At 36.5% G+C, this 113,070-nt stretch carries 98 protein-coding genes and 1 riboswitch (1 of these 99 only partly in view); of the genes, 39 read left to right on the top strand and 59 right to left on the bottom strand.

The features are described 5' to 3' along the window. Positions 1-489 precede the first annotated feature (489 nt). From MP477_RS07035 to MP477_RS06955, 17 genes are all read right to left on the bottom strand, one after another. On the bottom strand, positions 490-1,176 hold the full coding sequence (locus MP477_RS07035; protein ID WP_230032374.1) for a hypothetical protein: 687 nt from the start codon (positions 1,174-1,176) through the stop codon (positions 490-492). An 11-nt stretch (positions 1,177-1,187) separates the two neighbouring features. Then, complete coding sequence (rfbD, locus tag MP477_RS07030) at positions 1,188-2,051, bottom strand: dTDP-4-dehydrorhamnose reductase (protein WP_257189751.1); 864 nt, start codon at positions 2,049-2,051, stop codon at positions 1,188-1,190. A gap of 41 nt (positions 2,052-2,092) precedes the next feature. After that, the gene (locus tag MP477_RS07025) at positions 2,093-2,578 is read right to left on the bottom strand and encodes a thioesterase family protein (protein ID WP_084087138.1); all 486 of its coding nucleotides are present in this window, start codon (positions 2,576-2,578) and stop codon (positions 2,093-2,095) included. A 70-nt stretch (positions 2,579-2,648) separates the two neighbouring features. Continuing rightward, positions 2,649-3,152 (bottom strand): OmpH family outer membrane protein, encoded by a 504-nt coding sequence (locus MP477_RS07020; protein WP_230032378.1) that lies wholly within the window; start codon positions 3,150-3,152, stop codon positions 2,649-2,651. Between the two features lie 66 nt (positions 3,153-3,218). Further along, positions 3,219-3,773 (bottom strand): OmpH family outer membrane protein, encoded by a 555-nt coding sequence (locus MP477_RS07015; protein ID WP_230032380.1) that lies wholly within the window; start codon positions 3,771-3,773, stop codon positions 3,219-3,221. A gap of 8 nt (positions 3,774-3,781) precedes the next feature. Continuing rightward, entirely contained in the window at positions 3,782-6,325 is a 2,544-nt protein-coding gene (locus MP477_RS07010) for an outer membrane protein assembly factor (RefSeq protein ID WP_257189750.1), read from the bottom strand. A 28-nt stretch (positions 6,326-6,353) separates the two neighbouring features. Next, positions 6,354-7,103 carry an isoprenyl transferase gene (locus MP477_RS07005; RefSeq protein ID WP_230032382.1) on the bottom strand — a complete coding sequence of 250 codons (750 nt, stop codon included), beginning with the start codon at positions 7,101-7,103 and terminating at the stop codon, positions 6,354-6,356. Positions 7,104-7,108: 5 nt separating this feature from the next. Beyond that, positions 7,109-7,999, bottom strand: coding sequence for a porin family protein (locus MP477_RS07000; protein WP_257189749.1), 891 nt, complete (start codon positions 7,997-7,999; stop codon positions 7,109-7,111). 213 nt (positions 8,000-8,212) lie between these two features. Beyond that, positions 8,213-10,720 (bottom strand): exopolysaccharide transport family protein, encoded by a 2,508-nt coding sequence (locus MP477_RS06995; protein WP_257189748.1) that lies wholly within the window; start codon positions 10,718-10,720, stop codon positions 8,213-8,215. 4 nt (positions 10,721-10,724) lie between these two features. Beyond that, the gene (locus MP477_RS06990) at positions 10,725-11,597 is read right to left on the bottom strand and encodes a polysaccharide biosynthesis/export family protein (protein ID WP_373567409.1); all 873 of its coding nucleotides are present in this window, start codon (positions 11,595-11,597) and stop codon (positions 10,725-10,727) included. Positions 11,598-11,635: 38 nt separating this feature from the next. Next, positions 11,636-12,754, bottom strand: coding sequence for a glycosyltransferase family 4 protein (locus MP477_RS06985; RefSeq protein WP_257189746.1), 1,119 nt, complete (start codon positions 12,752-12,754; stop codon positions 11,636-11,638). 111 nt (positions 12,755-12,865) lie between these two features. After that, the gene (locus MP477_RS06980) at positions 12,866-13,867 is read right to left on the bottom strand and encodes a glycosyltransferase family 2 protein (protein WP_257189745.1); all 1,002 of its coding nucleotides are present in this window, start codon (positions 13,865-13,867) and stop codon (positions 12,866-12,868) included. A 3-nt stretch (positions 13,868-13,870) separates the two neighbouring features. Continuing rightward, complete coding sequence (locus MP477_RS06975; protein WP_257189744.1) at positions 13,871-14,941, bottom strand: formimidoylglutamase; 1,071 nt, start codon at positions 14,939-14,941, stop codon at positions 13,871-13,873. Positions 14,942-15,099: 158 nt separating this feature from the next. Further along, positions 15,100-17,661 carry a type I DNA topoisomerase gene (gene topA, locus MP477_RS06970; RefSeq protein WP_257189743.1) on the bottom strand — a complete coding sequence of 854 codons (2,562 nt, stop codon included), beginning with the start codon at positions 17,659-17,661 and terminating at the stop codon, positions 15,100-15,102. A gap of 275 nt (positions 17,662-17,936) precedes the next feature. Continuing rightward, entirely contained in the window at positions 17,937-21,263 is a 3,327-nt protein-coding gene (locus MP477_RS06965; RefSeq protein WP_257189742.1) for a T9SS type A sorting domain-containing protein, read from the bottom strand. A 365-nt stretch (positions 21,264-21,628) separates the two neighbouring features. Continuing rightward, a complete protein-coding gene (locus MP477_RS06960) occupies positions 21,629-22,768 on the bottom strand; it encodes an EpsG family protein (protein WP_257189741.1) in 1,140 nt (379 codons plus the stop codon). Beyond that, a complete protein-coding gene (locus MP477_RS06955) occupies positions 22,765-23,775 on the bottom strand; it encodes a hypothetical protein (protein ID WP_257189740.1) in 1,011 nt (336 codons plus the stop codon). Before MP477_RS06955 ends, MP477_RS06960 begins: the two co-directional genes overlap by 4 nt. A gap of 194 nt (positions 23,776-23,969) precedes the next feature. Between MP477_RS06955 and MP477_RS06950 the strand changes: the two genes are divergently transcribed. Genes MP477_RS06950 through MP477_RS06930 form a run of 5 tightly spaced genes read left to right on the top strand, consistent with a single transcriptional unit; the run spans position 23,970 to position 30,601 of the window. Continuing rightward, a complete protein-coding gene (locus MP477_RS06950; protein ID WP_257189739.1) occupies positions 23,970-27,623 on the top strand; it encodes an MMPL family transporter in 3,654 nt (1,217 codons plus the stop codon). A gap of 42 nt (positions 27,624-27,665) precedes the next feature. Further along, the gene (locus MP477_RS06945; protein WP_230032412.1) at positions 27,666-28,580 is read left to right on the top strand and encodes a dialkylrecorsinol condensing enzyme DarA; all 915 of its coding nucleotides are present in this window, start codon (positions 27,666-27,668) and stop codon (positions 28,578-28,580) included. Between the two features lies 1 nt (position 28,581). After that, positions 28,582-29,721 carry a beta-ketoacyl-ACP synthase III gene (locus tag MP477_RS06940; protein WP_230032413.1) on the top strand — a complete coding sequence of 380 codons (1,140 nt, stop codon included), beginning with the start codon at positions 28,582-28,584 and terminating at the stop codon, positions 29,719-29,721. Beyond that, entirely contained in the window at positions 29,721-30,152 is a 432-nt protein-coding gene (locus tag MP477_RS06935; RefSeq protein ID WP_230032414.1) for a hypothetical protein, read from the top strand. The genes MP477_RS06940 and MP477_RS06935 overlap by 1 nt, the downstream gene beginning before the upstream one ends. Before the next feature lie 5 nt (positions 30,153-30,157). Then, positions 30,158-30,601 (top strand): ABC transporter permease, encoded by a 444-nt coding sequence (locus MP477_RS06930; RefSeq protein WP_257189738.1) that lies wholly within the window; start codon positions 30,158-30,160, stop codon positions 30,599-30,601. A gap of 396 nt (positions 30,602-30,997) precedes the next feature. Here MP477_RS06930 and MP477_RS06925 read toward each other — a convergent pair whose 3' ends face one another. After that, positions 30,998-33,910, bottom strand: a complete 2,913-nt coding sequence (locus MP477_RS06925; protein ID WP_257189737.1) for a pitrilysin family protein — start codon at positions 33,908-33,910, stop codon at positions 30,998-31,000. A 366-nt stretch (positions 33,911-34,276) separates the two neighbouring features. Here MP477_RS06925 and MP477_RS06920 point away from each other — a divergent pair, with 366 nt between their 5' ends. The 17 genes from MP477_RS06920 to MP477_RS06840 all read left to right on the top strand — a co-directional run bounded on the left by MP477_RS06920 (position 34,277) and on the right by MP477_RS06840 (position 47,310). Then, positions 34,277-34,681 (top strand): hypothetical protein, encoded by a 405-nt coding sequence (locus MP477_RS06920; protein WP_230032430.1) that lies wholly within the window; start codon positions 34,277-34,279, stop codon positions 34,679-34,681. A gap of 56 nt (positions 34,682-34,737) precedes the next feature. Next, positions 34,738-35,733 carry a BtrH N-terminal domain-containing protein gene (locus tag MP477_RS06915; protein ID WP_230032433.1) on the top strand — a complete coding sequence of 332 codons (996 nt, stop codon included), beginning with the start codon at positions 34,738-34,740 and terminating at the stop codon, positions 35,731-35,733. A 1-nt stretch (position 35,734) separates the two neighbouring features. After that, complete coding sequence (locus tag MP477_RS06910) at positions 35,735-36,493, top strand: ABC transporter ATP-binding protein (RefSeq protein ID WP_257189736.1); 759 nt, start codon at positions 35,735-35,737, stop codon at positions 36,491-36,493. Then, positions 36,480-37,748, top strand: coding sequence for an ABC transporter permease (locus MP477_RS06905; protein ID WP_257189735.1), 1,269 nt, complete (start codon positions 36,480-36,482; stop codon positions 37,746-37,748). The genes MP477_RS06910 and MP477_RS06905 overlap by 14 nt, the downstream gene beginning before the upstream one ends. A 55-nt stretch (positions 37,749-37,803) precedes the next feature. Continuing rightward, positions 37,804-38,232: a thioesterase family protein gene (locus MP477_RS06900; RefSeq protein WP_257189734.1), complete on the top strand. Its 429-nt coding sequence runs from the start codon at positions 37,804-37,806 to the stop codon at positions 38,230-38,232. Further along, on the top strand, positions 38,229-39,362 hold the full coding sequence (locus MP477_RS06895; RefSeq protein ID WP_257189733.1) for a beta-ketoacyl synthase N-terminal-like domain-containing protein: 1,134 nt from the start codon (positions 38,229-38,231) through the stop codon (positions 39,360-39,362). The genes MP477_RS06900 and MP477_RS06895 overlap by 4 nt, the downstream gene beginning before the upstream one ends. A 10-nt stretch (positions 39,363-39,372) precedes the next feature. Beyond that, positions 39,373-39,912, top strand: a complete 540-nt coding sequence (locus tag MP477_RS06890; RefSeq protein WP_257189732.1) for a 3-oxoacyl-ACP synthase — start codon at positions 39,373-39,375, stop codon at positions 39,910-39,912. Positions 39,913-40,010: 98 nt separating this feature from the next. Further along, complete coding sequence (locus MP477_RS06885) at positions 40,011-40,268, top strand: phosphopantetheine-binding protein (protein WP_230032446.1); 258 nt, start codon at positions 40,011-40,013, stop codon at positions 40,266-40,268. A gap of 84 nt (positions 40,269-40,352) precedes the next feature. Next, entirely contained in the window at positions 40,353-41,552 is a 1,200-nt protein-coding gene (locus MP477_RS06880; RefSeq protein ID WP_230032448.1) for a beta-ketoacyl synthase, read from the top strand. Then, positions 41,549-42,610, top strand: a complete 1,062-nt coding sequence (locus tag MP477_RS06875) for a beta-ketoacyl synthase N-terminal-like domain-containing protein (RefSeq protein WP_257189731.1) — start codon at positions 41,549-41,551, stop codon at positions 42,608-42,610. Before MP477_RS06880 ends, MP477_RS06875 begins: the two co-directional genes overlap by 4 nt. 71 nt (positions 42,611-42,681) lie before the next feature. Beyond that, on the top strand, positions 42,682-43,437 hold the full coding sequence (locus MP477_RS06870) for a polysaccharide deacetylase family protein (RefSeq protein ID WP_257189730.1): 756 nt from the start codon (positions 42,682-42,684) through the stop codon (positions 43,435-43,437). Then, positions 43,430-44,056: an outer membrane lipoprotein carrier protein LolA gene (locus MP477_RS06865; RefSeq protein ID WP_230032454.1), complete on the top strand. Its 627-nt coding sequence runs from the start codon at positions 43,430-43,432 to the stop codon at positions 44,054-44,056. Before MP477_RS06870 ends, MP477_RS06865 begins: the two co-directional genes overlap by 8 nt. Then, on the top strand, positions 44,022-44,663 hold the full coding sequence (locus tag MP477_RS06860; protein WP_257189729.1) for a hypothetical protein: 642 nt from the start codon (positions 44,022-44,024) through the stop codon (positions 44,661-44,663). Before MP477_RS06865 ends, MP477_RS06860 begins: the two co-directional genes overlap by 35 nt. A gap of 3 nt (positions 44,664-44,666) precedes the next feature. Next, a complete protein-coding gene (locus MP477_RS06855) occupies positions 44,667-45,278 on the top strand; it encodes a porin family protein (protein WP_257189728.1) in 612 nt (203 codons plus the stop codon). Between the two features lie 4 nt (positions 45,279-45,282). After that, the gene (locus tag MP477_RS06850; protein ID WP_257189727.1) at positions 45,283-45,663 is read left to right on the top strand and encodes a 3-hydroxyacyl-ACP dehydratase; all 381 of its coding nucleotides are present in this window, start codon (positions 45,283-45,285) and stop codon (positions 45,661-45,663) included. Next, positions 45,660-46,136: a hypothetical protein gene (locus tag MP477_RS06845; RefSeq protein ID WP_257189726.1), complete on the top strand. Its 477-nt coding sequence runs from the start codon at positions 45,660-45,662 to the stop codon at positions 46,134-46,136. The genes MP477_RS06850 and MP477_RS06845 overlap by 4 nt, the downstream gene beginning before the upstream one ends. A 4-nt stretch (positions 46,137-46,140) precedes the next feature. Beyond that, on the top strand, positions 46,141-47,310 hold the full coding sequence (locus tag MP477_RS06840; RefSeq protein WP_257189725.1) for a DUF2062 domain-containing protein: 1,170 nt from the start codon (positions 46,141-46,143) through the stop codon (positions 47,308-47,310). 57 nt (positions 47,311-47,367) lie between these two features. Here the strand turns inward: MP477_RS06840 and MP477_RS06835 are convergent, their stop codons facing one another. The 9 genes from MP477_RS06835 to hutH form a co-directional block, all read right to left on the bottom strand. Continuing rightward, a complete protein-coding gene (locus tag MP477_RS06835) occupies positions 47,368-50,010 on the bottom strand; it encodes a T9SS-dependent M36 family metallopeptidase (RefSeq protein WP_257189724.1) in 2,643 nt (880 codons plus the stop codon). Positions 50,011-50,170: 160 nt separating this feature from the next. Beyond that, a complete protein-coding gene (locus MP477_RS06830) occupies positions 50,171-50,536 on the bottom strand; it encodes a hypothetical protein (RefSeq protein ID WP_230032465.1) in 366 nt (121 codons plus the stop codon). Beyond that, positions 50,533-52,218 carry a C45 family autoproteolytic acyltransferase/hydolase gene (locus MP477_RS06825; RefSeq protein ID WP_257189723.1) on the bottom strand — a complete coding sequence of 562 codons (1,686 nt, stop codon included), beginning with the start codon at positions 52,216-52,218 and terminating at the stop codon, positions 50,533-50,535. The genes MP477_RS06830 and MP477_RS06825 overlap by 4 nt, the downstream gene beginning before the upstream one ends. A gap of 12 nt (positions 52,219-52,230) precedes the next feature. After that, positions 52,231-53,748 (bottom strand): NAD(P)/FAD-dependent oxidoreductase, encoded by a 1,518-nt coding sequence (locus tag MP477_RS06820; protein ID WP_257189722.1) that lies wholly within the window; start codon positions 53,746-53,748, stop codon positions 52,231-52,233. Positions 53,749-53,895: 147 nt separating this feature from the next. Further along, positions 53,896-54,780, bottom strand: coding sequence for a lipid A biosynthesis acyltransferase (locus MP477_RS06815; protein WP_257189721.1), 885 nt, complete (start codon positions 54,778-54,780; stop codon positions 53,896-53,898). Between the two features lie 110 nt (positions 54,781-54,890). Beyond that, positions 54,891-55,145 (bottom strand): acyl carrier protein, encoded by a 255-nt coding sequence (locus MP477_RS06810; RefSeq protein WP_257189720.1) that lies wholly within the window; start codon positions 55,143-55,145, stop codon positions 54,891-54,893. A gap of 4 nt (positions 55,146-55,149) precedes the next feature. Next, a complete protein-coding gene (locus MP477_RS06805; protein ID WP_257189719.1) occupies positions 55,150-56,370 on the bottom strand; it encodes a beta-ketoacyl synthase in 1,221 nt (406 codons plus the stop codon). Position 56,371: 1 nt separating this feature from the next. Continuing rightward, positions 56,372-57,103: a 3-oxoacyl-ACP reductase FabG gene (gene fabG / locus MP477_RS06800; protein ID WP_257189718.1), complete on the bottom strand. Its 732-nt coding sequence runs from the start codon at positions 57,101-57,103 to the stop codon at positions 56,372-56,374. A 79-nt stretch (positions 57,104-57,182) separates the two neighbouring features. Next, positions 57,183-58,703, bottom strand: a complete 1,521-nt coding sequence (hutH, locus tag MP477_RS06795) for a histidine ammonia-lyase (protein WP_257189717.1) — start codon at positions 58,701-58,703, stop codon at positions 57,183-57,185. A gap of 97 nt (positions 58,704-58,800) precedes the next feature. Between hutH and MP477_RS06790 the strand changes: the two genes are divergently transcribed. Next, positions 58,801-60,048: an NAD(P)/FAD-dependent oxidoreductase gene (locus MP477_RS06790; protein WP_257189716.1), complete on the top strand. Its 1,248-nt coding sequence runs from the start codon at positions 58,801-58,803 to the stop codon at positions 60,046-60,048. 32 nt (positions 60,049-60,080) lie between these two features. Here the strand turns inward: MP477_RS06790 and MP477_RS06785 are convergent, their stop codons facing one another. The 3 genes from MP477_RS06785 to MP477_RS06775 all read right to left on the bottom strand — a co-directional run bounded on the left by MP477_RS06785 (position 60,081) and on the right by MP477_RS06775 (position 63,828). Next, entirely contained in the window at positions 60,081-60,689 is a 609-nt protein-coding gene (locus MP477_RS06785; RefSeq protein ID WP_257189715.1) for a hypothetical protein, read from the bottom strand. 72 nt (positions 60,690-60,761) lie between these two features. After that, positions 60,762-62,054: a phenylacetate--CoA ligase family protein gene (locus tag MP477_RS06780; protein WP_257189714.1), complete on the bottom strand. Its 1,293-nt coding sequence runs from the start codon at positions 62,052-62,054 to the stop codon at positions 60,762-60,764. 85 nt (positions 62,055-62,139) lie between these two features. After that, positions 62,140-63,828: a M23 family metallopeptidase gene (locus MP477_RS06775; protein WP_257189713.1), complete on the bottom strand. Its 1,689-nt coding sequence runs from the start codon at positions 63,826-63,828 to the stop codon at positions 62,140-62,142. 425 nt (positions 63,829-64,253) lie between these two features. Here MP477_RS06775 and ileS point away from each other — a divergent pair, with 425 nt between their 5' ends. The 7 genes from ileS to trpS all read left to right on the top strand — a co-directional run bounded on the left by ileS (position 64,254) and on the right by trpS (position 71,147). Next, positions 64,254-67,649 carry an isoleucine--tRNA ligase gene (gene ileS, locus MP477_RS06770; protein WP_257189712.1) on the top strand — a complete coding sequence of 1,132 codons (3,396 nt, stop codon included), beginning with the start codon at positions 64,254-64,256 and terminating at the stop codon, positions 67,647-67,649. A 58-nt stretch (positions 67,650-67,707) separates the two neighbouring features. Next, positions 67,708-68,088 (top strand): TraR/DksA C4-type zinc finger protein, encoded by a 381-nt coding sequence (locus MP477_RS06765; RefSeq protein ID WP_002983772.1) that lies wholly within the window; start codon positions 67,708-67,710, stop codon positions 68,086-68,088. A 77-nt stretch (positions 68,089-68,165) separates the two neighbouring features. Then, positions 68,166-68,411 (top strand): DUF6576 domain-containing protein, encoded by a 246-nt coding sequence (locus tag MP477_RS06760; protein ID WP_257189711.1) that lies wholly within the window; start codon positions 68,166-68,168, stop codon positions 68,409-68,411. A 16-nt stretch (positions 68,412-68,427) separates the two neighbouring features. Then, the gene (locus MP477_RS06755; protein ID WP_047492401.1) at positions 68,428-68,622 is read left to right on the top strand and encodes a DUF2683 family protein; all 195 of its coding nucleotides are present in this window, start codon (positions 68,428-68,430) and stop codon (positions 68,620-68,622) included. Beyond that, positions 68,622-69,260 (top strand): lipoprotein signal peptidase, encoded by a 639-nt coding sequence (locus tag MP477_RS06750; protein ID WP_257189710.1) that lies wholly within the window; start codon positions 68,622-68,624, stop codon positions 69,258-69,260. Before MP477_RS06755 ends, MP477_RS06750 begins: the two co-directional genes overlap by 1 nt. A gap of 15 nt (positions 69,261-69,275) precedes the next feature. Next, positions 69,276-69,920 (top strand): vancomycin high temperature exclusion protein, encoded by a 645-nt coding sequence (locus tag MP477_RS06745; protein WP_257189709.1) that lies wholly within the window; start codon positions 69,276-69,278, stop codon positions 69,918-69,920. Between the two features lie 258 nt (positions 69,921-70,178). After that, entirely contained in the window at positions 70,179-71,147 is a 969-nt protein-coding gene (gene trpS / locus MP477_RS06740) for a tryptophan--tRNA ligase (protein WP_257189708.1), read from the top strand. A gap of 76 nt (positions 71,148-71,223) precedes the next feature. Here the strand turns inward: trpS and MP477_RS06735 are convergent, their stop codons facing one another. The 9 genes from MP477_RS06735 to MP477_RS06695 form a co-directional block, all read right to left on the bottom strand. Next, entirely contained in the window at positions 71,224-72,507 is a 1,284-nt protein-coding gene (locus MP477_RS06735; RefSeq protein ID WP_257189707.1) for a HAMP domain-containing sensor histidine kinase, read from the bottom strand. Then, positions 72,507-73,178 (bottom strand): response regulator transcription factor, encoded by a 672-nt coding sequence (locus tag MP477_RS06730; protein WP_230032519.1) that lies wholly within the window; start codon positions 73,176-73,178, stop codon positions 72,507-72,509. The genes MP477_RS06735 and MP477_RS06730 overlap by 1 nt, the downstream gene beginning before the upstream one ends. A 133-nt stretch (positions 73,179-73,311) precedes the next feature. After that, the gene (locus tag MP477_RS06725; protein ID WP_257189706.1) at positions 73,312-73,518 is read right to left on the bottom strand and encodes a hypothetical protein; all 207 of its coding nucleotides are present in this window, start codon (positions 73,516-73,518) and stop codon (positions 73,312-73,314) included. A 34-nt stretch (positions 73,519-73,552) separates the two neighbouring features. Further along, positions 73,553-74,002 (bottom strand): PepSY-like domain-containing protein, encoded by a 450-nt coding sequence (locus MP477_RS06720; protein ID WP_230032522.1) that lies wholly within the window; start codon positions 74,000-74,002, stop codon positions 73,553-73,555. A gap of 165 nt (positions 74,003-74,167) precedes the next feature. After that, positions 74,168-74,863 carry a YjjG family noncanonical pyrimidine nucleotidase gene (locus tag MP477_RS06715; protein WP_257189705.1) on the bottom strand — a complete coding sequence of 232 codons (696 nt, stop codon included), beginning with the start codon at positions 74,861-74,863 and terminating at the stop codon, positions 74,168-74,170. Positions 74,864-75,065: 202 nt separating this feature from the next. Further along, positions 75,066-75,656 carry an RNA polymerase sigma factor gene (locus tag MP477_RS06710; protein ID WP_230032524.1) on the bottom strand — a complete coding sequence of 197 codons (591 nt, stop codon included), beginning with the start codon at positions 75,654-75,656 and terminating at the stop codon, positions 75,066-75,068. Between the two features lie 196 nt (positions 75,657-75,852). Next, positions 75,853-76,344: a hypothetical protein gene (locus MP477_RS06705; protein WP_257189704.1), complete on the bottom strand. Its 492-nt coding sequence runs from the start codon at positions 76,342-76,344 to the stop codon at positions 75,853-75,855. 82 nt (positions 76,345-76,426) lie between these two features. Continuing rightward, positions 76,427-77,707, bottom strand: a complete 1,281-nt coding sequence (gene metK / locus MP477_RS06700; protein WP_230032527.1) for a methionine adenosyltransferase — start codon at positions 77,705-77,707, stop codon at positions 76,427-76,429. Between the two features lie 228 nt (positions 77,708-77,935). After that, positions 77,936-78,886 carry a LysR substrate-binding domain-containing protein gene (locus MP477_RS06695; protein WP_047428937.1) on the bottom strand — a complete coding sequence of 317 codons (951 nt, stop codon included), beginning with the start codon at positions 78,884-78,886 and terminating at the stop codon, positions 77,936-77,938. Between the two features lie 133 nt (positions 78,887-79,019). Between MP477_RS06695 and MP477_RS06690 the strand changes: the two genes are divergently transcribed. The 5 genes from MP477_RS06690 (at position 79,020) to MP477_RS06670 (ending at position 83,327) form a co-directional block, all read left to right on the top strand. Continuing rightward, complete coding sequence (locus MP477_RS06690; RefSeq protein ID WP_257189703.1) at positions 79,020-80,507, top strand: catalase; 1,488 nt, start codon at positions 79,020-79,022, stop codon at positions 80,505-80,507. Positions 80,508-80,612: 105 nt separating this feature from the next. Beyond that, positions 80,613-81,380: an enoyl-CoA hydratase/isomerase family protein gene (locus MP477_RS06685; RefSeq protein ID WP_230032530.1), complete on the top strand. Its 768-nt coding sequence runs from the start codon at positions 80,613-80,615 to the stop codon at positions 81,378-81,380. Positions 81,381-81,428: 48 nt separating this feature from the next. Beyond that, positions 81,429-81,851, top strand: a complete 423-nt coding sequence (locus tag MP477_RS06680) for a dCMP deaminase family protein (RefSeq protein ID WP_047492363.1) — start codon at positions 81,429-81,431, stop codon at positions 81,849-81,851. A gap of 6 nt (positions 81,852-81,857) precedes the next feature. Further along, complete coding sequence (gene xerD, locus MP477_RS06675; RefSeq protein WP_230032533.1) at positions 81,858-82,772, top strand: site-specific tyrosine recombinase XerD; 915 nt, start codon at positions 81,858-81,860, stop codon at positions 82,770-82,772. A gap of 42 nt (positions 82,773-82,814) precedes the next feature. Further along, positions 82,815-83,327 carry an NUDIX domain-containing protein gene (locus MP477_RS06670; RefSeq protein ID WP_257189702.1) on the top strand — a complete coding sequence of 171 codons (513 nt, stop codon included), beginning with the start codon at positions 82,815-82,817 and terminating at the stop codon, positions 83,325-83,327. A gap of 512 nt (positions 83,328-83,839) precedes the next feature. Here MP477_RS06670 and MP477_RS06665 read toward each other — a convergent pair. The 8 genes from MP477_RS06665 to MP477_RS06630 all read right to left on the bottom strand — a co-directional run bounded on the left by MP477_RS06665 (position 83,840) and on the right by MP477_RS06630 (position 93,246). Continuing rightward, a complete protein-coding gene (locus tag MP477_RS06665; protein WP_257189701.1) occupies positions 83,840-84,298 on the bottom strand; it encodes a heme-binding domain-containing protein in 459 nt (152 codons plus the stop codon). A 4-nt stretch (positions 84,299-84,302) separates the two neighbouring features. Then, positions 84,303-86,051, bottom strand: a complete 1,749-nt coding sequence (locus tag MP477_RS06660) for an Ig-like domain-containing protein (protein WP_257189700.1) — start codon at positions 86,049-86,051, stop codon at positions 84,303-84,305. A gap of 25 nt (positions 86,052-86,076) precedes the next feature. Beyond that, entirely contained in the window at positions 86,077-87,339 is a 1,263-nt protein-coding gene (locus MP477_RS06655; RefSeq protein WP_257189699.1) for a serine hydrolase, read from the bottom strand. Between the two features lie 127 nt (positions 87,340-87,466). Then, the gene (locus MP477_RS06650; RefSeq protein WP_257189698.1) at positions 87,467-88,396 is read right to left on the bottom strand and encodes a 2-hydroxyacid dehydrogenase; all 930 of its coding nucleotides are present in this window, start codon (positions 88,394-88,396) and stop codon (positions 87,467-87,469) included. Between the two features lie 174 nt (positions 88,397-88,570). Further along, on the bottom strand, positions 88,571-89,113 hold the full coding sequence (locus MP477_RS06645) for an acyl-CoA thioesterase (protein ID WP_047492349.1): 543 nt from the start codon (positions 89,111-89,113) through the stop codon (positions 88,571-88,573). Further along, positions 89,101-89,853 carry a hypothetical protein gene (locus MP477_RS06640; protein WP_257189697.1) on the bottom strand — a complete coding sequence of 251 codons (753 nt, stop codon included), beginning with the start codon at positions 89,851-89,853 and terminating at the stop codon, positions 89,101-89,103. The genes MP477_RS06645 and MP477_RS06640 overlap by 13 nt, the downstream gene beginning before the upstream one ends. Positions 89,854-90,078: 225 nt before the next feature. Beyond that, positions 90,079-92,196 (bottom strand): TonB-dependent receptor, encoded by a 2,118-nt coding sequence (locus tag MP477_RS06635; RefSeq protein WP_257189696.1) that lies wholly within the window; start codon positions 92,194-92,196, stop codon positions 90,079-90,081. 279 nt (positions 92,197-92,475) lie between these two features. After that, positions 92,476-93,246: a WG repeat-containing protein gene (locus MP477_RS06630; RefSeq protein WP_230032555.1), complete on the bottom strand. Its 771-nt coding sequence runs from the start codon at positions 93,244-93,246 to the stop codon at positions 92,476-92,478. 300 nt (positions 93,247-93,546) lie between these two features. Between MP477_RS06630 and MP477_RS06625 the strand changes: the two genes are divergently transcribed. Then, positions 93,547-96,327, top strand: a complete 2,781-nt coding sequence (locus MP477_RS06625) for a bifunctional aconitate hydratase 2/2-methylisocitrate dehydratase (protein WP_257189695.1) — start codon at positions 93,547-93,549, stop codon at positions 96,325-96,327. 303 nt (positions 96,328-96,630) lie between these two features. Continuing rightward, positions 96,631-98,898 carry an aconitate hydratase gene (locus MP477_RS06620; RefSeq protein ID WP_257189694.1) on the top strand — a complete coding sequence of 756 codons (2,268 nt, stop codon included), beginning with the start codon at positions 96,631-96,633 and terminating at the stop codon, positions 98,896-98,898. A 50-nt stretch (positions 98,899-98,948) separates the two neighbouring features. Here MP477_RS06620 and MP477_RS06615 read toward each other — a convergent pair whose 3' ends face one another. Then, the gene (locus tag MP477_RS06615; protein ID WP_257189693.1) at positions 98,949-99,626 is read right to left on the bottom strand and encodes a LytTR family DNA-binding domain-containing protein; all 678 of its coding nucleotides are present in this window, start codon (positions 99,624-99,626) and stop codon (positions 98,949-98,951) included. Then, positions 99,613-100,641 carry a sensor histidine kinase gene (locus tag MP477_RS06610; RefSeq protein WP_257189692.1) on the bottom strand — a complete coding sequence of 343 codons (1,029 nt, stop codon included), beginning with the start codon at positions 100,639-100,641 and terminating at the stop codon, positions 99,613-99,615. Before MP477_RS06610 ends, MP477_RS06615 begins: the two co-directional genes overlap by 14 nt. Positions 100,642-100,818: 177 nt before the next feature. On the opposite strand from MP477_RS06610, the gene MP477_RS06605 reads away from it, so the two are divergent. Both MP477_RS06605 and MP477_RS06600 read left to right on the top strand, forming a co-directional pair. After that, positions 100,819-102,942, top strand: coding sequence for an outer membrane beta-barrel family protein (locus tag MP477_RS06605; protein ID WP_257189691.1), 2,124 nt, complete (start codon positions 100,819-100,821; stop codon positions 102,940-102,942). Positions 102,943-103,076: 134 nt separating this feature from the next. Next, positions 103,077-105,293, top strand: a complete 2,217-nt coding sequence (locus tag MP477_RS06600; protein ID WP_257189690.1) for an outer membrane beta-barrel family protein — start codon at positions 103,077-103,079, stop codon at positions 105,291-105,293. 195 nt (positions 105,294-105,488) lie between these two features. On the opposite strand, the gene MP477_RS06595 is transcribed toward MP477_RS06600, so the two are convergent. From MP477_RS06595 to panB, 10 genes are all read right to left on the bottom strand, one after another. Beyond that, the gene (locus tag MP477_RS06595; protein ID WP_257189689.1) at positions 105,489-106,199 is read right to left on the bottom strand and encodes a HesA/MoeB/ThiF family protein; all 711 of its coding nucleotides are present in this window, start codon (positions 106,197-106,199) and stop codon (positions 105,489-105,491) included. Between the two features lie 25 nt (positions 106,200-106,224). Then, positions 106,225-107,343, bottom strand: a complete 1,119-nt coding sequence (gene thiH / locus MP477_RS06590; RefSeq protein WP_257189688.1) for a 2-iminoacetate synthase ThiH — start codon at positions 107,341-107,343, stop codon at positions 106,225-106,227. A gap of 9 nt (positions 107,344-107,352) precedes the next feature. Further along, entirely contained in the window at positions 107,353-108,129 is a 777-nt protein-coding gene (locus MP477_RS06585; protein WP_257189687.1) for a thiazole synthase, read from the bottom strand. Between the two features lie 71 nt (positions 108,130-108,200). Beyond that, positions 108,201-108,827 carry a thiamine phosphate synthase gene (locus tag MP477_RS06580; RefSeq protein ID WP_257189686.1) on the bottom strand — a complete coding sequence of 209 codons (627 nt, stop codon included), beginning with the start codon at positions 108,825-108,827 and terminating at the stop codon, positions 108,201-108,203. 45 nt (positions 108,828-108,872) lie between these two features. Further along, positions 108,873-109,460 carry a thiamine phosphate synthase gene (locus MP477_RS06575; protein ID WP_257189685.1) on the bottom strand — a complete coding sequence of 196 codons (588 nt, stop codon included), beginning with the start codon at positions 109,458-109,460 and terminating at the stop codon, positions 108,873-108,875. Further along, the gene (gene thiC / locus MP477_RS06570; protein ID WP_257189684.1) at positions 109,457-111,268 is read right to left on the bottom strand and encodes a phosphomethylpyrimidine synthase ThiC; all 1,812 of its coding nucleotides are present in this window, start codon (positions 111,266-111,268) and stop codon (positions 109,457-109,459) included. Before thiC ends, MP477_RS06575 begins: the two co-directional genes overlap by 4 nt. A gap of 24 nt (positions 111,269-111,292) precedes the next feature. After that, the gene (gene thiS / locus MP477_RS06565; protein ID WP_230032596.1) at positions 111,293-111,499 is read right to left on the bottom strand and encodes a sulfur carrier protein ThiS; all 207 of its coding nucleotides are present in this window, start codon (positions 111,497-111,499) and stop codon (positions 111,293-111,295) included. Positions 111,500-111,556: 57 nt separating this feature from the next. Further along, positions 111,557-111,654, bottom strand: a riboswitch (TPP riboswitch). Between the two features lie 114 nt (positions 111,655-111,768). Next, positions 111,769-112,446 carry an RluA family pseudouridine synthase gene (locus MP477_RS06560; RefSeq protein WP_306552717.1) on the bottom strand — a complete coding sequence of 226 codons (678 nt, stop codon included), beginning with the start codon at positions 112,444-112,446 and terminating at the stop codon, positions 111,769-111,771. Between the two features lie 11 nt (positions 112,447-112,457). Beyond that, complete coding sequence (locus MP477_RS06555; RefSeq protein WP_230032600.1) at positions 112,458-112,775, bottom strand: hypothetical protein; 318 nt, start codon at positions 112,773-112,775, stop codon at positions 112,458-112,460. A 3-nt stretch (positions 112,776-112,778) separates the two neighbouring features. Next, positions 112,779-113,070: the 3' portion of a 3-methyl-2-oxobutanoate hydroxymethyltransferase gene (gene panB / locus MP477_RS06550; protein WP_047491717.1), read on the bottom strand. The gene runs 524 nt beyond the window's last position; the window shows 292 of its 816 coding nt (coding positions 525-816); the start codon falls outside the window, past its right edge — the gene reads right to left on this strand; the stop codon is at positions 112,779-112,781.

Raw genomic sequence — 113,070 nt, 5'->3', positions numbered from 1 at the left:
TTTTTAATGAAGCACTCTCTCTGTCAGTGGCGCTCCATATTTGCGAGTGCAAAAGTAAAACTTTATTTCGTAATGACCAAATGTTTTCGAAAGAAAATTTAAAGTTTATTTGATAACCTTAACTCCTTCTATAACCCTTAATCTTCTATACTCCTGCGCTCCCGTATTGGGACTGCAAAGATACAAATCTTTTTTACTTCCGCAACTTTTATTTCTAAAAATTTTGAAGCCTTTTTTAGACTTATTTTCTTTTCGAGTATATCGTTTTATGCTTATCTAAAAGCCCTTCTGCGCTTACTGAGTCTCTTTCGTTTTTCAGTGCGGCAAAGGTAAGCCAACTTACCTATACCAAACAAGTTTATGTAACAATAAATTCATATTCCGTTCATTTTTTATCTTAACACGCTGGAAGGTAAGGGTAAAAAATTTTAAACAAAATATAAATTTTGGGCATCTGGTATTTAAAAACAGGAATAAAATAGGATATCCTTATTTTAATGGTGTATCATCTTTATAGATAAGGCTCAGAAACTCGGCATAGGATTTTTCCAAACCATGAACATCTCCGGATTTAAGATTCAAGCCACCATTTCCGGAAGTATCTGATTTAACTTTCAAAGATGAAATCTGAAAATACATATTATCCTTATTATCTTTTGGCTGAACTTTTATAGTAGAGCCTAAAAGTTTTTTTGTTGAAACAGTATAGATTTCTCCGGGAACAATTTTTACTTTTATAAATGTCCGGGGCTGTAAGGTATAGTCTTTCTGATTAACGCTTATTTTCTGTGCTTTTTCTGAAGAGGCAAATACATATACCATACCGTCCTTTCCTACTAATTTTTCTTTGGGTGTATAATAGAGTCCGATTTTATAGTTTGCTACATTAAAGGGTTGGGGAGTTCCATCGACATTTTCAAATGGTTTTAGTGCAAATGTATTGGCTCCGATTTCTTTTGCTTTTTTATATACTAATGAAAAAATTCCAGCGTCATCTTTTGAAAATCCCTGAACTTCTATTTCTCCCAGATAAATTGTTTCTGATATGGTATCATCTTTCCTGTATAGAAATTTATCCTGGTTATCATTTGTTTTTTCTACTTTAATCAGGTAAACATTTTGTGCATTCCAAAACTGGAAGCATAATACTGAAAAGACGATTGCTAAATTTTTCATATGCTGTATAATTATTGTTGTGAAAGTATGCTTACACATTCTTCCAGGCTATTTTCCCAATGTTTAGCTTCTATATTGTAGATCTCTTCTATTTTATCTAATGACATGGTACTTCTGACCGGTCGTTTTGCCGGGGTTGGATATTGCTCTGTTGTCAGAGGATTTAGTTTTACTGACGATTTTGAAAACTCAGCAATTTTTTTAGCAAATTCAAACCATGTTGTTTCCGGATAGTTTGAAAAGTGGAAAATACCAAACGTTTTTACCGGAGATTCAATAATGCTCATTATTGCTTCAGCAAGATCATTGGCATTGGTTGGCTGCCCGAACTGATCGGCAACTATTCCCAGTTCATCTTTTTGAGAGAATAGATTCAGCATAGTCTTAACAAAGTTTTTATTAAACTCCGAATACAACCATGACGTTCTTAAAATAATAGTTTGGGGATTAATTTCCAAAGCAAGCTCTTCTCCTTTTCTTTTTGATTGTCCATATACTCCTATAGGACTTGTAAAATCATCTTCTGAATAGGCAAGGTTTGTATCTCCATCAAAGACATAGTCTGTAGAGACATGAATTAGGATACTTTTATAGTCTGTACAAGCCTGAGCAAGATGGGCTACTCCTTCAGCATTTACGGCAAATGCTTTTTCTTTCTCTTTTTCTGCCAGGTCTACAGCTGTATAAGCTGAAGCGTTGATGCAATAATCTGGCTTGTTATCGTAAAAAAAGTCATTAACCTGCTCTTCGTTTGTAATATCTAAGGTTTTTGAATCTGTAAATAAGAATTCATATGTATTTTCAAAATCGGGAGCAATTTTTCTAATGCAGTTTCCTAACTGTCCATTGCTTCCTATTACTAGTATTTTCTTCATTTATATTATTATTTTAAATTGATAAAGATTGGCTTTCAACTTTAAGAGTTTCTTGCGTTTTGAGATCTCAGGAATTTAACTCTTGGCTGAAAGTCTTTCTGTTCTAAATCTACATAAAACTTATGGAATGTCTCTTTGATATCTTCAGGATGAATTTCCGACTTTCTGGTTTTAATATTGAAATAAATAACCGTTACCCAAAGCACTGCATGAACAGTCTTTTCGTCCAAGCTTTTCATCAGAATTTCTACCTTGGCTGTCCTATCCTGTATTTCTATTGTTTTACTGCTTATTACGACCTGGGTATTGTATCTTACTTCTTTTAAATAGGCAATTTCATTTTGAATTGCGATCCAAGTACAGCCAGTCTGTTTAGTATATTCCTCATAGGTAAATCCATAAAATGTTTCTACATGATCCTCTCTTGCATTGAACATATAGTCCAGATATTTTACATTATTCAAATGTCCGATCGGGTCACAATCACTAAATCTAACTTTAACCGTGGTTGATACTTCTTTTTCCATTCCGCAAAAATAAAAAAACCACCTCTAAAAGAGGCGGTTAGTTTTATAAATCTTTGTTAATTCGCAGAAATTATTGAATTCCCAATTCTTTCTTTACAGCTGCAGTAGCATCTGGTCCTGCTTTGTAAACAAATGCTGCCGAATTTGCATCCATGATATAATCATATCCACTAGCTTTAGCTACTTTTTCTACTGCATCGTTTAGTTTTTTCTCAATAGGTGCGAAAGCAACATCTTGTTTTGCCTGTAGATCTTTTTGAGCTTTGTCCTGCATTTGAGCTATTTCTTCCTGAATTTTTTGTAATTCACCTTCTCTAGCTTTGTTTTCTTCTGCAGTTTTCTTAGGCGCTTCTTCAGTATACTGCTTTAGTTTTACCTGTCCTGCATCAGCTTTTTTCTTAATCTCAGCTTGTTTAGTATCTAAGAATGTTTTGATATCAGCATCTGCTTTTTTCTTTTCAGGCATTGCATTAAGAACTCCCATCACATCTAAAGTAGCAATTTTTTGAGCTTTTGCCATACCTACCGATACAACCATCATTACTGCTGCAAATAATACACTTAATTTTTTCATAACTGGTATAATAAATAATTTAATTTGTTTTTAGACTTTAAATTTAAGCAAAAGTTAATTTGATAATTACTTTTTATTTTTGCTATTCGATTTTTCTTTCTTATCTGTACCTTTCAACAAAATGTCTAAGACCTTGTCTGTAAAATCATATTTTTTCTGGAGAAAAATAACACTAATGTTATTGCTTTTATCAAGAACTATGCCCAAACCATTTTTCTCAGACATTGTTTTAATGGCATTCCATATCTGATCCTGAAACGGTAAAACAAGATTTGTTCTCAGTTTTGTAATTTCACCATTGGCTCCAAAACGAAGACTGGTAGTTGTTTTAACATTCTTATCAAGATCTACTACTTCTTTTTCTCTTAGCTTTAACTGATCTCCTATCAATAATACTTTTTCACTTTCAAATGCAGATTTCTTTCTTTCATACTCTGATTGCAGATTCTGAAGTTCTGACTGCCAAGTATCGATCTGTGAGTTTAATCTTGCTTCGGCTTCTTTATACTGAGGTAATTTATTTAAAATATAATCAGTATCCACCACTCCTATTTTCTGGGCATTATTAAACCCGAACAATAAAAGCAATACGAATGTGAAAGTTACTTTAAAGTTTTTCATATCTATAATTATAATGATTGGTTCATCAAGAAGTGAGTCTTCCATCCTGATGGTTCTGTTCCGGAAATTGTCTTATCAAATCCATAAGCGAAGTCAAATCCAATTAATCCAAATGCTCCCATATAAACCCTTACCCCTATTCCTACTGATCTCTTCAGCTGGAAAGGGTTATAATTTCCCCAAGAATTCCAGACATTACCTCCTTCAGCAAACGTCAATGCGTAAATCTTAGCTGTCTGATTCATTGAAATCGGATATCTTAGCTCTAAGGTAAATCTGTTATAGATGGTTCCGCCTCCTTTTGGAGTAATATCTCCCTGAGAAGCATCTCCTCCATAGGTAGAGGCATTTTCATATCCTCTTAAAGGGATTAATTCTCTACCGTCATATCTACCTCCGAAAAGACCGGTTCCTCCCATATAAAATCTTTCAAATGGCGGAGCTCCTAAATTACTGTTGTAGCCATCCATGAAACCCATTTCAGCAGAAGACCTTAAAACCAACTTCCCGGCAATTTCATTATATACATCTGCCTTGAATTTAATTTTATAGAATTCCATCCACTTATATTTATCGATAGCAGCCATTGTAGAATAATCTTTATTACCAAACAATGAATATGGAGGGGTCAGTTTTGCAGAAAGCTCGATATTAGAACCCATTGTAGGGAAAATAGGGTCAATACCCGCTGAATTTCTGCTCAAACCTACATTGATACTAAAGTTATTAGCATCTCCATAATATTCTGTAGTATCTCCAAACTGGAAAGGATAATTACTGAAGTTATACTTTTGGAACTGAATACCTGTATACAATGAGAAGTAATCATCAGGCCAGTTCAAATATCTGTTTAATCCGACAGTTGCCGAGAAGATATTTAATTTCTGTGAACCTCCAACGGCATCACTATATTTTACTCTTGAGTTATTTAAACTTACAGAAAGTGCAGTTGGTCTTGTTCCGAATAACCATGGTTCAGTAAATGAAATACCATAGTTTTGGAAATACTGTCCTGCCTGCATTTGGATAGATAATGTCTGTCCGTCCCCCTGAGGTACTGGTTTAAAGTCTTTAAATTTAAGGAAGTTTTTTAGGGAGAAGTTATTAAACGTCAATCCTAAAGTACCGATAAAGCTGTTACCCCCATATCCGGCCTGCAGCTGAACTTGAGAAGATCCTTTTTCTACAAGCTTCCAGTTAACATCTACTGTATTATCTATCTGATTTGGCTGAATGTCCTGTCCGATCTGTTGTGGATCAAAGAAAGACATCCCGGCAAGATCAAAATAAGTTCTTTTAATTTCTGTCTTTTTGAAAAGATCTCCAGGTCTTGTTCTTAAAGCTCTTAGGATAACGTGGTCATGGGTTGTCGTATTTCCTTGCCATGTTACTTTATTCCAAGTCGCCTGTTCTCCTTCATTAATTCTTATTTCAAGATTAACGGCATTTCCTGTTACGGACTTTTCTATTGGTGTTACATTGGAAAAAAGGTACCCATTATTCATGTATACAGATTTAATATCTGAATCATCTTCTTTACCACCATCTTCTCCAACTTTTTTGTTGAATCCTACGGCATCGTAAATATCTCCCTTCTTATATCCTAATAATCTCTGTAAGTAATCTGTAGGGTATACGGTATTTCCGGTGAATGTAACATCCCCGATATAATACTTTTTACCTTCATTCAACTTTACATTGATTTCGTAATTATTTCTCTTATTTCTCCATACAGAATCTGAAACAATTTTCGCATCTCTGTATCCTAAGGAGTTATAATAATTGATCAGTCCACGTTTGTCTTCCTGGTATTTATCTTCGATGAATTTTGAAGATTTCAAAATTCCACCGATACCAAAACGTTTTTGTTTTGTTTCTTTGAAGGCTTTATTTCTAAGTTTACTGTCTGTAATACTTTCGTTGCCTTCAAATTCAATATGGTCAATTTTTATTCTCTTACCTTTATCCACATTGATCGTCCAGTCTACTAACGCAGGATCTCCTGCATTAACTTTATCTTCAATGTTGATTTTAGCATCAGCAAAACCTTTTTTAATGTAGTCTTTCGGAATGTTTGTCTTAAGGCTTGAGATTAAGTTCTGAGTAATCTTTGTTCCCGGCTTCAGATTGTTATCTTTAGCAAGTTTTTCACTTTTAGATTTACCTATTCCTTTCCCTTTGAATTTTACTTCTCCAAGTTCTTTAAGGTCTTCCAGATAGAATCTAAGAATTACAGTTTGCCCTTCAATACTTTGAACATAAACTTCCACTTCGGAAAAAGATTGTGTATCCCATAGCTTTTTAACAGCATTGCTGATTTTTTGTCCTGGAATGTCTACACTTTCTCCTTTGGATAATCCTGTAAATCGTAAGATTTGAGCTGGTGTATATTTTTTTACCCCATCTACAACAATGTCTTTAAGTGTATAAGTACCTACTTCACTTTCTGCATGCACAGCATTGTTTACTTTTGTGCTATCCTGTGGAGTTACTTGTCCATAAAAATGCGCAGAAGCAGCAAACATAATGATGGGTAATAGTCTAAACTTCATTTTATCGAGTCTTTCTTTTCTTAAAATTTTATTGGCCTGTTAGTTGCTCACCGGTTAATCCGTATCTTCTTTCTTTGTTTTGGTAATCTACAATACACTGAAAGAAGATATCTTTGGTAAAATCCGGCCATAGAACATTTAAAAATTGTAATTCTGCATAGGCAATCTGCCAAAGAAGAAAATTACTTATTCTTATTTCTCCACTGGTTCTTATCAGCAAATCTACAGGAGGAAAGTCTTTTGTATACAGATAGTTTTCGAATAAATTTTCATCAATATTCTCTACCTCTATTTTTCCTTCTTTTACATCAGAACTTATATTTTTTATGGCATTCAAAATTTCGTTTTGTGAGCCATAGCTTATAGCCAATACTAAGTTTCCTTTTGTGTTTTCTTTTGTAAGTTCTACCACACGCAGCAATTGTTCTCTTACTAATGGAGGCAGTTTCTCTATATTCCCTATAACATGCATCCTTAATCCTTTACTGAAGATCTCTTCTGCCTCAAGCAGTAGAGTCTCTACCAATAGATTCATAAGGCTATTTACTTCTTCAGTAGGACGGCTCCAGTTTTCTGAAGAGAACGTATAAAGAGTTAAATAGGGAATATTGATCTCATTACATGCATTAATGGCATTTCTTACAGCATTAATGGCATTTTTGTGGCCGAAAGTTCTTTCTTCACCACGAGATTTTGCCCATCTTCCATTGCCATCCATAATGATAGCCACGTGTTTCGGTAAATTCTCAGAATTTATTTTATCTTTAATCAACGACATATTAATTACTCACAATAACATGGAGGTCTTCCGAATGAAAACGTCAGTCCTAAACTGAAAGTATTCATCCAATCATTAGATTTATCATCTCCAATATTTCTTTTTTTAATAAACTCCTCTTCTCTTTCTTTAGCAACAGCATAATAGTTTCCTGACTGCAATAATGAACCTCCGGTGGTAGGGTCTAAAATATCTGCATTATAAGAAGCTTTGATATCTTTAGGCAGAACTTTGCTGTGATCCAGCTGGTCTGTCAATGTATATCTAAATGTTGCTTCTGCAAATATAGCCCATGAATGGTTAAATTTATATTTCAAACCAACACCAAAAGGAATATGCATTGTCACTTTTTTTCCTAATGAATACTCGGTGGAAGTTTTAAAGTCCAATTCATTGATAGGCGCTTGTGCTACCCCATCAGCATCTCTTCTGAAATCATTTATAAGAGTAGCCTTGGGAGCATCAAACATTAAAGCTCCGATACCTCCGAAAATATATGGACTTACCATGCTTATCTGCTCGTTATTTATTGGAAAAAAGTTGTATTCAAACATTAAGCTTGCTTCATACACATTATTCTTTCCAAATGAGTTTCTATTTTTTCTGTATTCTTCTTTCGCAACCTTGTCGCTAAACTGAATCTGGTTATACCCTAAATCCAATCTAACAGTCTGGTGCGGATTAAAATTAAATCTATATAATAATCCTCCATAAAATGGGAATCCCCAATCTGAAACTTTATTTAAATCCAACGGCTTTTGTAAAATATAATTCGTACTTCCTACATCTCCCACTAGGTTACTCATACCTAGACGAACTCCCAATTCGTTTCTTTGTGCCTTAACACTTACTACTCCAAGGAGAGCAAGGAAGCTAAACAATAATTTTTTATTCATAAAAGAATATGGATTTATGGTTATTTTAAAATTTAATTTTTGCAAATATAAAACATTTTTATATTAATGATAATCTTAATGTTTAGTTAAAAATAAACAAAAAAACATAATTTGTTATAAAGTAAACGATAAAGTGGCAAAAATATTCTTTTTTTCACAGATTGAAAATACATAATATATAGAAAAACCCCCATTATATGAGGGTTTAAAGCTCTATTTTTTATTAAACATTGTCTGTACTTTATTCCTTATCCTGATTAGTAATGGTTCTTTATAATTTTTATCTTCATCAAAATAACCGTAACCATAGCCATAACCGTAGCCATAGCCATAACCGTAACCTTGTTTTGTGTTATAATCATTATAAATAAGTCCTAAATGATTAATTTCATTATTATGGTACTTATCAGTAATCATTTTAAGCATATATTTCTCAGTATACTCATGACGAACGACATAGATATTGGCATCAGAGTATTTCATTAATTCATAAGAATCTGCTACCAGACCTACTGGCGGAGAATCTATAATAATGAAGTCATATTTTTCTTTGAGCTCTTCCAAAAACTTAATGTTTCTCTGGCTCATTAAAAGTTCAGAAGGATTTGGCGGGATAGGTCCAGAGGTTGCTACATCTAAATTCGGAATTCTGGTTTTATTAACAATCTGGTCTATTTCTACTTCTCCTGTCAGATAATTTGAAATACCATATTTATTATCAATTTTAAAATCTCCAAAGATCTTTGGTTTTCTAAGGTCCATCCCTAACAGAATTGCTTTCTTATCACTCAATCCAATCACAGAAGCTAAATTGATAGAAACGTAGGTTTTTCCTTCTCCACCAATGGAAGAAGTCACCAGTATTACTTTTCCTTTTTCTTCTTCATTATCGTTATTCATTAAGAATCTAATACTCGCTCTTATTCCTCTAAATGCCTCTGAAACAGATGACTTTGGCTGTTCCAAAACAGTAAGCATATTTTCGTTATTGTTGTTTCCTATAACACCCAGTAGCGGAATTTTTGTTGCACTTAATAGTTCTTTGATATTTCTAACTTTATTGTCAAGAAGTTCTCCGATTAAAATAAATAAGAAAGGAAGGAGTAACATTCCCAACATAATAATAATCTTGGCCAGCTTTATATTAGGTGCGATAGGGTTTTGCCCTAAATTTTTGGCAGGGTCAATAACCGTGATATCAGACTGATTGGTTGCCATTCTCATCTGGGTATCATTCTGCCTTCCTAAAAGACTGTTATATGTAGATTCTATCATATTATACCCTCGTTCTGCATCCAGATATTTTCTTTCTTTTTCAGGATATAAAGCAAGGTCTGAATTGGCGTCCGAGACTTCCCGATCAATTTTATTGATCTCATCATAATATTTAGTATAATAATTTCTCAGACTATTTGAAGCACCCATTCTTGACTCATTAATAAGCCTGTTAATTTCTTTCATGGGTTCAGAATTCGCTTTATAAATCAAAGCCATTTCTGATCTTTTGGCATACAAAGCCTTCAGTTCGGTAACCGATGCAGAGAACATACCATCTTCGAAGCCTGCAGCGTTCGTTCCGATCATTTTGTCGAAATCCTGAGACTGAAGGGTATTCTTAATCGTATTCAGTGAACTTATTTTACTTACCAGATCAGCCTTTCGTGCTTCAAGTTCTTTTATCTTATCCAGAGACTTCTCATCCCTGTCTTTAATATTATAAAGTTTCTCTGATGTTTTTAAATAATTCAGCACTGAAGCACTGGAATCTAACTTCTTTCTTATATTACTTAAATTTCCCTGCAGATAAATTTCCGTGTTTTTATTTACTATATTTTTATCAGCGAGTCTTTTCTTTTGAAGTTCAGCTACAGATTTATTAAGAAAGTTTACTGTACTGTTCAGGTTGTACCCTTTTTTTACAATAACCATTATCGTACTGATCTCCTTATCGAAATCTACAGAAATTGTAGAAACAATATCATTAACGCTTTCATTGACAGTATTCAGGTTAATAATAATATTCTCAAATTTGATTTTAGGGGTTACCGAGTTTTGAACCAGCTTAAATCTTAAGTTAGGAGAATTATACCATTCATTTATCCTAATAATCTTATTAGCAGGTCTGGTGTAAGGTCTAACTGCCTGAAAGTTTTCCGCTTCATAGCTGTATAAGTTCGTAGATTCTCCTTCTTCCGGAAGAACGACTTCATATGTTCCATTTCCTTTTGGGATTAGTGTAATTGGGTAATGGGTCTGCTGAAGATGTTTTTTATCAATCTCAAGAAATACAGGAGAATCATCCTTATCCAAATAGGTAGACTTTATAAGTCCTTTGGTAGAATAATTAACAAAAAGATCCAGTTCTTTTACCAGAAACTCGTTGTGAGATCTCGATAAAAGCATCTTCTTTAAAAATATTCCATCCTGATTGCCATTTTGTCCCCAGATAAAATTAATAGACTGACTTGCCTGAGTGGGCTGTAAAAAGCTGGCAGTATTGTTTGAGGTACTTAAAGAAATATCTGAGGCAAATATATTCTGTGCATAATATTTACTGTATACCCAAGAAACGGCATAACCAATAAACAGCATAAGCACAAACCAATACCAGTTTTTAAGTACTCTTCTTACAAAATGTTCAATATCAAATAATGCAAACACCCCATACTTTTCTTTTGAGGAGTCATTTTTCCCTACTGTATTGTCTTTTCCTGGAATCATAGGATTAAAGTTTTTGTAGGATTGTATATAAAGTAAGTGCCGTTGTAATTGCCGTCACACTGGTAAGTAAGGTCTGAATAGGATCTTTTCCAAATCCGTTCAGGCTTTTCTTTCTGGTGTTAAGATAAATTTCATCTCCGTTCTGCACATAATAAAAAGGGGAATTCATAAGATCTTCCCGGGTAAGGTCTATTTTAGCAATTTTAATTCCTTCCGGTAATTTTCTATGAATTACAACATTTTTCCGGTCAATTGTTCTGTTCAGTCCACCATTTATAGCTAAGGCTTCGGTAATGGTCATTGTATTTTTATGAGCCACTTTTTCCCCTGAAATACCGGTAGTTTCTACATCTCCAAGAATATAATAAGTAATTCCGTTCGTATTTAATCTTACTTCAGATTTACCATCCTGAAAGTTTTCATTTACTTTTCCTTGAATTTCTTTGCTTATATCATCCAACGTTCTTCCTTCAGCTTTCACATAGCCTACTCCAAAAACATTGATATCACCGTTAGAGTCTACTTTTAAACCATTAAAGTAAAAATTTGTATTTCCTGCAAAACTAGCACCTTCACCAATGGCTCCGGTAGCCCTTCCTGCTCCGGAAGCGGCATTATTCAAAACGGGAATACCTACTCCTCCGGATGCATTATAGGCAGAATAAAACTGGGCAGCATCTCCTTTAGGGGTGGTAACGATGTTTAAATTGAGGATATCATTTTTAGTAATCCTATAAACAGGGATATTGTAGGGAACAAGACCTTCTTCGTTTATGACAAGACTCTCACTTGGCTGTAAATACCTTACATCCTTTGTTGTGATGCAGGAAGTAATTAAAAAGGGTAATATTAAAAATAAATACTTAAAGTTCTTCATCATGTTAAAATATGTTTACAAAAGTAAAGATTAAATTGTTAATTTTTGTTATTTCTTAACCGATACAATAAATCCGGTAAATAAGCTCCCAAAAAGCCCAATGAAATAATAACCAATAGCAGTAGATTTACATTCATATGTCTTAAATAATAGGCAATTCCTACAATCATCAGATAGTAAAGAATGATATAGAAGGATGATCTCCTGTGGGTAAGGTCAAGTTTCAGCAGCTTATGGTGGATATGGTTTTTATCTGCATCAAAGGGTGACTTTTTATTGTAAAGCCTTATCATAATTACATTTAACGTATCTACAATAGGCAGGATCAAAATAGCAACAGCCACAACAGGTGCTGATTGTAAGTGGTATCTTGGTACATCTACCAGTTTTTTATCAATAAAAATATCAATAAAACAAATGGAAGTAAATGCCAGTAAAAAGCCCAGCAGCATGGAGCCTGTATCCCCCATAAATACTTTGTTGGTCCTATAGTTTGACAGATTATAATACAGAAATGCCAAAACAGTTCCTATAATGACAACAGATAAAATAACTAGTGGATAATTGTATTCCCCCAATCTGTAATAGCTTATTCCGAACAAGGCACTGCAAATCACGGAATATCCGCCCGCAAGCCCATCTATACCATCTATCAGATTAAAGGCATTGATAAGAATAATGAAAGTAATAATACTAAATACAACACTTATGAAGTAACTCAGTTCATATACTCCAAATATTCCAAACAGACTTCTGATTCTGATATCTGAGCCGATAACCACTAATGAAGATACTATGATCTGTGCTACAAGTTTTTTATACGCTCTCATTACCACAATATCATCCATTACTCCTACATATAGCAGGATAATTAATGATGCAAATAAGAACTTATAGAGATCAAACAGCTCGTAGGCAAAAATAGAAGCACAGATTCCTATGGAATAGAAGATAGCTATACCTCCAAGGTTGGGAATTTTTCTGAGGTGTGAGCTTCTTATTCCAGGCTCATCCATCAGATTCTTTCTTCTTGAAATCTTTACAATGGTAGGTATAGAAAAAAAAGTGATTAAAAAGGAAAATATAAAACCCAACCCTATCTTCACATAGAAAATAGGTATTCCCGATCCGCTTAAGAACAATTCAAAATTTTTCATTTTTTTTCTTATTCAGTTACACATGCCTCGTTTGAAAAATCATCACATAGATATAACGAATCATCTACATCATAATGCTATTATCCGAAACAATAGTACTTACACTTGTGTTTACATTAATTTTCTTATCAGTTTCTTCTGCCCTGCAAAAAATAACAGATAAAAAATCTTTTTTTTCACTGGCAAAGATAAAAGATAATTCTTACCAAAACGATTATAGTTCAATATATCTTGAATTTTTATCTGTCTTTCTTTTACAAAAAACCCCAGCTGTTCAGCCATTTCATAAAACACTTCATCTTTTTTAACGAATGCGAGATACGCCAGAAACGAATACACTCCTTCAAAAATCTGAAAATTTTTCAGTTCTTTTCTTTTATGGGTGTACTGGGATTCATTAAAAGTATTTTCAACATCTGCTACTGCTTTCAGCATATCAAGTCCTTTTTCAGTATGGGTCTTTGTAATGGAGTCCGTACGTTCAAGGTACTGATAATGGTAATTCTGAGTCTGAGCAATAGTACTGCATTCCAGCAGCAACTGTGGAATAAGCTGAATATCTTCAAAATGTATCCCTTTCTTAAATCTTTTCTGATGAAAGAGTTCTTTTTTAAACAATTTGTTACAGGCAAAATAGCTGATATCAGAAAAGACAGAGAAGTTTTTTTCAAGGTCTATTTTCTCAGGCATATTAGGCATTTGAGTAAGTTTCTGGGTAATTGCTCCATGTTGATCCACCTTTTGAATATTGCAGATCACCATTTGAGTCTGATGTTTTTCCGCCAGCAGAAGCATTTCTTCAAACATTTTTTCTGTAACATAATCATCACTGTCTACAAACCCGATATAATCACCCGTAGCTCTGTCAATTCCGAAGTTCCGGGCATCACTTAACCCACCATTTTCTTTGGTGAAAGCTTTAATTTTCTCGGGATATTTTTGAGAATATTCTTTAATGATATCTTCAGAACGGTCTGTACTACCATCATTCACAACAAGAATTTCAATATTTTGAAGAGTCTGATTAACCAAAGAGTCAAGACATTTTGCCAAATACTTTTCGACATTATATACAGGAACAATGATTGAAACTTTTGAAAGGCTATTTATCATACATTAAATTTTCGTCAGCCTTGCATTCAACCAGCCCTTTTTGGCATCATCAAAATCTTTTCGGGAGCACGGAATACAGTTTTCTATATCCTCATCTTCGCCAAAATACCACAGGTTACTGAAAGTATCCCGTTTGAAAGTGTACTGTCTGTCGTCAACCAAAACATAGAATATTTCGTAGTGTCTTTCTTTCGGATGAGACCTTTGAATATTAATACCTTCTGCGAGGTACCAGAGCATTTGAGCTAATAGCTGGTGATTCAGTTGATTTTCAGAATAGATATTATAATTAAAGATTCCTACAGATTTCAGATGTTCACTCAGTCCTATTTCTTTCATATAGGCACAAATCTCTCTTCTGTTCAACCCATTCACCTGAGGATTCATAGAAAAAGGCTCACTGAAACTTTCAATAGCATCGCAATTTACTGTTACAAGATCTGCTCTTCTGAAGAAAGGTTCTGTTTTCTCAGTAGAATTCATCATTTCAGCCAAACGGACAATATCAAACTCTACTTCCTTAATCAATCGGACAGAGTCTATTTCATTTAAATGTTTCTGGTATCCTAAATGGTGATAATTTTTAATAGAAAAATTCTTGGCTCCAAAAATTTTGCTTAAAAAAGTATGCTCATTAATTTCTTCTCCTTGCTTAAGAGAGATCATATTACTGATCTGAGTAAAATTGAGACTTTTCTGATGAAAATTTAATGCTGAAAATAAGGAATAGGCAAAGTCGTTGGAGCCACCAATAATTACCGGAACAGCTCTTTTATAATGGCAGGCCGACAAAACTTCCTGCAAAATATAATGGGTATCCTGAACAGATTTCCCTGAGACCAAATCTCCAAGATCTACAATAGGGATTTCAAAATCAAGCTGAGAAAGCTTATAGAATTCCTTTCTGACTGCTGTAAAGTCCTGTACTTCCGCTTCACCGCCTGCTCCTCTGTAATCCGATACAAATAAAAGTACAATACTGTCCTCTTTTATATCTTTTGTAATCCGACTTCCAATCTGCCAGGTTTCTGTTTTGAAATTTCTTGGTGAAATGATAAAGTCTCCAAAATCCATATTAATTAAAAAAATTTGATAAGGTGATAATTTACTAATTGCTTTATATAACAAACATACAAAAAAAACCACAGCAACTCCTTACCTCTACACTGCATTTATTAATAAAAAAAGCCGGTAACACTATTTGTTAACGGCTTTGTATTATTATTTTAATATTACTTTTTTTTGGCAGCTGGCTTTTTAGCTGTTGCCGTTTTCTTTACAGCAGCAGTTTTTTTGGCAGCAGGCTTTTTCTTTTCTGCAAAGGCATTTTTATCCTGATCGGTAATCCATTTTTTCACTTCATCCAAAGAAACATCCTTCAATTCTTCTGCATCATATTTTGTATCATCATTTTTCTTTGGAATTTTAAACATTGCTTTTCCAAATTTGATGAAAGGTCCCCATCTTCCGTTCTCAATAGAGATTTTTTCTTTTTCCCACTGCTGGATATAACGGTTTGCTTCTTTTTCCAACTTAGCATCAATCAGTTCATTGATATCACTTTGGGAAAGGTTGTCAAAATTATATTTCTTCGGAACATTGATGAAAATATCTTTGTATTTGATAAACGGACCGAATCTTCCTGCACCTTTGGTTACCGGTTCGCCTTTATAAGTGGCAATTGGCGCATCGGCTTTTTTCTTTTCATTGATAATTTCCTCTGCACGGCTCTGGCTCACAGATAAAGGATCTTCACCTTTAGGGATACTGATGAAAGTATCACCCCATTTTACATAAGGCCCAAATCTTCCTACTCCAACAGAAACGGCATGCCCTTCAAATTCATTTAAGTCAAAAGGTAATTTGAATAATTCTATAGCTTCTTCAAAAGTAATTGTAGCTATATTCTGCCCGGTCATTAATGAAGCAAAGATTGGTTTTTCTTCATCATCGGTTTCTCCAATCTGGATCATAGCCCCAAATCTTCCAATTCTGGCGTGAACATTTTTACCTGTTTTAGGATCTACCCCTAATAACCTGTCTCCCGTTGCACGGTCAGCATTTTCTTCTACATCTTCAATTCTTGGATGGAATTTTGAGTAGAAATTGGTCATCATTTCTTTCCACTTTTGGTCACCACTTGCAATTTCATCAAAACTCTCTTCTACTCTTGCTGTGAAACCATAGTCTAAGATTTCTTTAAAATTATCTGTTAGGAAATCATTCACAACTTCTCCTATATCTGTAGGAATGAATTTATTTTTATCTCCACCAAATTTCTCGTCAAGAACTACTTTTTTGATTTTATCTTTTACCAAAGACATCTTAATCACTTCACGGGTTTGCGGCTCAATCTCACGCTTGTCTACATATTCTCTATTTTGGATAGTCTGAATAGTAGGAGCGTATGTAGAAGGTCTTCCAATCCCTAATTCTTCAAGTTTTCTTACTAAACCGGCTTCAGTATATCTTGCACTTGGTCTTGTAAACTTTTCTGTAGCAGTAATGCTTTTATAGTTTAATATTTCACCAACTTTTACTTTTGGCAATAGCTTTTCGTTGCTCTCATCATCTTCATCTTCCGTCTTTACAATACCATAGGCTTTCAGGAAACCATCAAAAATAATAACTTCGCCCTGTGCTTCAAAATGGTGTGGCAAAGATGCATTCCCAATTTCAATAACAGTTTTTTCAATTTTAGCATTGGACATCTGAGAAGCCAATGTTCTTCTGTAAATCAACTGATATAGTTTACTCAACTGAGCATCTCCTATACTTTTCACTCCAAAATCTGTAGGACGGATCGCTTCGTGAGCTTCCTGTGCCGATGCCGACTTTGTAGTGTAATTTCTCGGAGAAGAATATTCTGTTCCGTATTCTGATATGATTTGCTTTTTGGCTCCTTCAATAGCTTCCTGGGAAAGATTTACCGAGTCGGTTCTCATATAGGTAATGTATCCTTCTTCGTATAATCTCTGTGCCAGACGCATGGTATTGGTCACATTATATCCCAATCGTGAAGAAGCTTCCTGTTGTAATGTAGAAGTGGTAAACGGAGCAGATGCAGAGCGTGTACCAGGTTTTGTTTCCACATTCAGTACTTTGAATTCTGTAGTTTTTGCCTGTTCAAGGAACTTTTCTGCATCCTGTTCTTTTTCAAAATCTTTTTTCAGCTTGGCAGCAATTTCCTGTTCTGCATTATTCAGGAAGATCCCATCCAGCTTAAAGCTTGCTTTTGGTACAAACTCACGGATTTCTTTTTCTCTTTCAACAATTAACCTTACCGCTACAGACTGAACTCTTCCTGCAGATAGCCCTGGTTTTACTTTCTTCCATAAAACGGGAGACATTTCAAAACCTACAATCCTATCCAATACTCTTCTTGCCTGCTGAGCATTGACCAGATTTTGGTCAATATCTCTTGGGTTTTCAATTGCTTTTAGAATGGCATTTTTAGTAATCTCATGGAAAACAATTCTTTTTCTGTTTTCAGGCTTCAGCTTCAACTCATCTGCTAAGTGCCAGGCAATAGCTTCCCCCTCACGGTCTTCATCGGAAGCCAGCCAAACCATTTCGGCCTTCTTTACTGCAGCTTTTAATTCTGTTACCAATTTCTTTTTGTCTGCAGAAACTTCGTAATCTGGACTGAATGTGGCAAGATCTATTCCCATCCCTTTTTTAGGCAAATCCCGGATATGACCGAAGCTGGATTTCACTTCAAAATCCTTTCCTAAATATTTCTGAATAGTTTTTGCTTTTGCCGGGGACTCGACGATTACTAAATTTTTCGACATTCTAAAAATTTTTTGCAAAAGTAAAGCTTTTTTATTATATACTTTTTGTTCTATTCGTTTAATTTGACAATTAGATTTCTTAAGAGCGTATTATGACAACCCTCTTCAGCCCAATCAAGTCCTTTATATTGTATGTTTTAGCATGTTAACCACTTATCAATCTTAAGGGATATAGAATTTTTCACCAACTGTAATAGACACAGAAAATATGTATTGTTCAAAAAAAGCAGAATAAACTCATGTATTCTGCCTTTTTAAGCATTATTCCAGCAGATTTATCTTTTTATAATTTTCACCACTGCTTCAGAATTATTTATTCTTATTAAATACCCTCCCGGAACTAAAGAAGAAAGATCCGTTTGTTTATTTTCAAATATTCCCGATTTCACAAGCCTTCCGGAAACATCATATACTTCATAGTTATATTCCTTATTTTCTGACTCCTTGAGATAAAGAGTATCTTTAAAAGGATTGGGAAATACTGAAATATGCTTGGTTTCTGTTTTAAGTTCTGTATTATTGAAAGCTACAGAGGTTATAATCCCATTTCGCAGTGCACTGATCACAAATTTTGAAGCGGGCCCTTCTTCTTTTCCAAAAGCATTATATTTAACTCTTACACAGCGGCAGCCCATTCCAAAATACGGATCATTATTATCATGAAAGACTATCAGGCGATTGGCTGTAGAAGCTGCATCAAACAATATATTAACGGCTCTTCCCAGATAATTCGAAGCCAGTGCATCGGTCCATATTCCCGGATATTGAAAATTCACTACATTAAAAGTTCCTTGTGGAGACTGGTTTCCTACAACATTTCTGAATGCACGGGAACCAGAATCGGGGTAATTTCCAATGGTATATGTCTTATCCGAAAACTGATACCCTATAGTATAAGCTGTAGACGGGTTTCTCACGCGAATCCCCTTATAATCAGCAGCAATACTATAAGAAGTGGCTATATTTTTATCTTTTTTATACCATGGGGTTTGCCCAAAATCCTGTCCGGAAACGAGTGCCACACTGGTAAGATCCGGAATTCTCCATCCGTCAGGGCAAGGATCGAAAGGGGACTTTCCTCCTCCTCTTCCCCATCTGTCCGGGGCAAGGTTTGGCTCATTAGCTATCCAGTCTGTTCCATTGGTATAATTGGGAGCCGAACTGTTAAATGGTGAAAAGGTACTTGGGACCATAAAAACCAAAGGATTCCGCACTGAGTAAGCCATTATTTTATTCACTTTATCAACCGGTTTATCTATTCCCTGAACACCCGAAGCAGAAGCATACGTATCATAAGGAACTATATATCCTGCCGAAAGGTTATTATAGGCTGCAGCTGAAAGCGTAGTATATGAAACGGTACCATTCTCCTGAACTTTCCCCAAAAACACATTGAAAGAAGCCCGGTTATCTGCATACTGAAAGGTAGGAATAGGATCTTTCCTTCCCCATTGATAATGCAATTCGGTAGAAGCTCTTATCTCTGCAAGCTCAGCAGCAGTAGGAGCTAATGGATTTCCAACATTTGGAAAAGCAGATAAGGCTCCTATATTTCTGTCCAGAAACTCGGTCATTAGTACGATGTCTGCTTTATTCACATAATTTACATAATTCACGGCTTCTTTTACCGGAAGTTCTGTTGTATAGGCATAGGAAACTACAGGAGTATCTGTAATCCAAATATGCCAGCTCCAGTATACAGGGTTTGTAATGCTTCCGTTATGTAGCGTAACAACGGCATTTCCGCTTTGGTTAGGCCGTATCTCTACAGATATCCGGGAATACCTGATATCCTGTAATGCAGATGGGGATGGATTCACCAGGGAAACTTTGTTTATGAGGTTGACATTGGTAGTCCACAGGACATTGGCTTTCAGATTATTGAAATTTGAGGGAATTAGTATATTTTGATTATTAAGCAACTGGCTTTGAACAGAAAATGCCTTACTGACAGGAATTTCCACAGTATAGGGCTGTGTGCTTTTAGTCGCCAGATAGGTATTGGGGTTGTTGATTCCTTCTTTATAATCTGTTACAGCAGCAGGTATATATTCCGTTGGGAAATCATAATCATTAACCTTATACAATGGGTCTTTTATGCATCTGCATCCGTTGGCATCTGAGGTATACATTCCGGACATTGGCATATAAAAATACCTACCATGGATATTGGGATAATTTGGATCCGGTATATCCGGCTGCCCTTTATCCGGAATCATAGTTAATCCCCTTACACCAACTGAGGGAGACGCATCAAAATGTCTCGTCATAGTAGCCGTCCATAACGCAGTATGATGCTGGTCACTATATTGCCCTAAATGAGCATTCCTGATAAGCTGTCCGGTCCCCGGAAATACTCCCATATCATAGCCGTTAACACTGGAGAGATCAAATCCCCAATTTGGGTAAATCTTAAAACCTGTCATGAACGCCGGAACACCTGCATCTGTTGGTTTTATAATATGGTATTTATTAGCTTCAAAAACATTTTTTCCCATACTGGTCTTAACCCCAAAAGGTGAAAAATCTATCCGGATATCATCTATATAAGATGAAGATCCAAGATTAGCTACAAGCATGGATGGAACACGCCAGCCATTGGGGCAGGGATCATATGCGGATTTATCTCTATATGGCTTTGCACTGCTGTCATTATTATATCCCGCAGCAATTTTTCCCTGCGAATTATCAGACCAAAGATTAAGCTCGGAGAGTCTGTTATCTGGTAAATCAGCAGTTCGTCCAAACCAGTTGACAGGAAGATTGACATTATTATTGTAATAGGCCTGCCCAGAGTTATCATTTTTATTAACATAAATCAGGCTCAAAGGATTTTTTACAGAAAGCCTTATATTATTGGTTATCTCTGCTGCAGAAAGCAACACTACCTTTGTAAGGTCATCAATACTTATCGCGTTGGTAAAGTTCTTTGCACCTCTGTGTCTTATCCTTCCTACAGATCCTGATGCTTCATAAAAATCGTTACCTCTTGTTACCAAAGGTGGAATAGGGTCTTTTCTTCCCCACTGATAAAGCAATCCGTTACTTCTATTCCAATCTGATGCCGTAATGGAACTGGTAAGAGCTCCCAGGTTTCTGTCCATCCATTTCCATTCGAAATCAGGAATAAGCTCAATAGTTCCGTCTGACCTTAGCCTTTTAACATTCTCAAAACTTTTATAGGATGAACCATTGGAAGGATCGTCGGTGACCCAGATATGCCAGCTCCAGTAGATTTCTCCATTCACTTTGAAAGCAATCACCGCATTTCCTTTTTTAGTCTTATTAACAGGAACTTTTATTTTTGCATCCTGCCCTGATCCCGAAATCTCTAAGGCATAGCCCGTTTCGGATTTAATTAAACCATGTACGTCTTCCCAAAGTACATCTGCCGTTACTGTTCCTGCAGGTATCCCATTGCCATTAATATAAGGATCTCCTTCCCACATAGCATAAGCCTTTCTTACCGGAACAAACAGGCCTTCGCTACTTTGGCCGGGATCAAAAAAATAACTGTTGGGCGCCTTTTTCCAGTCTGGAATGATAGTATAACGTAGATTATTTTGAGGTTTATTCAACGAATCCAACTCTTTTGCAGTCAAAACGTTTACTTTATAACCAACTGAGGAAAAACCCTCTATGGAAATTATGTTACCTTTAAAACAGAGACCAATCGACACTAAGCAAAAAATTGCTGCTAATTTTTTAACTAAACGTTTCATATTCTGGATTTGTGTGTATTATCAGAAATACAACTTTTAAGCCTATGTTCAAAAAAAACATATTTAATTTATAAATAAACATACCATATCTGAATTAAAATGTAAATAATTAAAAATAAATTCATTACCACTAAAAACTCATCATTCACGTAAAAACTGAAATATAACTGGCATCCATGTCATTGTATTGCAAAAAAGACAACTCACTAAGAGCTGTCTTTTGTTTTTTAATTTTGAAATATTTTCTAAGGAAGAATATGGTTTTTATATAAATCTATTGAGAACCTTCCTGCTTTTATATTATTAAAGGAAGCAAAAACGACAAAATTGAATACTACCAAAGTAATAATAAATGCATAGACCATATTTTTAACCCTGGCCGAGACCACATACATTGCATTAGGAATTATGATATATGAAAATCCGATAAATGCTCCTGCAAGACGGGATGAAAATATAGGATTATTCCTGAAAATAAAGTAGAAACATATTCCTACCACAGCATAATTCCGGTGGTATTCATAATAAGGATAGAGTTCCTTCATCTTGGTATCAAAAGCAAAAAGGAAAAAAGTCAGAATTACCATCATTGCCTCAGGGATCCCAAAGCCACCATTCAATCTCTGTGCAGTTTCTTCCACATACCCATTAAACCCTTCAACCAGTGTACTGTCTTCAGCCATACCACTTAAAAAGCTTCCAAAAACCTTATAGACTTCAAATGGCGACAGAAAGACAGAGCCTATAATCATAATCAGCATAACGGTCTTATTCAAAGGAATGCGGGCCAGCCAATACATGGGTAAAAACAGATAACATACACTGTGAATTCCTGATCCTAAGAATATAAAAAACAGATAATGCCACAGTTTTCTTTCTTTGATATAGCGTATAGCAAAATAAACAATAAAGGTACCCAGGTTTTGTCTTATCTGCCCACTTTCTCCGATGAAGAAGTTGGGAATAAACATGAAGAGGGTAAAGGTAAAAGGATAAAAAGTATTGTCTTCTGTATATTTTATCTTAAAGCTTATTGCAAAAATGGCTATAACAAGGGTAACAATATAAAAAGGGGCATTAAATACGTTAAGCAATATCTTATTAATCAAGGTATAGAGCCACTCTACGTCCAAGGTATCCGGCCCCGTCATATGGAGCATCTTCATAAAGATACTGTAATAACTTTTGGTATCGGAATAAATATAAATACCACGGTAACTACCATAATCCGGACCTACACTATCACGAAGCCCGGCAATGATAATCAGGTAGATACCCAGGAACCAAAACCATTTTTTATCTACTTTTTTACCATATACCTCCTGAACACTGAAGAACAGCATATATATAATTGCAATAATATAATATGGATGTAATAAACTCATACTAATTGAATCTCTGCTGTTTTTTTAAACTGGTGAAATACTATGATAATCCCTGTTAGAATTAAAGGAAGAAAGAGTCTCACTTCCCAAAACAATCCGACTAAGGTAATCATAATAAGATAAGGCAGTGAAAAGAAAAGATATTTGCCAAATACCAGCCTGTTTTCTTTATCAATACAAAGCTTATATATAAAATAAAGAACTACGACTGCAAAAATCAATCCCGCTAAATTAAACGGACTTGAAAAGTTTCTGTCTATATAAAAACCTTCCACAAAGGTTGTTTCTTCTGTTGTCATAAACTTTCTTAATCCAAGATATGGAATTAGAAAAGCAACAACCAAAGGAATTATTATCCATATAAACCGGTAATTTTTTTCCTGAATATTTTTCACATTAAAGAAAACCGCTGCAAAAAAAGCAATATTAAGACATGCTGTTTCCCTTACGAATGTAGAAATAATAATCAGGACAATTAAAATCCCATAATATACCTTTTGCTGGGTGTGCAGATATTTCAGCGTAAGAAAAACGCCTGATAAGTAGCAAAATAAAGCAATGGTATCACAATTTGTGGGAGCATACTGAGTGATAACGATAAAAAAAACTGAAAGTAAATGAATGACTCTCCTTACATTAACGTCAGAAAACAACGTTTTAAACTGAAGCATTTTATTAATAAGAACCGAACAGAGGATAAAGAAAAAACTGTTCATCAGAAAAAGACCATGATAAAATGGTGTCCCATTCTTAGACAGAAAATCCTTAAAGAACGAAAAAGGCCCATTGATCAGGTAATACACCATGTCTGTCATCTGCACACTGAGATAATTAGGAATCACCCTATACGCATATACAGAGGAGAATAAAAATTCCGGAGTTTTTTCTGATGTTTTCAACCTGGTGTAGGAAGATTCAAATCCATAATAGGACATGGCAAACAGCAGAAGCGGAAGTACTATCACAAATAGAAATCCGTTTATTTTTTCATCATTTTTTTCCAACATATCTAAAACAGATTCTTATTTTTTAATAATAATTGTGGTTTAAAATACATTTCATTAAAGGGGAACTTTTGCAAAAGTAGAATATTTTTTCATTCTGCCTAGAATATTTTATTGATTTTCAGACAAAACTTATCCCTCAATTATTTTGAACTAATACTTAAAAATTTAAATTTGCAGACTGACTTTTAAATATAATGCATCGTTTTTTCATATTTTTATATTATCTGATTTCTAAAAACAAAACTATTGCTGTATTGAGTGCATTAGGAATCGCGGCTTTGTGTATTCTTTTCGCTTCAAAAATTAACTTTGAAGAAGACATTAATCAGATTATCCCTAAAAATGAAAAATCTGACCTTACGGCCAAAGTTCTTAAACAACTTAACTTTTCAGATAAGATTATTGTTATTATAGAGAATAAATCCGGTGAAGACAGCTTTCAGCTTTCTGAAACGGCAGATATCTTTCTACAGAAAATTGAACCTTTACAAAAATACATTGGCTCGGTTCAGGGCAAAGTAAATGACAATGAAATTTCAGAAACATTTGATTTTGTCAATCAGAACCTTCCTCTGTTTCTGAATGAGAACGATTATAAAGAAATCGGACAGAAACTTCAGAAAGACAGTATTGCGAGGCAGGTGGAGGACAATTATATATCATTAGTTTCTCCTACAAGTCTTGTTACCAAAGAATTCATTAAAAAAGATCCTTTGGGACTTACTTTTTTGGGGATCAAAAAACTGAATGCTTTAAACATCAGTAAAGATTTCAAACTTGAAGACAGCTTTATCGTTACCAAAGATGGCAAGAACCTCTTATTATTTATTGATCCGAAAAACAAAAGCAATGACACCAAGGGCAATGAAGCTTTTGTGAACCAGCTTAATACGATAAGGGAAAATATTAACAAACAGTTCAAAGGCAAAACTGAAATCAGTTATTTCGGGTCACCGGTTATTGCTGTTGCCAATGCCCAGCAAATCAAAAAAGATATTCAGAATACGGTTATCATTTCAATGACGGTGCTGTTGGTCCTTTTGATCTATTATTTCAGAAATTTCTTCACCCCTGTTATTGTTTTTCTACCCACTGTATTTTCTGTGCTGCTCGCCCTATTGATACTGTATTTTATTAAGGATAAAATCTCAGCCATCTCATTAAGTGTAGGAGCTATTCTCATTGGAATCACCATAGATTATGCCTTGCATATCCTCACTCATTATAAGCACAACAATAATATTGAAGAGCTTTACAAGGATATTACACAGCCCATCATCCTTAGCAGCGCAACAACGGCTGTTTCTTTTTTATGTCTGGTTTTTGTACGCTCTGAAGCATTGAAGGACCTCGGTCTTTTTGCAGCTATCACTGTTATTCTATCGTCTATCAGTGCATTGATCATCGTACCTCAGCTTTATAAGCCTAAAAAAACATCGGAAAAGCACAATACAAATTTCATAGACCGGATTGGTTCATATCCTTATGAAAAAAACAAACCTCTACTTATTGGCTGTTCTTTAATTATTCTTGCCTGTTTATTTGGCTTCAGGCATGTAGGCTTCAATGAAGATATTGGTGATCTGAATTACATTCCCAAAGAGCTGAAAATAAGTGAGGCTAAACTCCAGAAGCTTTCAGACATCACTTCAAAGTCGATATACACCATCTCGTACGGAAATTCCGAAGAAGAAGCATTGGCCCGGAACTCAAAGTTGAGCCAATTTCTTGAAAAAGAGAAAAAAGATGGAAAAATTTTAAGCTACAATTCAATTGGTAACATTGTACTTTCCGAAAAACACCAACAAAAGAAATTGGCGGAATGGGAACGTTTCTGGGATGCCGACAAAAAGAATAACACCGTTGCAGATCTGATCAGCAACGGAAATAAATTTGGTTTCAACAGTTCGGCTTTTGATCATTTTAATGATGTTTTACATAAAAAATACGCAGTTTTAACATTGAAGGACTATGAAAGGGTAAAGGCATTACAGATTCCAGAATTCTTAAGCCACGAAAACGGTTTTTACACAGTTTCAAATATTGTAAAGGTTGACGAAAACAAAAGAGATGCTTTCATTAAAGATATTGAAAAGAAACATGATGCTCTCGCTATTGACCGCCAGCAAATGAATGAAAATTTCCTTGGTTTATTGAAAAGAGACTTCAGTACTTTAATCAACTATTCTCTTTTAGCCATCGTTTTAACCATTATTATTTTCTTCAGAAATTTTGAACTGACTATTCTTACCATGTTTCCGATTGTTTTAACCGGAGTCGTCACTGCAGGAATCCTTTATTTTCTAGGTCTGGAACTCAATATCTTCAGTACAGTAGTATGTACATTAGTCTTTGGAGTAGGTGATGATTTTAGTATTTTCCTTACACAGGCCATGCAAAAAGAGCATACTACAGGAAAAAACGAACTTCCAACCTACAGAACGTCCATTATCCTGGCAGTTTTCACTACGATACTTTCCATTGGATCCCTGATCTTTGCCAAGCATCCGGCGTTACATTCTTTAGCACTGGTTGCCTTAATCGGGATGTTCTCCGTGATTATCATTACCTCAACATTATATCCGTTCTGGTTTAGGTTCTTAATTACCAACAGAGCAAAAAAGGGGCTTTCTCCTATTACATTCAGGCTATTTCTTAATTCATTTTTATCATTTTTATATTATGGATTGGGAGGATTGCTATTTTCAGCCTTCGGAAGTTTTTTCGTTAAAAATGCTAAAGGAAAAACATTGGATATTATAAAACTGATCTTAGCCCGTTTTTTAACGTCGGTACTTTATTCAAATCCCTTTGTCAGGAAGAAAGTCATCAGAAATACTTCTGAGGATTTTAGCAAACCGGCAGTGATCATTGCCAATCATACTTCATTTTTAGACACTCTGGCTATTGCTATGGCTACCCACAAAATCATTTACCTGGTCAATGACTGGGTATATGAATCTCCTGTATTTGGAAAGCTGGTAAAAGCATTAGGTTTCTATCCCGTTTCACAGGGTATTGAAAATGGAATGGATAAACTGAAGGAAAAGGTTAACCAGGGATATTCCCTTGTTGTTTTTCCTGAAGCAGAACGCTCTTATACTCATGATGTCAAAAGGTTCCACAAAGGAGCATTCTATCTTGCTGAGCAGTTTGGCTTAGATATTCTGCCTCTTTATATTCATGGGAATTCTGAAGTATTGCCGAAAGGAGATTTTATTATTTATGACGGAAGTATTACTGTAAAAGTAGGAAACAGAATCAGCAAAGATGATACAAGCTTTGGGACTAACTATTCTGAAAGAACAAAAAAGATCAATGCCTATTTCAGGGATGAATTTGCCAGGCTGAGAGAAGAACTTGAGGATGAGAATTATTTTAAAAAGAAATTGTTCCTAAGCTACTTATATAAGAACACTGATGTGGTACAAGAAGTAAAAAAAGATTTCAACACCTATAAATCCGTCTATTTTGAACTCAATAAACACATTCCTAAAGACGCCAATATTCTGCATATAGCAGATGATTTCGGACAAAAAGATGCTTTACTGGTGCTTTATCAGGCAAGCAGAAAAATCTTTTCATTCATTAAAAACAGTGAAAAAAGAGAAGTTGCCTCCCAAACTTATCTGGTGAAAAACAGGAAGCTTCATTATATACAAGATCTTTCAGAAGTCAATAAAAAAATAGACATCCTTCTTGTTTCAGACGGCAGCTTTTTCGTGAACACCATTCAGGTTCTTCCGGAAATTATCATTTTTGTTAATGCAAATAATGCATCATTTAAAAATGAAAATTATACATTAAAATTCAGTTCTGACTCATTAAAAGTATTTAAGGCTGAATAATAAATATGAAAAACATATTTTTGTAACCGTTAAAAAATAGTAATGAAAAAAAACATACTTGTAATATATTATTCACAAACCGGCCAACTGGAAGATATTGTGAGAAATATTGCCAGACCTTTTGAAGCTCAGAAGGAAGAATATCATGTTACCTATTACAACATTCAGCTGAAGGAAGATTTTCCTTTTCCCTGGCCAGGTGATGTTTTTTTCAATACCTTCCCGGAGTCTTATCTTCAGATCCCTAAAGAAATACTCCCTCCATCGGAAGAGGTACTGAATACAAAGTATGACCTCATCCTGTTTGGTTATCAGGTATGGTATTTAACGCCATCTATTCCTATTATTTCATTCCTGAAAAGTGGGTATGCAGAGAAAATTCTTAAAGACACCCCTGTTGTTACCATTTCCGGGACAAGAAATATGTGGATGCTTTCTCAGGAGAAACTTAAGGTCTATTTAAAAGACTTAAAAGCCAACCTTGTTGGAAATATAGCCCTGGTAGACAGACATGACAATTATACCAGTGTACTGACGATCTTACGATGGCTGACCACAGGGCAGAAGGAAAAGTCGGGAATACTTCCTGCAGCCGGTATTTCTGATCAAGAGATTACAGGATCTGTGAAGTATGGAGAAATCATTAAAAAGCATTTTAAAGATAATGATCTGGAGAATTTACAGCCAGATCTGGTAAAAAACGGAGCCGTTGAGATCCGTCCGTTTCTGGTACGGGTAGAAAAGGTAGGAAATAAAATTTTCACCGTTTGGTCCAATCTGATTATAAAGAAAAAAGAGAAACGTCCATTGCTGATAAAATTCTTTAAGGTATATTTGATGGCAGCGATATGGATTATCTCACCAATCGTTTTGGTTTTACATCTGCTTACAACCCCTATATTTTGGTTTAAAAGACAAAAACAAAAAAGATATTTACAAGGAATTAATTTAAAATAGAATGTACGACGTATTTATAACAAAAGCATCAACATACTTACCCAATGAGCCGGTATCGAATGATGAAATGGAGACCTATCTTGGTCTGATCAATGATGCGCCTTCTAAAGCAAGAACACTTATTTTAAGAAATAATAAAATCACAACAAGATATTACGCTTTAGATAAAGAAGGGAATTCTACGCACACCAATGCGCAGATTACAGCAAAGGCAATCGAAGGTCTTTTTGATGAAAATTTCAAAAAGCAGGATATGAAATTATTATCTGTAGGAACAACTTCTCCGGACCAGATACAGCCTTCACATGCTTCTATGGTTCATGGGGAGCTGAATATCGGAAAATCTATCGAGATTAATACTGCTACAGGTCTTTGTAATTCCGGGATGAATGCCCTTAACTACGGATTCCTTGCTGTAAAAGCCGGTGTACACGAAAGCGCTGTATGTGCGGGTTCTGAGAGAATGTCTGCATGGATGACTGCTGATAAATTCAACCATGAAGCTGAGAATTTAAAATTACTGGAAGAAAGGCCTATTATTGCTTTCAAAAGGGAGTTCCTGAGATGGATGCTTTCTGATGGGGCAGGTTCTTTCCTGTTAGAAAATAAACCCCGGGAAAATCAGATTTCTTTAAAAATAGATTTCATTGACTTCTATTCCTACGCTCATGAAATTGAAGCATGTATGTATGCCGGATGTGAAAAGCAGGAAGACGGAAGTTTACAATCATGGGCAGACTATTCATCTGATGAATGGTTAAAGCAATCTATCTTCGCCTTAAAACAGGATACTAAAATCCTTGATAAATATATTCTGGTAAAAGGAGCAGAAAGTTTAAGATCATCTTTTGACAAACATAATTTGGATCCTGAAAAAATAGACCATGTTTTGGCTCATATTTCTTCAGGTTATTTTAAAGAGGGCTTAAAAGATGAGTTTGCTAAAAAAGGAATGGATTTCCCTTGGGAGAAATGGTTCTACAATCTTTCTGATGTCGGAAATATTGGTGCAGGTTCTATTTTTATTGCATTAGAAGAAATCATGAATTCCGGCAAACTGAAAAAAGGAGAGAAAGTACTTCTTTGTGTTCCTGAAAGTGGAAGATTTGCTTATTCTTGCGCCTTATTAACTGTTTGCTAATGGAGAACAGACTGCCAACATCCGATAAAGATTTTGTAGAAAGCCTTATTCCTCAAAGATTTCCTTTTGTAATGGTACATGAGCTTACAGAATACTCTGAAAAGCATCTGATTTCCGGATTTGAAATAAAAGAAGACAACCTCTTTGTTCAGAACGGAATTTTTCAGGCTTCAGGTATGATAGAACATCAGGCACAAAGTGTTGCATTACACACAGGTTATAAATATTTCCTGCTGGGGAAAGAAGCTCCTACAGGATATATTGGAGCTATAAAATCTTTTGAAGCGGAGGTACTTCCTAAAACCGGAGATCGTCTTATCTCAGAAGTTACCATTCTTAATGAAGTAATGGGAGTAACACTTGTAGATATCGTCACCAGATTAAATGGTGATGTGATTGCAAAATCTCAAATGAAAACTGCTGTAAAATAATTCTAATGGAAATCAGGGAAGACCAAATGATCAATATACACAACTTTCTGCCTCATCGTGAACCGATGTTGATGGCTGACCATATCTTGGAATTAACCAAAGAAAAAGTTGTGACTTCCTTTGAAATAAAAGAAGAGAATATCTTTGTTCATAACAATGAATTCGTTGAAGCCGGGCTGATTGAAAATCTGGCACAAACCTGTTCTTCCATTCTTGGACAGAGTTTTTTCGAAAATCCTGAAGCAGATACGAAAGTGATCGGTTTTATTACCAATATCAAAAAAATTGAGGTTTTTGCCCTTCCGAAAGTGGGAGATAAAATCATTTCAAAAGCTTCGCTTGTTTCCCAGTTTGAAAACATTTGCCACATCTTCTGCGAAACGTTCAATCATGATGAATTATTAATCAGAGCTGATATCAACCTTTTTATCCAGGAAGTAAAATCGTAATATTAATTCCAAATACAATAGGAAAAGCTGTACCTCAACGTTACAGCTTTTGTTTTTTATTAACAGCACAATGCTTAATCTCTTTCATAACAGTCAGACTTATAATTCAGCGGTAATATATTTTGTTACAATCTAATAAAATTGTCATTAAAATCTGAAAAATACGGAGTTATAAAGGCAACAGCCCTTCCTGAACAAAATCACAAAACACTACATTTCAAATAATTACATGATAAAAAAGTCACTCCAGGCTTTGATAAAAAAAATATCATACGGATGTATTTCACGTGAAACATTATACAAATCCGTGGAACATGCATCATCACAAACAAGCTCATATGAACAATAAAAAAGTGAGACATTCCTGCCTCACCTTTGACTATATGATCCAAAAGATTAATATCCGAAGATCTCTTCAAGAGACACTTCCTGGAATTCACCCATTTTGTTGATCGATTCCATATTCAGGTTTTCTTTCTTACCGATGATTGCCGTATTGTATTGTACAGGTTTCACTTCTGTATTGTAGAATCCTGTAAGCTGAGGCAATGTAAGCCCCTGGATTTCTGCATAAGTATCTTTTCTGATATCATAATCAATACCCAGTTTTTTCAGTGCAAGCTGGCTAAAGAAGATATTCGTTCTGTTTACTCTGTTGGAAGCAATCTGCTTCAGTGCGGAACCTCTTGCATTATCAAACTGTGTTGGGATTTGTGGTAATTCTACCATCAGATCGTTCATTGCACTTACCGCCAAAGGAAGCTTATTAGACTGTGTTCCTATATAATTGGTAACATAATTTGCATGTCCTTTTTCTGATGCATTACCATAAGAAACATAGGCTGAATAGGCTAAAGACTTACTTTCTCTGATCTCCTGGAAAACAATTGAGGAAAGGCCTCTTCCGAAGTATTCGTTGAAAACATTTGATTTTCCAAAATTGCTAAGGTTTACCGTACTTCCTTTTGCCACTTTCGCCATCTCCATCTGCACCATATCATAATTGGTAAAATACACCTTTCCCGTTGTGGCAGGTTCTGCATATTCTTTAGCTTTTGCAGGCTGAAGGCTTGCATTCACAACATAAGGCTTAACCGCTTTCTCCATCCCCGACTGATCCTGTCCGTAAAGGAATATCTGATAAGGATACTGGTTCAGTGTTTTAATCTTTTTGATAAGCTCCGTAACATCTATGCTCTCAAGACGCTCTTTAGACACAATATCCGTCATTCTTGAATCCTTACCATACTTGGCATAATTCGAAAGAGCAGCCATGATTCTCCCTTTATCTTTCTTCCCTGCAGCTCTGGCCTCCAGGATCGTTTTTACGGTTTGACTGTATATTGCTTTATCTGCTTTTACATTCGTCATCCAGTGATTCATCAGCTCTACCCCTTTCTTCATATTGCTCTCAAGACCGGTCAGGGTAACGATCATTTGATCGTTGGAAGTTCTGATGCTGTTGCTGATTCCCAATTTATAGAATTCTTCTTTTAACTGCTCGGGAGTATATTTGTCTGTACCCAGATATCCAAAAACAGATCCTGCAATAGAAAGTTCTTTATCATTATCCGTTCCGAAAGGAAAAACATAACTTACCTGGGCAATTTCATTATACTTATTTTTTACAAAACTTACCGTCTTATCTTTCACTTGTGAGTTTTGAATCGCTGTTTTATAATCAATAAACTCAGGCTTGATTTCAGCTACTTTTGTGCTTAAAATACCTTTAAGAAAAGGAGACTGAACGTCTCTGTTCAGTTTAATGGGAGTAATTCCCGGGTTTTCTACCCTTACAAGCTTATCATTGACTCCTTTTTCTTTATAAACGACTACGTAATTATCTTTAAAGAATTCATTGGCAAACTTTACCACATCAGCTTTTGTGATCTTCTCATACTGATTGATCTCATCAAGTTCCTGCTCCCATGTTCTTCCCTTAATGTAAGAATCGTAAAGTTCTGTAGCTAACCCGTCAGCCGTTTCCCAGCCTTTCATACGCTGAACTTTCTTATCATTTATAATAGCTTTGAATATCCAGTCCGGAAACTGTCCCTTTTTCACAAGATCCAGCTGATCAAGCAATAACTTTTTAGCTTCGTCAAAACTTTGCCCTTCTTTAGGAGTTACGGTCAACGCAAACAGACCATACATTTTGAACGGTGATTCGTAGGCACCTGCTCCAAGGGTCTTTTGCTTTTGATTAATATTAAGGTCAATTAATCCGGCATCACCATTATTACTTAAGATCTCTGCAACAACATCTGCCAATCTTGCTTCCTGGCTTCCATAAGAATCTGTTCTCCATGCCATGGTCATTCTTTGTGTAGACGGACTTTTTACAGTTCTGGAAACCACTTTTGTCATAGGCTCTTCTGTTACCATCTTTTTCATCGGAAGGTCTTTGTATTTGAAAGCACCAAAATATTGATCAACTAATTTTATAGTTTTGTCAAAGTCAATATCTCCCACCAATACGACAGCCATATTATTAGGAACATAATAGGTATCAAAATACTTATGAATTGCTACCATTGAAGGGCTCTTTAAGTGTTCTGAAGTTCCAATCGTTGTCTGCTGCCCGTTCGGGTGTTTAGGGAAAAGAGCTTCCATTAAAGCATAGTTTACAAGACGTCCGTCATTATCCTGAGCTCTGTTGTACTCTTCATACACCGCTTCAAGCTCTGTATGGAAAAGACGCAGTACCAATTCTGAAAAACGCTCTTTTTCTACTCTCAGCCATTTTTCAAGTTCGTTGGATGGGATATTGTTTTTATAAACCGTTTCATCCAGCCACGTATGGGCATTGGTTCCTGTTGCTCCCAGTGAAGAGATTGCCTTGTCATATTCATTGGCAATGGCATATTTTGAAGCCTCCTGAGATACCTCATCTATCTTTTTGTAAAGTTCTTTCTTCTTTGCAGGATCTTTTTCAGCTTTATGCTGCTCATAAAGATCGGAAATTTGCTGTAGCAAAGCCTTTTCCTTTGCCCAGTCCTGAGTTCCCAGATTGGATGTACCCTTGAAGACCATATGTTCAAGGTAGTGGGCTAATCCTGTATTATCACCTGGGTCATTATTAGATCCTGTTCTTACAGGAATATAGGTTTGAATTCTCGGAGCATCTTCATTTTTTGCAAGATAAACCTTCAGTCCGTTTTTCAAAGTATATACTCTTACACCGGCCTGATCATTCTTTACCGTTTCATAGGTATACCCTTGGGCATCCGTAAGTTTTTGTGTCTCGAATTTCTGTGCCATTGCACTTAACATGCAGAAAAGCGAAACAGAAATAAAAAATTTCTTCATAGTTGGTAGTTAACAATTAATTTTTATAATCAGATTTCTCAAAAACATTAGTCTCACAATACAATACACTTGTTACAGCAAATCCATTACAAGACAAATAATAAAAGCCTATTGAAGGTTAGGATGATATTCTTTCCGATGAGTTATGCTTAAATTAAAATAATAGTAAAAGCTAAAAACATATTCGATCAAACTTGATAAAAACTCAAAATTATCCTTCCATATAACTATACTCCACGACAATAACTCCTCAAAATTTAATATGATTTACATATAATGTATTTTCACTATTTTAGCCAACTGATTAAAAAAATCAAAACAGGTGAACTATTTTTCATCTGGAATCTAAAAAATAGTATTATTTAGATGAAAAAACAAGACCTACCTCAAGACGAAAGCAACCTGAAATCCGCCAACATGACAGAAGTACTGTATGTAACGGACGAAAATAACAACTATACTACAGCAAACAGCACAGGCTGGGATGCAAAGAAAGCTGCTTTGGATGAATCCATGGAGCTCATTTATGAAAGAATTGAGGAAGCCAAGCAAAACGTTGCCAATAAAACTGTAAGTCCTATCGTTTATTTTATGGAACTGAATAAAATGGATCTTGGAGTACTTGCCTCTTATGTAGGAATGTGGCAATGGAGGGTGAAAAGACATTTTAAGCCCAGAATATTTACAACACTAAGCGAAACTGCACTGAAAAAATATGCTGATGCATTTGGAATTTCAGTGGATGAATTAAAAAACTTCGATGGGAAATAAATGGAAGCATTCTATGCAAAATTCCATTGAACCAATGAAAAAGATAAAAGCTGCAAATGAAATTAAACTTTGAACACCATCAGACTGCGCATTGCGAAAACGGTGTTGCTTCTAATCTACTGCTTAATAAAGGACTGAAACTAAGTGAGCCTATGATCTTCGGAATAGGTTCCGGATTATTTTTCGTCTATCTTCCCTTTTTAAAGGTGAATTTTGCGCCTGGCTTCAGCTATCGTCCGATGCCCGGTGCTATTTTTAGCAAAGCAGCCAAAAGATTGGGAATTAAAATAAAGAGAGAGAAATTTTCCAATCCTCAGGACGCTCAAAAAGCACTGGAAAGAAATCTTGAGCAAAATATCCCTACAGGGCTACAGGTAGGAGTTTTCAACCTTACATATTTCCCTGAAGAATATAAATTTCACTTCAATGCCCACAACCTTGTGGTATATGGTAAAGAAGACGGAAAATTCCTGATCAGTGATCCTGTCATGGATTATGTCACCTCACTTTCGGAAGCCGAACTGGAAAAAGTAAGATATGCAAAGGGAGCCCTTCCCCCAAAAGGACATATGTATTATCCTGTCTATGTTCCTCAAAATATCAATCTTGAAGAAGCTATAAAGAAAGGAATCAAAGATACCTGTAAAAATATGCTGGCACCGGTACCGCTTATTGGTGTGAGAGCCATGAGATGGGTAGCCAAAAGCATCCCTAAATGGGCAGAAAAGAAAGGCACAAAGGTAACCAACCACTATCTGGGGCAGCTGATCAGAATGCAGGAAGAAATAGGGACCGGCGGAGGTGGCTTCAGATTTATTTACGGAGCCTTTCTTCAGGAAGCGGCAGTAATCCTCAAAAATGAACAGTTAAAAGAACTGTCACAGGAAATTACAGCTATTGGTGACCTTTGGAGAGATTTTGCTGTAGACATTGCCAGAGTGTATAAAAACAGAAATTCAAAAAGCAATATCTACAATGAACTTTCAAAAACAATGCTTCATATTGCAGATCTCGAAGAAGCTTTCTATAAAAAACTGAGAAAAGCAATCTGATATGGCAGAAAATATGATTGAGGTTAAAAATCTATATAAAAAATACAAAAATTCTGATGAATTTTCTGTCAATGATATCACGTTGAATATTGACAAAAATGAAATCTACGGAATTCTTGGACCTAACGGAGCCGGTAAAACCACCCTTATTTCCATGCTCTCTGGACTTATCAAGCCCACTTCCGGGAAATTCCTGATCAATGGGATGTCTCCCCAGAAGGATAATTTTAAAATCAGACAGATCATTGGTATTGTCCCTCAGGAATATGCACTTTATCCTACACTTACGGCAAGAGAAAATCTCATGTTTTTCGGAAGCCTGTATGGATTAAAACATAAACAGCTCCTCAAAACTATTGATGAATCCCTGGAAATGATGGGGCTTTCAAAGTTTGCCGATAAACAGGTGGGACAATTTTCCGGAGGAATGAAGCGCCGTTGTAACCTCATCGCAGGAACACTTCATAACCCGAAAGTTTTATTTTTGGATGAACCCACGGTAGGAGTTGATGTTCAATCCAAAAAAGTGATTATTGATTTTCTTCAGGAACTGAATAAAAACGGGACTTGTATCATTTATACTTCACATCACCTTTCCGAGGCCGAAGAATTCTGTACAAAAATTGCCATCATTGATAAAGGAAAGATTCATGCTGTAGGAACCCCTGAAGAGCTGGTTTCTCAGATTGCTCACGCCGAAAACCTGGAGGATGTTTTCATTTCATTAACCGGAAAAGAATTAAGAGATGTTGTTGTATAAACTGTGGAGAAGCTTTATTAAGGAAATTCTTCTCCTGAAAAGAGATATCGGAGGAATAGTCATCATTTTTGTGATGCCTTTGCTTTTAATTGTTACCATTACCCTGATTCAGGATTCCACCTTTAAAAATCTTGAAGGCTCAAAAATCCCTATTATTTTTATTGACAATGATCAGTCAGAGGTTTCCAAGAGTATAAAAGGTGAGCTGGAAAACAGCAAAACATTTCAGCTGCTGACCAATTTCAACGAAAAGTCTGCTCAGAAAGCAGTTTTCTCAGGAGATTATCAGATGGCCATTATCATTCCTGAAAATCTGACGAAAGATCTCAATTCCAATATTGATTCAAAAGTTCAGACGATAGTAAGTTCATTTGGATTGGAAACAGATTCTGCAGCAGTCAGAAAACCGGATTCAAAAACAAAAGAAATTCACTTATACTTTGATCCAGCTACCAATGCCGGGTTCAAAAATTCTGTCATGAATTCTGTCAATAAGATGGTTTTTGAAATCGAGAATAAAAAGATTTATAAAGCATTCCAGGAACAGCTGGGAACAACAGAGAACCTCAGCGAGAATAAAAATCTGATCAGCTTTAAAGAGATCACCCCTAAGAAAGGAAAAATGGATGTGATGCCGAATTCCGTTCAGCATAACGTTCCTGCATGGGCTCTTTTTGCTATCTTTTTCATCGTTGTTCCGCTATCTATCAATCTGGTAAAAGAAAAAAGTCAGGGAACCAATGTACGGGCAAGAATAAGTCCTACTCCTTATTTTGTTCATATTTTAGGAAAAACATTTACATACCTTATCATTTGTATCATTCAGTTTTTATTGATGGTAGCAGTAGGAATCTATCTTTTCCCTTATATGGATCTTCCGGCATTTGATGTTTCCGGAAAAATGTTTCAGCTTATTACAGTAACCTTGTTTTCGGGGCTTGCAGCCATTGGATTTGGTGTTTTGCTGGGTACTATAGCGGATACCCAGGAACAGTCGGCACCTTTTGGAGCCACTTCCGTTGTTGTGTTGGCCGCTATAGGAGGGATATGGGTTCCTGTATTTTTAATGCCTGAATTCATGCAGACTGTAGCCAAATTTTCTCCTATGAACTGGGGGCTGAATGCTTATTACGACATTATCTTAAGGAACAGCGGAATTGGTGGAATTGCTAAAGAATTAGTATTTTTATTTGTATTTTACCTTGCCACCATATCCATATCGATTTTTTACGAAAGAAAACTCCATAATGTTTAAATCAGGAGTTTCCTGAACCTCACAGAAAGAAAAAAATATAGGAAGAAAAGAAAAAATGCAGTCTAAAGAAAACATATTAACCTGTACCGAAGAAGTAAGGGTACGGTTCAATGAGACAGATCCGCTGGGAATTGTCTGGCATGGTCATTATATTGTTTATTTTGAAGATGGCAGAGAGGCCTTTGGCCGTCAGCATGGCCTTACATATCTTGATATTCAGAAGGCAGGATTTGTAACGCCTATTGTAAAAAGTACCTGTGAGCATTTTCTTCCTTTAAAATATGGTGAGACCTTCAGAATTGTCACTACATTTATTAATACAGTTTCAGCCAAGCTGATCTACAAATATGAGCTTTTCAACCAGGAGGACAAACTGGTTTGCAGTGGAGAAACCATCCAGGTATTCCTGGACAGCGAAGGAAATTTATGTCTTTACAATCCGGAGTTTTTTCAAAGCTGGAAAGATAAAATGGGATTATCATGATGAAGGAAATTTTTATTACAGATTACAATTGTGTTACTCCTCTTGGATTTAATGTAAATTCCAACTGGAGTTCACTGTTAGAAGGGAAATCAGGAGTAGCACTGCATAAAATTACAGAAAATCAGGAAGCTGTTTACGCCTCTATGATTGATTCTGAAAAGCTGAACGAAGAATTCAGTAAAAACTTTGAAAATCAAAGTTTCACAAGGCTGGAGAAGATGATCCTTCTAAGCCTGAAACCTTTGATAGAGAACCATCCTGTCACAGCAAACACGGCACTTATCCTTTCCACCACAAAAGGAAATGTGAGTTTATTAAAAAATCAGACTGTTTTACCCGAAGGTGCTTACCTTGCTGTGTTAGCACAGAAAATTGCAGATTTCTTTGGGTTTAAAACTAAACCCATTGTTGTTTCCAATGCCTGTGTTTCCGGAGTAATGGCTATTGCTGTTGCCAAAAATATGATTCAGGCAGGATACTATAAAGACGCTTTTGTGATCGCAGGAGATGAAATTACAGAATTTGTGATTTCGGGCTTTAATTCTTTCCAGGCCCTTGGTACAGAGCCCTGTAAGCCTTATGACAAAAACCGGAACGGAATAAATATCGGAGAAGCTGGGGCAGCGGTATATATCACCTTCTCTCCTTCTGAAAATGAGAAATTCAGATTTAAAGTTTTAGGTGACTCCGCGGTTAATGATGCCAATCATATTTCCGGACCTTCAAGAACCGGAGACGGCCTATATGCCAGCATCAGAAATGCCATGACAGAAGCAAAGGTTTCTTCAGAGCAAATTGATTTTATCTCGGCTCATGGAACGGCCACCCTGTACAATGATGAAATGGAAGCTATTGCATTCAACAGAATGGAACTTCAAAATGCTCCGTTAAACAGCATGAAAGGTTTTTACGGACATTGTCTTGGAGCTTCCGGATTGCTGGAAAGCATTATTTCAATGGAGAGTGCCCGCCACAATACATTGCTTCCGTCTAAGAATTTTGAAGAAATGGGCGTATCCCAACTCCTTAATATTATCAGAGAAAATAAGACTGCAACCATTCAATATATTTTGAAAACTGCTTCAGGATTTGGAGGATGTAATGCAGCAGTGGTATTGGAAAAATGTTAAAATGAATATGATGAAGAAAATAACCACCTGTACCCTGGAAAATTCAAAAATAGCCATTGATGGAAACGTTGTTTTTGAAAGTGAAACACATTCTTTTCCTGAATTTGCCAAAGAAGCTTATAAAAGTTTGGAGCTGAACTATCCCAAGTTCCACAAAATGGACAGTTTAAGCAAACTGGCCTTCCTTGCTGCTGAAATGATATTGCAAGACGGAGATCATAGCCGGACCGCTTTGGTTCTTGCCAACACATCATCCAGTCTTGATACTGATTTCAAATATCAGGAAAGCATTAATTCTCAGGAAAACTATTTTCCAAGTCCTGCTGTATTTGTTTACACCTTGCCCAATATTTGCGTAGGTGAAATCAGCATCAAACACAAAATGCAGACGGAGAATGCTTTTTTTGTTTTGGATGAATTTGATGAAAATTTTTTAAACAATTATTCGGAACAGATTCTCCGGTCCGGAAAAGCAAACAAAGTATTATGTGGCTGGGCGGAATTGTTTCAGGAAAATTATAAAGCTTTTGTATATTTGCTAACCTTATAAAAAATGTAACCATCTGGCAATCTGAAAATGTAGTAATGATAAGTCATTAATGCATTGGTAAACTGTTATATTGGTACATTGTTAAATTAAAACTTTTTATGGAAAACTTAAAAACCGAATTGAAGCACAAAATTATTGAAGTTCTTAACCTTGAAGATGTTTCTGTAGAGGAAATCAAAGATACAGATCCATTATTCGGAGGCGGGCTGGGACTTGATTCTATCGATGCTTTGGAACTCATCGTCCTTCTCGATAAAGATTACGGAATAAAATTAGCTGATCCTAAAAAAGGAAAGGAAATTTTCCAATCTATCGAAATCATGGCTCAATTCATCGAAAACAACAGAACAAAATAAATTAATATAACAATCTAATGGTGTAACAATGTACCAATAATTGGGAAACTCTTACATTGATACATTGTTACATTACCTAATAAAATGAGCCAAAAAATTGCCATAACAGGAATGGGCATCATTTCCTCTATTGGAAACAATGTGGAGGAAAATTTTATTTCACTACAATCCGGGAAACACGGAATTTCAGATATCCAGATGTTTGAAACCCGCCATGCCGGAGCCATTAAAACGGGTGAAGTAAAATTATCTAATGAAGAACTTATACAAAAGCTTCAGCTTGATGAAGACAATAATGTAACAAGAACTTCTTTATTAGGAATGGTTGCCGCAAAAGAAGCAGTAGAAAGTGCCGGAATTTCAGAGATCAACGGATACAGAACCGGATTGATTTCTTCTACCAGTGTAGGAGGGATGGATATCACTGAAAAGTATTTCTATTCTTATGAAAGCTTCCCTGAAAAGCAAAAATATATTGACGCTCATGATGCCGGAAATTCCTCATTGGCGATCGCGGGTTATCTGGGATTGAAAGGCATGGTTTCTACTATTAGTACCGCCTGTTCATCTGCAGCCAATGCCATTATGATGGGGGCAAAGCTGATTAAAAACGGAGTTTTAGACCGCGTTATTGTTGGAGGCACTGATTCTCTTTCAAAATTTACTTTGAATGGATTCAATACGCTGATGATTCTTACAGATTCTTATAATACTCCTTTTGACAATGATAGAAAAGGGTTAAACTTAGGAGAGGCAGCCGCTTTTTTGGTGCTTGAATCTGAGGAAATTGTAAAAAAAGAAAACAAGAAAGTTCTTGCTTACCTTTCCGGTTATGGAAATGCTAATGATGCCCATCATCAGACGGCTTCTTCAGAAAACGGACAGGGCGCATTTTTAGCCATGCAGCAGGCCCTTAAGGTTTCAGGATTAGCCAAAGAAGATATAAACTATATCAACGTTCATGGAACCGCCACTCCTAATAATGATTTATCGGAAGGAATTGCTATGATCAGAATCTTTGGCGAAAACAAGGTTCCTGAATTCAGTTCCACGAAAGCATTTACAGGACATACCCTGGCAGCAGCAGCCGGGATTGAAGCTGTTTTTTCAATCTTAGCCATGCAAAACAGTCTTATTTTTCCAAATCTGAACTTTACGACGAAAATGGCAGAATTTGATTTAACGCCTGTCACTGAACTTAAAAAGAAGGATATCAATCATGTGCTTTCCAATTCATTTGGATTTGGAGGAAACTGTTCCACTTTAATATTCTCAAAATCATGAGTTCCGTTTACATCAACAGTGCATCCTGCATATCTGTTCAGGACACTTTAAACGAAAATATCCTACAGAATCTTGCCCCGGAAAGTTCGGTACAAATGCTCAAAGCGATAGAACCTAATTACAAGGAATTCATTCCGCCTGCTATGATCAGGAGAATGTCTAAAACCGTAAAAATGAGTTCCGCAGCTTCACATTATGCTTTACAGGAGGCAGGAATTACGATGCCTGACGCCATTATTGTAGGAACCGGAATGGGATGCTCCCAGGATTCTGAAAAGTTTTTGAAAAATGTGATTGATAACCATGAGGAGTTTTTAACACCTACATTTTTTATCCAGTCTACTCACAATACCGTTTCAGGGCAAATTGCTCTGGCACTGCAGTGTCACGCTTATAATTTCACCTATGTAAATACCTCTTCATCACTGGAGTTTTCATTACTGGATGCTCAGCTTCAGATCAAAGATGGAGAAGCTGAAAATATCCTGGTGGGCTCTACCGATGAACAGACCGGCAGAACTATGGAACTCTACTGTCTGCACAATATCATTAAAAAAGAAAAAGACCTTCCTGCTGATTATTTACATTCTACAACGGATGGAGTGATCTGGGGCGAAGGAGCCAGTTTTTTTGTGGTAGGAAAAAATAAGACAGAGAGTTCTTATGCAAAGCTTACCGACATTCAGATCATCAATACATTAGAATTGAATGAGACTCAGGGTTTTATTCAGGATTTTTTAGCTAAAAACAATCTATCCGGTAATCATATTGATGTGGTCATTTTAGGCTTTAGTGGAGATGAAGCTTCAGATACTTATTATAAACAAGCAATGGATGTATTTCCGGATTCAGCTTTGCTATATTACAAACATCTGAGTGGAGAATTCAATACAGCCAGTGGTTTTTCAACTTTTCTGGCCTGTCATATTCTTAAAGAACAGCAGATTCCGGAGGTAATGATGATCAACGGAAATACAAAAAGTGAAGTAAAAAACATACTTTTATATAATCATCTGGCAGGTTCTGATCATAGTCTCGTATTACTGGAAAAAGCTTAACTGAAGTGAAAGCAAAAGGTTATTCGTAAATTTGCTTATCATACAACGAATAAACTATTAAACAACGAACGATGAAACACTATTTCTTCATTCTATTTTACCTTTTCTGTAACGTTTTTATTTATGCGTTTCATGGAGGCTTTTGGGTATATATAGCATGTTTTCTGGCTTTTTCTGCAGTAGTTGTTTGGGGTTCTTTCCATATTGAGCTGGGATATTTCGTCAACAGTATCACCCATAAGCGGACAAGAGCTCAGGAAGTGGCTTTAACTTTTGATGATGGGCCAACGGAATTTACACCCCAATTTTTAGATTTACTAAAGGAGCATCAGATAAAGGCTACTTTTTTCTGTATCGGAAAACAGATTGAAAAATACCCGGAAACTTTTCAGAGAATTATTGAAGAAGGCCATACCATTGGAAATCATACGCTGACTCACTCTAGCACAACAGGTTTTTTATCTGCCTCTAAAATGATTGAAGAGATTGAAAAATGTGATGAAGTGATATACAGAGTCGGGAATATAAAAACGCAGCTGTACAGACCACCGTTCGGGGTTACCAATCCAAATATTGCAAAAGCAATTAAAAGAACCCATAAAAAAAGTATAGGATGGAATGTCCGCTCTTTAGATACCGTTATTGATAATGAAAAGAAAATTTACAGAAGAATAACGAAAGGCTTAAAAAAAGGAAGTATCATCCTTCTCCATGATACATCGGAGAAGACTTACCGTGTACTGGTTAATTTATTAGTATTTTTGGAAGATAAAAAGTATGCTGCTTTTACCATTGATTCAATTACAAATTCAAAGAAAAATGATTAAAAACATTGCTTTCGGAGCATTTTTATTAATATCAGGTCTTTTCTCGGCTCAAAATACAGCAATGTCCGGAGCTGAAGCAAAAGCTTTTGTCTCTAAAGTTTCTTCTGAAACCAAAGAGATCAGAACGCTGCAAAGCGATTTTACCCAAACCAAAAAAATGGACTTTTTGGATAAGAACATCGTGACGAACGGAAAAATGTCATTACAGGCCCCGAATATGCTGAGCTGGAAATATACAAAACCTTATCAATACAGCATTGTTTTTAAAAATAATAAGATATTTATCAATGATCAGGGGAAAAAGTCTTCGGTAGATGCAAAGAGCAAAACGTTTGAAAAGATCAATAAACTTATTGTAGGAAGCTCTAATGGAACGATGTTCAGTGATCCTGAATTCACCGTAACTTATTTTAAGAGCGGAAACTACAATATGGCGAAATTCATTCCGAAAACATCCCAGCTTCTGAAGTATATCAAGCAGATTGAACTGTATTTCCCGAAGAACCAGTCAACAGTTTCACAAGTTAATATGACGGAAGCCTCAGGAGATACTACCCATATTGTTTTCAAAAATACCAAGATCAATGCTTCAATTCCTGCGTCTGAGTTTAGTTTATAGCCTGATGTCAATAGGGGTTATTTCCTGTAAGCCTTATCAGCTTACGGATGTAAAACCTGTTAGTGAATCAAAGAAAACGGTTGAAAATCTTTACTTTTCTTCTCCTCAAGATTATGTATACAAGTGTCAGATAGACATTTATAAGAATCATGTAAGTGGTATTCTGATCATCAAAAAAATCAATGAAACGACACACCGGGTCGCATTAACTTCAGATTTTGGAAATAAGCTTATTGATTTTGAGATTTCGCAACATGATTTTAAACTGAATTATGTTCTTCCTGATCTCGACAAAAAGATGGTCATCAATTTTCTTAAAAACGACTTTCGGGAACTTTTAAAAAAGCAATATCCTATCAGTGAAACTTTTGAGAATGAAAATGCCAAAATTTATCTATCAAAAACCGATCATAAAGGCTATTATTTATTTTTTAATAAAGAAAGCGGCTTACTGAAAAGAATCATTTATACCAGGAATAATAAGGAAAAAATCGATTTTACTTTTGAGGCAAAAAAGCATATCTTCGCGGACAGCTTAAATCTGCAGCACAAAGATTTTAAGATCAATATAAAACTGGTACAGATAACCGATACGGAAGCAAATTAAAACATGAAAAAACTATATTTCCTGGCTCTTATTTTTTGGGCTGCCTTTTCATCTGCACAGGTAACATTTAGCCTGGGAGTAAGAGGAGGTGCTAATTTTTCACATTTCACCAAGGGTAAGGGTGTTCAGGATTACCTGTATTATAATGAAGATACCCATTCTTATGAAGAAGTACAGGCTTCTTATCAATTCAGTAACCGCACCGATTTTTATATTGGATTCTTTGGAAACGTGAGATTAACAAAATTTTATGCTCTGCAGCCTGAATTTAATTATTCAAGACAGGGAGCAAAAGTGGAAAGTTCCGGTAGAAATGACAGAAGTGAATATAAAATTTCCTATTTTGGAACTCAGCTGATAAATAAATTTTATTTTAAAAACTTCAATATATTGGTTGGCCCTACAATTGATATTGCTGTAGAGAAAGATTTTGATGCTTCCTATGATTTCGACCTAGGGATTACAGCAGGAGCAGGCTATGATATCACCAAAAATTTCGGAGTGGAAGCCAGGGTAAAACACGGTTTTTTACACACAATCAACAACTACCAGGGTAAACACGCTAATGTTGTTTTCCAGGCTGGAGTTTGTTATACTTTTAATCTTAAAAAATAAGATCATGCAGAGCATTCTTACAGATTTTTATACATTAGAGTCATACGAAAAATCAGAAAACGGAAGTTTTATTGCTGATATCAGCTTAAACAAAGATCATGATATTTTCAAGGGGCATTTTCCGGGAAACCCGGTTACACCAGGAGTATGTATGATGCAGATTGTAAAAGAACTTACTGAAGAATTTGTGGGTTCAAAATTATTTTTAAAAACAGCATCCAACGTTAAATTCATGGCAATTATCAATCCTTTTGAGACGCCTGATCTGAAACTTCAGCTGGATATTGATGTAAACGGAGAAGATGTTAAAGTAAAAAACATCACTTCTTTTGGCGAGACTATTGCATTAAAAATGTCTGTAAGCTATAAAAAAATACCATCATGAAACTTATTTTATCTTTCTTAGCGGCATTTATTTTTTTCTTTCAGTCTGATTTGGAAACGGTGAGAAACAGCTATGCCAAAGCCAACGAATCTAATGCCAATACACAAATTTTTATTGATACTGCAGTAAAGCAATCCGGCTCTGATGCGGTAACTTTAGGATATAAAGCAGCAGCTAAGATCATGGAAGCCAAGGTGGCCAAAGGAAACAGAAAATCTATGGTAAAAACAGGCGCTACAAGTCTTGAAAGTATCATAAAAAGCAATCCTAATAATGCAGAACTGCGTCTGATCAGATTAAGCGTTCAGGAAAACATTCCAAAAATAGTAGGATACCGGGGAAGTCTTAAAGAAGATAAAACCTTCCTTCTGAATAATTACAGCAAACAGAATACAGCCCTGAAAAACTATATCAAAAGGTTTGCGATGCAGTCTAAAACCATTACCGGAGCCGAAAGAGCCACTTTAAAATAAAACCATGTCCGTTGCTGAAGTACAAAATGCAATTTCCGAAAAGAAGATCTGCATTTTAATACCCACCTACAATAATGAAAAAACCCTGAAAAGGGTAATTGACGGCGTTCTCAGCTACACCGGAAGTATCATTATTGTCAATGACGGCTCTACCGACTCTACGCCACTTATCCTTTCTCAATATCCTGAAATAACTGTGATTACCTTACCTGAGAACAAAGGAAAGGGAAACGCCCTAAAAACAGGCTTTAGAAATGCTAAGGAATCAGGCTATCATTATGCTATCACCATCGACTCGGATGGGCAGCACTATCCGGATGATATTCCGGTGTTTGTAGAAGCGCTTCTTCAGGAAAAGGAAGATGTCCTTCTTATTGGAAACCGAAATATGTCTCAGGACGGTATTCCGAAGAAAAGCAGTTTTGGAAACCGTTTTTCCAATTTTTGGTTTTGGTTTGAGACCGGAATTAAGCTGGAAGACACCCAATCCGGCTACAGGCTTTATCCTTTGCACAAAATTCCAAAGAAATATTTTACTCCTAAATTTGAATTTGAGATTGAGATCATTGTAAGAACCGCATGGAGACATATTCCGGTAAAGAATGTCCCTATAAAAGTTTTGTACGATCCTGCAGAGCGGGTTTCCCATTTCAGGCCTTTCAGGGATTTCACAAGAATCAGCATCCTGAATACAATTCTGGTAACGATTACTTTATTTTATATCATTCCGAGGAACTTCATCAATAATTTCAAAAAAAAAAGTTTTAAAAGGTTCATCCAGGAAGATGTCTTAGAAAGCGACGGAAGCAACCGTACCAAAGCTTTTTCCATTGCACTTGGGGTTTTTATAGGGCTTTCTCCTTTCTGGGGATTTCAGACTCTTCTTGTGATTAGTGTATCGGTTCTTTTCAAATTGAATAAGGTTCTTGCATTCATCGCTTCCAATGTAAGTCTTCCTCCCTTTATTCCTTTTATCATTGCTGCCTCTTTATTTCTGGGCGCTCCATTTGTGGAAGGTGACAGTAATATCCTGAGCCAGGACTTTAATTTTGAGCTGATCAGGAATAATCTCCTTCAGTATGTAATTGGGAGCCTTATCCTAAGCACCACCTTATCTGTAATTACAGGAATAACCACTTTTCTTTTTCTGAGCAAACTGAATCCCGAGCCTTAAAAAGAAATAACCCCGAAATAAAGTATTTCAGGGCTATTCATATAATATTTTAATGTTCTATTTTGAAACAATAATCTTTTGCGAGTAATCAATTGTGTTATTTTTGATTTTTACAATATATACTCCGTTGATCAACTTATCAGCACTAATTTTAGTCTGCTTATTAAGATTAATATTTTCCGTAGTCATCAATTTTCCTGTAAAATCATAAATAGACACTGTAGTGATTCCTGAGGCATTCATTCCGTCAGGTACCTGTATGGTAAATTCGCTTTTTACCGGGTTAGGATAAATAGAAATCCCCTTAGAAGCAGAAGCTTCTTTTACCGCAAGGTTGGCACATTCTGCAGGTACTGTAAAATCTTCTACCTGATCATTGATATCCGGTAAAGGCTGGTTGGCACCGATCACCAAGCCGTTAAGGTTGCCCGCCGATGCATTAACACCTAGTCCTCTTTTTGCAAACACACTCCAGATCATACATTTATTCTCCCCATTTGTTGTTGCCTGATCGGCTGCCAGAATAGCATCCCTTCCCTGTGCAAAGGTGGGATTACACTGCTGTAATTTAAGGGCATCCATTACCAGCTGAAGAACTTTTGCACTTCCACTGTTAGGATTCGCTAAAACATCACTGCTGTATCCATATTTCTCAACATATTTCCAGTTAAGATCCCATAGCATGGAAGCCCAGATAAATCCAATACTATGAACATCCGGTACGGTAACAGCAGTTCCATTGATACTACCATTAGTCTTCATCCCATTGGTACGCCCGTAGGTATAGTTATTAACTGCAAAATCCGGAGAATATTTGGCAGGTCTTATCCCCGCTCCGGTTGTTGTTTCTCCTGAAGAGAATGTTCCCACTCCTCTTGCTATAGAAGCATTATCCCCCGGCTTTGTAGTTAACATCAAGGCAAAGAAATCAGACCATCCCTCTCCCATTTGCTCATTGGAGGTGGGATAAGATAAACAAGAGCTTCCTGTTCCTGTAAGGCGGTTAGAAATTCCATGTCCATATTCATGACTGATAATACCATTATCTAAACTTGCATCTTTATAGACTGCCTCGGTCTTCAATGTAGCGTTACTTACAATGCCATTATTCAAATCATTGACTAAAAACTGTCCTTCTGATTTTCCAACCATAATGGTAGGAATTGTAATGGTACTATCATCACCTCCCAAACCTATTGGCTGGTCACTGCTTGGATGATACTGTATAACTCCTATTGCTCCCGCATCTTGAAGATTTTTTGTTTTATTGGAAAAATTACATCCTGCGGCACTTACTACAGCTATTTTGCCAGTAAGACTTCCTGGTGTTACAGCAGTACAGGCATCAGCCGGTACGGAAAGAGCTAAATCACCGGTTACCGGTGCTCCACCGATAAGCTGTGGACCGAAATTAGCTGTTCCAGCTGCCGGTGTTCTTGCTACATAATTTGTAGGGGCATTATAATAAAGATATCTTGCTCCATTGGGAACAAAAAGATACATCTGCATCCTTCCGCTGGTTCCGTCAACTCCCGGATTAAAGTTAGCATTATTCAGACCACTGCCATCTCTTGATTCAGCCAAGACAGGATCATTTCCGGCACCTCCTTTTCCAAAGTTATTTTTTTGATAGTTTCTTGCGGTTTCTGTAAATCCGAACTTATAAAATACATCATGCATTTTATTGTTAACGTAAAACAGGTTTGTAACCGCTGCAGAGGTATAATTTTGTTGCATTAACGTAACATCCACCGGGAAATCAAAAGCTCTTGCAGCTCCTCCGTCAGGTGAAAACTGTGGTGTATTGAGATGTAATTCATCAGTATAGGCAAAAGCATTATTACCTCTTGTAATGGTATAATGATTGGTTCCGTCAGAATGCCATCCTTCAGGGGATGCTGTCAGATCCCAAGGGTTGGTAAGCAGTGTTCTGCTTCCAAAAGTAGGCGCCTCAACAGGAAATGCAAATACGTTATAGGACGCATTATCAGGAGCCAGCACAAAATTGGTTTGTTGTTGCTGAACGACTGCATTATTAAATGAAACGCCTGCAGGCTGAGTAGCCCAATCTGTCTGAGACAAGCTTTGTGGAAGCTGTTCAAAAGCATCTGTATGGAAATCACAGGAAAGGGTTGTATTCTCCTGGTATAGAACAGAACCGTCTTCTGTGCTTACAACAACATTCCATACGTTGCTTGTCGCTTTTTCTTCAATATAAAACTGATACCCAAGTAATAAATCCCCTCCTTTTGCAAAATAAACCGCATTAGCCTTTATTGGCTCTTCTTTTCCTTCGCTATTTTTCACAGTAGCAAGTCCTTTAAACTTTTTAGCTGTTTCCGCAATAAAAGTATCTTTTTTAGAACTTTCACTTCCTCTGATCCCTGCAATTGTTTTAACAAAAGTATCTGCAAAGCTCAATACCTTTCCTTCTCTTACCAAAACGTTTGCCGAGCTTCCAAATACGGGAATCCCATTCACGGTCTGCTGTATTCCTACAACATCACCTTTCAAACTTGTAGAGGGATCTACATTGATGATCTTAAAAACTTTAAGTTTTTCATCAACTCTCTGGAAAGAGCCTTTTTCAGAATTAACATAATCTTTTATTACTTGTTCATACTTCTGAGCGGAAAGTGCTCCAAAGCCAAAAAAAGAACAAAGCAATAAAAACTTAACACTAAGTCGAATTTTTTTCATTGATTTTACTTTTAACTGGTATTATTATAATTATTTCACCAGTTAGTAGAGAAAACCATAAAAATGTTACATAGTTTTCAAAAGAATAGGTAAATAGCTTAATTAAAATGTATTTAAATCCTATTTTTTATAAAATAATAATGATTTAAGTCAAAATAAATTATTTATAAACAACATCGAAAAATGATAAAGGGCTCATCATGATTGTGACAAATATGGAAAGAATTACTAAAATCATCTGGATGGTATGATAGGTTTTTTCACGGTCATTTTCATTGATCTCAAAGGTAAATTTAATCTTATCCGGTCTTCTGATAATCAACCAGGTAAAGATAAGAATGATCAAATTTAATACTACCGGTAAAAACAGAAATACTTTGCTCCCGTACTCATCTTTTCTTCCTCCATAGCTGTGAATCGGTATAATTTCCGGAACTGAGCTATATACTGAGAGAAGATAAACAGAATAACACAGAATAATGACAATGGGAATGCAGAACAAGACTTTTATATATTTAGGGATCATTTCAGTTTCTTTAAAGTTTTTTTCAGAAATTTCTCAGTGTCCTTCCTATCAGGTACTGTTGTAATTTCTTTTGTCAGGGCTTTTTCAAATTCCGTCTTTGCTTTTGCATACTCTTTCCTGTAAAAATAATATTTTCCAGCCATATAATATACTTTCCAAAAATCGGGATTTAAAGAATGATAGCGGGTAATATAGCTATCTGTAAGAAGTTCACGATTTTGAATTGCATCACTTATTTTTGTATTCACCACTCTGTATTCCTCATAGTTTTTAAACTCCTGAGATTCTACAAAGGGATCCTTCCCAATATTGAGCTGTGATGTTGAAAAATCGCTATGCTGTAATCCTTTATCTGAAAATATGGTATTCAGATCATAACATACGAATTCTCCCAGCTGATAAGGATTTGAAGATACCCAGACCAATTTCTTCTGAGGAGAAAATATAACTGCATGATGCGCCAACAACTGATTCAGAGATTTTTCGTTTCCATAGCCAATACTTTCACCATGTAACCCTGATCTGTTTCTTAAAATGGAAGCCATTTTCTGTGGAGTAAGTTTTTTTTCCTCCTGAAGAAGCTCCTGCAGTTTTTCATACCTATATTCTGAATGGCTTTCTTCAATATGTTTCTGATTCTTTGTATCATCTTTATAAGCCTCAGACTGAAAATGATTAGTACAAAGAACCCTGCTTGTATTTTGTACGCTGTAAACTCCAAAGTTTTTGGGAGATACTTCAATGATTACTGCTTTTTTATCATGAGCACTTCCTACCAAAATGGATTCTGAAACGAAAACCTTTCTTTTTTTTGCAATATCAACGGCTTCGTCTATATTTTTTGCATACTGTAAGATCTCTCTTGTTACCAAAGAAATAGGGGTTTTGGCTGTTAAAGGAATTTTTGATTTCCCGGCATTGATGGTCACCGTAATTCCTTCTTTATTCATCCCCGAGACTACTCCTATCATCCCCGGCCAGCTTACTGACATATAAGGAATTCCATCTTCCGGTTCTACAAATTCCACCAGCTTATTTTTCGCAAAATCATCACCTACATAAAAATCAAAATTCCGTCCTATCAGAAGATCTCCATCTTCTGTATTTTCATTCCAGACAGCCAGTGAAGAGCAGCCAACCATGGCCAGATCCTGCATAGCATGTCCAATATCATGCGCTCCATGCAGGTAAAGATTCCGTAAATATTTTGGGGCAATAAAGTCATATTGATCTGAGGAATACTGTGATAATCCATACAATTCGGCCTGGTAATCTTCTCTTACATTAAGATACATTTTTCTGTTGTACCATTTTAAAAAGCCTCTCAACAACTTCTGTCTGAATTTTGAAGGGACAAATCCTTCCACCTTCGAAAAGAAAATTGCCTCCTGCTTCTGCATAAGATTTTGTGTTAAAGCCCCATTATTATACCCTAACTGAAGCGGATTTCCTGTTATATAAAGCTCCCAGAGCTGCTGCTTATTTTTAGTCAGATAATTGTGCTTAAAGCTAAAGGTCGTATCATTTATTATATTCACTTTTGGAATTTCCAGTGAATATTGTTTCACATCGGGAAGATGATGAACAGATTTTGATACCCCGCATGAGATCAGAATGCAACAAAAAAGAGCATACAGAAAAAATCTTTTATAGAACAGAGGGTTGGTATCAGCTTTTTTCACGTTGGTTTCTTATTACATCATTTGACTTAAATGTCTGTCTATCGTTTCTTTGCCTACAATTTCAGAGCAGGTATTGAAAGCTCCGATGGTTACCCCTAAAATCCCGTGCATATTTACAGACTGACCTGTAAGAAACAGATTATCTATTTTAGTGCGTGGAGAAACCATCGTTTTAAGCGGGTTTTCTGAGTTTTTCATGTAACCATACATGTTTCCTTCAAAACTACCGATATAATCACGATAAGACAACGGTGAAGAAGTATATATTTTTTTGACAGCCTGTTTAAGGTTGGGAATTTTCTTTTCCAGGGCATCAAGCATTTTCTCTGCTTTTGCCAGTTTAAACCTTTCATACTGTTCTCCTCTTTCGTGATCATCAGCTACTGTATTGAATGTGTGTTCCCAGTCTTTAACCTCATCAAAGTCCATATAGGAAATAGCCGTCAGGCTTTCTGCAAACCCAGGATAATTTTTGGACGGTGATGCCGAAAGCATATAGGTTTCCGGCCATGCTTCTTTCCTGTAACGGAAGGCACTCCAAACTTGTTCCCCTGAGGAATAATGGTATATATTATAATTAAAATCCGGAAGAGTATGTGGCTTTAAGACCAGATATACACTGAAGCATGATGGAACAGGCTGCCAGCTTAAAACCCTGTTGAGAAAGGATTTTTTTAACCGCTCTTCTCCAATTAATTTAATGGTTGAGCGGATTTCAATATTTGAAATTATTTTTTTTGCTGTGTATTCTTTACTTGAAGCTGTTTTCACTGAGGTCAGTACATTATTCTCATCAAAAATAAACCCGGTTACTTCGGTATGTTTATGAACTTCCGCCCCATACTGACGAAGCTTCCTGATCAATAATTTTGAAATCTGACTTCCCCCTTTTACACATTTGTAAGCACTCTGGATATAAGAGTTTACCGTTAAAGCATGAACATAAAAAGGAATATTGTCAGAATCTCCGGCATAAAGGAAATTAGAGCCTAATAAAACCGATTGCAGTTTTTTATCTGAGGTCACTGATTCTATAAATCTTCGGGTATTCAGATGCAGAATTTCTTCATTGTAACTATCTTTCCCCACTACATTATATCTTGGGAACTGGCTGCACACATATTGAATTTCTTCACAGTAATTTTCAAGATTTTCTCTTTCGTTCGGAAAATAGACTGATAACTGCTCAACAAAGTTCTGATATCCTTGGGCATGTGGATATTCAATAGGATCATCACCAAAGGAGATTCTGTCATATCCGTCTTCATCCATTTGCTGGAGATCCAGATCATCCATAATTTCCAGATAGGAAAAAAAAGTGTTTAGATTTTGTCCCTTTGACAGCCCACCCAAATAGTGAACTCCCGTATCAAAGATGAGTTTATCCCTGGAAAAAGTCTGTAAATTGCCTCCATACTGATTGTTTTTCTCCAATACACATACTTTAAGCCCTTCTTTCGCCAAAATAAGAGCCGAAACAAGACCTCCCAATCCGCTGCCGATTACAAGTATGTCATATTCTTTCTTCAAGGAGAATGTATTTTAATTTAGAAATTAAGAATGTTCATCAAAAGATGATCTGCCTCCGGTCCTTTAAAGATCAATAGACAGGCTAATCCTGATTTTAATCTAAATGGTTTCAGTTTTTGTTAGTTTTCAGGGATAAAAATAGAAAAATTAATCAACATCATCCCAAAAATCAAAATAATTAAACCATTGGAGCGGATATTTTCTAACCATGGTCTCCAGATTTTGAACATAAGATTGTAAAAGCCCCTGAGAATCCCTGTTTTTAATATTCTGGGCAGTTCTTGCATAGAGATGATAATGAAGGTTATTTTCTTTCATTACATACACATATACTACAGGAACTCCCAATCTGGAAGCAATAAGAAAAGGGCCTGCCGGAAATTTTGCACTTTTCCCCAGCAATTCGGCTTCCAGGTATTTGGATCCTTCAAAATAACGGTCGCCGGTAAAGCAGATCAGTTCATTATTTGATAATGCCTGATTAATCTCAAAGATATGCGACATATCTTCTCTGACATAAATAAATTTAATGGAACTCTCTTTTACGGCAACACTTTCCAGATACTCTTTGATCACGGTAACCTCCTGATCTGTAGTCACCAGATTGATCTGGCAGTCAAAATCTATATCTGCAAAAAAATGTTCTGCAATTTCAAAATTACCGATATGGGCACTGATCAGAACACCTCCTTTTTTCGCGGCTAAAAGGTTTCTGAGATTTTCAATCCCATCAAATTCATAGGTGTATTTTTCTCTTAATCCGGCAGAAATAGCTGTTTTGTCAATCAGTACTTTTCCGAAAGTGAAATAGCTGTGAAATATGGAGCGTAAAGCCTTACCATATCCGTAGTTTAATCTTTTTTGAAAATAATAAAGGATGTATCGGTTGCTTTTTTTCTGGAACAGAAAGTAATAAGCAGCCACAAAATAAAGAACAACATATGAACTCCTGATTCCGATATTTCTAATACACCAAACGAATATTCTGTATCCTGATACCGTTCCTTTAGATTTACCTTTCCACTTGTTCATATATACAATTTACCGGTGTAACGGTATACCAATGTAACAATTATTTTAATTTAAAAAATGCACAGTATGCGTACATTGATACATTCAATTAATAAATATTTATTCAATAATTAAGCGTTTTTTTCAGTAATTTTATGTTCAATGGTTGCATAAAAATCATCAAATGTCACCATTTTCTTGAAGTCGGCTTCTCCTAATTTCACTCCGAAATTGGATTCAATCACAACAACCATATCGATATAATCTAAACTGTCTAAGCCTAATGTAGTTTTAAGATTGGCCTCATTACTGATTTCGTCTCCGTCTACCTCGAATTCATTTACCAGAAAATCGTTAACGATGGCCACTATTTTTTCCCTTTCCATGTTTTTAATCAAATTTTTTAACTATTAATGCAGAATTGGTTCCCCCAAACCCAAAAGAATTCGACAAAAATACATCAATTTTTTGATTTTTTGTTTTGGAGACTAAATTTATCTTTTGAGCTTCATTATCAGGATTTTCAAGGTTAATATTGGGAGCTACAAAATCATTCTGCATCATCAGAATAGAGTAAATAACTTCACTTGCCCCTGCCATCCAGCATTCATGCCCTGTCATAGATTTCGTAGAGCTTACGGGAACTTCACTTCCGAAAATCTCATAGATAGCCTTTGCTTCGTTAGCATCTCCAATAGGCGTGGAGGTAGCATGAGCATTAATATAATCAATATCTGAAGCCGTTAATCCGGACTGTTGTAAAGCCCGTCCCATTGCTAAAGCCGGCCCGTCAATATTAGGAGTTGAGATATGCCCTCCATTTGAAGAAAAGCCGTAGCCTATAATTTCAGCAAGGATAGGAGCACCTCTTCTTTGTGCTGATTCTAAGCTTTCTACAATTAAAGTAGCCGCACCTCCACTTGGTATCAAACCGTCTCTCGCTGTATCAAAAGGTCTTGAGGCTTTTGCCGGCTCGTCTTCTCTTGTTGAGAAAACTCCTAATCCGTCAAAACTTGCCATTGAATATTTATTGGTTTCCTGCGCTCCCCCGCAGATGATCATATCCTGAAAACCGTTCCTGATCATCATAAAAGCCAATCCCAGAGAATGCGACCCACTTGCACAGGCTGCGCTGATGGTAAGATTAATTCCTTTCAACTTGAAAATCGTAGAAAGGTTCATGGTCACTGTTGAATTCATTGATTTAAAGATCGCTCCGGATCCCATCAATGTGGTATCTTTTTTTTCCCGGGCAATATCGATAGAATCAACGACCGCCTTGGATACACTGTCATTTCCGTATAAAATTCCAACTTCATGGGTATCTAAAAAAGCTTCGTCAAGATTCGCCTGCTTCAAAGCATCAATGGTTGCAAGATAAGCATATTCGCTTTCTTCTCCCATGCTTACACGCTGGCGTCTGTTAAGAAGATTCTTTAAATCTGGCTTTGGAACCACCCCCGTAAGACCTGATCTGAAACCGAAATTTTTTCTGTCTTCATCTAAAACAATACCGGATTTTCCTTGATATAGGGATTCCCTGACCTCTTCTAAAGACGTCCCGATGCAGGAATAAATTCCCATTCCGGTAATCACAACCCTATTTTCCATCTTATGAATAAATTCCTCCGTTAATATTAATTATCTCTCCTGTAATGTAGGAAGCTTTTCGGGAAGCTAAAAACGCTACTAAATCAGCTACTTCTTCTGCTTCTCCGAATCTGTTTGCAGGAATCATCGCTTTAAGCTCATCTTCATTAAAATCCTGAGTCATATCTGTTTTGATGAAACCCGGAGCCACAGCATTTACTGTAATATTTCTTTTCGCCACTTCCTGGGCAAGCGCTTTTGTAGCTCCTACCAGAGCTCCTTTTGCTGCCGAATAATTGGTCTGTCCGGCTGTTCCTTTTACCCCGGAAACCGAAACCATATTAATGATTCTCCCGTATTTGTTACGAAGCAGTTTTTGGATAAAAAAGTTCGTCACATGGAAGAAACCGTTTAAGCTTGTATTGATTACACTGTTCCAGTCTTCTTTAGGCATCCACATAAACAGACCGTCTCTGGTGATTCCTGCATTATTTACAATCACTTCTACTATGGCAGAAGGATTTGTTACCTGCCATTCTGTAAGGACACTCTGTGTTTCCTCCGCATTTCCTACATCAAATTTAAGAATTTCTCCTGTAGAACCAAGCTCTTTCACTTTGGCCAATGTTTCCTTAGCTGCAGCCTCATTAGAGGTATAGTTGATCAGTATATGATATTTTTTTTCTTCAGCCAGTTTTATACAGATTGCCCTCCCGATTCCTCTGGAGCCTCCTGTTACAATTGCACATTTCATGCGTTAGTGTTTATTTCGTTTTAGTTTTTTTAGTTAGTTTGTACTCCTAAATGTAAAGACAATTTATTACCGTTAATAATTACATTGCTTTTAAATACATCTTTACTTTCTCTAAATAAGGATACATCACCATATCATCTGAGAACGCAGGAATAATTTTTCTGATCTCATCATAAAGCACTCTTGTAGATGATGAAACCTCATCCGGGAAGCCCAGGTATTCAATTGCCTGAACGACAGTAATTGCTTCTATCGCCAAAACTTCAAATGCATTTTCAATTACTTTTCTGCAGATCACAGCTGCATTGGTTCCCATACTTACAATATCCTGATTATCATTATTATTGGGAATACTGTGAACATACATAGGGTTTGACAGCATCTGACTTTCTGCCGTAGTAGAGGTTGCCGTAAACTGTACACCCTGCATTCCGAAATTGAAACCTAATTTACCTAAATTTACAAAAGGAGGCAAAATTTCGTTGATCTTAGCATTTAAAAGATAGTTCAGCTGTCTTTCTGCAAGCATGGTTAACTTGGTAACCACAATTTTAAGCTTATCCATTTCTAAAGAGATATAATCTCCATGAAAATTTCCACCGTGGTAAACATGCTGGTCTTCAACATTGATAATCGGGTTATCATTGGCAGAATTGATCTCATTTTCAAGCACTTTTTCTGTATATTCCAATGTATCCAGCACTGGGCCTAATATCTGGGGAACACATCTTAAAGAATAATATTCCTGAACTTTTTCCTTAAATACTTTTTCCTGTTCTTCAAAGTGAGTATAAAGATGGTCTGCTCTTTTTCTGATCAGCTTACTGTCTGCAAGATGTGTACGCATTCTTTCTGCCACTTTCTGCTGACCATAATGTCTTTTTGTACCGTTTAAAGCTTCCGAAAGATGATCGTCATAAGCCTGAACAATCTCATTAATTGCACAGGAAAGCCTTATGGAAATATCGGTCAGCTGATTTGCTTTATAGGCATTCACAATCCCTATTCCGGACATTACAGAAGTTCCGTTCATTAAAGCAAGCCCTTCACGGATCTCCACTTTTATAGACTCAAGTCCTTCAATTGCAAAAACATCCTTTGTAGATTTTCTTTCTCCTTTGTAAAAAACTTCTCCTTCTCCAATAAGTACCAAAGCCAGGTGTGCCAGCTGAACAAGATCGCCACTTGCTCCTACTCCACCGTGTTCAAAAATCAAAGGGGTAATATCTCTGTTGATCAATTCCTGAAGAAGATAAATAACAGACTGATGTACTCCAGAATTCCCTAAAGATAAGGTATTCAGCCTTGCCAGCATACAGGCTTTCACTTCCTGTGCAGGTAAAGGGTTTCCTAATCCAGAAGAATGACTTCTAATTAAATTATACTGAAGCTGGTGGGTATCCTCATCACTGATTTTAAACTGAGCCATCGGACCAAACCCCGTATTTACTCCATATATTACTTTATTTTTTGAAAATTCCTTTAAAAACTGAAAGCTTGTATCGACTCTTGATAAAAGTGATTCATCCAGTTCAATTTTCTCATTTTCAATGATAATCTTTTGAAAATCTTTCAGTCCTAAAAAGTTATTTATTTTCATTAATCAAAAGTAATAGTTGATAATTTTGTAAAATATTAATTATTTGTCACTAATTTTGCGGCAAAGATAGAAGTTATTATTAAAATAAAAAATCAAGATGAGCAAAGAATTTGTTGACGTTCTTGTAATCGGAGCTGGACCTTCCGGATGCGTATCTTCTTCATACCTTAAGAAGAATAATGTCAACGTAAAGGTGGTTGAAAAGACAAAATTCCCAAGATTGGTAGTAGGAGAAAGCCTAATTCCAAGGGTAATGGACCACTTTGATGAAGCCGGACTTTTCCCTGCATTAGACAAAATGGGTTTTGAAAAAAAACTGGGTGCACGTTTCCTGCGTGGGGATGAGGTCTGCATTTTTGATTTTAGTGATAAATTCGGAGAAGGCTGGGATTGGACCTGGCAGGTTCCGAGAGCTGATTTTGATCATACACTGGCCCAGGAAGTCATTAATAAAGGGATTGACCTTGAGTTTGAAACCGAGGTTACAGCCATCAGATTTGACGGTACGGATTCTATCACAACGGTAAGAACCAAGGATGGAAAGACAAAAGAGATCCACGCCAAGTTTGTTATTGACTCAAGTGGTTACGGAAGAGTTTTACCTCGTTTACTAGATCTTGAAAAGCCTTCAAAATTATCTCCCCACTCTGCTATTTTTTCTCATGTAAAGGATATCAACAGAGAAGAGGGCGAAGAGGGAACATTAATATCTTTCGACATCATTGAAACAGAGGTATGGCTTTGGGTCATTCCTTTTTCTAACGGAAATACAAGTGTAGGAATTGTAGGTCCTACAGAATATATTGATAAGTTGTCTGAAAACGGAGATCCTGCTGAGGCGTTAAGAAAAGCAATTTCTCTATCTGACTATTACGTAAAACGTTTTGGAAAAGTAGATTTTCTCTTTGAGCCCAAACATCTGAAAGATTATTCATGTTCGGTAAAAAGTTTATTTGGAGATGGGTTTGCTTTAACGGGTAATGCATCTGAGTTTCTTGACCCGGTTTTCTCATCGGGAATGGCTTTTGCCACAGAATCGGGAATGCTTGCTGCAAAATTAGCGTTTAGACAGCTCAACGGAGAAAAAATTGACTGGCAAACAGAATACACAGATTATATCTTATATGGTGTAGATGTTTTCACCACCTATGTAAAGGAATGGTATACGGGTAATCTTCAGGAATTATTCTTCCACCAGCCGGAAAACCCTGATGTCAAGAAAAAGATATGTGCAGTATTGGCTGGATATGTGTGGAATAAAGACAATCCTTTTGTAAAAAAGCATGATACAGTAATTAAGAATCTTGCCAACCTCATCAAACAGGAAAAGCAAAATCAACAATAAAAAATCGGTCTGAAATTCAGACTGTTTTTGTTTTATTTTAAAGTTTTTTTAATCTCTTTTGCCAGATACCTTCCAGTTGATTCATATACTGTAGCAATTCTCTCATACTCCATGACCTCTTCTTTACTCTGAATAAATTTATCAAATTTGTTCAAAGCTACCTCAGCTAAAACCACTGAAGGCTTACCGGTTTCCACCAGTTTTATTGTTCCACTTATTTGCGCCTCCATCACTACCAGTCCGCCATGCCAGCCCGGAAAAAGCCATTTGGTTTCTACTAACAACGTATACTTTGCCGAGCTGTCTTTTTTAAATGAAATATTTTTGTAGGATTTATTAAGTCCTTTTGCAAAATGATCTACATAGTCTTCTTTTTTATATTTTTCCCATTCTCCTATCCATTTCTTCCACGCATCTGCTCCTCTTTTAGGATTTTCCAACACTTGTTTCTTCCTGTTTTCAAGATATTGAGCTTCTGTAATATTTTCTTTCATAAATAATACATTCTCAAATTGAAGTTCTACATTTACTTCAGTCTGATCTTTTAAGGCTTGAAAGTTTCCAGAAATGAGTTCCATTTTTTCCTGTCCGAAAGCCATTACTATCATGGTCAGCAAGGACAGTAACAATATTTTTTTCATATATATTAGTTTTACTAGCTAAGCTCTCAAAGATATTATAAAGAAAGTCCTACTCTCTCTTTATATTTATTTTTATCTTAAATCAATAAAAGTGATTGGTTTCCTGCTATTTGGATGGTAAACAGTTTTAGACAAAATCTCAAAATCTACCATTTCAATCTTAGGACTTACCCTGAGTTTTGCCCGAAAGTGATCCCTTACTTCATGTACAAAGTTTTCATTGTTTTCTTCTGTACTTATCCTGATTATAATTTCATCAAGGCCTATTTCATTAGCCTGAATAACGATCTGATAACAGAGAATACCATTAAAATCATTCAGGATATCATTCATGGCCGGAGGATATAATGTTGTTCCTTTATATTTAATCATCTGTTGCTTTCTGCCGACTACAGGACCCAATCTCATGGTATTTCTTCCACACTGACAAGGCTTATAATGAGCTTTTACAATATCTCCTGTTTTAAATCTCAACAGAGGAATTGCTTCCACTCCCAACGTTGTAATCGTAAGCTCACCGCTTTCTCCTTCTTGCACAGGATCTCCGTGATCATCCAGGATTTCTGTAATAATAAGTTCAGGATGATGATGCCCACCCACCTGGAACTCACATTCCGTGAATGCGGTGCTCATCTCGGTAGATGCATAGGTTGAAAAAAGATTGATATTCCATTTTTCTTTGATCTTCTGCGAAAGAATATTATCTGTAAAATCCTGATTTTTGATGCTTTCTCCAATACAGACGGCACCGTAAACACTGGAGTTTTTATAATCAAGGCCGTGTTTTTCGGCATAATCAATCATTTTCAGCAAAAAAGAAGGCACAGTAATCAGGTATTTAGGCTGATACCTAAAAATAGAATCCCATTGAAGTTCCGGAATTCCCGGTCCCATTCTCACAACGCTTGCCCCCATTTTTCTTAAACCCAAAAAGTAGGCAAGGCCAGCCATAAAGCGTTTATCAATGGTTGTAATCATCTGTACCACATCTCCTTTCTGAATTCCTGCACAGGCAAAAGAGATGGCTTCATTATAAGCCAGTCTCTCAAGATCACTGTCAGACAATCCAAATGTCACCGGATCTCCCAGTGTTCCTGAAGTTGTGCTATAATCAACAATTTTATCCGGAGGAATGCAGAAAAAGTCATGATTATGCTGTTGTAAATCATTTTTTGTTGTCGTAGGGATTTTCTGCAGATCTTCCAGGGTGATGATATTCTTTATATGGATATCATTTTCTGTGAATAGTTTTTTATAAAAAGGTGAATGAGTTTCAAGATAAGCCAATAGCTCCTGAAGTTTTCTCTCCTGAAACTTTTTAATTTCCTGAATGGATGATCTTTCGATGGATGGATGAAATTCCAATGATTTTAATTTTTAGAAGACAAATTTATTTAAAAATAAAAGACTGAAACATGAAAAGGTTAAAAGATTACTACCCTCCATTGATTTATCTCTGAAACGTTAAAGTTTGGGTATTGGCATTTCCTGCAGTATTGACTGTCGTTATCTCTAAAGTATGCTTACCGGATCCTTTGGGGCACTTTTCATCAAAAGTATAGATAAAATAATCTTTTACTCTTGCAAAGCGAAGCCATTTCCCATCCAGTTCTGCCCTAAATGAAACGATGTCACCCACACTTGTATTTCCTTTCAAACGTAAAGTCCCGCTATTTATAAGCGCTCCATCTTTCCATTCCGTAGTAATAAATGGAGAACTTTTGTCTAAGATCAATTTCACCGAGCCCAATCTGTTGAATTCCCCCTGTACCCAGTCTCCGGTCCAGTTTCCTTTTACAGCATCTTTATCACTTCCATAATCCAGCAATATCACTACTTTATCTTTTTCCTCTTTGGTCAATTTCCGGTTAGGTTTTATTTTTACAGTGTATCGATCATGAATGGGAACATATGGATTGTGCAGCACAATGGCATTGGAAATTACATTTTCTTCAGCATCGGGTTTTTCGTACATGCTAAAATTCACAGCATCATACACTGCATTTTTACTCAAAACTATTTCAGCATTTTCTGTGGCAATCGTTTTTCCTTCATCCGGCTTTACCGTTTTATGAGTAGACGGAATATTATTTCCGGTAGTATTCAGCTGCATTTTTGTTGCCAACCGGCTTGTATTTCCGTTCACGTCTTTTAAAACAATTTCAATATGATGGACCTCTTTGTCCTGAAGATTAATAACTCCCGATACATTGGGAAGGCTGTAGTTCTGTAGTTTCATTCCCGGTAAAACAGATAAATGCTGGATATTCATTTTATCCCTGATGAATTTGGTGTAATCTATACAGCCATTCTGATAGCGGGTGTCATCATAGCTTACTTTATCAATGGAAAAACTATAGATGAGCTTACCATCCATTAATAATTCTGCATGGTAAACGCCAAGGTTAAATCCCTGATTGGCTTTATCCACCGCTTTAACAGCGAAGCTTATCACCGGCGAATTTACCGTGACCAGGTCCGTTGTATACATGTTTCCTGCTTTTTTTACAGCCACACCATTTGCTCCCGGTTCATACGTACTGAAACTTCTGTCATACCAGTACAGCCCACTAATAATGGGAGCTACAGAGTCCGGAATGGCAAAACCAAAGAGCAGAGGGTTAAGACATTCTTCCGTTTTGGTATCTCTTATTTCAAAATGTAAGTGGGGCCCTGCGGAACCTCCTGTATTCCCACTCAAAGCAATAAGCTGTCCTTTCGTTACAGGAAACTGCCCGGGTTGAAATGTAATATCCTGCTCCCACTTTTCATCTTTATATTGTCTTTCTTTTACATACTCCTCAAGCCTGTCAAAATATTTATTTAAATGAGCATACACTGTGGTATAGCCATTGGGATGCGTAATATAGACTGCATTCCCAAAACCATACCGCTCCACTTTTATCCTGCTTACATACCCGTCTGCTGCTGCCACTACCGGCAGGTTTTCTTTACTGTTCGTCCGTAAATCCAATCCCATATGAAAATGGTTAGCCCGGACTGCCCCAAAATTGGCAGCCAGCTGCATGGGAATATTTAAGGGATTGCGGAAGTAGTTTTGTGGATAATTATGTTGAGCCTGGGTAGAGAAGCTGTTGATAAAACAAACAATCAACATCAGTTTATAAAAGATTTTCATACAGCATTTGGGTTTAGATTTACTTAAATATACAGAATTTCAAGCAATGATTGTGCTATTTTCCTCTTGTAGATTGTATTTTTAACCCCAGATGCACCCAGATTTTCAAAGATGTGAATAAAAATCTGAGCGATCTGCAATAGACCATATTTACATTTGGGCTAAATCCGATGGACGAAGTAAATTTACATTTTAGATTAACCAAAGCCCACTTCTATCGAATAAAGGCTGTTAAATTTTATTGTAAAAACAGACTGAAAACTGACTAATTCACCATTCATCATTCACTTTTATGCTTGGCCTTCATTTATATTTCTGAAATTGAACTTTTTAATAGATGATATCAAAATAAAACATATATTATAAACCGACAAAATTTAGTAAATTTGCAGACTTAATTAATCAACGATATTGAGATATTTACAATGAGCCAATTTAAAGAATACAAAAACCTCAACCTTATTGACATAGCCGACAATGTAGCGGAATTTTGGAAACAGAATAATACGTTCAGTAAAAGTGTTGAGATTCGTCAGGGCAATCCTGAGTTTGTTTTTTATGAAGGTCCGCCTTCAGCAAACGGTATGCCTGGAATTCACCACGTAATGGCAAGAGCATTGAAAGATATTTTCTGCCGTTACCAAACGCAAAACGGGAAACAGGTTTTCCGTAAAGCGGGTTGGGATACGCATGGTCTTCCTGTGGAACTGGGTGTAGAAAAAGAATTAGGAATTACGAAAGAAGATATTGGCAAAAAAATCTCTATTGAAGACTACAATAAAGCATGTCGTGAAGCGGTAATGCGCTATACCGATGTGTGGAATAACCTTACTGAGAAAATCGGATATTGGGTAGATCTTGAGGATCCGTACATCACGTACAAGTCAAAATATATGGAAACCGTTTGGTGGTTACTGAAACAGTTATATGACAAAAGCTTGTTGTATAAAGGGTATACCATCCAGCCTTACTCTCCAAAAGCAGGAACAGGACTTTCATCACACGAGCTGAACCAGCCGGGAACATACCGTGATGTTTCAGATACCACGATCGTAGCTCAGTTTAAAGTAAAGAAAGATTCGTCTGCTTTATTCAGTGATGTTGACGGAGATGTGCATATCCTGGCATGGACAACTACTCCATGGACATTGCCATCCAACACAGCGCTTACAGTAGGCAGAGATATAGAATATGTTGTAGTGAAAACTTTCAATCAGTATACCTTTGAACCTGTAACAGTAGTTTTATCAAGAGTTTTATTACCTAAGGTTTTCGGTAAAAAATATACAGAAGGAACGGATGAGGATTTCGCGAACTATACTTCGGAAAACAAAGTCATTCCTTTTAAAGTTTTAAAAGAATTTACGGGAGAACAGCTTGTTGGGACAAGGTATGAGCAATTAGTTCCTTGGTTTACACCCAATGACAGCCCTGAAAACGCTTTCAGAGTAATCCTGGGAGATTTTGTAACAACAGAAGATGGTACAGGTATCGTTCACACGGCACCTACTTTTGGTGCTGATGATGCGAGAGTTGCTAAAATGGCTCAGCCTGAAATTCCACCGATGTTGGTAAAGGATGAAAATGACAACCTTGTACCGTTGGTAGATTTACAGGGAAGATTCATCAAAGGAGAAAATGTTCCTGAAGTATATGCCGGAAAGTATATCAAAAACGAATATTACGATGAAGGGACTGCACCTGAAAAATCCTGGGATGTAGAGCTTGCAATCTTGTTGAAAACAGAAAACAAAGCCTTCAAAGTAGAGAAATATGTCCACTCTTATCCTCATTGCTGGAGAACAGACAAACCGGTATTATACTATCCGTTAGATTCATGGTTTGTAAAAATGACCGCTGTAAAAGACAGATTGGTAAACCTGAACAAAGAGATCAACTGGAAGCCAAAAGCTACCGGAGAAGGACGTTTTGCCAACTGGCTTGAAAATGTAAATGACTGGAACCTTTCCCGTTCACGGTATTGGGGTATTCCATTACCGATCTGGAGAACGGAGGATCTGAAAGAAGAAAAAATAATAGGTTCTGTAGAAGAGCTTTACAACGAAATCGAAAAGTCTATTGAGGCAGGATTCATGACTGAAAACCCGTTCAAAGGTTTTGTTATTGGAAATATGTCTGAATCAAACTATGAACTGGTAGATCTTCATAAAAACGTGGTTGACAAAGTAGTGTTGGTTTCTGATTCGGGAAGAGCCATGAAGCGTGAAAGTGACCTGATCGACGTTTGGTTTGATTCTGGTTCGATGCCATATGCGCAGCTGCATTATCCTTTTGAAAATAAAGAATTAATAGACAGCCATAAAGCTTTCCCTGCAGACTTTATTGCTGAAGGTGTTGATCAGACCCGTGGATGGTTCTATACCCTTCATGCTATCGGAACAGCTGTTTTTGATTCTGTAGCCTATAAAAACGTGATGAGTAATGGTCTTGTTCTGGATAAAAACGGGCAGAAGATGTCAAAACGTTTAGGAAATGCAGTGGATCCGTTTGAAACACTTTCTGTATATGGACCTGATGCTACCCGTTGGTATATGATCTCCAATGCCAATCCCTGGGAAAACCTGAAGTTTGACATTGAAGGAATTGATGAGGTAAGAAGAAAGTTCTTTGGAACCCTGTACAATACGTATTCATTCTTTGCACTCTATGCGAATGTTGACGGATTCAACTATTCAGAGAAAGAAGTGGAAAGCCGTCCTGAAATAGACAGATGGATCCTTTCTGAGCTGAACCTTCTGATCAAAGAAGTGAAAGCATTCTATGAAGATTATGAACCTACCAGAGTAGCAAGAGCGATCAGCACATTTGTGAATGATAATTTAAGCAACTGGTACGTAAGGTTATGCAGAAGACGTTTCTGGAAGGGGGAATATTCTGATGATAAAATCTCTGCATACCAGACTTTATATACCTGCCTCGAAGTGGTAACCAAATTATCTGCACCTATTGCTCCATTCTTTATGGATCAGCTGTATCAGGACCTGAATAAAGTAACAGGTAAAGAAAACTGTGAGTCTGTGCATTTAACGGACTTCCCGGTTGCTGATGAAAGTTTAATAGACCAGGATTTGGTTGAAAAAACCCATTTGGCTCAGAATATTACCAGTATGGTTTTCTCTTTAAGAAAGAAAGAGAACGTAAAAGTACGCCAGCCATTACAAAAAGTATTAATTCCTGTATTGGACTCTAAAACAGAGGAACAGATTTTGGCTGTTGCCGATCTGATCAAGCAGGAAGTAAATGTGAAAGAATTACAGTTAATCAATGCTGAAGAAGCATCTCATTTAATTGTAAAACAGATCAAACCCAACTTCAAAGCATTGGGTCCTAAATTAGGAAAAGACATGAAGGTGGTTGGGGCTGAGATCAGTGCTCTTAGTACAGAACAAATTTCAGATCTTGAGAGAGAAGGAAAACTTGATATTCAGGGATATGAGATCACTTTAGATGATGTGGAAATCTCAACAAAAGATATCCCGGGATGGACTGTAACTTCTGATGGAAAAACAACTGTGGCATTAGATTTGACATTAACAGATGAGTTAAAATCTGAAGGGATCGCAAGAGAGTTCATCAATAGAATTCAGAACCTGCGAAAAGATAAGAATTTTGATCTGACAGACAGAATTAATATCTTCATTGAGGAGAATTCTCCTTTCATTGAAAATGTTAAGAAAAATGAGGAATATATTTCTTCTGAAGTCTTGTCAAATAAAATAGAAATTGTATCTTCACTTTCAAATTTTAACGAAATCGAAATAGATGAGGTTAGTTTTAAGATAAATATTGAAAAAAATTAACATGTAGTTATTGTATTTCAAAATCCATTTCATAATTTTATTAAAAAAGAGAAAGAATATGTCAGACGAAAGAGTAAGATACAGCGATGCTGATTTACAGGAATTTAAGGCAATCATAAAAGAAAAAATAGAAAAAGCAGAAAAAGATCTTCAGCTGATCAGAGAGAGTTTCATCAATGACCAGAATAATGGAACAGATGACACTTCACCTACCTTCAAAGCTTTTGAAGAAGGTGCCGAAACGTTGAGCAAAGAGCAGAATTCTATTTTGGCAGGAAGACAGGAAAAATTCGTGCGTGATCTTAAAAATGCTTTAATCAGAATCGAAAATAAAACGTATGGTGTTTGTAGAGTAACAGGGAAGCTTATTCCTAAGGAAAGGCTATTGGCCGTTCCCCATGCTACCTTGAGCATCGAAGCGAAAAACATGCAAAAATAACCGTAAGGTTTGTAAATAATATTGGGTTTATATCGTATTCACGGATACTTTATAAACCTAATTTTTAATGTATACCCATGAACGAATTATTAATTTTAGTAATTATCGTCGTAGGAGTTTTATTGTTTTTTAATAGAAAATGGATCAAAAAAAGGATCTTTCCCAATAAACATAGAAACTATACGATAGATGATCAGTTTAATTCTGATAAGCGTGAAAGGGAAAAAGAAGTCGACAGGCTTTTGAGTAAGATGGGCAAAAACGGAATTAATGATCTTTCTGCAAAAGAAAGAAAAAGACTTGACGAATTGTCCAAAATGTAACATTTAAATATAAGAAATGGAATCTATCATCGTACACCCAAAAAATGCAATGGAGCTTAGTGCTCTGAAAGGCGTTTTGAAAGAAATGAACATTAAATTTGAAAAGGCTCATGTGAAAAGTTCATTTAATGGACAGAAAGTGATTAAGAAAGCGAGCGATAATAAAAATGCAAAAACAGCTTCAAAACCGCCAAAACCTAAAGGACTGTAATGAAAAAGATAGTAGCTATCACATTTTTGGTATTGTTAATTGACCAGGCTTCTAAAATTTATATTAAAACCCATTTTAATCTGGACGACAGCGTGACTGTTCTTCCCGGATTTAAACTGACCTTTGTGGAAAATCCCGGGATGGCCTATGGGTTTCATTTTGGAGGGATCATCGGAAAATACTTTTTGGTTATCCTAAGACTTTTCCTAATTGGAGGAATGGTATATATGTTTAAAAAATGGCTGAAAGAAGGGGCCTCAAACTATCTTTTGATTCCTATGTCTATTATATTTGCCGGAGCTATCGGAAATATTATTGATGGTATGTTTTACGGAATGATCTTCGACAGTGGAACGATTTATGATCAAAGCATTGACCGATGGATAGGATATGGTGGCATTTCTAAGTTTGTTCCTTTTGGTCAGGGGTATTCTACCTTTATGAAAGGCTGTGTGGTTGATATGCTTCACTTCCCGCTGGTAGATTGGTATGTTCCTGAAAATATCCCTTTGATTGGTGGAAAACATATTGAATTCTTCAAGTATATTTTCAATATTGCCGATTCTGCTATTACTGTAGGAGCTGCGTTGCTGTTAATCTTCAGAAAGAAAGCTTTCCCGAATGGACTTGAGTTTTAAAAAGATATATTTCGGATGCAAAAAATAATCAAAAATATTTTTAAAATTTTCCTGCTTCTTTTTGTGGCAGGAATTATTTTTATTGCCTGGGCAAATTATAGTATAAAAAAAGAAAATGAAGCATTTCTATTTTATAGCACAAAGGATGTTCCCCAGGCAAAAACAGCTTTGCTTTTGGGAACCGGCAAAACACTAAGCAATGGAATGCCAAACGCCTATTTCTACAATAGAATCAAAGCAGCCACAGATCTTTATAAAAGCGGAAAAATACAGTACATCATCGTAAGTGGAGACAACAGCACCAAAGATTATAATGAACCGGAAGACATGCTGCTTACTTTAATGCAGCAAGGAATCCCACAGGATAAGATCATTATGGATCACGCCGGATTCAGAACTTTAGATTCTGTAGTAAGGGCAAAAGAGATCTTCGGACAGACAAAGCTGGTTATTATTTCCCAAAAATTTCATAATGAAAGAGCTGTTTTCCTGGCCAGAAAAAATGGAATGGAAGCATTTGGATACAATGCTGCAGATGTAAACAAATATGCAGGTTTAAAAACCAATATGCGGGAGTATCTTGCTAAAGCTAAAGTATATTGGGATTTGATTTTCGGAGTAGAACCGAAATTTGGAGGAGAGAAGATTATAATCCCGTAAAGGTTTTCAAATTTTTATAGGGCTAGAGATTATAGGCTAGATTTAAGTTTCGGCTAAAGCCAGATTTGGTAGGTTTATTATGAAAGCGGACTAAAGTCCGCTCCTATTGAATTTTAATAATAAGTCTTGATTCTTGGTTCTTGATTCTTGGTTCTTGGTTCTTGATTCTTGATTCTTGATTCTTTTAATCTTTTTTACCCATTATCCCACCAAACCTTGTAAATTTGCAATTCATTAATTTTAAAATATTGTAAACAAATGTCAAGAATTCTTACCGGCATTCAAGCCACCGGAACCCCCCATCTTGGAAACCTGCTTGGGGCAATTATTCCTGCTATTGAACTTTCTAAGCAGGAAGGAAATGAATCATTTTTATTTATCGCGAATCTTCATACGCTTACCCAGATTAAAGATGCGCAGACGTTAAGACAAAATACCTACGAGATTGCTGCGGCTTGGCTTGCTTGTGGATTAGATACTGAAAAAACATTCTTCTACAGACAAAGTGATATCGCTGAAACCTGTGAATTATCTTGGCATTTATCATGTTTTTTTCCTTATCAAAGATTAACACTGGCCCATTCATTTAAAGATAAGGCGGACCGCCTCCAGGATGTGAACGCAGGATTATTTACCTATCCTATTCTGATGGCTGCAGATATCTTATTATACGATGCAGAGATTGTTCCTGTAGGGAAGGATCAGCTTCAGCATTTGGAGATTACCAGAGATGTAGCTTCAAGATTTAATAGCCAGATGGGTGAAGTTTTTGTTTTACCTCAATCTGAGCTTCAGGAAGACACAAAATATGTTCCCGGAACTGATGGCCGTAAAATGTCTAAATCTATGGGAAACATTATCAATGTTTTTCTCCCTGAAAAGGAACTTAAGAAACAGGTGATGAGTATTGAATCGGATTCCAAATCGTTGGAAGAGCCTAAGGATCCTGAAACGGATAAAACATTCCAGATCTATGAGCTTATTGCTACTCCTGAACAAACTGAGGAATTAAGAGCTAAGTACCTGGCCGGAAATTTCGGATACGGACATGCTAAAAAGGAACTGCTAGATCTTATCTTAGTTCGTTTTGCCCAAGAAAGAGAAACATTCACTTATTATATGAATAACCTGGATGAACTGGAAGAAAAATTACAGCAGGGTGCGGAAAAAACAAGACCTGTAGCGCTGGAAACGCTTAAAAGAGTAAGAGCAAGCTTAGGATTTTAATTCTGACTTTCAAAACATATGGAAGCCCTTCATTTTCGAAGGGCTTCTTTCTTTTATCACGGTGGGTATTCTATCCTTAGGTACCATTCTTTACAAGTATAAAATAATGCATTCTATCTTCAAACTTATAGGTAATTTCCCAACCGGGATACTGTTTGATGATGGTTTTAATGATTGACAGCCCCAGCCCGGTAGAAGTGTGATCGGAACTCTGTTTATAGAAACGGTCAAAAATCCTGGATGGATCTAATCCCACGGCTGCTCCACTGTTTTGAAATGTAATCCTGTCATCCTCAATCATAATATTCAATGTGCCTTCTTCATTATTATATTTAATGGCGTTCTTAAGAAGATTAGAAAGCAGAATATCCGCAAGGTCGCGATTGAAATCAGCTTCAAAACTTCCTTTTTCTATGATATTGACATCTACTTTTTTAAACGCTATAAAATCTTCATAATTTTGAACCAACTTACTGATCAAAGCATTAAAATCTACTCCTGATGTTTTGTTAAACTGGCTGTTCTCAATTTTGGAAAGCATCAATAAAGATTTATTCAAGCCTACCATTCTTCGCAGGTCATTTTTTACCCCGGTAAGAAAATTCAGATTCTTTTCATCAAGATCATCATTCTGAATCAGAAGATCTATCTTATTGATAACAATGGCAAGAGGAGTCTGAAGTTCATGGGAAGCATTTTCAATAAACTGCTTCTGCTGATAGAAAACAAGCTCATTGCGGTCAATCATTTCATTAATTTCAACATTCAGCTCTTCAAACTCTTTAATTATATATTCCTCATTCTGCGGATCAGCAGGAATCCCAAACTGGTATTTTTTAAGTTTATCTAAAATTAAATAGAATGGACGCATGGCTTTATTCAGCAGATATCCATTGACAGCCACTATACTTATGACCAAAACAATATAGAGGACAATTAAGGCTGTTGTGAGGTCATAGACCAGCTCATCCTCTTCTACTGTAGAAGTTCTTATAACAAGCCTCTGGTTCATCTTATACTGATCGATAAAATCTGCTTCAAGTACACGATAGGGTTGATCTTTATCGTCATACTCCATATAATACATCTTATTATAGAGCCGGCTTTTATTTTTATATTCTCCGGCAGTAATAGGATTAATTTTGAATTCATTAAATCCAAAATCGTTATTCTTCAATAACTGAGGATTCAGGTATACTGCTTTAATAATCTGTATTTTTCTGTCCCTAAGCCCATCATCCACATTATCATGAACTTCATCCAGGATATAGGCATAAAATAACCCGGCCCAAACTGCAATAATCAGCAGAAGGATCATAATAAGGTATTTTATGGTATAATATTTTAATGAAACTTGCATCAGATAAATTTATAGCCGATCCCATATACTGCCTGAAAATCAGCTTCAGCATTGACGGTTTTCAGTTTTTTACGAAGGTTTTTAATTTGCGAATATATAAAATCAAGACTATCTGCCTGATCTATATAATCTCCCCAGATCGCTTCGGCTAATGTAGTTTTCTGTAAGGTTTTTTCCGGATGAATGACAAAATAATACAGGAGGTCATATTCTTTACGGTTCAGTACAAGCTCTTCCTTTCCTACCATAACCTTTCTAAGGTCGGGATCAATACTTATGTTCTTATAGGTAATACTATTTTCGCCATCCTGGTTATTTCTTCTGATCACAGATTTCACCCTCGCCATCAGCTCAGCCAGATGAAAAGGTTTGGCAAGATAATCATCTGCCCCTATCTCCAGACCTGTTACCTTATCATCTACAGAATCTTTAGCCGAAAGGATAATGACAGGATCTTTTTTATGCATTTTTTTAATTTCTCTCAGCAGATCTATCCCACTTCCGTCCGGCAGCATAATATCCAGTAAAATACAGTCATATTCGTAGGAAATAACCTTTTCAAGGCCAGAACTGTAGGTATCTGCGTATTCTACAATAAAATGCTCTGCTTCCAGAAATTTCTGAACGGTATCTCTTAAAGCCGGTTCATCTTCTACTATTAAAATCTTCATTCTGCTATGGTTTACGCTCTGCTGAACAGTTAAAACTTATATCAAATATATGAAATTATAAGGAGGGAAGCCGGAGAGAAACTTCATTCGGGGTTCCCCAAAATTTTTCTTCCAGCCTCCTGAATCTTACCAACTAGCTCATTTTTATAAAACGCCCGTCTGCATCAAAAAAAAGGCAGATCCCACTCATCAGGTGAATTTTATAGGCATCATATTTTTTTTCAATAGAACTCACCACACTGCACGGATGGTGCCTTGTTATAAAAGATACAATACTCTTCCTAATCTTGTTGGAAGAAACCTCTCTTCCGGTATTTCTTATGATATTCCAATTGATCATATTTTTAAATTTTGGTGTTATTTATAATGGCAAATTAGTCATCAATTCTTTTAAAATTCCCGTTTTTATCAAATTCCAGCTCCAGTCCGTTGGAAAGCTCCGCTTTATAAGACCATCTCTTTTTTTCTACCTTAACGATGGACGTATTCGGGAAATTACGGGTTGTATAGTTCCTGATAGATAAAGGAATAAATCCGTAAGGCAGCTTCTGGTGCTTACCATCTACTTCTTTCCAGTTTCCATTACTGTCAAATTCCATTTTCATTCCATTGTTCAGGTATACCTTGTAATCATCCACTCCGTAGATCTCCCTGTCTTCAATGGCCGAACTTACAGGTATCCCTTTAAAATGGACAGCAAGAAAGGTTTTTGCCGCTTTAGGTAACTGGTTGGCCTGAATCGCTCTATCCTGTGCAGAAATGAAGCCTCCCGCCAACATGAAGATTAAAATAAATACTCCTGTGATTTTCTTTACATTTTTCATAACATTACGTTTTTCGTTATTATTATGAAGCAAAGGTCCAAATCAATTTAGGAAAGAATTGGGAAAAATGGAATACAGAAAAAAAATGGAGATAAAAAAACCATTAAGAAATGATTTCTTAATGGTTTACATATGCTTGTTGTAGACTTTAGAGTCCGGTAATCTTTATAAATACTCTTTAATTTGCTGAAGGTGGGTAATAGCTTTTAATCCGGCTTCTTTCTTATCTTCTTTATAAACATCAAAGAAAATAGAATCCATACCGAAATTTTTTGCTCCCATGGCATCAGCAATCCAGTCATCACCAATCAGGATACTTTCCTCTTTTTTAGCTTCCGAAAGCCCCAGGGAGTATTCAAAAATCTTAGGATCAGGCTTTCTTACCCCTATAGAATCTGCACTGGTAATCGTTTCAAAAAAAGGAGCGATCCCCGATAAAGTACATTTCCTCTCTGTTACATCCTGAAAACCATTAGAAATAATATGCAGCTTATAATTCTTTGCCTTCAGATAGACGAGGATGTCTTCAGCTCCATCTACCAATTCATTATATCCAACAATATTATCCAGGAAATTTTCTTCAAAATAATTGGAAAGTTCTTTGTTTTCTACTCCAAAATATTTGAATGTATCATAGAAACGATGTTCTCTTAAATATTCTTTGCCTATAATTCCATCTCTGATTTTTTCCCAAAGGTCTTCATTAATATCATGGTAAACAGAGTGAAACTCCTCAAAGTCAATATTATACTTCGGGTTAATCTCCTGGTTATCAAAAAGATCTTTGATGGTAAGGTAGGCATTTCTGCGGTGATCCCAGAGCGTATTGTCCAGATCAAAAAAAACGTGCTGCATTTTCATACAGCACAAAGTTAGTGATTTTAATTTTTTAAGATCGTATAATTTTTACTCGTGCTTTTCACCACCTCAAGGCTTTTAGAAAAATTGAGTAAAAGATCAATGGTTTGCTTTTTAGGTTTCAAAGTTTTCACTTTTAAGGAATCATTTTTTTTCATAGGCGAAGTATGTTTTCCTTAAAACGTGAATTTTTACAAAATATTATCTATCTGGTTAAGATTATATTATTTTCGTCCATGATTTTTCTCAGGTTAATCAATGCATATCTTACCCTTCCTAAGGTCGTATTAATGCTCATATCAGTATGATCTGCAATTTCTTTAAAGCTTAGTCCGTCAAAAAACCTCAGTTTGATCACTTCCTGTTGGTTGGGAGGAAGGAATTGCAGCATTCTCAACAAATCTTCCTGGATCTGATTGGTTACAAGCTGATCTTCAATATTTTCCGAGGGTTCACGTATTAAATCAAAAATAGAATATTCATCAGTTTCAAAAGTAGTTTCTGAAACTTTGATATTTTTTGCTTTAGATCTGAAATGATCTATGATTAAGTTGTGAGAGATTCTTTTTGCCCAAAGAATAAATTTCCCTTCTTCGTTATAGCGTCCTTCTTTCAGCATGACAATAATTTTCATGAATGTATCCTGAAAAATATCGTTGGCTAAATCTTCATCATTAATTTTGTAAAAAATGAATGTAAACAGTTCTCTCTGATGGCGATGAATGAGAGCCGATAACGCTTCCTCATCTCCTTTTTGGTACAATGAAATTAGTAAACTATCCGAATTTGATTTCATAACTCTTCTCAATATAAATATTTGTAGACAAGGCTTCCTCCAGATATTTCATCTGGCTTTTGCTGTATATACAAAACAGTTTTTTAGAGTAGAGTCTCTTCAATAGGCGGCACAATTATATTATGATGTAAATATAATCATTTTTTAATAACTGTTAACTTATTATTAATTTTTCACAAGAAAAATTTAAAAAAAGTTACTTAAACATGTCATGAATAAATACAGTTGGGATATTTAATGTAAAATTAATATTTAGACCTTTCATTTCTTTTCCGTTTAAACGGGCATCTCCGATAGGAAAAGCATATCCTCCGGTAAGGTCCAGCATCCCAAATAAGGTAACCCCAATTTTCGGAGCAATATATTTATTTGTTCCCTCTGCGCCCATTAAAAAATAATAAGAATGGTAGAAGTCTACATTTTTTTGAAAATTAAGCAGTACATCAGCCTGCAGTTTTGGCATAATGGCAAACTTGGAGTCTGCAACTCCCATTAAGGCAGCCCCCCCCAATCTGTAAATGACATCATCATTTTTCAGGAAAAGCAGTTTCCCCCCTAATTCCCCAAAACTCTGATTCTGGTAGGCATATCCCACACTGATCATTTTATGCATGGTATATTGGGCTTTTACTAATGTGCTTAGAAAAAACAGGGAGAGTACAGCAACTGCAGTTCGAAAATTCATCATCTTTCAATTAATTAAAGTGTAAAATTAAAAAAAACTGCCTTATCAGAAGATAAAGCAGTCATTTATTATGGTAAAGAAAAAATTAAATTCCGAAAGCGGCTTTAATTTCCCCTACTTTGTCTAATTTCTCCCACGTGAAAAACTCAAGATCTTTCAGCGTAAGTTCATTTTTATGTCCTTTATTGAACGTTTTATCAGCTACATAATGATCTTTACCCATGTGACCGTAAGAAGCCGTTTCCAAATAGATAGGATTTCTTAATTTTAGATTCTGCTCAATAGCATAAGGTCTCAGATCAAAGATCCCTGAAACTTTTTTAGCAATTTCACCGTCATGAAGATCTACTTTTGCCGTTCCATAGGTATTAATATATAATCCACAAGGTTCTGCTACACCGATGGCATAAGAAACCTGTACCAAAACTTCGTCAGCAATACCTGCAGCCACTAAGTTTTTAGCAATATGTCTTGTTGCATAGGCCGCACTTCTGTCTACTTTTGAAGGATCTTTTCCTGAGAAAGCACCACCACCGTGAGCTCCTTTTCCTCCATAAGTATCAACAATGATTTTTCTACCTGTAAGACCGGTATCTCCGTGAGGTCCTCCGATTACGAATTTACCTGTCGGGTTGATATGGTATTTGATCTGATCATTGAATAAAGCTTTGATTTCTTCAGTCTGCTGTGCCACCACTCTAGGCACTAAGATATTCTTGATATCTTCACGGATCTTATTCAGCATTTCTTCTTCAGTTCCGAAATCATCATGCTGCGTAGAAACGACAATAGAATCAATCCTGATTGGTTTGTGATCATCAGAATATTCAATAGTTACCTGGCTTTTTGCATCCGGACGAAGATAAGGGATTTCTTTATTTTCCCTTCTGATATTGGAAAGTTCTTTAAGGATTGTATGGGCTAAATCTAAAGCAAGAGGCATGTAATTAGCCGTTTCATTAGTTGCATAACCGAACATCATCCCCTGGTCACCTGCTCCCTGTGCGTTGGCTTTGGCTTCAAAAGATTCATCTGTTACCGCTCTGTCCACACCCTGATTGATATCGGGAGACTGCTCATGGATGGCGGAGATTACTCCACAAGAATCTCCATTGAACATATATTCCCCTTTTGTATATCCAATTCCATTGATTACTTCTCTGGCAATTGTCTGAACATCAAGGTAAGCATCAGATTTTACTTCTCCTGCCAATACTACCTGCCCTGTAGTCACAAGAGTCTCACAGGCAACTTTAGAACTTTTATCGTATGCTAAAAAGTGGTCGATTAATGCGTCGGAGATCTGATCGGCGATTTTATCCGGATGTCCTTCTGAAACAGATTCAGATGTAAATAAATAAGACATATTATTCTTTGTTTTTTAGATTAAAAAAATTTGAAGAAAAATAAGAATAAAATTGCCCAAAAAGAATACTGTTTTAGCATTTTTTTATAGAGGTTGCAATCAGGTCAAATTTTTCCTCGTCGTAAACGTCAGCAAATTTAAGTACTATTTTTCTAATACTCAAAAATTTTGTTTACTAATTATAATTTTGTTTAAATTAATGACTTATATCATTTTAGAGCATCCTGACTATTGTGGCTTTATGCTTACAAATTCTTTAGGGCTTTCATGATAGTTCAATTTAAGCTCTAAAGAAGTTTTGATAGAATGTGATAATTCGTCAATAATTTTCTGTTTAAAGGTCGGCTTATAATATATAATACTGATTTCTCTGTATGGGAACGGCTTCTTAAATCTGAAGACATTTTTTTTCTGCTCTTCTGAAAGCTGGCTTAAGGCAAGTTCCGGTAAAATACTAATTCCTCCTACTTTATCTACCATATGTACCAACGTCTGAATATTGGAAGCCAAGAAATCTAAGTTTTTAGGCTTTAATGTATTTTCTTTCAGATGACAGATATTTTCGAACTGGTTTCTAAGACAGTTTCCTTCTTCAAGCAGCCATACCTTTTCTACATTCAGGTCTTCAGGAATAATATAAGAGTTCTTTTTATTAGCTTCAGTATTGGAACTGTAGATCATCAGCTCTTCATTGAATAGGAAATCCTGATAAAACTCATCAGCCGTATCATAAGGAGTGGAAATAATGCCCGCATCCAGTTCTCCTGCTTTTAACGCTTTGATAATATTATCGGTTGTCATTTCCTTTACATTCATCTGAATCTTAGGATTATCTTCCAGGAATTTAAAAATTTCTGTAGGCAGAATAAAAGAAGAAACAGTTGGAATAATACCCAGATTAATAGTTCCTCCTAAAATATTATTCAAAAGATTGGCCTTATTTTTCAGTTCATTGACAGATTCTATAATAACCTTAGCCTGATCAATGATCTGAAGACCTACATCTGTGGTACGGATAGGGTGTGTAGTTCTGTCAAAAACCTTCACATCCAGTTCGTCCTCAAACTTCTGTATCATTGCACTTAAGGTAGGTTGGGTAATGAAGCATGCCTGGGCTGCTTTTCCAAAATGTTTATACTTATCAACAGCGATAAGATACTCCAGTTGCTGAATGTTCATTTGATTAATATTATCTATTACAAAGATATAATGTTTTTGCTATTAGCAATTAAAAATTCAAGTAAATTTGATATTCACTACCTTTACAGAGGTATTTAGAAATAAAGAAAACAATTATTCAAATCATCGATATATGGATTCTAAAAAATTAACGTTAAGTAACGGCACGCCTTATTTTGAGCATCAGGATTCCCAGACGGTAGGACCAAGAGGCCCGGTATTGCTGCAAGACTTTGTTCTTCAGGAGAACCTTGCCCATTTCGTTAGGGAGAGGATTCCTGAAAGAATTGTACATGCTAAGGGGAGTGGAGCGTACGGAACCTTTACCGTAACCCATGATATCAGTAAATATACAAAAGCAAAGCTATTTTCAAAAGTAGGTAATTCATGCAGAATGTTTGCAAGATTTTCTACCGTAGGAGGAGAAAAAGGAAGTGCAGATACGGCAAGAGATCCAAGGGGATTTGCTTTAAAATTTTATACAGAAGATGGAAACTGGGATCTTGTAGGGAATAACACTCCTGTTTTCTTTATTAAAGATGCTAAAAAATTTCCGGATTTTATACATACTCAAAAAAGACTTCCTAAAACCAATCTAAAGAGTGCCACTATGATGTGGGATTTCTGGAGTTTCAATCCGGAGTCTCTTCACCAGGTTCTTATTTTAATGTCAGACAGAGGAACACCTTATGGTTTCAGACATATGCATGGTTTTGGATCTCACACTTTTTCCATGATCAATGAGCAGAACGAAAGAGTATGGGTAAAGTTTCACTTCAAAACAAAACAGGGGGTAAAAAACTTTACGGATGAAGAAGCCGTAAAAATGGCTGGAGAAAATCCTGACTTTGCCCAGGAAGATCTCTGCAATTCTATTGAAAATGGAGATTTCCCAAAATGGACTATGTATATCCAGGTGATGACAGAAGACCAGGCAAAAGATTTCAGATGGAATCCTTTTGATGTTACCAAAGTATGGTTCCATGATGACTTCCCTCTTATTGAGGTAGGTGAAATGGAGCTCAATGAAGTTCCTGTCAATTATTTTGCCCATGTTGAGCAGTCTACGTTTTCTCCCAGCAGCCTGATTAACGGGATCAGCTTTTCACCGGACAAAATGCTTCAGGGAAGACTGTTTTCTTATCCTGATGCTCACCGATACAGGGTTGGGGTAAATGCCCATCAGCTGGAGGTGAACAGATGTCCTTTTGCTGTTAATAATTATCAAAGAGACGGCTATATGGCAGATTCAAGCCAATATCAGGATAAACCCAATTATCACCCCAACAGCTTTGATGATATCACGCCTGATCCGTCTTATAAAAACTATGAGTATGAACTGGACAGCGCTCATGTCGCCAACTATAACAGAAATGAAAACGACAGTGATCATTATACTCAACCGGGCCTTCTTTACTCAAAAGCAATGAATACTGAAGACAGGGAACACCTGATTAACAACATCGTAGGAAGTATGAAAGGGATCTCCGGACCCAAGAGAGAAGAGATCATCAACAGGCAATTATGTCACTTTTTTAGGGCTAATATCGAACTTGGCATGAGAGTGGCTTCCCAATTAAATGTCAATATCGATGCAAATATGATGAATCATTCCAAATAATCATATTGAACAATAAATTAAAAAAAAGGAAAAAAAAATAATATTTTTTCCTTTTTTTTGCAAAAAATTCATAATTTGCAGAGGATGATATTTCAAAGTGGAAAAATGAGTTACGAAAATATATTATTAAAAAAAGAAGATAAAGTATCTATCATTATCATAAACAGACCTGAGAGTTTAAATGCGTTAAATGCAAAAACTATTCAGGAGATCAGTACAGCAATGGACGAGCTTAATTCCGACCATTCCTGCAGGGTTATTATCCTTACGGGAAGTGGTGAAAAGTCTTTTGTAGCTGGTGCTGACATCAAAGAATTCAGCGAGTTTGGGCAAGAAAAAGCTGAAGAGCTTGCCCGAAACGGACAAAATTCACTGTTTAATAAAATTGAAAATATGTCTAAACCTGTCATTGCAGCCGTAAACGGTTTTGCATTGGGAGGAGGTTTAGAGCTTGCTATGGCATGCCATATCAGATATGCATCGGAAAACGCCAGATTGGGTCTTCCTGAAGTAACGCTGGGATTAATCCCGGGATACGGAGGGACTCAAAGGCTTCCTAAGCTTGTGGGAAAAGGTATTGCCAACGAAATGATCTTCTCAGCCAAAATGATTCCTGCTCAAAAAGCAAAAGAAATCGGATTGGTAAATGAAGTATACCCTATTGAAGAATTATTAACCAAAACGAAAGAATTAGCGAACACTATTGCCCACAATTCACCAATGGCAATATCTAAGGCTATCCACGCCGTGAATTTATCTGACACGGAGAAAGGTTTTGAAACTGAAATCAAGTATTTCGGGGAACTTTTTGAAATGGACGATAAGAAAGAAGGAGTGACTGCTTTCCTAGAGAAAAGAAAGCCGAACTTCTAAACTTTCAAGCTTTTAATCCAATTATTTCGAAAAAACTAATGCTGCGGTATGAATAAGTTTGACAAGGCTTATCTAAAAATGGCTCAGGAATGGGCAAAACTCTCCTACTGTAAGAGAAAACAGGTGGGAGCTCTTATCGTAAAAGATAGGATGATTATTTCAGACGGTTATAACGGAACTCCTTCGGGGTTTGAGAACTGCTGTGAAAATGAAGAGGGAAAAACGCACTGGTATGTACTGCATGCGGAGGCTAATGCTATATTAAAGCTGGCAGCTTCTACTCAGTCTGCAAAAGGGGCAACGCTATATCTAACGCTGTCGCCTTGTAAAGAATGCAGTAAACTAATCCTGCAGGCAGGAATTACAAGACTGGTGTATATTAATGAATACTCGGATGAAGACGGCATTTCGTTCCTGAAAAACCATGGTATTGAAATAGAACAAATATCGGACTGTGAACTAAAAAAATAAGCACAAATGACTTGGGATGAAAAGATCAAAGATTTTGAAATATTTCTTCGCTTCGAAAGAAATTTTTCAGACAACACACTCGACGCCTATGTTCGGGACATTAAAAAATTAAAAGATTACGCAGAAGAAGATCTGGCAAACGTCGGTCCAGATTCTATCGGTTACGAAAACCTGCAGGAATACATTTTCAATCTTTCTAAACAGAAATTCAGTGAGAGATCTCAAGCGAGATGGATCTCTTCCATTAAAGCTTTCTTTAAATTTCTGCTTGAGGATGAATTCCGGGAAGACAACCCTGCAGCGTTACTCGAAGGTCCTAAATTAGGACTCTATCTACCAGACACTTTAAGCCTGCTTGATATCAACAAAATTATTGCTGCTATTGAAATCAATACAGATCTGGGGAAAAGGAACAACTGTATCATTGAGGTACTGTATGGTTGCGGACTCCGTGTTTCTGAACTTATTGATTTGAAAATATCCAATATCAATTTCAAAGAGCAGTATATTAAAGTCAATGGAAAAGGAAACAAAACGCGTTTCGTTCCGTTGGCTGACTATACAGCTGAATTACTGGAAAATTATATCAAGGAAGTACGTTCTAAAGGTAAAATCAATAAGAAATATGAAGATACACTGTTCCTGAACAGCCGTGGCACCTCGATGTCAAGGGTTATTGTATTTCTTATCATCAAAGAACTTACGGATAAAGCAGGGGTTAACAAAAAGATATCTCCACACACCTTCAGGCATTCTTTTGCAACACATTTGCTTCAGAATGGAGCAGATTTGCGTTATATTCAGGAAATGCTGGGACATTCCAGTATTACAACAACGGAAATCTACACTCATTTAAAAACTGAAGAATTGCGGGATGTTATTTTGAGTTATCACCCGAGAAATATTAATATTACTCAATGAAATAAAGTTCCATCTGAACTTTAAAAAAGTAATTATAAACAGATGAAATTATTGAAATATTGCCCAAGCTGTGGCAAAGAATCTTTACACTGGGATGGTGAAAAGAAATGGAACTGTCCTGAATGTGACTTCAGGTTGTATAATAATGTAGCAGGCGCTGTAGCTGTGGTGATCAGATGTGGTGACGAAATTTATCTTACCAGGAGAAACAGAGATCCTAAAAAGGGAAAACTCGATCTTGCGGGAGGATTTGTCGATCCTAAAGAAAGCGCAGAAGAAACCTGCAAAAGAGAGCTTTTTGAAGAGCTTCAGCTTAGTATCAATATTTCAAACTTAAAATACCTTACCAGTCTTCCTAACATCTATCAATATAAAGAAATTGATTATAATACGATTGATCTTTTTTATGAGTATACTGTTTCGGAAAAATTTGAGGTAAACCTTGAGCTTTCAGAAATATCAGAAGCGGTATGGATTCCTTTAAGGGAACTTAACCTTGATGATATAGCTTTTGATTCTCAGAAGAGGTTTTTTGAGAATTATGTAAGGAAATAATTTTTGTAACATATTCTCCTGCAGATTTAAAATCTGTGGGAGTTTTTTTTCCCTAATTTTAAGGATCAGGCAGATAATTACTTTTTGAAGTCTGCTTCAGCTGTGAAGGCATTCTAATTTATTTTAACAGAAAAAAACAGATAGGCGCTGTGCGCTCTCGGATCAGGTGCAAAAGTTGGGGGGTAATATAAACTAACATCAATAACCTTCTCTTTGACGCAAAGTTCTATTTTTATTACGCTTGATTTTAAGTGAGCCAAGAATAAATCGATTAGAAATCTATTTTAATGAAGCTAATGCTTATTCAGCGATAAAGTCGCCTTTCTTTGCTTTCTTAAAATAGAATATCCGAATTATTTTTCCTTTGCGTGAATAAAAGGTTATTTCCATCCTGTTTTCAAGTCAAAATATAAAAATCACATATTTTAATGTCATCCAAACAAGAAGTTTTAGTTTAATCCAATTTGCTTAGTCCACGACTTTTGAGACTGATCCGCTCTATCCTATTAAAATCAATACGTTTTAGCCTTCAGCATTTCTTCAAAATATTGGATCAGCAGTGATCTTTCTGCTTCCGAAAGATTTGCTTCTTTATGGTAAACAATATAACCAGGCATCGGCATTGTTTTATGTTTAAGAGCCTCAATAGACCTGTCAAGCATATTCTCTTTTAATTCCTTATTATAGGTACCCCAAACAGAAAAATTAAGATGCTGACGACCTTCATTTACATGGCTTTTCACAGACCATGAAACAGGAGCAATAAAAGCATATTTGGGATAAACCGTTTCATTGGAATGACAATCATAGCATGCTCCTTTAAGTAATATTCTAATCTTTTCCGGAGCTTTCCTGGAATCTACAAAGTTTACTTTTGAATCTACCGGTTTGTTTACTCTGTCAATAGGAATAAACTGAATGAGAGCAAAAGCTACCAAACTCCAAAAGACTATTTTTTTTGCGATTTTCATACGTTTACTTTACCGGAGTTAGAACGGCATTATCAGATTTAATCTCCTTTTTTACGTTCTGATCTACGGCTTCCTTCTTGTCATCAGCAGGAGCTACCTCTGCTTTAGGATTATCAAGCGTTCTGGTATCTTTCAGGTCCCATTCTTCTCTTGTTTCCCACAATCCTCTTATAACAACTTTTTTATAGAAAATATAGGCATCTTCGGCAAAAGTTTCAGTAGCAAAATCAGCCTCATCCCAATATTTATTTTCATTGTTGTCTACCAATATTCTGACAATATACTCTTCAGGTTTCAGTATATCAAATTTCACTTTATCCCCTTTTGTATATCTCTGGTAAATTGCTTTTTCAGAAGAGTCAAGAAGCTGGATCCAATAGCTGGAAGACGGTGCATTCAGAAGGGTAAATTCAAGGCTACCAAACTGGTCTACTTTAGCGACGTCAAAATCAAAACGTTTTGATTGTGTATTTTTAGCATAGAAAGAGGATACTGTTTCTTTTGGAACGGTAAGCTGATATTTCTTCCCGCTGACAAAGTCTGACTGAATCAATATCTGATACGGGTTGGTTTCAGAGATTTTGGCTGTAAATTCCTGCGTGGTTAAACTGTCACTTTTCAATACCCATTTTGCAGGGTCGATCTTATCAATGAAATAATTGGAAGAGATCTTAAAATCAGTTTTCGGAGCTAGTGAACCTCCTCCGTTGTCACTGTTAAGATCCATCACATTTTTCTTATTGTATTTGTAAAATAAGGAAACAGTATAGGCGCTGTCTTTTTTCGGACCCTTATCATGCGTGAACACCAGTTTTTCTGTGGTCTCTTGCCCTACATTATTTTTCACGGCATCAAACCAGATTTTCACAGAATCTGATTTTGGGCTGTGTGTTACCTTTATATCTTTAAGTTTGTCATTCAGTGATTCTACTTTTACATCATCCGGATGGCCTTCAAATGTCATAAGAATTCCTCCCGGCACCTCTTTCATTTCAGAATATTTCAAAGGCTTTTTAGAAGGATATACCTTTAAGTTTAGTCCTGAAACAGACTTCTCCACCTCTACCGCTTCTTTTTGAAAACCTATTTTCTCTTTTCCGGGATCGTAAACGGAATTTCCATTCTCATCAGCAAATGCTATAATTTTATATTTTCCCGGAGAAAGGTAATTCATCTCATAATATCCATCATCGTCTACCTTCGTAATATAATAAGGCTTCTGCTTATAATTCATGGTATCTTTAACCTGATAAAGCCCTACCACCAATTTATTTTCAGTACTTCCTGTTTTCTTTTTGATGTCTAAAGCGTCTTTTATTTCACCACTTACATACAAGTCATCCAATTTGTCGCCTGTAGAAAAAGCAAAATTAAAATACCGCAGTGGGTTGGATTCATTATTATCCACAATTGAATTTCCAAAATTGAAATTATAAGTGGTATTGGCCTGTAAAGTATCCGTCCATTGGATCAGAACATATTTATTGGCAATATTGGAAGGAAGAATTCGCTTTATATTCTTGATAGGCGGTGAAATGATCAGATTCTTATTGATATCTTTCAATGTTACATACTCATCAAAATCCAGGCGGAGTTCGTGAATATCTCTTTTTACATTGATTCTTGTGGTATCAATATTTGAACTTAAAAATCTTGGAGCCAAAGTATCTTTCGGTCCCCCTACAGGAGAACCTACTCTTGCACATGAATGAACAAGAAAACTGATAACGAATAATAAAAGAAACCTTTTCATGAAAATGTTTAGGCAAAAGTAAACATTATTCTCCAAAAACTTCATGTCCTGAATTCAAAGTATCCTTATTGTCGTTCATTACCGAATGAAGCTTATCCTTCTGTAAAGGGAAATCTTCAAATAACCCGGACAATGCAAGCGCCGTATATACTTTGCTTGAATATTTATTGCCAATGGCTACAATAGTAACCTTGGACTTCAGAAGATGGGCAAATACAGAATTACTACCGTGCCACCATCCATTATGGTAAGTTAGTTTTTCCCCATTGTCAAAAATTTTCATCCTAAACCCTAATCCATAGTTATTCATTCCGGACTTTTCATTGCTGTAAGGTGTAAATACCATTTGCATCAGCTCAGGCTTCAGGAAATCTTTTGAGAACATTGCTTTTGAGAAGTTGTATAAATCTCTTGGTGTAGTGTATACGTTTTTGTCCCCATAAATAAGATCCAATCTGTCTAAAGGATATAATTTACTTCCTCCATAGTAGAAAGACTGTGCCGCTGTAGGAATATCTTTTTCCTGAAAAATATAAGAATTAGTCATTTTTAGTGGTGTAAAAACCATTTCTTTCATGGCCTGAGGAAACGGAGTTTTGGTCACTTTTTCAATCAATAAAGCCAATAAAGCAAAGTTGGTATTACAGTACATGAATCCTGTATCTGTATCTCTAGCCAGATCCGGCTTGTATTTGATAATCATATTCAGGACATCCTGGTTGGTAATAAAAGGTTTGGAAAGTTCTGCTGGCGCAGGCTGTATTTTGGTGATAAAATATTCGTACTTCGGAAGTCCGCTTCTTTGATCCAATAAGGTCTGAATAGTAACATTCGGGTATGGAAACCCTGGAAAATATTGGCTAAGATGGTCTGAAAGCTTTATTTTCCCTGCTTCCACCAGCTTCATCATCGCCATCGCCGTTAATGTTTTTGATACCGATGCAACATGCAAAGGTATATTTTTATCTATAGGCATCTGGTTTCCTTCTCTTCCGAAACCTCTGTAATTTTCGTATAAAATCTCATCCCCTTTCGCAACAAGTATTCCGCCACTAAGATCTCCTCCATCCCAGATCTTTTTGTAATACTGATCTATATAATTTACCATTGTTGGTTTGTCTAAAACCTGGTTATCTGATTGGGTAAAAACCTTTCCAAGATCTACATTTCCGTAGTTAGGGAGATTGGTATCATTTTCCGCTGAAACTTCTTTGGCCTCAGACTTTTTTTTACAGGAAAATAGGGATAAAAGAACAGTTAAAATAAATACAAAATTACGCGTCTTCATGAGATTCAAAAATGAGCGGCAATTTAATAAAACTCGAAAATAAATAATAAATATAGAGTGATATTATGAATTATTTAACATAAACGAAAGAATCAGCAATAGGAAAATTTACTGATTCTTTATTGTGTTAGCCAAAAGAGGCTATTATTTTATCTACAATGAATTGTGCCAGTTTTTCTTTACTCTGATGAGTCCAGCCGGCAATATGAGGTGTTACAATAGCCTTTTCTGATTCTAGAAGAAATTTTAAATCTTCATTTTCCGTTTCTATATTTTCAAAAGAAGATTTTTCATATTCCAGAACATCCAGGCAGGTTCCTTTTACTTTTCCTGATTTTAAAGCCTCTACTAAACTTTTAGTCTTTACATTCTTTCCTCTTGCTGTATTCACAAAATAAAAGTCATTCTCCATCTCAGCAATAAAGCTTTCATCAATCAGGTAATGAGTTTCTGAAGTAAGAGGAATATGAAGGCTTACAATATCTGCAGACTGCTTCAGTTCTTCTATACTAACCTGTGTGGCAAATTCATCGGAAAGTCCCGGAAGGATATCATGAAAAATCACTTTACATCCAAAGCCTGAGAATCTTTTGGCGGTAGCTTTTCCCATATTTCCGTATCCTATAAGGCCTACTGTTTTTCCCAACAGTTCATCACCTCTGTTTTCTTCGCGTTTCCAGATACCGTTTTTTACTTCCTGAGAAGCAATAAACAACCTGTTCATTATCACCAGCAGCATTCCTACTACATGTTCTGCAACAGAATCTCTGTTGCCTTCAGGAGAGTTGATCAGCTGAATTCCCAATTCTTCAGCAACAGGAATATCGATATTCTCCATTCCCGCTCCTACTCTTGCTATAAACTTCAGGTTCCTGCCTTTTTCAAGGAAATTTTTATCCAGTGGAATTCTGCTTCTGATGATAATACCATCATAATGTTCGATTTTATGGCAAACCTCATCATAAGAAGAAGTAAAATCTTCTTCCAAAATAAAGCTCCTGGCCAGAAGCTGTTCGGTAATAAGAGGGTGATTTTTATCTAAAAGAAGTATTCTCATTTTAATATAAAATTTAGGAATTCAGAAAATAACAATCCTTATTTCTGAATGATTAGCTATTTTATTTTAACGCAAATTCCGCTAAGATTTAGAAAAAACAAATGCTCTTAAGCTCGCAAAGGCGTTAGCACTCAGCAAAGTTTAAAAGCATCTATTCCTATAAAATATTTATTTTTATTTTTTATCCTTCTTTGGCTCTTGTGGCTCCTGAAATAATTTTTTAAGCTCTACAGACTCCAGCGGTTTCATTCTTCCGGAAAGAATTAAAGAAAGTTCTTTTCTACGGAATGCCGCAGCAAATCTTTCTTTTTCCTCTTCTGTTTCCGGAACCATTTCCGGGATAGGAATAGGACGGTTAAATTCATCTACTGCAACGAAAGTATAAATACCCGCATTGGTGTGAATTTTCTTCTGATTGATCGGATCATCCAGCCATACATCCACATAAACTTCCATAGAAGTGGAAAATGCTCTGGAAACTTTAGATTCCAGGACTACCACTCCACCTTCCGGAATGGGATGATTAAAGGAAACGTGATTTACAGAAGCTGTTACCACTCTTCTTTCACAGTGTCTTGCTGCAGAAATAGACGCGCAACGGTCCATTTTTGCTAAAAGCTCACCACCAAAAAGGTTTCTTAAAGAATTTGTTTCGTTCGGAAGAACAATGTTAGTCATAATGGTCAGAGATTCTGACGCTTTTTTTATTTTTGCCATCTAGTCTTAGTGTTGTTTCGGGCAGCCGGAGCAGGTTTTGTTCCTTTTACGGCAGGTTTTACTAATGAATCTTTTTTCAGGGAATCTGAAACAGCCATTTCCGGGATATGGGCTACCACTTTTACTGTATCTTTCACAATTCTATGGGTAGAAGTCTGTACAGAAACATTATTAAAGGATTTCTTTCCAAAAATAAACTCCTGTTTAGCATAGGCCAGGTAAAGGATTCCCGCCACCGGAATAATCAGCAGGAAAATCCAGAGGATTGTTTTCTTGAATTTATAGTCCTTTTCCCTGCTTTCTGAAGCTTGTACTTTCTCTCCATTATTGATATCTGAAAACCTGATTTCTTCTAATCCATAAAAATCGGGATGTCCTGATTCTATTCTTTTTCCCTTGAAATGGGTATGCCCTTCTTCAATGAAAATGTTTCCAAGATTTTGAATTTCAAGAATCTGTTCTGCCTGAAGTTTTTTCTTCCAAAAATCAGTCTGGATCTTAAGATCGCTTCTGGAAGCCTCCAAAGACATCTGTTTTTGTCCGGCTATAAAAGCAATCAGCTCTTCAGACTGTACTTCATAATCTATGGTAAAATCAATCTGACTGGCTGGCGGAAGTATACTCCCATTTTCAGAATTAATAATGGCCTTAGAATTTTTCAGGGAAAACACGCCAAAGCCTGGAACTGTAGCAGTTCCAAATTGTTTCAAGTATTCTAAAATATATGCTGAAATATTCATTTGGCAGCAAATTTATAACTTTTTCATGACTTTTTAAGACATTTAATCCTATATAAAAAAAGACCGCCGGAACAGTCTTTTGTCTATTATCTATTAAAATAGGGATAACGTTACCTATAATACCTTTTAACTACAAAAGCTATTGTATAAAATTCAAAATCAGATTAGGCTGTAAACATAACTCACTATACAATTCTATAATTCTTTATCACAACTCATTACACATTATTGAATTTTCCAGCTGATTCCAAACATAAAGTTTGTTCCTGCCTGCGAAAAATAATAAGGCGCTCCCTCATATACGGAACCATTGTTAACATATTTTTTATTGAACAGATTATTGACCAATAACTTCAATGCAATATCATTGTTAGCAATTTTAAATTGATACTGTGCATTAAAATCTGTCAGGAAATAATCTTTAAGCTCGAAATTTTTATCTCCTGTATTATCAAGATACTGTTTTCCAACATACTGATTCATCAGGGCAAACTGGAAATTTTGAGTTGGATTAAATTTTAACCCTAGATTGGCAACTACATCCGGAGAGAATGAAATCTGAGTATTTCCCAGGTTTACAGGCACCTCTCCATTCTTGACATTGAAATCCTGATTTCTGTTCTGGCTTAAGCTTACATTTCCTGAAACTTCCCATTGTTTTGATAATTTTGCCAATGCTCCGATTTCCATCCCTCTTCTGTAGCTCTTTCCTGAGTTGGTTCTGATAAATGCCCCCACATTACTAAGCTCTCCATTCAACACTAACTGATTGACATAGTACATATAATAAATGTTTGCTGTAAGGGATAAAAACCCAAATTGCTTTTCCAGACCGGCTTCAAAGTCATGAAGCTTTTCAGGTTTAATATCATGGTTAGACATTATATCTTCCCTGTTTGGCTCACGATGGGCATGGGCATATGATAAAAATACCTTGCCTCCGCTGATTCTGTAATTTACCCCAGCTTTTGGATTAAAAAACAGCCAGTTTTTATCAAGATCTGCACCTTCTTTGTCCCCAGCCATTAAAATCTTGGTATTGTAACTGATATTTCTAAGCTGTAAATCACCGAAAAATTCAAAATCATCCATTGTAAACAAAGCCTTTGCAAATCCTGAGACTTCATTCTTTACAGAACGGTTTCTGTAATATTCGCTTTCATCAATCTGCGGATAAAATACGCCGGTAACATTTCCAAAATGTCTTCCGTAATACTGGTTGGCCACTGCTCCAAAATTTAAATCAAGATTTTCAAACTTCCCGTAAAGCGTTGAAACCACTCCGTAAAAGTCATTATTCAGCCATTTTTTCCTGATAAAATCTGAATATTTAATGGTTTGCCCGTTTTCAATAATATCAGGCAGATTATATCTTGAAAAAGTATTTTCCTGTTTATAATTTTCATAGTACCCTTTCCCTTTGGTATAATGAAAAGTTGTTTCCAGATTCCAGCGATCATTTAGCTTTTGTTCCCAAAGCAACTGATAATGGTTCTGTCTGTAATTATCTGTCTCATTATCATAGAATCCTACAACATTCTCCCAGCCGGCATCATAGATAGCCCCTGAACCATTAAATTTGGGATTTGTTTCCCACATTTGCCGGCTAATCCCGCCCCAGGCCTGATAGGTTTTTTCTTTTCCACCAAAAGCCATTAAACGTATTTTTGTTTTCCCTTCTTCAAATAAGGCCGTAAAATTGTAAGAATGTAAGTCTGATGAAGCCCGGTCTATATATCCATCAGAATGAATACGGGTGTATCTTCCCATCACGGAAAGACGATTTTTCCAGAACTTTCCGGAACCTATTTCAGCTGAATATTTATAGGTATTAAAAGAACCGTAGCTATCATCTGTTTTAAAATAAAACTTTTCTTCCGGCTCCTTTGAGATCACATTGATACTTGCCCCAAAAGCAGAAACTCCATTATTGGAAGTTCCCACACCTCTTTGAATGACAATCTGTGAAGCAGAACTTGTAAGATCCGGAACATTTACGAAAAATGTACCCTGGCTTTCAGAATCATTGTAAGGAACCCCGTTCATCATTACATTAATTGCTGATCCTGATACCCCACGAATTCTAAAACCGGTATACCCCACGCCATTACCAGCATCTGAAGTAGCAATAACCGAGGTTTGATTTTTTAAAAGAATAGGAAGGTCCTGACCGAGGTTTTTTCCGTCTAAGTCTTTCTGAACATTAATAATCTCCTTCGCAACCGGAAGTCTCTTGGTGAAATTTACCCCTTCAATCTCTCTTATCTTCAGAGAGTCCTTATGTTGAGCCTGCATAAAGGCTGCTGAGCCTACGGTAAGCCCTAAAAAAAATAATCCTTTCATTCTATAAATCTTTAACATTTAATGAATAAAAGGGGATCGATAAGATATTATACATTTCGACTTATAACAGTCGGTGTGTCCCTAAACAGCATTACCTGTTCCAGGTTCATTGGGTATAATCTCAGCCTGTTAAAGCACCCCTTTATTTCAGCTGCAAAATTACAAAAAATATACGAGATGTGAGAATCAGGTACGGGATGTGGGTAGGTGACTTAAGATAGAAAGTTTTTTGTTTTAGAAAATATGGTAGATTATCAGATTACGACTCATAGCTCATCACTAGTAGGTTTTATTATTTGCGTCAATATAATAATATTCTTTGCCGTCCTTGGTTACTTCAAACATTTTGCCCAGTTTCCAGCTGAAATTTCTTTTTATATTGGAATATTCGAAAGGAACAATCACTTTATTATTCACATCTATTACCCCAAATTTATCATTCTGGGAAGCCACGATCATGGGATCTGCCACATCATCACCTTCCATGATGTACAGGTATTGATATTGAGGGTAAATTTGATAATCTCTATAGTCCGCGGCATTGACGAATTTTGATTTTTCGATGATTCCGTAAAATCCATTCAGAACGTAAGCCTGAAATAACTGCTGTTTGTAGTCTCCAAACTTACATTTTCCAAGATCTGAGTCTTTGAACTGATATACTTTTTTTCCTTTGGCATCAATTCGGTAAGAAATCATATCTTTCTCTACTGTTGCATAGTTTTTCGTCCCAAATTTTCTGATTTTTTCATTCGGAGAATTTAAAAGATTACAATCTTCATAAAAAAACACAGCAATATGATATTCCGGCTGGATAATAAATTTCCCGTTTTGGTTGACATATCCAAATTTATCTTCTTTCTTTTTAGGAATAAGAAGAGGAAGATCCTTATTAATAACTACCAGATCAGGATTAGGCTTTGTCACTGTACTTCCTTTCTTCACCGTGGTTTTTGCAACATTTTTAACAGCCAATTTCTTCACAGATTTGGTCTGTGAGAAAATGGAAATCGAAATAAAAATGCACAAAACATTCAGGATATTTTTCATACTCGTCATTTGTCTGCAAAATTACGGCCAAATATAGAATTTATCAAATTCATATTTATAAAGAATCTAAATAAATTCATTCCCATAAAATAGTAAAATTTCGTAATTTTGGGAACATTTTGAATTGTTTGATAATTTTAAAACTTTAAAAAAATTGTAGATTACACTTGCTTTTCTCCGGACTATATCGCATATCCAAAATGCGGAAACTCAAAATGTTATTATACAGACCGGTAAAAAGGAGTGACAGTATTAACAGCTGTTTCATTTATCTACCTTTAAAAGAGAAAGACTTCTATTATGAATATTTATAAGGATTACATCAAAGAGATTGAAGAAAGAAAAAACCAGGGGCTTCATCCAAAGCCAATTGATGGTGCTGAATTACTAAGCGAAATCATTGCACAAATTAAAGATTCAGGTAATGCAGATCGAACAGATTCTCTTAAATTTTTCATTTACAACACTTTGCCGGGAACAACAAGCGCAGCGGGTGTTAAAGCTAAATTTTTAAAGGAGATCATTCTGGGTGAATCCGTAGTAGAAGAAATATCACCTGCTTATGCCTTTGAATTGTTATCTCACATGAAAGGAGGTCCTTCTATTGAAGTATTGTTAGATCTCGCTTTAGGTAATGATGCAGCTATTGCAAAAGAAGCAGCAAAAGTTCTTAAGACGCAAGTCTACCTTTATGAAGCAGATACTAACCGTCTAAAGGAAGCATTTACTAGTGGTAACGAAATCGCAAAAGAAATCCTGGAAAGCTATGCACAGGCTGAGTTCTTTACTAAACTTCCGGAAATAGCTGAAGAAATTAAAGTGGTGACCTTCATCGCTGGTGAAGGAGACATTTCAACGGATTTACTATCTCCGGGAAATCAGGCTCACTCAAGATCAGACCGTGAACTTCATGGTAAGTGTATGATCACGCCTCAGGCTCAGGAAGAGATCAAGGCTTTACAGGCTAAACATCCTGACGCAAGCGTTATGCTTATTGCTGAAAAAGGGACAATGGGTGTAGGCTCATCAAGAATGTCAGGAGTAAACAATGTTGCTCTTTGGACAGGTAAACAAGCAAGTCCATATGTGCCATTTGTAAATATTGCTCCCATTGTAGGGGGAACAAACGGTATTTCTCCAATTTTCCTTACCACTGTTGATGTTACAGGTGGTATCGGTATCGACCTTAAGAACTGGGTAAAAAAGCTGGATGCAGATGGAAATCCGGTTCGTAATGAAAATGGAGAACCTATTCTGGAACAGGCTTATTCTGTTGCCACAGGTACAATTCTTACTATTAATATAAAAGAGAAAAAATTATATAACGGAGATCAGGAGCTTATTGACATTTCTAAGGCATTGACCCCTCAGAAAATGGAATTCATTAAGGCTGGTGGATCTTACGCTATCGTATTTGGTAAAAAATTACAGACATTTGCAGCTCAGCTTCTGGGAGTTGAAGCTCCGGCTGTTTTTGCACCATCAAAAGAAATTTCTCATGAAGGGCAAGGTCTTACAGCTGTAGAAAAGATCTTTAACAGAAATGCTGTGGGAATAACACCTGGAAAAGTGTTACACGCAGGTTCAGACGTTCGTGTAGAAGTTAATATCGTTGGGTCTCAGGATACAACAGGTCTTATGACTTCTCAGGAGCTTGAATCTATGGCTGCCACAGTAATTTCTCCAATTGTTGACGGTGCCTACCAATCAGGCTGTCATACCGCTTCAGTATGGGATAAAAAAGCGCAGGCAAATATCCCGAAATTAATGAAATTCATGAACGAATTCGGTTTGATCACAGCTCGTGACCCTAAAGGGGAATACCATGCTATGACCGACGTAATTCACAAAGTTCTTAATGATATTACCGTAGACGAATGGGCCATCATTATTGGTGGAGACTCCCACACAAGAATGTCTAAAGGGGTGGCTTTTGGAGCTGATTCAGGAACAGTAGCCCTTGCACTGGCTACCGGAGAAGCATCTATGCCAATTCCAGAGTCTGTGAAAGTAACTTTCAAAGGAAATATGAAAGAACACATGGATTTCCGTGATGTTGTTCATGCAACACAGGCTCAAATGCTAAAACAATTCGGAGGTGAAAATGTATTCCAGGGTAGAATCATTGAGGTTCATATCGGAACACTTCCTGCTGACCAGGCATTTACATTTACAGACTGGACTGCAGAGATGAAGGCAAAAGCTTCGATCAACATTTCTGAAGACAATACTTTAATTGAATCATTGGAAATTGCAAAAGGCAGAATCCAGATCATGATTGATAAAGGTATGGATAATCACAATCAGGTTCTTCAGGGATTAATTAATAAAGCTGATAAAAGAATTGCAGAGATCAGATCTGGTGAAAAACCAGCTTTAACCCCTGATGCTAATGCTAAATATTATGCTGAAGTGGTGGTTGATCTTGATATCATCGTTGAACCAATGATTGCTGACCCGGATGTGAACAATGATGATGTTTCTAAAAGATATACTCACGATACCATCAGGGACCTTTCTTATTATGGAGGAGAGAAAAAAGTAGATCTTGGTTTCGTAGGATCATGTATGGTTCACAAGGGAGATTTGAAAATTGTTTCTCAAATGCTTAGAAATATTGAAAAGCAACAAGGTAAAGTAGAATTTAATGCTCCTCTTGTAGTGGCAGCACCCACCTATAACATCATTGATGAATTAAAAGCAGAAGGAGACTGGGAACTGTTAGAAAAATATTCAGCCTTTGAATTTGATGATAAGGCTCCTAAAGGCGAGGCCCGTACAGAATATAAAAATGTAATGTACCTTGAGCGTCCCGGATGTAACCTTTGTATGGGTAACCAGGAAAAGGCGGCTAAAGGAGATACCGTGTTGGCAACGTCAACCCGTCTTTTCCAGGGAAGAGTGGTTGAAGATTCTGAACGTAAAAAAGGAGAATCTTTATTAGCTTCTACACCGGTAGTTGTTCTTTCAGCTATATTCGGACGTATTCCTAATATCGATGAATATAAAACTGCAGTTGAAGGTATTGACCTTACTAAGTTTGCTCCACCTATTAAGGAATTGGTTCAGGTGGGTCATTAACAGGCTTGACAACAGTTTTAAAAAGTATAGAATTGAGAGATTTTAGTCCTGCCAGGATTAAAATCTCTCATTTTTTTGTTTAGAATACTTCTATTTTAAGAGTAATACAATTTTTTTTCAAGAAAACCGATAAAATAAATTCTATTTTTTCTTAAATTGAAAGTTATAAAATCTCTTGATTTAGCATCAGAAATGTCCTCATTTATAAATTATAGGAACATTTTTTGATGTATTTGCAAGCAGTTTTCTCTCAAAATCAGAGGAAGAAGCATTAACGGAAAAGAACAAAAACTAAATTTAGATATGACTTTTGATATTGATATGATCAAAAAAGTGTACGAGCGTTACCCTGAAAGAATTGCAGCAGCAAGACAGATCGTGGGAAAACCTCTTACCCTTTCAGAAAAAATCCTTTACACCCACCTTTGGGAAGGAAATGCTACACAGGCACATGAAAGAGGAAACTCTTATGTAGACTTTGCACCAGATAGAGTAGCCATGCAGGATGCAACTGCACAGATGGCACTTTTGCAATTCATGCAGGCAGGAAAAGCGAAAGTAGCTGTCCCGTCAACTGCTCATGCAGATCACCTGATCCAGGCGAAAGTAGGTGCTGATAAAGATTTGCAGGAAGGTATCAACAAAAACTCCGAGGTATTCAACTTTCTAAGTTCTGTATGTGATAAATACGGAATAGGTTTCTGGAAGCCCGGCGCAGGTATTATTCACCAGGTAGTATTAGAAAACTATGCATTCCCTGGAGGGATGATGATCGGTACAGACTCTCATACAGTAAATGCAGGAGGTCTGGGAATGGTTGCTATCGGTGTAGGTGGTGCTGATGCAGTAGATGTAATGGCGGGAATGGCATGGGAACTTAAAATGCCCAAGCTTATCGGCGTAAAACTGACCGGTAAAATGTCCGGCTGGACTTCTGCAAAAGATGTAATCCTGAAAGTAGCGGGAATCCTTACTGTAAAAGGAGGAACAGGATGTATTGTAGAGTACTTCGGTGAAGGTGCAGAATCTCTTTCTGCAACAGGTAAAGGTACTATCTGTAACATGGGTGCTGAAATCGGGGCTACGACTTCCACTTTCGGGTATGATGATTCCATGAGAAGATATTTAGCTGCAACAGGAAGACAGGATGTTGTAGATGCAGCTGACAAAATTGCTGAACATTTAACAGGTGATGCTGAAGTATATGCAAACCCTGAACACTATTTTGATCAATTAATCGAAATCAACCTTTCTGAATTAACACCCCATTTAAACGGACCTTTTACTCCGGACCTGGCAACTCCTGTTGCTGAATTCAGAGCGAAAGCTGAAGCAAACGGATGGCCAATAGAAGTGGAATGGGCTCTTATCGGTTCTTGTACCAACTCTTCTTACGAAGATTTATCAAGGGCAGCCTCTATCGTTGAAGATGCAGTAGCAAAAGGTGTAAAACCTAAAGCTATTTTAGGGATCAATCCAGGTTCTGAGCAGGTGAAATTTACCGCTGAAAGAGACGGTTTCTTAGATTCTTTCAGAAAATTTGAAAACGCAAGAATTTTCACGAACGCTTGTGGACCATGTATCGGACAATGGGACAGAGAAGGAGCTGATAAAGGTGAGAAAAATTCTATCATCCATTCTTTCAACAGAAACTTTGCAAAGAGAGCTGACGGTAACCCAAATACTCACGCTTTTGTAGCTTCTCCGGAAATGGTAGCTGCCGTGGCAATATCCGGTAGATTAGACTTCAACCCAATTTCTGACACATTAACCAATGAAGCTGGTGAGCAGGTAAAACTTGATGAACCTAAAGGTTCTGAGCTTCCTGCAAGAGGATTTGCAGTAGACGACAATGGCTATCAGGCTCCATCAGCAGATGGATCTGGTATTGTGGTAAATGTAAGTCCTACTTCAGACAGACTTCAGCTATTGGAAGAATTCCCTGCCTGGGACGGTAAAAATATTGAAGGGGCCAAGGTATTGATCAAAGCTTTCGGAAAATGTACTACCGACCATATTTCTATGGCTGGGCCATGGTTGAAATACAGAGGTCATCTTGACAATATTTCAAATAACATGTTGATTGGAGCTGTAAATGCCTACAACATGGAAACGAACCACGTTAAAAACGAACTTACAGGTGAATATGGTGAAGTTCCTGCTGTACAAAGAGCTTATAAAGCGGCAGGTATTCCAACTATTGTTGTAGGGGATCAAAACTATGGTGAAGGCTCTTCAAGAGAACATGCTGCCATGGAGCCCAGACACCTTGGTGTAAAAGCCGTACTGGTAAAATCATTTGCAAGAATTCATGAGACCAACCTTAAAAAACAAGGTATGCTTGGATTAACTTTCGCTAATGAGGCTGATTATGACAAAATCTTAGAAGATGATACAGTTAATTTCTTAGATCTTGATCAGTTTGCTCCAGGGAAACAATTGACATTAGAATTCGTTCATGCTAACGGAACTAAAGACATTATCATGGCCAACCATACTTATAACGACCAACAAATCGAGTGGTTTAAGGCTGGTTCTGCACTGAACCTGATTAAACAACAGGAAAATTAAGATTACTTGTTAGATTACTATAAAAGACGGCTTCTGTTGAAGCCGTCTTTTTATTTCAGCTTTTCCAGAAGGTTTACTCTGTAATTATCTCCAATTGGAATTTCCTGTTGAGAAAGCATCACCTTTTTTACTCCTATGCTTTTTATTTTATCCAGATTTATGATAAAGGATTTGTGAATGCGTATAAATTGATCAGGAAGCTGATTTTCCATCGACTTGAGGGTATCCAGCACAATATACTCCTCATCAGCCGTCCTGATATTTACATAGTCTTTAATGCTTTCAATATAAAGAATATCATTAAAGAGCAAACGATGCTGCTGTCCGGAAGATTTGACAAAGAAATGGGAATCTTTTTTCTCATTAACGGAGAAACGCTCTCTGGCTTTTAGAGCACTTTTTTGAAACCGGTCAAAAGAAACAGGTTTCAGCAAATAATCAATGATGTTATGTTCGTATCCTTCCAGTGCATATTCTGAATAAGCAGTAGTTAAGATATACTTTTGCCTGGCTCCCACAATTTTCATGAAATTAATCCCTGTAAGCTCCGGCATCTGAATATCTAAAAATATAAGGTCCGAATCATTATCTTTACTATATTCCAAAGCCAGTATAGGATTCTCTGTAGAAAATACCAGTTCCAAAAAAGGGGTCTTCCGGATATAATTTTCAAGGAGAGATATAGCCAGAGGCTCATCATCTACAACGACGCATTTAATTGTATTCATCTCGTAAATCAATCTTTAAATCTACCATAAATTCTGTTTCTGAATCTTTTATATTCAGTTCATATCTTTGAGGATAAAGAATTTCCAGTCTTTTTTTCACATTCTCAATACCTATTCCGGAGGCTGTATCTTTCATCCTTTGATTTTTAAAATTGTGAAGAGAAAAGTGCAGGGTCCTGTTTTTATCGGAAACTTTCAGAACAAAACCTTTATCCCTGAAATCACCATGTTTAAAAGCATTTTCGGCAAATGGAACCAAGAGCATAGGAGAAATATTGAGTTTCGGATGGGTGATATTTTTTTCAAAAACCAGCATTTCAGCGTTTTTAATTCTCAGTTTTTCGAGCCCGATCAAGCTCTCAATATATCCAATTTCTTTATCCAGGCTGATCACATCTTTTTCAAGATCTTTCGTACTGTATCTGAGCAGCTCACTCAGCTTTTCAATTGCGGGTAATGATTTATCCGAATTCTGATAAACAAGGGAGTAAATATTATTTAAAGAATTAAAAATAAAGTGGGGATTGATCTGTGTTTTCAATGCCTGAAGTTCTGCCTGTTTCTTCTCTATTAGGAGTCGTTTTTTATCATTTTCAGCCACCCCGTATTTCTCTAATATCCATAAAATCCCTGCTATGAAAGTGGTGAGAGAGCTGCTATAAATATTATCAAAAAAATAGTATGTAAGTCCTGTCCCTTCACCATAGTTTCGGAATCCTACGATCTCCTGCAAAATTATTTCTTCAAGAATATAACGCAGTCCTGCAAAGCAAAGAAGAGTCAATACAAAAACTATAACAGCTGAGTAAAGCTTATCCAGCTTGAAGAACTTTGGGAAAATAAATATATATGAAATATAGAAACTAAGAATCTTTACCATAAAAAAAGTAATCCTGAGGATACTTACTTCATAACTGCTTCTCTCCGGAAAAAAGAAATTAGGAGTAATAACCGTTCCAAAAAAATCAAAACTCCAATAGATAATCTGAAGCCAGATAATTTGCTGTTTTTTCATACTCAAATATAAAGCTCCGCCAAGGAATTTATCTACAGTTTTCGATGAAAGGCTCTTTTTTTCCGATAAAACTATTTTCACACCCATGAAACAAGCCTTCGTCTAATTCCTGTTTTTACAAGAATACCCACCTTATACCTTTGTCCCAGAGCTGTAATAAAACCTCTATTACATACAATGAAAAGAAATATTTTCTATATCTCAGTGTTATTTTATTCTTTTGCGGTAGGGCAGACTAAAGACTCGGCACTGGTAAAAAAGATCGAAACAGTTACGGTGAACGCTAAAAAAAATTTGGTAGAACGTAAAGTAGATCGTCTTGTCTATAATGTTCAGAACTCTATGCTATCCCAGGGAAGCTCAGGAACAGAAGTATTAGCAGGAACTCCTTTTCTTAAAGTGGATGAAGATAAAGGTCTTCTTTCTATTGCCGGCAAAAATGGAGTCTCTGTTATGGTTAATGACCGAATGCTTACCCTTTCTGGCACTGAGCTCATCAATTATTTAAGAAACCTACGTTCTGAGAACATCCTGAAAATTGAAGTCATCACTACTCCACCTTCAAAGTATGAAGCCCAGGGAAACAGCGGGATTATTAATATTGTTTTAAAAAAAAATCAACTTATTGGTTGGAACGGTTATCTTACCACGTATTATAAACAAAAAACCTATGCCGGATTTGGGAGTATGGCAGGAATTAATTATCAGAATGAAAAATTAAAAGCAGCAATAAAACTACAGGGATTTGATGAAGAAAAACGTTCTGTAGAAAATTATCAGGTCATAGGAAAAAGTTCTTCGGTTAGCAGAGATGACAGGAGAGATATGAATGATGGGCTTGGGTTTAATGTGACACTGGATTACTCATTATCCGAAAAATCCAATATAGGAATGGTTTATGATATGATGAAAGGACACTCCAATATGGATATTCATTCGGGGCAAAACTACGTTACCGGTGAAACTCTAAACTTCCAGACCCAAACTGATTCTAAACACCGCTCTGATTATACTTCCCAAATGCTGAACCTTTATTTTGATCAAAAGCTAGGAGGTCATAAGCTGAGTTTTGGAGCTAATTATTATGGAAACCTTCCGGATACTCAGGTCAATTTTAAAACCATAAATAGGACAGATCATTCAGAACAAATGGTCAGAAATCTATCTTCAGTGGACTATAAAATCTATTCTGGACAGGCTGATTTGACTTTAAATCTTAAAAATATTCAAGTTGAAGCCGGTACCAAGTACAGCCAGTTTTCGAACAATTCAGCTATTGAGTATTATAATATGATCAGTGGAAATTATACCATTGACCCGAAAAAAAGCAATCTTTTTAATTATAATGAAAAAAATTATGCTGGTTACTTCAGTGCCAGTAAAGATTTTGGTGAAAAATGGTCTGCAAAAATAGGCCTGCGTTATGAATATACCGATACAAAAGGATTTTCACCCACCACAGAGTCTCAGTCTGACAATAGGTATGGAAAACTATTTCCTACTGCCTATATTTCTTATAAGGCTGATGCTAACCATCAATTCAGTCTTACCTATTCCAGAAGGATTAACCGCCCTTATTTCCGGGCTTTAGATCCTTTCCGCTGGTATTCCAATCCAACTACTTATTATACCGGAAATCCGAGCCTGCAGCCTTCATTCAACCATAATATTGAATTCAATTATATCTTTAAAAATAAATTCTCAGCTAATCTCTACTACCAGCGAACCCTGAATAATTTTGACCAGATCACATTTCTAGATGGAATCCAGCTAACCAGTACCTATCAAAATTATTACAATCAAAACAATTATGGGATCAATCTTAACTATACAGATACTTTTTTCAAAATCTGGGAAAGCAATCTTTCTGCATCCTTCAGCTGTAATGAAACCCAGATTACCCAATTCAATGCCGTCCCTAAAAGTGGGCAAGCCTTCTACTATTCTACCAACAATACTTTCAGGCTCAATAAGGCCAAAACATTTTTTCTGTTTTTAAATTACTGGCATAATCTTCCATCAAGGGATGGGTATATGTCCGTCAGAAACAGGGCCAGTGCTGATGCCGGAATAAAAATGAGCTTTGCAGAAAAAGCTTTGCAAATTAACCTTTCGGTAAGTGATATCTTTAAACAATCCGGATATAAAGCAACTATGTATTTCGCTGATAATACACAGTCTTTCAATAATTATTGGGACGCCAGAAGACTGACCTTAAGCATCACCTATAATTTCGGAAACCAGAAGCTGAAAAACGATGAAAGAAAAATTAATTTTGAAGAAAAAAACCGGGCGCAATAATGAAATATGCCTGATATTAGGGCTTTTGGAAGGATATATGAAAAAAAATATTTGATATAAAAAATTAATTTTCGCCATTTTATCGTAACAAATTCTCCTTTTGAGCGTCTAACGGAATAGTAGTAAAAAACATTATGAAAAAAACTGTATTCGCTTTATCACTTATAAGCTCAGTTATTATTTTTTCGCAGGAAAAAAATAATAACCAGCCTAAAGAAAAACAAATCGACGGTGTAGTGATCACCAAAACTAAAAAAGCCGTTGAACAAAAAGCTGACCGTACTGTTTTTGATTTCTCTGAACAGCCTCAGCTCAACAACGGGAATGTTTTGGAGGGGATTAAAAAGCTTCCGGGGCTTGTAGCCACAGACATCGCAGGAATGATGTACCAGGGAAAAATGCTGGATGTTTATCTTAACGGAAGACCTTTAAATATTACTTCTAATGAATTAAACTCATTTCTTGAGGGCATGCCCGCCAATTCTGTAGAGAAAATTGAAGTGATTACCCAACCTGGCGCAGAATTTCCGGCAACCTCCGGAGGAGCCATCATGAATATTGTTACGAATAAAAATGCCAATAAATATTTAACGGCTACTTATTCCGGGAATTATACGTTCACAAACTATAATAAGTACAGAAACAGAGTAACCAACTCTCTTAACCTCAACGCCAGAAATAAACTCTTCGGATGGCAGCTTAATATTGGGCAAAACTATCGTGAAAGTATGCTCAATACTCAACAAGACAACCTTCTGTCTGGAAATACAGACCGATATGCCCGCGGGTATTTTGCAAAATCAGGAGTAACCTTTGAGCTTGGCCAGGACAGATTATTGCTTAACTACGACATTTACCACAATAATAATGATAACTTTACTCTAAGTAATGGTCTTGCTGATCTCCTTGTCAGTCAGGATCCTGATGTTTATAAAGAAGCCCGGTTCGAGGCTTTTGATGCAGCACGTACCAACAGCCTGAGGCAGGAAGCTGTAGTAACCTATCAAAAGCGTTTCGCAGATAAGTCTCAAAAACTGGATTTTCAGTTTGGCTATACAAAGTCTGATACCAGGTTTTCTCAGGATAATTTCTTTCGGGAAGGTTTTTATACAGAAAATGGTACAACTTTTACCCATGCAGGAGGTAATGATATTCTCAATAACAAATCGGATATGAGAATAGCCAACTTCAAGGTTGATTACTCACAACCCATTAAACTTCTTGATGGCGGAAAGCTAAGCGCAGGAGGGTTGTATGAAAGACAGGATTATGATACTAAAAGTTTTGGATTGACCAATTTAGAGTATCAAAGACAAACGGCATCTACCTATATGGAATTTCAGGCAAAACTTAAGAAGTTTGACTTTACATTAGGTGCGCGTGCTGAAAACTATGATATTTCCGGAGTAACAAGATACATTAACAAAGATAAAAAGCTGGTTCAGGATGATTTAATTCCTTTTAATAAGTTTAAGCTTTTCCCGAATGCCAGCATTCAGTACAGCATGATGAATCAGGTGTATGTTGCGGCAAATTATAACAGGAAAATCAGTTTACCGAGTATTTCTGCTCTTAACCCAAACAACACTACGTTTGCAGGTCCCAATACTCAAATAACCGGTAATCCGAATCTTCAGCCTACCATTTTTGATAATTATGAGCTTAAGGTTTCTGCATTTGATTATGCATTTATCGGATACAGCGTAAGCTCAGCAAGCAACCAGGTAGCACAGATCATCAGAAAAGACGGTAAAAATCTGTACAATGAGCAGATCAATATTTCTACTATGAAAATCCACAATTTCAACGTGGGTCTCCCTATTCCGTTTATGATATTCAGCAAACCGATGAGTGAAATTATGAAGTTTAATTTTAATCCTGATAAAATCAACTTCATGTATCTGTATGCAGGATATCAGAAACATGACATTGATAACCTCAACAATAAAGGGTTCTGGATTTTTAATGTGATGACTCAAATTATCCTTCCTAAGGAAATCAATATGAATGTTAATTACAGCTATTTAACACCAAAAGGAGGATATTTCTATTTTACAGCAGATAAGCCGTTTAATAACTCCCTTAATATCACGCTGACTAAAAAGTTTTTGGACAAGCGCCTTACAGTTTCCATATTTGCTAATGATATTTTCAACAGCCAGGTGATGCAGGCTTATTCCAGCCCACCTGAAGGAGAAAGGGTTATGATACGGTCTAAATATGATTCAAGAAACTTCGGTTTTTCAATTAATTATAAAATTCCTACCAGAAACAAACTGGCAAAAGAAGATCCCAATATCTTAAACCAGACTAAAAAAGAAGATACCGGCGTCATGCAGCAAGGACAATAAATAAATTTGTTAAAAAATTAAGAGACCGTGAAATAATCACAGTCTCTTTTTTATCTCTCGTCCGCTTTTTACGTGATACAACAGGTATCTTCACGATTGGTGAGAACATAAGTTTCGGCTAAAGCCAATGGAAATGATATGTTATTGATAAATGGGCTAAAGCCCTCTCCTATTGAATTAAAACAATCTGGACACTTAAAAATCCAGTGTTTGAAACCTCCAATCCAATGTGTCAATGAGTGTTAGCTGGTTCAGATTCACGGGAAGCCCTGTGATAATTTTCAGAACCTGAAGAGCCATCATACTTCCGACTATTCCCGGTAAAGCGCCTAATACTCCAAGGCTGTCACAATCCGCCATATCTTCATCAAAAGGAGGCTCCGGAAACAGATCGCGCAGGTTTTTGCTTCCTTTATGATTGAATACAGCCAGCTGTCCTGAGAAGCCAAGAATGCTCCCATAAACCAATGTTTTTCCCAGCTTTGCACAGGTATCATTCACCAGATATCTTGTTGAGAAATTATCGGAACCATCTACTACTACATCATATTGGGACAGCACATGTTCTGCATTTGAAGCATTAATTTTCTCGTTGAGCCCCATAAACGCTACCTGATAATTGATGTTTTTCACATATATTTCTGCACTTTTTACTTTAGGCATTCCTATATTATTTTCATTATGGATTACCTGCCGGTTTAGGTTGTGAAGCTCCAAATGATCAAAATCCATTACCGCTAATGTACCTACTCCAGCGGCAGCCAAATACTGGATAACAGGACTTCCCAAGCCTCCTGCTCCTATAACAAGGACTTTTGAAGCCATTATTTTCTTTTGTCCTTCCAATCCTATTTCCTCAATAAAGATCTGGCGGCTGTATCTCGCAAATATATCTTCGTTTTTCATCGTTAATCATTAACATATTTACTATTTAAAAACCGCTATATATGGAATCCCAGTCTTTCATAACCGGGTCGTAGCCTGATTTTCTAATCATATTCCTGATCTCCTCCATACTTCGTTCATCACTGGTTTCAAACTGTTCCAAAGATCCTTTATCTACAGAATATCCTCCGGGATTGGTTTTTGATCCGGCACTCATCGCGGTAGCCCCCAGAGATACAATATTATTTCTGAAAACTTCATTTTCCCTGGTTGAGATTGAAATTTCAAGGTCTTCATTCCATATTCTGTAGGCGCAGATCAGTTGAAGCAGATCCTTATCTTCCATGATAAAATTAGGTTCAATAATTCCCTCTGCGGGTCTCAGTCTTGGAAATGAAACTGAAAATTTACTTTTCCAGTACTGCTTCTGAAGATAATCTATGTGCAGTGCATTGAAAAAACTGTCTACCCGCCAATCTTCCAGCCCCAGCAGAACGCCCAGTCCTATTTTATGAATACCGGCCCTTCCTATCCTATCCGGGGTATCCAGGCGAAAATCAAAATTGGATTTCTTTCCTTTCGGATGGTATTCTTTATATACTTCCTGATGATAAGTCTCCTGATATACCAATACTGAATGGACCCCTTCTTCATGCAAGAGTTTATATTCTTCTTCCATTAAAGGCTGTACTTCAATAGAAATATTGGAAAAATGCGGCTTTAATAAGCGGACCGCATTCTGAAAATAAGGAACTCCCACTATTTTATGAGCTTCCCCGCTTACCAGCAATACATGATTCACTTCCATAGACTTCAATACCGAAGCTTCTACCATGAGTTCTGTATCGGATAATGTTTTCCTCTTTAAGTTATTATCCAGGCTGAAGCCACAATAGGTACAGATATTCTGACATTCATTGCTGAGATACAGTGGTGCATATAACTGAATGGTTTTTCCAAACCGTTTCTGGGTTAAGGCCTGCGTCATTCTTGCCATCTGTTCCAATTCTGAAGCCGCAGCCGGAGAAAGCAGATTCAGAAAGTCTTCAAGGGTTTTATTCTTTTTCTGAAGGCTGGTTTGAACATCAGACAGACTCACTTTTTCAAGCTTATTTTTTACCTCATCCCATTGAAATTGCTCAAAAACATCTTTAAAGCTTTTCATATTCTGGTTTTATTCAAATAAAAACGAAGTAAGGGGACTTGAAGCTTCTGCATGGTGGGCAATTGCTCCTAATCCGGATTCAAAGGCTCTTCTTCCGGCAATCACTCCTTCTTTAAATGCAACTGCCATATTAACAGGATTTCTGGCTACAGCAATAGCCGTGTTCACAAGGACAGCATCTGCCCCCATTTCCATTGCTTTTGCTGCATCAGAAGGTGCTCCAATTCCTGCATCTACAACAACAGGCACATTACTTTGGCTGATGATAATTTCTAAAAAATCTAATGTTCTCAGTCCTTTATTGGTTCCGATAGGTGCTCCTAAGGGCATAACCACTGCTGTTCCTACATCTTCAAGACGCTTACATAAAACGGGATCTGCATGGATGTAAGGCATCACTATAAATCCCAGTTTTGCAAGCTCTTCCGTAGCATACAATGTTTCAATAGGATCAGGCAGCAAATATTTGGGGTCTGGATGAATTTCCAGTTTTACCCAATTGGTCTCCAGCGCTTCTCTGGCTAACTGAGCGGCTAATACGGCTTCTTTTGCCGTTCTTGCCCCCGAAGTATTAGGAAGAAGATGAACATGGGTTTCTCTTAATGACTCAAGCAAATCGTCTTCTGCCGATTGCGCGTCAATTCTTTTCAATGCCATGGTCACCATATCTGTTCCTGATGCGACAACAGATGATGTCATATCGCTAAGGCTTCCGAATTTTCCTGTTCCTAAAAACAATCTTGATTCAAAAGTCCTGCCTGCTATTATCAATTTTTGATTACTCATATTCTCTATTTATTTTTCCAAAGAAGTACAGTCTTTATTTTAGACTTTTCTTTACTTGTCTAAAAGTTTCGTTACTGGCAATTGTATATCATTGCCTTTTTTAATGTGTTAATAATAGATGGTTGTTTTGTGATCTCTCCTGAAACGGAAATCCCATAAATCCCGATTTGTTGTAATGGTACAATATCTTCAAGGGTAACACTTCCAATGGCAAATATTTTAGGAATCTCTAAGGATCTTTCTTTCAGGTGATCAATGATCTTCTGATATCCTTCAAAGCCCAGAACAGGGCTCAGTTTTTCTTTGGTAGCTGTAAACCTTAATGGTCCCAACCCAATATAGTTACACGGCTCATGCATCCTTTGAAGAACATCAGCTATTGTATTTGCCGTCCCCCCGATTATTTTATGCTGTCCCAAAACCAGTCTTGCTTCTTCAACAGATCCGTCATTCAATCCCAAATGAACACCATCTGCATCAATCTCCTTTGCTAACTGCACATTATCATTAATAATAGAGACCGCCTCATATTCCGAACATAGCTGTTTTGAAATTTCACAAAGACCGCTCAATTCTCTTTCTGGAGCATTTTTCCATCGCACCTGCACCCATTTTACTCCATGGTCTAAAGCTTTCCTGATATTAAGCTCCTGCTCTGTTTTTGTATTTCCCTGTGATATATATTGTAATTTTTCCATAGGTACTGTAAATGTATCCCGGTAAAGAGGGATTTGTTTTTTTAATTATAAAAAGATCTTTTTCCTGCATTTTATAAAAGCTTCCAATGGTTCCCTACTCTCCCAAACACCACCAAGCAAAGCTGCACCATCTGCTCCGGCATCAAAAGCTCCCAGAATGTTATTCGAATCAATACCTCCTAAAGCAATCAGTTTTACATGCTCATTATTCCGGGAGTTTATATCCTCCATAACGGTTGTATTCTCACCATATCCTTTTTTAGAAATACTTGGAAAGAATGGGCTTATGAAAGCATACTCCCATTCTTTTTCTAACCTGTTATATGCTCTGATATCATGTACTGAGGTTGATATTGTATGCTCTTCCACCACAGGTTTGTATTTCTTTTCTTCCCGATCAGCTTCCCTATAATGAAACCGTGATATATTATATTCTTTTCCAAGCTCATAATGCGTATGCAGAACCAATTGAGGGTAAAAAAATTGGTCAATATTGCTGATAAAAGCAGTCAATTCACTTTTGCTGATCCCGGGTTTTCTGATATGAAGTAAATCCAGACCTTCCTGAAACATCTGATTAATAATCTCAGCTTCATTGGGAAAGTTCTGTTCAGGAGTGATAACAAGGATCATATATAAATTTCCTTTCCTTTTTCAATAAATTCCTGAGACTTGCCCAGCATTCCCTGTTCTGCAGATTCCCTGATTTCCTGAGTGATCTTCATGGAGCAGAATTTTGGTCCGCACATAGAACAGAAATGGGCAATTTTCGCTCCTTCTGCTGGAAGAGTCTCATCATGATAAGCTCTTGCCGTATCCGGATCCAGTGAAAGATTAAACTGATCTTCCCATCTGAATTCAAACCTTGCTTTACTTAATGCATTATCCCTGTATTGTGATCCGGGATGTCCTTTCGCCAGATCTGCAGCATGGGCAGCCAGTTTATAAGTAATAACCCCATCTTTAACATCTTTTTTATTCGGAAGGCCTAAGTGTTCTTTCGGAGTTACATAACAAAGCATGGCACATCCGAACCATCCTATCATTGCTGCTCCAATTCCAGAAGTAATGTGATCATAACCCGGTGCAATATCCGTTGTCAAAGGGCCTAATGTATAAAATGGAGCTTCGTGGCATTCTTCCAGCTGTTTATCCATATTCTCTTTAATCATATGCATTGGAACGTGACCGGGACCTTCAATCATTACCTGTACATTATGTTTCCATGCAATTTTTGTAAGTTCTCCTAAAGTTTCCAGTTCGGCAAATTGTGCAGCATCGTTAGCATCAGCAATAGATCCGGGACGAAGGCCATCCCCAAGAGAAAAAGCCACATCATACTTCTTCATAATCTCACAGATCTCTTCAAAATGAGTATATAAAAAGTTTTCTTTATGATGAAAAAGACACCATTTAGCCATGATAGAACCTCCCCTGGACACAATTCCCGTTACTCTATTGACTGTCAGATGAATATATCGCAACAAAACTCCGGCATGAATGGTAAAGTAAGAAACTCCCTGCTCTGCCTGCTCAATCAGAGTATCTTTAAAAACTTCCCATGTAAGATCTTCAGGAACTCCTTTTACTTTTTCCAATGCCTGATAAATAGGAACCGTACCGATAGGCACCGGGCTGTTTCTGATAATCCATTCTCTCGTTTCATGAATGTTCTTTCCTGTGGAGAGGTCCATAATGGTATCAGCTCCCCATCGGCAGGCCCATACTGCTTTTTCCACCTCTTCATCGATACTTGAAGAAACAGCGCTGTTTCCGATATTGGCATTAATTTTTACTAAAAAGTTCCTTCCAATAATCATCGGTTCACTTTCCGGATGATTGATATTATTGGGAATAATAGCTCTTCCCGCAGCAATTTCATCTCTTACAAACTCCGGAGTGATTTTAGTTTTCGGAGTATTCGCGCCAAAACTGTTTCCAGAATGCTGGAAAGCCATCTCTTTTGAAACCGTTTCCAGCTGCTCAATACGCTGGTTCTCCCGAATGGCTACATATTCCATTTCAGCGGTGATGATTCCCTGTTTTGCGTAGTACAACTGGGTAATTTCTTTACCTTCCCGGGCAACTTTAGGTTTATGATCATAAGAAAAACGCAGCTCATCAAGCCGTGAGTCTGCTAAACGGGCTTTTCCATATTCGGATGAGATTCCATTCAGGATATTTACATCTTCTCTGTCTAAAATCCATTGTTCCCTTATTCTCGGAAGCCCTCTTTGAATATCAATTTCTGCATTGACATCCGTATAGGGACCGGAGGTATCATAAACCGTTACAGGAGCATTGTCTTCAAAGCCTCCTTTGGTAAGCCTGGTAGGACTAAGTGCTATTTCACGCATTGCTACACTGATAGGATGTATTGTTCCTTCAACATAGATTTTCTTTGAGTTCGGAAATGGCGAACACGTAATTGAATGAGCCATAAATATTGGTATTAAATATGAAAATTAACCACCCTGAGTGGCAGTAATAATTAAAACTGAATCTTTATCCTTAAGAAATGTCTCTGCCCAGGCGGACAGTGGAATAATACGGTTGTTTACAGCTACAGCAATCCCTTTTTTCTTTCCGGGTAGTTCCATAGCCAGTAATGCTTCCAGATTGTCGGGAAGTATATCAAATGTTTTTCGGGTGTGGTTGATTATAAGTTCCATTCCTAATAATTTTAATATACTTTAGGAATGGCCATTATTGTACAATAGAATGTACAGCAAAAGTCATCTGCTTTTCCCTACGCTGGTATAATCCAGATCAGGTTCAAAGGGTAAAGTCTCAGTCTGTTGGTCAACAGACACCCCTAAAGTCTGGGACGAAGGTAGGTATTTTTTCAGAATGGGCAAAATTGAATTTTCCTTACACAAAAAAACCACCTCAAAATTGAGATGGCCCTGTTTTATTTTCTAATAAACTTTAGCTTTGTTTTTTACTCCTCACAAGCTCTCCAGATTGCATCATTTTGCGGAACGGGTGCTGTAATTTCAATCTTTTCTTTGGTTACCGGGTGAATGAACTCCAGTTTCCTTGCATGAAGATTAATTCCTCCGTCAGGATTGGAACGGGGAGCCCCGTATTTAAGGTCTCCTTTGATGGGAATTCCAGTTTTAGATAATTGAGCACGGATCTGGTGGTGCCTGCCTGTTTCCAGATCAATTTCAAGAAGTATATAATTATCAAGTGTTTTAATAACATGATAGGTTAAAATAGCTTCTTTCGCTCCTTCTGTTGCCTTTGGAAAAACAATAGCTTTATTGTTTTTTTCGTTCTTCTTTAGGTAATGAACCAACCTCTGACTCTGTGGAATCATTTCTTTTCCTACCACAGCCCAATACGTCTTTTTGACCTCACGGTTTTTCACCATTTGAGTAAGGCGGGAAAGTGCTTTGGACGTTTTAGCATAGATTACCAATCCTGAAGTAGGACGGTCTATACGATGAACCAAGCCGAGAAAAACATTCCCCGGCTTAGCATCTCTTATTTTTATAAAATTCTTTATAGATTCTAATAATGATTCATCGCCGGTTTTGTCTCCTTGTACCAGTTGACCGACTTTTTTATTAACCACCAGAAGATGGTTATCTTCATATGCAATCTGCTCCTTCATAATTCTTCAGTCTATCTTCTTCTATTGGACAGTGAAAGAATAATTCCTCCCAAAAGACCAATGGTTTTAAGTACTGAAAGGGTCGAATCTTCAGGTATAAAGGCTCCGATGACGCAAATCCCTGCTGCAGCATACATAGCATAGACAAAGTTCTTATTCGTAAGCAAGGGTGCCTGAATAAAGAAACTCGCTCCTATCAGGACATAAAAAACCTTTCGGGACAGCAGATGATTGATTTCCGGGGAGAAAAGATTAAACCAGCCTATAGCGAGGCATACCAATGCGGCAATAGATAAAATTCCCTGGATAGATTGTTGTTGATTTTGCATAGATTAATAACTTTCGTTTTCGTTTGGAAATTCTACTGTCTTTACATCTTTTACGTATTGAGCAACAGCTCCTGTTATTTCAGTATAAAGATCAAGGTATCTTCTTAGGAATTTGGGGCTAAAGCCTTTATTCATTCCCACCATATCATGATATACCAAAACCTGCCCGTCACAGTCAGCTCCGGCGCCAATTCCTATAGTAGGGATAGAAATACTTTCCGTTACTCTTTTGGCCAGATCAGCAGGAATTTTCTCTAAAACTACAGAAAAACATCCCAGTTCTTCCAAAAGCTGT

The sequence above is a fragment of the Chryseobacterium sp. WG23 genome, assembly GCF_024586575.1.
GTDB lineage: Bacteria > Bacteroidota > Bacteroidia > Flavobacteriales > Weeksellaceae > Chryseobacterium.
Note: the sequence above shows the minus strand (reverse complement) of the source record. Positions and strands in the feature narration are given on the sequence as shown.

Bases quoted from the DNA above. Each gene is read 5' to 3' on its own strand.
- MP477_RS07035 (WP_230032374.1), bottom strand. From the start codon at position 1,176: ATGAAAAATTTAGCAATCGTCTTTTCAGTATTATGCTTCCAGTTTTGG.
- rfbD (WP_257189751.1), bottom strand. From the start codon at position 2,051: ATGAAGAAAATACTAGTAATAGGAAGCAATGGACAGTTAGGAAACTGC.
- MP477_RS07025 (WP_084087138.1), bottom strand. From the start codon at position 2,578: ATGGAAAAAGAAGTATCAACCACGGTTAAAGTTAGATTTAGTGATTGT.
- MP477_RS07020 (WP_230032378.1), bottom strand. From the start codon at position 3,152: ATGAAAAAATTAAGTGTATTATTTGCAGCAGTAATGATGGTTGTATCG.
- MP477_RS07015 (WP_230032380.1), bottom strand. From the start codon at position 3,773: ATGAAAAACTTTAAAGTAACTTTCACATTCGTATTGCTTTTATTGTTC.
- MP477_RS07010 (WP_257189750.1), bottom strand. From the start codon at position 6,325: ATGAAGTTTAGACTATTACCCATCATTATGTTTGCTGCTTCTGCGCAT.
- MP477_RS07005 (WP_230032382.1), bottom strand. From the start codon at position 7,103: ATGTCGTTGATTAAAGATAAAATAAATTCTGAGAATTTACCGAAACAC.
- MP477_RS07000 (WP_257189749.1), bottom strand. From the start codon at position 7,999: ATGAATAAAAAATTATTGTTTAGCTTCCTTGCTCTCCTTGGAGTAGTA.
- MP477_RS06995 (WP_257189748.1), bottom strand. From the start codon at position 10,720: ATGATTCCAGGAAAAGACAATACAGTAGGGAAAAATGACTCCTCAAAA.
- MP477_RS06990 (WP_373567409.1), bottom strand. From the start codon at position 11,597: ATGAAGAACTTTAAGTATTTATTTTTAATATTACCCTTTTTAATTACT.
- MP477_RS06985 (WP_257189746.1), bottom strand. From the start codon at position 12,754: ATGAAAAATTTTGAATTGTTCTTAAGCGGATCGGGAATACCTATTTTC.
- MP477_RS06980 (WP_257189745.1), bottom strand. From the start codon at position 13,867: ATGATAAATAGCCTTTCAAAAGTTTCAATCATTGTTCCTGTATATAAT.
- MP477_RS06975 (WP_257189744.1), bottom strand. From the start codon at position 14,941: ATGGATTTTGGAGACTTTATCATTTCACCAAGAAATTTCAAAACAGAA.
- topA (WP_257189743.1), bottom strand. From the start codon at position 17,661: ATGTCGAAAAATTTAGTAATCGTCGAGTCCCCGGCAAAAGCAAAAACT.
- MP477_RS06960 (WP_257189741.1), bottom strand. From the start codon at position 22,768: ATGAGTTTATTACATCCATATTATATTATTGCAATTATATATATGCTG.
- MP477_RS06955 (WP_257189740.1), bottom strand. From the start codon at position 23,775: ATGTTGGAAAAAAATGATGAAAAAATAAACGGATTTCTATTTGTGATA.
- MP477_RS06950 (WP_257189739.1), top strand. From the start codon at position 23,970: ATGCATCGTTTTTTCATATTTTTATATTATCTGATTTCTAAAAACAAA.
- MP477_RS06945 (WP_230032412.1), top strand. From the start codon at position 27,666: ATGAAAAAAAACATACTTGTAATATATTATTCACAAACCGGCCAACTG.
- MP477_RS06940 (WP_230032413.1), top strand. From the start codon at position 28,582: ATGTACGACGTATTTATAACAAAAGCATCAACATACTTACCCAATGAG.
- MP477_RS06935 (WP_230032414.1), top strand. From the start codon at position 29,721: ATGGAGAACAGACTGCCAACATCCGATAAAGATTTTGTAGAAAGCCTT.
- MP477_RS06930 (WP_257189738.1), top strand. From the start codon at position 30,158: ATGGAAATCAGGGAAGACCAAATGATCAATATACACAACTTTCTGCCT.
- MP477_RS06925 (WP_257189737.1), bottom strand. From the start codon at position 33,910: ATGAAGAAATTTTTTATTTCTGTTTCGCTTTTCTGCATGTTAAGTGCA.
- MP477_RS06920 (WP_230032430.1), top strand. From the start codon at position 34,277: ATGAAAAAACAAGACCTACCTCAAGACGAAAGCAACCTGAAATCCGCC.
- MP477_RS06915 (WP_230032433.1), top strand. From the start codon at position 34,738: ATGAAATTAAACTTTGAACACCATCAGACTGCGCATTGCGAAAACGGT.
- MP477_RS06910 (WP_257189736.1), top strand. From the start codon at position 35,735: ATGGCAGAAAATATGATTGAGGTTAAAAATCTATATAAAAAATACAAA.
- MP477_RS06905 (WP_257189735.1), top strand. From the start codon at position 36,480: ATGTTGTTGTATAAACTGTGGAGAAGCTTTATTAAGGAAATTCTTCTC.
- MP477_RS06900 (WP_257189734.1), top strand. From the start codon at position 37,804: ATGCAGTCTAAAGAAAACATATTAACCTGTACCGAAGAAGTAAGGGTA.
- MP477_RS06895 (WP_257189733.1), top strand. From the start codon at position 38,229: ATGATGAAGGAAATTTTTATTACAGATTACAATTGTGTTACTCCTCTT.
- MP477_RS06890 (WP_257189732.1), top strand. From the start codon at position 39,373: ATGAAGAAAATAACCACCTGTACCCTGGAAAATTCAAAAATAGCCATT.
- MP477_RS06885 (WP_230032446.1), top strand. From the start codon at position 40,011: ATGGAAAACTTAAAAACCGAATTGAAGCACAAAATTATTGAAGTTCTT.
- MP477_RS06880 (WP_230032448.1), top strand. From the start codon at position 40,353: ATGAGCCAAAAAATTGCCATAACAGGAATGGGCATCATTTCCTCTATT.
- MP477_RS06875 (WP_257189731.1), top strand. From the start codon at position 41,549: ATGAGTTCCGTTTACATCAACAGTGCATCCTGCATATCTGTTCAGGAC.
- MP477_RS06870 (WP_257189730.1), top strand. From the start codon at position 42,682: ATGAAACACTATTTCTTCATTCTATTTTACCTTTTCTGTAACGTTTTT.
- MP477_RS06865 (WP_230032454.1), top strand. From the start codon at position 43,430: ATGATTAAAAACATTGCTTTCGGAGCATTTTTATTAATATCAGGTCTT.
- MP477_RS06860 (WP_257189729.1), top strand. From the start codon at position 44,022: ATGCTTCAATTCCTGCGTCTGAGTTTAGTTTATAGCCTGATGTCAATA.
- MP477_RS06855 (WP_257189728.1), top strand. From the start codon at position 44,667: ATGAAAAAACTATATTTCCTGGCTCTTATTTTTTGGGCTGCCTTTTCA.
- MP477_RS06850 (WP_257189727.1), top strand. From the start codon at position 45,283: ATGCAGAGCATTCTTACAGATTTTTATACATTAGAGTCATACGAAAAA.
- MP477_RS06845 (WP_257189726.1), top strand. From the start codon at position 45,660: ATGAAACTTATTTTATCTTTCTTAGCGGCATTTATTTTTTTCTTTCAG.
- MP477_RS06840 (WP_257189725.1), top strand. From the start codon at position 46,141: ATGTCCGTTGCTGAAGTACAAAATGCAATTTCCGAAAAGAAGATCTGC.
- MP477_RS06835 (WP_257189724.1), bottom strand. From the start codon at position 50,010: ATGAAAAAAATTCGACTTAGTGTTAAGTTTTTATTGCTTTGTTCTTTT.
- MP477_RS06830 (WP_230032465.1), bottom strand. From the start codon at position 50,536: ATGATCCCTAAATATATAAAAGTCTTGTTCTGCATTCCCATTGTCATT.
- MP477_RS06815 (WP_257189721.1), bottom strand. From the start codon at position 54,780: ATGAACAAGTGGAAAGGTAAATCTAAAGGAACGGTATCAGGATACAGA.
- MP477_RS06810 (WP_257189720.1), bottom strand. From the start codon at position 55,145: ATGGAAAGGGAAAAAATAGTGGCCATCGTTAACGATTTTCTGGTAAAT.
- MP477_RS06805 (WP_257189719.1), bottom strand. From the start codon at position 56,370: ATGGAAAATAGGGTTGTGATTACCGGAATGGGAATTTATTCCTGCATC.
- fabG (WP_257189718.1), bottom strand. From the start codon at position 57,103: ATGAAATGTGCAATTGTAACAGGAGGCTCCAGAGGAATCGGGAGGGCA.
- hutH (WP_257189717.1), bottom strand. From the start codon at position 58,703: ATGAAAATAAATAACTTTTTAGGACTGAAAGATTTTCAAAAGATTATC.
- MP477_RS06790 (WP_257189716.1), top strand. From the start codon at position 58,801: ATGAGCAAAGAATTTGTTGACGTTCTTGTAATCGGAGCTGGACCTTCC.
- MP477_RS06785 (WP_257189715.1), bottom strand. From the start codon at position 60,689: ATGAAAAAAATATTGTTACTGTCCTTGCTGACCATGATAGTAATGGCT.
- MP477_RS06775 (WP_257189713.1), bottom strand. From the start codon at position 63,828: ATGAAAATCTTTTATAAACTGATGTTGATTGTTTGTTTTATCAACAGC.
- ileS (WP_257189712.1), top strand. From the start codon at position 64,254: ATGAGCCAATTTAAAGAATACAAAAACCTCAACCTTATTGACATAGCC.
- MP477_RS06765 (WP_002983772.1), top strand. From the start codon at position 67,708: ATGTCAGACGAAAGAGTAAGATACAGCGATGCTGATTTACAGGAATTT.
- MP477_RS06760 (WP_257189711.1), top strand. From the start codon at position 68,166: ATGAACGAATTATTAATTTTAGTAATTATCGTCGTAGGAGTTTTATTG.
- MP477_RS06755 (WP_047492401.1), top strand. From the start codon at position 68,428: ATGGAATCTATCATCGTACACCCAAAAAATGCAATGGAGCTTAGTGCT.
- MP477_RS06750 (WP_257189710.1), top strand. From the start codon at position 68,622: ATGAAAAAGATAGTAGCTATCACATTTTTGGTATTGTTAATTGACCAG.
- MP477_RS06745 (WP_257189709.1), top strand. From the start codon at position 69,276: ATGCAAAAAATAATCAAAAATATTTTTAAAATTTTCCTGCTTCTTTTT.
- trpS (WP_257189708.1), top strand. From the start codon at position 70,179: ATGTCAAGAATTCTTACCGGCATTCAAGCCACCGGAACCCCCCATCTT.
- MP477_RS06735 (WP_257189707.1), bottom strand. From the start codon at position 72,507: ATGCAAGTTTCATTAAAATATTATACCATAAAATACCTTATTATGATC.
- MP477_RS06730 (WP_230032519.1), bottom strand. From the start codon at position 73,178: ATGAAGATTTTAATAGTAGAAGATGAACCGGCTTTAAGAGATACCGTT.
- MP477_RS06725 (WP_257189706.1), bottom strand. From the start codon at position 73,518: ATGATCAATTGGAATATCATAAGAAATACCGGAAGAGAGGTTTCTTCC.
- MP477_RS06720 (WP_230032522.1), bottom strand. From the start codon at position 74,002: ATGAAAAATGTAAAGAAAATCACAGGAGTATTTATTTTAATCTTCATG.
- MP477_RS06715 (WP_257189705.1), bottom strand. From the start codon at position 74,863: ATGAAAATGCAGCACGTTTTTTTTGATCTGGACAATACGCTCTGGGAT.
- MP477_RS06710 (WP_230032524.1), bottom strand. From the start codon at position 75,656: ATGAAATCAAATTCGGATAGTTTACTAATTTCATTGTACCAAAAAGGA.
- MP477_RS06705 (WP_257189704.1), bottom strand. From the start codon at position 76,344: ATGATGAATTTTCGAACTGCAGTTGCTGTACTCTCCCTGTTTTTTCTA.
- metK (WP_230032527.1), bottom strand. From the start codon at position 77,707: ATGTCTTATTTATTTACATCTGAATCTGTTTCAGAAGGACATCCGGAT.
- MP477_RS06695 (WP_047428937.1), bottom strand. From the start codon at position 78,886: ATGAACATTCAGCAACTGGAGTATCTTATCGCTGTTGATAAGTATAAA.
- MP477_RS06690 (WP_257189703.1), top strand. From the start codon at position 79,020: ATGGATTCTAAAAAATTAACGTTAAGTAACGGCACGCCTTATTTTGAG.
- MP477_RS06685 (WP_230032530.1), top strand. From the start codon at position 80,613: ATGAGTTACGAAAATATATTATTAAAAAAAGAAGATAAAGTATCTATC.
- MP477_RS06680 (WP_047492363.1), top strand. From the start codon at position 81,429: ATGAATAAGTTTGACAAGGCTTATCTAAAAATGGCTCAGGAATGGGCA.
- xerD (WP_230032533.1), top strand. From the start codon at position 81,858: ATGACTTGGGATGAAAAGATCAAAGATTTTGAAATATTTCTTCGCTTC.
- MP477_RS06670 (WP_257189702.1), top strand. From the start codon at position 82,815: ATGAAATTATTGAAATATTGCCCAAGCTGTGGCAAAGAATCTTTACAC.
- MP477_RS06665 (WP_257189701.1), bottom strand. From the start codon at position 84,298: ATGAAAATCGCAAAAAAAATAGTCTTTTGGAGTTTGGTAGCTTTTGCT.
- MP477_RS06660 (WP_257189700.1), bottom strand. From the start codon at position 86,051: ATGAAAAGGTTTCTTTTATTATTCGTTATCAGTTTTCTTGTTCATTCA.
- MP477_RS06655 (WP_257189699.1), bottom strand. From the start codon at position 87,339: ATGAAGACGCGTAATTTTGTATTTATTTTAACTGTTCTTTTATCCCTA.
- MP477_RS06650 (WP_257189698.1), bottom strand. From the start codon at position 88,396: ATGAGAATACTTCTTTTAGATAAAAATCACCCTCTTATTACCGAACAG.
- MP477_RS06645 (WP_047492349.1), bottom strand. From the start codon at position 89,113: ATGGCAAAAATAAAAAAAGCGTCAGAATCTCTGACCATTATGACTAAC.
- MP477_RS06640 (WP_257189697.1), bottom strand. From the start codon at position 89,853: ATGAATATTTCAGCATATATTTTAGAATACTTGAAACAATTTGGAACT.
- MP477_RS06635 (WP_257189696.1), bottom strand. From the start codon at position 92,196: ATGAAAGGATTATTTTTTTTAGGGCTTACCGTAGGCTCAGCAGCCTTT.
- MP477_RS06630 (WP_230032555.1), bottom strand. From the start codon at position 93,246: ATGAAAAATATCCTGAATGTTTTGTGCATTTTTATTTCGATTTCCATT.
- MP477_RS06625 (WP_257189695.1), top strand. From the start codon at position 93,547: ATGAATATTTATAAGGATTACATCAAAGAGATTGAAGAAAGAAAAAAC.
- MP477_RS06620 (WP_257189694.1), top strand. From the start codon at position 96,631: ATGACTTTTGATATTGATATGATCAAAAAAGTGTACGAGCGTTACCCT.
- MP477_RS06615 (WP_257189693.1), bottom strand. From the start codon at position 99,626: ATGAATACAATTAAATGCGTCGTTGTAGATGATGAGCCTCTGGCTATA.
- MP477_RS06610 (WP_257189692.1), bottom strand. From the start codon at position 100,641: ATGAAAAAACAGCAAATTATCTGGCTTCAGATTATCTATTGGAGTTTT.
- MP477_RS06605 (WP_257189691.1), top strand. From the start codon at position 100,819: ATGAAAAGAAATATTTTCTATATCTCAGTGTTATTTTATTCTTTTGCG.
- MP477_RS06600 (WP_257189690.1), top strand. From the start codon at position 103,077: ATGAAAAAAACTGTATTCGCTTTATCACTTATAAGCTCAGTTATTATT.
- MP477_RS06595 (WP_257189689.1), bottom strand. From the start codon at position 106,199: ATGAAAAACGAAGATATATTTGCGAGATACAGCCGCCAGATCTTTATT.
- thiH (WP_257189688.1), bottom strand. From the start codon at position 107,343: ATGAAAAGCTTTAAAGATGTTTTTGAGCAATTTCAATGGGATGAGGTA.
- MP477_RS06585 (WP_257189687.1), bottom strand. From the start codon at position 108,129: ATGAGTAATCAAAAATTGATAATAGCAGGCAGGACTTTTGAATCAAGA.
- MP477_RS06580 (WP_257189686.1), bottom strand. From the start codon at position 108,827: ATGGAAAAATTACAATATATATCACAGGGAAATACAAAAACAGAGCAG.
- MP477_RS06575 (WP_257189685.1), bottom strand. From the start codon at position 109,460: ATGATCCTTGTTATCACTCCTGAACAGAACTTTCCCAATGAAGCTGAG.
- thiC (WP_257189684.1), bottom strand. From the start codon at position 111,268: ATGGCTCATTCAATTACGTGTTCGCCATTTCCGAACTCAAAGAAAATC.
- thiS (WP_230032596.1), bottom strand. From the start codon at position 111,499: ATGGAACTTATAATCAACCACACCCGAAAAACATTTGATATACTTCCC.
- MP477_RS06560 (WP_306552717.1), bottom strand. From the start codon at position 112,446: ATGAAGGAGCAGATTGCATATGAAGATAACCATCTTCTGGTGGTTAAT.
- MP477_RS06555 (WP_230032600.1), bottom strand. From the start codon at position 112,775: ATGCAAAATCAACAACAATCTATCCAGGGAATTTTATCTATTGCCGCA.